The following is a 115,343-nucleotide window of genomic DNA, read 5'->3' on the forward strand; positions in this document are numbered from 1 at the left end:
GGTTTGCGCATCAGCTCTATGCCGGCGGCCCGCGCCGCCTTGGCGACGAGCTCGGAGCCGTCGGCGGTGACGATCAGCGCCGGCACGGGGCGGCCGAGATAGTCGCGCACGTCGGCGATCGTYGCGGTGCCGAGGTCGCCGCCGTCGAGATGCTGGTCGGCGATGACGATGTCGGGCACCCAGGCGGTGTCGCCGAGCAGGTCGAGCGCATCGTCGGTCGAGGTGGCGGCGCGCACCTGGCATTGCCAGCGTTCCAGCAGCGAGGTCATGGCGGAGAGCACGTCGACGTCGTTCTCGACCAAAAGCACCTTGGTGCCGAACAGGCCGTAGCCGCGCGGGCGCTCCATATCGGCGACGGCCGCCACCGGTTCGGCTGCCATGCCGACCGGCACATCGATGTGGAAGATGGTGCCGCGTCCGACCTTCGAGGAAAAGGTCACGGGGTGGCCGAGCGCGGCGGCCATGCGGCGCACGATGGCGAGGCCGAGGCCAAGCCCGCCGGCGAGCCCGGCGTCGGAAAGCGTCGCGGTGCCGCGGTGGAATTCCTCGAACACCGCCTCGCGCTGGTCCTCGGCAATACCGCAACCGGTGTCGGCGACGTCGATGCGGATGGTATCGCCGCGATGCCTGGTGCCGACCAGCACGCCGCCGGAGCGGGTGTAGCGCAGGGCGTTGGAGAGGATGTTCTGCAGGATGCGCCTGAGCAGCGTGCGGTCGGTCCGCACGACGACATTGACCGGGCGGAATTTCAGCAACAGGCCCTTCTTTTCCGCCTCGGGCAAAAAGTCCGAGCGCAGCGAGGAAAACAGCGTCTCCAGGCTGATGTCGACGATTTCCGGCTGCACCACGCCGGCGTCGAGCTTGGAGATGTCGAGCAGGGTGCGCAAGAGGTCTTCCATCGTCTCCAGCGAGCGCTCGACCTGGCGCACCAGCTTGCGGCCTTCCTCGCTGGTCTGGACCTCGGCCAGCGCCGAGACCGACAGATGCGCGGCGTTGAGCGGCTGCAGCACGTCGTGGCTGGCGGCGGCGAGGAACCTGGTCTTGGAAAGGTTCGCCAGCTCGGCCGTTTCCTTGGCGGCGACGAGGTCGATGTTCGACTGCTCGAGCCTGCGCAGCGTGGCGTGCAGTTCCTCGGTGCGGTTGCGCACCCGGTTTTCCAGCGAGATGGCGGTCTGGAACAGCGAGAAGGCGTTGCCCTGCTGGTCCATCGAACGCTCGACCCGGCTGAGAAGGGCCGCGTTGATCTTCTTCAGCCTTTCGAGATCATTGATGTCGCGAAGCGGCATCTCGCTCACCCGGCTGCCCGGCGCTCGCCAAAGGCGATGCCGGTAAAGGTCTGGTTGAGGTGCATCGAGCGATACTGCTCGCCATAGGTGCCGAAGCCGATGACCTTGTTGGTCCGGTAGAGTTCCGAAATGTCACGGTAGACCTGACGGTTGCGCGCATCGAGCCGGCGCAGCACGCAGTCGAAGCCCAGGATCATGTCGATGCCGCCGACCTTGCGTTCGGCGTCCTCCAACGCGGCGCGCGTCGCCTCCACCATGTTCTTCGGCTGGGCTATGGACAGGACGACACCGTCGTCGATGGCGCAGAAGAACGACAGCGAGCCGTCGACATGCATGCGCTGGATGGAACGGCAGTAATATTCGCCGGCCACCTTCACCACGACGGGATGGGAAGCGAAGCTTAGCGGCGTCAGCGCCTGAGCCACAGTGCCGACGGAGGCCGCGTATTCCTCCGCYGCATTGGTGGCGTTGAATTCGCGCACGATGCGATGGTCGGGGTCGGATGCCGTCACCACCAGCTTCTCGTCGGTCGGAATGAAATTGTCGGTCTTGAAGACGTGGAAAGGGATCTCGGTCGCGACCAGCACGATGATGGCGCTGTCGGACGTGACCTTGCCGTTGGAGATCAGACTGGTCGTCTCGAATTTCAGGTCGTCGCCGGCCGAGCCGCCGATCAGCGGGATGTCATCCAGCCCCCAATGGATGGCCGAGGTCACCGCTTCCTCGGCATAGGAAAGCCCGTCGATGAAGCAGAGGGCAAAGACGCTCTTCGCCCGCTCCCGGCCGGCGCGGGTTTGCAGCAGGCGCCGCAGTTCCACGACCTCGCCGGTGATTCCATCCATGCCGGAGGAGGAGAGGTTTTCGACCGTGGTGCTGACGATCGAAAACGACGCCGACGGCAAAAGCAGGGCAAGGGCATGCCCTTCCTCCAGCCCCTGCGGCGTGATTTCGCCGGCGGTCGAGCAGCCGGCATAGGCGAGCGATGGCGCGTGGAGCTTCAGCGCCTGCGCGAGCGCCGCCGCGTCGACCAGGCTCTGGGAGAAGAACAGAAGCGCGAAGCCGGCATCGACGATCGCCGCTTCCGCCGCGATGGCCMGGGCAAAGGAATCCGGGTCGGGCTCATCCGTGGTGAGCGCCGAAAGGCCCGATGCATAGCGTGTGCTCGAACTGGCCAGCTGCCTCCTCCGCAATTTCCTCCAACGCTGTTTTTGTGCGTGTCTTTTCTTATGCCTGTCAGGCACGCTTCGCGTCGAAGRCATCTTTGCCTTCAATCCCGGTTTTGGCAATGGGGCGGGTTGCTGCGCTGCACATAGCTTTTGCCATGATCGAAAGTACAATGGAACCGGCGCTGGCAGGGCTGTTTTGCCCGTTGTACGGTGCGTGAATAACGTATTGCCGAAGCACGAGCGCGGCGTCGGCAGGCGAGGACCAAGGTTAATACCCAGGGAGGGGCTGTATGTCGGACGTGTCGTTGACTRTGAACGGGAAACGGGTCAGCGGGAGCGCCGAAGGCCGAACGCTGCTGGTGCATTTCCTGCGAGAGCATCTGGGCCTCACCGGAACGCATGTCGGTTGCGATACGTCGCAATGCGGCGCCTGCGTCGTGCATGTCGACGGCAAGGCGGTGAAGTCCTGCACGATGCTCGCCGCGCAGGCGTCCGGCTCGACCATCGTCACCATCGAGGGACTGGCGGACGGCGTGGAGCTGCATCCGGTGCAGGCCGCGTTCAAGGAACATCACGGACTGCAATGCGGCTTCTGCACACCCGGTATGATCATGACGGCGACCGACATGATCGCGCGCCATCCGGAGGGCCTGGACGAGGCGACGGTGCGCGCCGAGCTCGAAGGCAATATCTGCCGCTGCACGGGCTRCCACAACATCGTGAAGGCGATCCTCGCCGCATCGGAGACGATGGCGAAGGGCGCCAAGGGCAAGGCGAAACAGGCTGCTTAGAGTGAATGGTGAATAGTGAATGGTGGATAGTGCCGCTGGCTGGCACGTTCGACCATTCACCATTTTACAATTCACCATTCACCGGAGGAGGAATTTCCCATGGGTATCGAAGGCGTCGGCGCCCGCGTAGCGCGCAAGGAAGACAAGAGGTTCATCACCGGCGGCGGCCGCTATGTCGACGACATGGTGGTGCCGGGCATGAAGCATGCCGTGTTCGTACGCAGCCCGCACGCGCATGCGCAGATCAAGAAGATCGATGTGAGACAAGCGCAAGCGATGCCGGGCGTCATTGGCGTCCTGACGGGCAAGGAACTCAAGGCCGATGGCATCGGCAATCTGATCTGCGGCTGGATGATCCACTCCAAGGACGGAACGCCGATGAAAATGGGCGCGTGGTCGCCCCTGGCCGTCGACAAGGTGCGCTATGTCGGTGACGCGGTCGTCGTCGTCGTCGCCGATACCAAGGGCCAGGCGCGCGACGCGGCAGAGGCGGTCGAGATCACCTACAAGGAACTGAAGGCGGTGGTCGATGCCACGAAGGCCATCCAGCCCGGCGCGCCGCAGATCCATGCCGAGGCCGAGAACAACCTGATCTTCGACTGGGAGCTCGGGGACGGCAAGGCGACCGACGCGGCGATCAAGTCGGCGGCCCATGTCACGCGCATGAAGATCRTCAACAATCGGCTGGTGCCGAATGCGATGGAGCCGCGCGCGGCGCTCGGGCACTACGACAAGGCCGAGGACCACTATACCTGCTGGACGACGTCGCAGAACCCGCATGTCGCGCGGCTGGTGATGAGCGCCTTCTACAATGTCGCTCCGGAAAACAAGCTGCGCGTGATCGCGCCGGATGTCGGTGGCGGCTTCGGCTCCAAGATCTACATCTATCCGGAAGAGATCGTCTGCCTGTGGGCCTCGAAGAAGACCGGCGTTCCGGTCAAATGGGTCGCCGACCGCACCGAAAGCTTCCTTTCGGACGCGCATGGCCGCGACCATGTGTCGACGGTGGAGATGGCCTTCGACAAGGACAACCGCATCACCGGCCTCAAGGTCGACACCATTGCCAATCTCGGCGCCTACATGTCGCTGTTCTCGTCCTGCGTGCCGACCTATCTCTACGCGACGCTCTTGTCGGGCCAGTACAACATCCCGGCGATCCACGCCAATGTGCGCGCCGTCTACACCAACACCGCGCCCGTCGATGCCTATCGCGGGGCAGGGCGRCCGGAGGCCACCTACGTGCTCGAGCGCATGATGGAAACCGCGGCGCGCGAGCTTGGAGTGTCGCCGGCGGAACTCAGATGCCGGAACTTCATCACGTCCTTCCCCCATCAGACGCCGGTGATCATGGCTTATGACGCGGGCGATTATAACGCCTCGCTCGAAGCGGCGATGAAGGCCGCCGACTATGCCGGCTTCACCAAGCGCCGCGCCGACGCCGCCAAGCAAGGCAAGCTGCGCGGCATCGGCATGAGCTGCTACATCGAGGCCTGCGGCTTGGCTCCGTCATCGGCGGTCGGCTCGCTCGGCGCCGGCGTCGGCCTCTGGGAATCGGCGGAGGTGCGCGTCAATGCCGTGGGCACCATCGAGGTGCTCACCGGCTCGCACAGCCATGGCCAGGGCCATGAGACGACCTTCGCGCAGCTTGTCACCCAGCGCTTCGGCGTGCCTATCGACTCGGTCTCGATCGTGCATGGCGACACCGACAAGGTGCAGATGGGCATGGGCACTTACGGCTCGCGTTCCGGCGCCGTCGGCATGTCGGCCATCGTCAAGGCGCTCGACAAGGTCGAGGCCAAGGCCAAGAAGATCGCCGCGCACCTTTTGGAAGCGGACGAGGGCGACATCGTCATCGAGAATGGCGAGGTCAAGGTCGCGGGCACCGACAAGAGCCTGCCCTGGTTCCAGGTGGCGCTTGCCTCCTACACCGCGCACAATCTGCCGGCGGGCATGGAGCCCGGGCTGAAGGAGACGGCCTTCTACGATCCGTCCAACTTCACCTTCCCGGCCGGTTGCTACATCTGCGAGGTCGAGATCGATCCGGAGACCGGCCTGACGGAGATCATCCAGTTCGTCGCGGCCGACGATTTCGGCAACATCATCAATCCGATGATCGTTGAAGGGCAGGTGCATGGCGGCATCGCCCAAGGCGTCGGCCAGGCGTTGCTGGAAGGCGCGCATTATGACGCCAGCGGCCAGCTTCTGACGGCGAGCTACATGGATTACACGATGYCGCGCGCGGGCGACCTGCCGTCCTTCAAGGTCTCGACCTCGAACACACCTTGCCCGGGTAATCCGCTCGGCGTCAAAGGCTGCGGCGAGGCCGGCGCCATCGGTTCGCCGCCGGCGGTCATCAACGCCATCACCGACGCGCTCGGCGTCGTCGACATCGCCATGCCGRCATCGCCCGCGACGGTGTGGGCGACCATCCACGCCAAGAAGCACTGAGGAGGAACGAGTATGTATTCGGTCAATTACCATCGCGCTTCCTCCGTCGCCGACGCCGCCAAGCTGCTGAAGAACGGCGACGCCAAGCTGCTCTCCGGCGGCATGAYGCTGATCCCCGCCATGAAGACGCGGCTTGCGTCACCTTCGGACCTCGTCGATGTCTCGCGGCTGAAGGACCTGCAGGGCGTCAAGGTGTCCGGCAAGACGGTCACCATCGGTGCCGCGACAACGCATTACGATGTCTCCACCGACGAGAAGCTGAGGAAGGCCTGCCCGGCGCTTGCGCATATGGCTTCCTTGATCGGCGACCCGGCCGTGCGTCACAGGGGCACGATCGGCGGCTCGATCGCTAACAACGATCCGGCGGCCGACTATCCGGCTGCGCTGCTGGCGCTGGGCGCGACGATCATCACCAACAAGCGCGAGATCGCGGCGGACAAATTCTTCAAGGGCTTGTTCGAGACGGCGCTGAAGGAAGGTGAGATCATCACCGCGGTGAGCTTCACCGCGCCGGCCAAGGCGGCCTACCAGAAGTTCCGCAATCCGGCTTCGCGTTACGCCATCGTCGGCGTGTTCGTGACCAAGGGCAAGGACGGAGTGAGGGCGGCGGTGACCGGTGCCGGCGAGGACGGCGTTTTCCGCTCCAAGGAAATCGAGGCGGCGCTGGCGAAGAATTTCGACGCTGCGGCGCTCGGCGGCCTCAAAGTGCCGGCAAAGGGGCTGATGAGCGACATCCATGCCTCCGCCGACTACCGCGCCAATCTGATCGCGGTGATGGCCAAGCGCGCCGTGGCCGCGGCAAACGCCTGAACGGCGACGCCGCGGATCAAGGAAGGGGCCGCATCGGCCCCTTTTTCTTTGCCATAACAACGGTTTGACCGGAAACTCCGGTCAAATTGCAGCTTCGCACTTGCACAAAGTTATCCCGCACTGCAAAATAAATCCGGCGGGAATACCAGAGGGTCCGGGACGCGGGCGACGCGTCGCTACGGACCTCGAGTTGCGAAGGCACGGTATGACCGACATCTCCGCAGCGTCCGTTGTTCTGCCGCGGACCGCCGCCGACAGGGAAGCCAGGACAAGACTTGCCTTTCTCGACGGCTGGCGCGGCCTGTCGATCGCCTTGGTGCTGATCGGCCATTTCTTTCCGGTCCCGGGAATCAATCTCGGCGTCCTCGGCGTCGAGTTCTTCTTCGTGCTGAGCGGCCGRCTGATGGGCGAGATCCTGTTCATCGAGCGCTTTCCGCTGAAGAAATTCTTCAAGCGGCGTTTCTCGCGCATCTATCCAGCGCTRCTTGTGTTCGTGATCGCTGCCATGGTCGGCCTTGCCGGCACCTACATCGCCTTCAAGTGGAAGGCGGCGCTGACGGCGCTGACCTTCACCTACAATTATGCCGGCATCTTCATCAATCGCGCCGGCGCGCTCGACCATATCTGGTCGCTCTGCGTCGAGGAGCACTCTTATATCCTCTTGGCGCTGATCAGCGTGGTGGTTTCCGGAAGGGCGAATGTCGTGCGGCTGCTGCTCGTGCTGGCGCTGCTGGCAATGGCCAACGGCGCCATTTCGTACGGGGTTCTCGGCATGGGCTACGAGACCACCTACTGGCGCACCGATGTGCATATCGCCTCGATCCTGCTATCGGCCGCGATCTGCCTGCTCAAGGCCGACGGGCGCCTGCCGGCTTTCCTGAAGAGCCGCTATGTGGCTCTTGCGGCCGCGGCCTGCGGCGTTCTGCTTTTCAGCAACCCGATACCGACGCCTCTGCATTACACCCTCGCCGTGCCGCTTCTGGCTCTGGCGGTCAACACGCTCGACTTCGCCGGCGGTACTCTGAAAGGGCCGTTGTCATCACGGCCGATGGTGATGCTCGGGCTGTGGTCCTACTCGCTTTATCTCTGGCAGCAGCCTTTCTACAAATTCGTCGATGAGCGCGGCAGCGCACCGATCCCGATGCTGGCGGCCGTATTCGCCTGCGCGCTCTGCAGTTATTACGTGATCGAGAAGCCGGCCCGTGGCTGGCTCAACCGCAATTGGTGAGCATCGGCTCTGATTGCGCTGGTCCGATTTCACGTGTTTAAGAAATATCTAAATTAGATATCTGTAATTTAATTTGAGAAAATACCAATATCTGCTTGGGGGCGCTGTGACGATGACCATTATACATTGGTACTAGGGCAGGAATTCTTTATTGCCGCTCTCGTTTCTCCTTCTAGGTTTCCAGACAGGACAACGGGAGGAAGAAATGACAACGACCATTGTCGAAGGAGCGGGTGGTTGGCTCGATCGCTCTCACACCATCGCCGAGCCGGGATTCAGCCGATGGATGGTGCCGCCGGCGGCGCTTTGCATTCATCTGTGCATCGGTCAGGCTTACGCGTTCAGCGTGTTCAATCTGCCGATGTCGAAGCTGATCGGCATCACCGAGTCGGCGCCTGACGACTGGAAGCTGACAGGACTGGGCTGGATATTCTCGATCGCAATTCTGTTCCTTGGCATTGCCGCCGCTTTCGGTGGCGGTTGGCTCGACCGCGTCGGGCCGCGCAAGGCGATGGTAGCCGCCGCCTGCTGTTTCGGCGGCGGCTTCATCATCTCGGCGCTCGGGGTCTACCTGCACCAGCTCTGGATCATCTATCTCGGTTATGGCGTGCTTGGCGGCATCGGTCTCGGCCTCGGTTATATTTCGCCGGTGAAGACGCTGATCACCTGGTTTCCGGATCGGCCAGGGATGGCGACCGGCATGGCGATCATGGGCTTCGGCGGCGGCGCCTTCATTGCCTCGCCGCTATCGGTCTATCTGATGAACCTGTTCTCGACGCCCGAGCATATCGGCGTCGCCGAAACCTTCATCGTGCTCGGCATCGTCTATTTCATCTTCATGATGATCGGCGCCATCATCGTAAGAGTGCCGCCGGATGGCTGGCGGCCCGCCGGATGGACGCCGCCCGCAACRCAAGCCGCGCTGATCACCAGCGGCAACGTCCATCTTGACGATGCGCTGAAGACGCCGCAGTTCTGGCTGCTGTGGGGTGTGCTTTGCCTTAACGTGACTGCCGGCATCGGCGTGCTCGGCCAGGCTTCGGCGATGAGCCAGGAGATGTTCCCGGGGCGTATCACGGCTGCTGCTGCTGCGGGCTTTGTCGGCCTGCTTTCGATCTTCAACATGCTCGGCCGCTTCTTCTGGGCCTCGGCCAGCGATTATATCGGCCGCAAGATGACCTACGCGGTCTTTTTCGTGCTGGGCGTGCTCTTGTATGCGGCCGTGCCATGGACCGGAAAATCCGGCAACGTGTTCCTGTTCGTGCTGTTCTACGGCATCATCCTCAGCATGTACGGCGGCGGTTTCTCCACTGTTCCGGCCTATCTGCGCGATGTCTTCGGCGTGCGCTATGTCGGCGCCATCCATGGCCGGCTGCTGACGGCCTGGTCGGTTGCCGGCGTGCTTGGCCCGGTCCTAGTCAACTACATCCGCCAGTACCAGATCGACAGCGGCGTGGCGAAGGCCGACGCCTATACGGTGACGATGTACATCATGGCCGGCCTGCTCGTCGTGGGATTCCTGCTCAACCTGATGATGCGGCCGGTGGCCGAGCGCTTCCACATGAAGCCGGAAGCGGCGAGGGCATAAGGAGATCGAGATGGCACAGGACAACGACAATACCGTCAAGCTTACGCTCGCCTGGCTGCTGGTCGGCATACCGCTGGTCTGGGGCTTCTGGACGACTGTGGTCAGTGCCGTTCCGTTGTTCCGGTAAGTTCGTTCCAGTAAGTTGGGGCGTCAACCGGGGAGGCCGGTTCGGCCAGCCTTCTGCGCAGCGAGATAGCGGCGAAGCCCGGCTTCGCCGCGCGGCGTGGTCCAGCGGTGGTTCCAGGCGAAGGCTGGTCTCAGAAGCGGCGCCAGAAATTTGAGGATCGGCCTCTCGACCGTGACCTGCCAAACCAGATCGACATGGGTTCCGGCTCCGGCCGGCGACAGCTCCGCACGCCATAGCCCGTCGAAATCGCCGAAGGTTTTTACTACCACCAGCCGGCCGGGTATGAGCTCGGCAGCTTCGATGATGAAGTTCAACTCATAGGGCAGGGCGCCGCGCGCTGTTGCCCTGGCACGGGCGCCGACGACGCCCTTGCCCTTCTTGTCGAGCGGCTCGACCTCCTTATAGGCATCGCCCCACCAGAGAGGCAGAAGCTCAGCATCCGATAGCACGTCCCACACTTGCTGCGGGGTGCCTTCAGGGATGTCCCAGCTCTCGTCGAAGCGGAAGACGTTGCTCGCCATGATGTCGCCCCCGGCAGCGAAGAGGGGATATTAGCTTCAGCTTGTTTTCCTGGCCAGCGTTGCGGCGGTGCTCAGGTGGCGATGGGCTTTGCCCAATAACGCACCGACTTTTTGCCGCCGTGGATCACCGCATCGCCGACCTCGGTGAAGCCAAGCGCGGCGTGGAAGGCATCGGAGGCCGGGTTGGGCGGATCGGCATTCACCTCGCAGGTGACGATAGTATGTCCGGCGCGCCGGGCTTGCTCGAACAGATCCTCATAAAGCCGGCGCGCATGGCCGCGRCCGCGGGCGCCCGCTGCTACGACGACACGATCGACATAGACGAAGCGCGGGTAGCGCTGGCGAAACCAGAGGAAGTTCGGGCTGTCGTAGTCTGCATCCTGGTCGAAGGTCATGATGAAGGCTTCAAGCGCGCCGATGCGGCGCGTGTAGAAGGCTTGGCTGATGAGGAAGGACAACCGATCCGCCTCCAGCCAGGAAAGTTCCGCCGCATGCTCGTTGTTGAGCACTAGGATGGCGGCTTCGTCGGCGGGCGAGACGCGTTCGATCGGCGGCAGATCTTTGGTCGTCTCAGCCATCAGGCTCTCGCGGCCGCGATCGTCGCCGCCACCTTGGCTTGGTCGGTCACGGTGTTGCGATATTCGCGGTCGAGGTCGGTGCCGCCCATGCCGACATTCGGGTTGCGGTAGCGCATGGCGCTCGGAACATCGGCAAGCGCTGCAAAATGCATTTCGGTCAATCCGGTGCGCTTGCGCACCTCGCCGATCGTGTCCGGCGCCAGGGCGCCGCAGCCGAGGATGATGATGCGCGAGCCGGCCTGGCGAACGAGCTCCGCCAGAAGCTCGACGCCTTCGAGCGCCGTGTCGCGCTGGCCGCTGGTCAGCACGCGGCCGACCTTGCAGCGGATCAGCGCTTCGAGCGCCTCGAACGGATCGCGCGTCATGTCGAAGGCGCGATGGCAGGTGACGTTGAGCGGGCCGGCGGCCTCGACCAGCGCGCTCATGCGCGCCTCGTCGATGGCGCCGTCGGCGGTCAGGCAGCCGACGACCACGCCGGCGACGCCGAGCTCGCGCAGCGCTTCGACGTCGGTGAGCATCGAGCGGTATTCGGTCTCGCTGTAGAGGAAATCGCCGCCGCGCGGGCGCACGATGACATGGAAGGGAATGGTCGCGCTTTCGAGCGCGGCGCGCACCGTGCCGAGGCTCGGCGTGATGCCGCCCTCGACCAGGCTGGCGCAGAGTTCGACCCGGTCGGCGCCGGCGGTCTGCGCGGCAAGCAGCCCGTCAATGCCTTCGACGCAGATTTCGATCAGGGGGGGTGAGGCGGCGGTCACGGGCGTACATCCATGGTTGGCGAGAGCGCAGCCCTAGCATCCGGTCCACCGCCTTGAAAGCCCGCAATGATCGGTCCAGACGCCCGGACTGAACAAGCCGTCCGGCGTGCGCCAGGCGAGCGCCTGACGATTATTGCTTCAGGATCGTGTTCTTGGCGCCGTGCTCAACCTGGTCTATCACCAACAGCTTCACAGGATCAGTACCGATATTGGTGGCCTGATGCCATTGGCCGATCATCTCGATGATGAAGTCGCCGGTCTTATAGGTGTTGGCAGCGCCGGTCTCGACATTGGTGACCTTGAGCGTGCCTTGTTCGACATAGGCGTAGCGCGGGAAGGGGTGCTTGTGCACCGGCAAGGTCGCGCCCGGCGCGATCTGATAGGATGAAACCTGAACCTCGACGTTCTTCTGCGGCAGCGTGATCGGCTGGCCGGAGGCGGTCGCGGTCTTGGACGCCAGCGGTGTCACCACGACGGGCGTGTTCGAGCTGTCCAGCGCGTTCGCGCTCGTCGTGATAAATGCCGCCGCCAAAAGYAGCGCCGATGCCGTCATGTTGCGCATGAGATTCCTCCAGAGGGCGTCAGCTTGGCGCGTAGGGCGCCAAGGCGCAAGCTCGGAACAATAGAATAGCTAACGCTTCGCTGGCGCCTGTTTGGGCGGCCGCAGCAACAGGGCAAACGGCACAAGGATCGCCGTCGCTACGGCGCAGTAGAAAAAGACGTCGATATAGGCGAGCAGCGAAGCCTGGCGGCCGATCTCCTGTCCGATCCAGCCGATGGCCTGCTGCCTGGCTTCGACCAGCGGCGAACCCTCGGCGACGAAATGATCCGTCACCTGGCGCAGCGTCTGCTGGTAGGTGTCGCTCGACTGCGCGGTGTGGCCGACCAGCACCGACTGATGGAATTGGGCGTTCTGGGCAATGACCGTGTTGGACAGCGATACGCCGATGCTGCCGCCGATGTTGCGGGCGACATTGATCAGCGACGATGCCTGGTCGGTCTTCTGCGGCGGCAGACCGACATAGGCGGCGGTGGAGATCGGGATGAACAGGAACGGCAGGCCGATCATCATATAGACGCGCGCATAGGCGAAGAAGCTGAAGCTGGCGTCCGGCGTCAGCGAGGTTGTGTGCCAGAGCGCGACCGCGACCACCGCCATGCCCATCATGATGAGATAGCGCGGCTGAATGATGCCGGCGGCAAAGCCCGAGATCGGCATCAGCATGAGCATGGCGATGCCGCCCGGCATCATYGACAGGCCCGAAAGGGTGGCGGTGTAGTCGAAGGTCGTCTGCTGCAGTTGCGGCAAAAGCTGCGTGGTGCTGAAGAGCACGGCGCCCACTGCCATCATGACGAGGAACGACATGCCGAACTGCCGGCTGAAGAGCAGGCGGATGTCGACGATCGGATCGCGCCTCGTCCACTCCCAGGGGACCAGCAGCACGAACGACACTGCCGAGATCACGGCGAAAGTGGTGATGAAAGTCGAGGCGAACCAATCGTTGCGTTGGCCTTCGTCGAGAAAGACTTCGAGGCAGCCGAGCGCCATCGCCACCAGGATGAAGCCGATCCAGTCGACTTTCAGCCCCTTGCTCAACCGCTCGCGGCGCTCGCGTTCTAGAATGTCGGGCTCGATCACCAGCCATTGCACGAGCGCCAGCGACATGATGCCGAACGGCACGTTGATGAAGAAGATCCAGTGCCACGAGAAATTGTCGGTCAGCCAGCCGCCGATGGTCGGCCCTACCGTCGGCGCGACGATCACTGCAATGCCATAAAGAGCAAAAGCCTGCGAACGCTTCTCCGGCGGAAACGTGTCGGCGAGGATCGATTGTTCGCTCGGCGCCATGCCGCCGCCGCCGAGCYCCTGCAGGATGCGGAAAGCGATCAGCGTTGGCAGATTGGGCGCCAGCCCGCACAGCAGCGACGCCAGCGTGAAGGTCGCCACGCAGATCATGTAATAGCGCTTGCGGCCGATGATGCTGGTCAGCCAGCCACTGACGGGAATGATGACGGAGTTGGCGACGAGATAGGTGGTGATCACCCATGTGCTCTCGTCCATGCCGGCGGCCAGGCTGCCGGCGATGTTGCGCAACGCGACATTGGCGATCGAGGTGTCGAGCACCAGCATGAAGGTTGCGATCGAGACGACGATCGCGATCAGCCAGGGATTGCGCCCGCCGGCGGCGGAACGGCTTTCGTTTCCCTGGGCTGTTGCGGCATCGCTCATCGTACCTTGACCGTCGGCACCACCGACATGCCGGGACCGAGATAGACGCCGGGGGGCTGGTCGAACACGATCTTGACCGGAACACGCTGCACCACCTTGACGAAATTGCCGGTGGCGTTTTCGGCAGGCAGCAGGCTGAACGCCGTGCCGCTGCCGGCCTGGACGCTGTCGACATGGCCATGGAAGGTCTTTTCCGGATAGGCATCGATGGCGATGTCGACGGGCTGGCCCGGTCGCATCAGGTCGAGCTGCGTCTCCTTGAAATTCGCCTTCACCCAAACGTCCTTGGGGACGAACATCATCAGCACCTGGCCGGGCTGCGCATAGGTGCCTTTCGCCGCCGTGATGTTGGTGGCATGGCCGGCGACCGGTGCCGTGATGGTCGTGCGAGTGAGGGTGGTCTTGGCCTKGTTCTCGGTGGCCTCGGCCTGCCGAAGCTTGGCTTCGGCACTCTTGCCTTGAGCCTGCAGAACCGCCACCTGGCTTTTCGCGGCCTCGGCATTGGCGTTGGCGGCATCGAGCGATGCCTGGTCCTGGCGCAGGGTCGAAGCGGCCTGCTGGGCCTGCTGTTGCGTCGCGGTGCCCTTGGCCAGGAGCTCACGGTTGCGCTGGTCCTCGGATCTGGCGAATTCGAGCGCCGCCTGAGCCTGCGCCACCTGCTTTTCGGCGGCATCGATCTTGGCGTTCTGCGCCTCGGTTTGGGCCTGCACATTGGTGATATCGGCCCGCGYGGCAACCACGCCGGCTTGCGCCTGTTTGAGCGAGGCCTGATAATCGCTGTCGTCGATGCGCAGAAGCACGGCGCCGGCCTCGACCGGCTGGTTGTCGGTGACGGCGACATCGGTGATGCGTCCGGCAATTTCTGCGCCGACCGTCACCGTGCGGGCGTCGATGAAGGCGTCGTCGGTCCATTCATACTGCCGTGCGTTGATCCACCAGATGACCACGGCGGCGATGACCAACAGTATGAGGATCGCGACGATCGCCGCTATATAGGGATGGCGTTTGATGAGGCCGGGTCTGTTGCCGTCCGACGAACTGTCATTCGCCTGCGTGTCTTGTGAACGCTCATCGTCGCGCCCGTTTTCCACGCGCTTTTCGTCGCCCGGCGGCCGTTGCCGCTGGTCGGACCGGGGCTCAGCCCGCGCTTCTTCGGCGGGAGCGGTTTCGCGCTCTTTTCTTTCGGTTTTCGCGTCCAAGGCAACGGAACCCAGAATCGTTGACCCCTTGCAGCAGGGTCAACGGGTGGTTTCCGCAAAGGTTCCTGTCCCCGAATACCGGGCGGCGGCCCGGGCTGGCGGCTGTCAGCCCGCCATCCAGCCGCCATCCACCATCAGGTTTATGCCGGTGACGTAGCTCGCCATGTCGCTGGCGAGAAAGAGCGCAGCGCCTGCCACGTCGTTCGGCTGCCCGAGCCGCGGCCAGGGCGTGYGGCGGCGCGAATAGTCAAGCGCGTCGGGGTCGTTGGCGACGCCCGGCTTGCCGGTGATGATCTTGCCCGGCRCAATCGCGTTGCAGACGATCAGGTCGTCGGCATGGTCGACCGCGATCTGGCGCGTCATCTGCACGATGCCGCCCTTGCTCACCGAATAGGGAAAGTCCCCGGGGCAGGCGACCATGCCGTGCTGCGATGAGATGTTGATGATGCGGCCGCGGACGTCGTTGATTGGCGCCTGGGTCAGCATCTGGGTGACGGCGCATTTGTTGCAGTAGAAGAAGCCCGTCAAATTGACGCCGATGACGCGGTTCCATTGCTCCGGCGTGGTCTCGATCAGGTTGGTGCTGGTGTAGATCGCGGCATTGTTCACCATCACGTCGAGCCGACCGAAGCGACCGACGGTTGCGCCGACAAGCGCGTCGACGGCATTCCAGTCGGAGATGTCGGTTTTCATATGGACGGCATTGCCGCCGGCGGAGCGGATCAACTCGRCCGTGCTCTGGCCACCTTCGATCGGCTGCTCGACCGTGTCGGCAACGACGATGTTGGYGCCCTCGGCGGCGAATTTCAGCGCGATGGCACGGCCGATGCCGGAACTCGCTCCGGTGACGATGGCGGTCTTGTTGGCGAGCAGGGCCATGGTGTTCAGCTCTCCCGGGTGACGATCTTCCCTTGTGCCGGACCGACCAGCCGCCCGTCGCGCACGATCTCGCGGCCGCGCAGAAAGACATTTGTGAGCCGCGCTTTCACGGTCCAGCCGTCGAAGGGCGTATAGCCTGCCCGCGACACCTGGTCGGCATTGGCGATGATGCTGGATCGGCGTGGGTCGACGATCAGCAGATCGGCATCGTATCCGGCGGCAATGCGGCCTTTGCGCCGRCCGAGGCCGAAGCGCTCGGCGGGATTGGTTGAGCACATGCGCACCAGGTCCGGTAGGCCGATAAACCCTTCGTCGACCAGCCTCAGCATGGYGGGAAGCAGCGTCTGCAATCCCGGCATGCCGCCCGGGATGTCGGCGAAAGCAGCATAGCGCGCCGTCTTCTCGGCCGGCGCATGCGGGGCATGATCGGTGGCGACGATGTCGATCAGCCCCGCRCCGAGCGCGGCGCGCAGCGCATCGACGTCGTGAGGCGAGCGCAAGGGCGGCGAGGCCTTCAGATTCGCGCCCTGCGTTTCGTAATCGCCGGCGGTGAAGAACAGGTTCTGCGGCGTCGTCTCGACGCTGGCGTCGGCGATGCCGCGCAGCCGGCTCCAAGTTTCGACACCCAGTTCGGAATTGATCTGGCGGACATGGATCCTCGCCTCGGCCGAGGCGGCGGCGACCAGCGCGCGGGCGATGCCGTTGGCTTCGGCCAGCGGCGGCCGGCTGACCAGGAAGGCAGTGATCGTACCCGAGCGATCTCGCTCGGAGCTGCCGGTCAGGATCGATTGGTCGCCGGGTGAGATGYCGATCAGCGTGTCGGCGCCGGTGAACGCTTTTAGCGCTTCGGCCACCTTGTCGAGCGTGGCGAAGAGGAAGGCGTCCGGCACGTCGGCGGTGAACAACTCGAATGACACCGGCGCGCGATCGAGCAGTAGAGGAACGAGCGAGAGGTCGCGGCTGACCACGGCTTGCAGCCCGACATCGACATGGATGCGATTTTCGGCCAAGGCCATCTTGTCCGCGAGCTGCTCAGCCGTCGCGGTCCAAGGCTCGTCGGTCGGCATATCGAGCACGGTCGTCACGCCGCCCAATGCGGCTGCATGCGTGCCGGACGAAAAATCCTCCTTGTGGGTCAGCCCGGGCTCGCGCAGATGCGCATGCGCGTCGACAAGGCCGGGCAGCACGAAACAGCCGGAGGCGTCGACGACCGTCCTGGCTTCGGCGGCTTCGCCGGGCGCGACGATTGCCACGACCTTGCCCGCCRCAATGCCGATGTCCCCGCGGCCGAGGCCATCGGCGTTCACCACCGTTGCACCACGGATCAGCGTGTCGAACATCGCTCAGCCGCGCTGCTCGAAGCGGGCATGATTCGCGTGCCAGAAGCGGGCTATGTCCTCGCGGCGCATGAAGGCGGCGCCCTCGCTCTTTCGGACGTGCTCGATCACCTCGCGCAGGCACGATGCCCGGTTGGGCTGGCCCGTCCAGCGGGCGTGAATGCCGATGGTCARCATGCGGCCGCCAATCTCGTCGGCTTCTGAGAGCATATAGTCGATGGCCGAGCGGCAGTCCTCGGCGAAGTCGCGCGGATTGCCGTAGCCGGGCGCGACGAGGTAGCGGCTGTCGTTGAGCGTCTTGGAGTAGGGGACGACGAGGATCTCCGTGCCCCGGTGGTCGAGAAAATAGGGCAGGTCGTCATTGCAGGGATCGGAGTGGTAGAGGAAGCCGCCTTCCTCGACCAGAAGGTCGCGCGTGTTGACGCTGGGCAGCGAGCGGCAGTTCCAGCCGAGCGGCCGCTTGCCGAGCAGCTTCTCGTAAAGCGCGATCGCCTCGTGCAGGTGGCGCTCTTCCTCAGCTCGCGCCATCGTCGTGTAGTCGATCCAGCGCAGGCCATGGCCCATCAGGTCATGTCGGCGGCTCTTCATCCATTCGACCAAGGGCGGGTTGCGTTCGAGCGCCACGGCGCAGGCGGAAAAGGTGACCGGAATGTCGTAGCGGTCGAACAGCCTGGCCAGGCGCCAGACGCCGGCGCGGCTGCCATATTCGTAATGCGTCTCGGTGCCGAGGTCGCGCACCGGCATGCTGCCGGTCAGATTGTATTCGCCCCAATTGTCGTTGCGGCCGTCTTCCAGCCAGTTGTACTCCGACCCCTCTTCATAGTTGAGCACGAGGTTGACGGCGAGCTTCACGCCGCCCGGCCAGACGACGAAAGGCGGATGCGGGCCGTAGCCGACAAAGTCGCGCGGCTGCGACGCTTGCTGCAGGTCGGTCGGCATCTCTCGTCCTCCTTCGGCTTGGTTTGGCTCAGCTTTCGTTGGCGGCAATCCAGTCCATGTAGGCGTGGAAGGCTTCCTTGCCTGAGCGCGGCCGCCATGCGGTGTCTCGCATGATGCGGGCGATGTCATAGGCGCCCCACATGCCGCCTTTCAGCGCCACATCCTGAACGATATTGGCATCTGCGCCCGGCGTCACCTCGGCCTTCAGTCCCGGCACGCGTTCGGCTGCCCAGCCGATGATCTCGCCGATGGTCTGGCTCGACCCCGAGCCGATATTGTAGTGGCGGTAGTTGAGGCACGGCGCATCGATCAGCGCGAGAATGGCGGCGGCAACGTCGGTCGAGGCGACATAGTCGCCGACGGGTTCCAGGCTGTTCGGCCTGATCGTCTCGCCGGCCAGGGCCATATGCGCGACGCGGTTGGGGACGTGGCGGAAGTTGCGGCTCTCGGTGGCGCGGTCCATCGGACCATAGACCGAAGCGAGCCGCACCGAGACCGCCGACAGGCCGAACAGGTCGGCATAACGGTTGGTGACCATTTCGGAGGCGAATTTCGAGATGCCATAGAGCGTCAGCGGCGCGACATAGCCGTCTTCCGGCAGCGGTTCGCCGCTCCAGTCCGGCCCGTTGTGGCGGTAGACGGACCCGGAACTGACATAGATGAAGCGCTTGAGGCTGGGTCCCGTACGCGCCCAGTCCAGCATGCGCACAGTGCCCATCAGATTGACGTCGACGATGCGGGCCGGGTCCTCGGCCTCCGGCTGGCGCTTTGCCTCCGTGGCGCTGCCGCGCGAGATCGGCGTGATCGTCGCGCCATGGACGATTGCCGTGATGCCTTGCTCGTCGAGCCTCGCGGACCAGGCTTTCGGGTCGAGGATATCGGCGGAAATCACCGTGAGCCGGTCGCGCACTGGAGCGAAATGCTTTTCGGCCGCCGCGTCGAGGCCGGAGCGGTCGAGGATCACGGCGCGGGCTTTGGGATCGCGGTCCAGCCATGCGCGCGCGACCACGCTCATGACAAAGCCGGTACCGCCGGTGACGAGCAAGGTCATGGGAATTCCTCTGAAAGGGTTTCGGGTTCAGCGCGTTGCATAGCCGCCGTCCACAAGCATGTCGGATCCGGTGACGAAGGATGCGTCTGAGGAAAGCAGGAAAGCGGCCGCCGCGGCGATCTCGTCGGGATCGGCGATGCGGCCGAGCAGATGGGCAGGCCCCAGGCCGGCATTGGCCGCTTCGAAATCGGCGAACCGGCGCAGCAGCCGCGTCGTCGCCACGGCGCCCGGCGACAGGCTGTTGACGCGGATCTTGTCCGGTGCGTGATCGACGGCCATCGCCTTGGCGAGGTGAATCAGCCCGGCCTTGGCGGCGCAATAGGCGACGGCCTTGGTGGTCGCGACGCGTCCGAATTGCGAGCCGATGAAGACGACAGAGCCGCCGCCGCTCGCCGCAATCGGCGGCACGGCGAACTTGCTCATCAGGAAGGCGCCGGTCAGGACGATATCGACCTCGTGCCGCCAGGCGCTTTCGTCGAGATCGACGACGGTGGCGCTGGTCGAGGGTGCGGCGGCATTGTGCACCAGCCCGTCGAGCCGTCCAAATTTCTGCCGCGCGAATTCAACAGCTGCCTTGGCGGACTCGGCCTTCGTCACATCGCACTGGCAAGCGACGGCGGCTGGTCCCAACGCTTCGGCAAGCTCGATCGCCGGCTTGAGGTCATAATCCGCGCAGACCACCCTTGCGCCTTCGGCAATACAGCGGCGGGCGATTGCCGCGCCGATGCCGCTGGCCGCGCCTGCGATCAGGATGACATTACGCTCGAGGCGGTTCGTTGCTGCATCCGTCATCAGGCGCGCTCCTCGACTGCCTGCATCGCCGGCGCGACGACCGGCCGGCGCAGAAGATTGTAGCAGGCAGCTATCGCCACCAGCACGGCGCCGCCGCCCAGAAGCAGGAACATGGCCGGCGCGCCCATATGCTCCATCAGGCCGGCCGAAATGCCAGGCGTCGCGACATTGCCGATCGAATAGAGCAGGAGCAGCGTGCCCGAGGCGCCGACCATATGCCGGCTGTGCAATTGCGAGGCGCCGAACGCCATCGCCACGGGATAGACGGTGAGCGCCGTGCAGCCGTAGATGAAGAACAGAACGAAGAGCAACGGCACCGAAGAATTGCCGAGCCAGGCGATGGCGGCGCAGAGCGTGACCGACAGGATGCCTTGGACAAGCAATATGATGCGTCGTTCGAACCGGTCCGACAGCCAGCCGACGGGCGTTTGCGCCAGCATGCCGGCGATGCTGATGGTCGTCACGAGCCCGACGGTCGTTGCCGCCGAGAGCCCGATCTGCGTGCCGTAGATCGGCGTCAGCACGAAGATGTTCATGTTGGTGATGCCGCCCTGGAAGATGGCGACCACCGTTACCGGCGCCAGCCGGAACAGCGCCAACGGGCCGAGACGTTTGACCGGCCTTGCGGAACTTGCGTGCTCCGGATCGATGGCAGGCAGCGCCGGCCAGCGTCCCCCGGCGAATTTGGAGACCAGCGCCAGCAGCACAGTCGCGGCGGCCACCAGGAACAGATGCGGCGACTGCGGGCCGGCGAGCGCGACCAGCACCTGACCGAGCAGCACGGCGATCGCCGTCGTCAGCATGTAGATCGAGAACAGCGCGCCGCGATTGTGATGCTCGGCGTAGAGGTTGATCCAGCTTTCGCAAACGACGAACAGCGACGCCATTGCCATGCCGCCAAGCAGGCGAAAGCAGATCCAGCTCGGCAGAAAGTCGGTGAAGACGAAGCCCAACGCCGCCAGCAGCGCCAGCACCAGGACCACGACAAAGGTGCGCTCGTGACCGTATTGGGCCACAGCCGGACGCGTGACCAGGCATCCGACGAGAAAGCCCACGGGGTAGGCGGTCAGCACGATCTGCACGACCTGGGGAGAAATGCCGGGCTTGCCGAGATGCAGCGACACGGCGGTGGTCAGCATGGCGCTGYCGATACAAGCAAGGCAGATACCGACCATGATCGGCAGCATGGCGCGGGAGCGCTCTGCATTGTGCCAAAGCCTCATCGCGGCCAGAGCTTCATCGCGGATTGAGCGATCGACCTCATGAATGCGGCTGCGGCGGCTCCCTGGYGGCACCGTTGACCGACGGCAGCCCGGGCAGAAGCTACACTTTGCAGCGATTGCCACAAACGAAGATTGACGCGGCTATGGCTTAAATTTTTTTGGTCATGCCGGCAAAGGAAAGCGGTGTCGCGGCGCGGCGCGGGCTTTACAGCGGTTTTGCACCCTCCTTACCATAGGCAAAAGCAAGAACTTGAGAACCAGCGGAAGGGAACAGCATGACGATCGAACGCCTCGAAAACGGCCAGCGCTTCTGCCGGGTGCTCCGCTACAACGGCACCGTCTATGTGGCTGGCCTGACCGCGGATGACCTTTCCGGCGACACCACCAGCCAGACCAAGCAGATCCTGGCCAAGATCGATGCGCTTCTCGCCAAGGCCGGCAGTGACAAGTCGAAGCTGCTCAGCGCGCAGATTTGGCTCCGCGACATCRCCGATTTCGAGATGATGAACACCGCCTGGGACGCCTGGATCGACAAGAGCGCCATGCCGGTGCGCGCCACGGTGGAAGCGCGGCTTGCCGGCGACCAGTATCGTGTCGAGATCATGGTGACGGCGGCGGTCGGCTGAGCCGGCCGGCGAGGATACGCCAATGCATCAACTGGTGATCAAGGGCGGGCGCGTGGCGCTCGACGACGGCTGGGCCGAGTGYGACATCGGCATCGACGACGGCCGGATCGCCGCCATCRGCAAAAGCCTGTCCGGGCAGGAGTCGATCGATGCCGGCGGCCGCTGGGTGATGCCCGGCGGCATCGACGCGCATTGCCATCTCGACCAGCCGGTCTGGGGCGGGGCGGGCAATGCAGACGATTTCCAGTCCGRCACGATCTCAGCGGCTTTCGGTGGCACCACTTGCATCATCCCGTTCGGCATGCCCGGCCAGGATATGACCACCGTCGGCGCCATCGACCGTGCGCTCGAGCGCGCGGYGGGACGCGCGGTGATCGACTACGGGCTGCATGCCGTGGTGACCATGGGYACCGGCGCTGATGTCGAGGCTCAGCTCGACCAGCTCGCCCAGCGCGGCATCGCCTCGGTCAAGCTGTTCATGACCTATCAGGGTTTTGCCGTCGACGACGACCGCTTCTTCAAGGTTCTCGATACGGCGCGGCGGCTGGGCTGGATCGTCATGGTCCATGCCGAGAACGACGCCGCGATCCGGCGCACGCGGCAGCGGCTCATCGATCTCGGYCGCACCGACATTCGCTACCATGTCGTTGCCCACAGCGAGACGATGGAGCGCGAGGCGACGCATCGCGCTTTGGCCTTCGCCGAGATGACCGGCGCGCGGATGACCATCGTCCATGTTTCCTCATGGCAATCGGCCGAGGAGGTAGCGCGGGCGAAGACGCGCGGCGTCGACGCCATCGCGGAAACCTGTCCGCAATACCTTTTCCTGGGCGCTGCCGATCTCGACCGCGAGGCAGTCGATGCGGCGCGCTTCGTCTTCTCGCCACCGCCGCGCTCGCCGCGCAGCCATGAGCATCTGTGGCAGGATCTGATCGATGGCGGCATCGATCTGTGGTCGTCGGACCATTCGCCATATTATTTCGCCGACAAGATCGGGCACTCCGAGACGCCCGGTTTCACCACGACGCTGAGCGGCATTCCCGGCATCGAGACGCGCCTGCCGTTGCTGTTCTCGGAAGGGCTGCTCACCGGCCGCCTGACGCTCGAGCGTTATCTGGACCTCACCGCGCGCAACGCCGCCTCGATCTATGGCTTCGCCGATCGCAAGGGCAGCATCGCCGTCGGGCTCGACGCGGATCTGGCGCTGTGGGATCCGACAGCGCGATGGACGCTCGGACACAAGGCGCTGCATTCACGCGTCGATTTCACGCCCTATGAGGGCAAGGTGGTCACCGGCAGACCGACCACCGTTCTGGTGCGCGGCGTGCCTGTCGTCGCCGACGGCAAGCTGCAGGCCGAGCCGGGGTTCGGGCGCTTCGTAGCGCGCCATGCGGCCGATCCGGCGCTTTCCAAAAAACCAGTCGAGGATTGGACGCCATGGCTCGATGCCTGACCATCGCCGTTTGCCAGACCGGACCGATCCAGCGCAGGGCCACGCGCGCCGAGACGGTCGGGCGCCTGGTGCATCTGCTCGAGAAGGCTGCGGCTGCCGGCGCCGAGATCGCGGTGTTTCCGGAGATGGCGCTGACCACTTTCTTCCCGCGCTGGCGCATCGACGACCAGGCCGAGATCGACGCCTTCTTCGAGGCCTCGATGCCGGAACCGGAAACGCAGCGGCTCTATGATGCCGCCGCGCGCCTGAAGGTCGGCTTTGCGCTCGGCTATTGCGAGCTTGCGCAGGAAAACGACCGCACGCGCCATTTCAACACGATGGACTTGGTCGGGCCGGACGGCGCCTTCATCGGTCGCTATCGCAAGATGCATGTGCCGGGCTCGAGCGAGCCGGAAGCGGGCACGACCACGCATCTCGAACGGCGTTACTTCGAACCGGGCAATCTCGGCTTCCCGGTCTTCGACTATCGCGGCGTCCGCGTCGGTTTGGCCATCTGCAACGACCGACGCTGGCCGGAGACCTATCGCATGCTCTGCCTCAACGGCGCCGAGGTGGCGCTGCTCGGCTACAACACGCCGTTGCTGCTCGACGAAGCGCCGGCGCTGGCGCATCTGAGGATGTTCCACAACCATCTGCCGATGCAGGCCGGCGCCTACCAGAACACGCTCTGGATCGGCGCCGCCGCCAAAGCCGGGTTGGAGGACGGACAGGCGCTGATCGGYGGTTCCTGCATCATCGCGCCGACCGGTGAGATTGYCGCGCAGGCGATGTCGCTCGACGATGAGGTCATCGTCCACCGCGCCGATCTCGATCTGATCGAGGTCTGCCGGAAGGTGAATTTCAACTTCGCGCTCTACCGCCGCCCCGACCAGTACGGCCGCATCTCGGAACCTGTCTGAAACCGCGATGGGCCTGATCGAAACCAGCCAAGGAAGAGACATGGCGACCGATCCRCTGACGCTCGGCGAGATCGTCGAGAACGGTCTTTGCATCGGCTGCGGCCTCTGCCGGTCGATCGCCGGTGCAGGTCGCGTCGACATGGTGATGACGCYGGAAGGGCGCGAGCGGCCGGTGGCGAGGCGTGCATTGGACAGGTCGACGCTGGCGAAGATCAACGCCGTTTGCCCGGGAACGCGCATCGCCGGYCCGCCACCGGCGCAGATGAATGACGCCGCGTTGACGGACACGGTCTGGGGACCTGTCGAACGGCTTGTGCTCGGTTCCGCCGGAGATCCCAGGGTGYGGTTTGTCGGCTCCGGCGGCGGCACGCTGACRGCGCTCGGGCAATTCCTGCTCGACACCGGGYGGGTCAAGTTCGTGCTGCATGTCGCGGCCTCGCATTCCATGCCGATGCGCACGGAGCGCAAGCTGAGCTTCGACGCCGCTTCGGTGCTCGAAGGCGCGGGCTCGCGCTATGGCCCGGCGGCGACGCTGGTGGATTTCAACGATATTCTCGACCGCGGCGAGCCGTTCGCGCTGATCGCCAAGCCCTGCGACGTCACCGCCGTGCGCAACCTGGCGCGGCTCGACCGCCGTGTCGACGAGCACATGCGCTATGCGCTCGCCTTCGTCTGCGGCGGCGCTTCGGACCTCACCAAGTCGGAGCAGGTGCTGCAGCGTTTTGGCCTCCGCGAGGACGAGTTGTCTCTCTTCCGCTACCGAGGCCACGGCAATCCCGGCCCCAACCGCATCGAAACCAAAGACGGCCGCGCCTTCGAGATCAGCTACCGGCAGCTCTGGGAAGACGAGGACAAATGGATGATCCAGCCACGCTGCAAGATCTGTCCCGACGCGATCGGGCAGGTGGCGGATATCGCGGTGTCGGATTCCTGGCTGAACGGCGGCCCGGCTGTCGAGGATGAGGCGCTCAACGGCATCATCGTGCGCACGAAGCGCGGGCTGGAGCTGTTCGACGCGGCCGTCGAGGCTGGCGTGCTGCAGATCAAGCGCGAGAGCGGGGTCGCCGAGATCGGCGAATTGCAATCGCATCAGGTGCGCAAGCGGCGCGCCGTCTGGGCGCGGCTGACAGGCATGGCAATCGCCGGCAAGCCGGTGCCCCTTGTCACCGACCTCGCATTGCATGATTGCGCTTTGCAGAACTCGTTGGCCGAGAATCTTGTCGAAGGGCGGGGCGCCCGCGATCGTGCCCGGCGCGGCCGGCTGGGCGAGCCGCCCGCCGTGCCGCGCGCAACAATTTTGAGGGATCCATGAGCGAGCAGACCGAAGTCATCATCATCGGCGGCGGCATGGCCGGCGCGGGTGCGGCCTTCGAGATTTCGCGCGACAGGAAGGTTGTGCTGCTCGAGCGCGAGAGCCATTGCGGCTATCACACCACGGGACGCTCGGCGGCGAGCTTCACCGAGAATTACGGCAAYGGCGTCATCCGCCGCATCGTGCTCGCAAGCCGCGCCTTCCTGACCGAGCCGCCGACAGGTTTTTGCGATTATCCGCTGCTCAGCAAGCGCGGCATGATCACCGTGGCGCGYGCCGATCAGCTCGACCTGTTGCGCGAGGATCTGGCGGCGGCTCAGGCCCTGGTGCCCTCGATCGTTGCGATGACGCCGGCCGAGGCGATCGCRCGCGTGCCCGTGCTGCGCCGGGATCATCTCGCCGGCGCCTATATCGAGCCGCATTCCATGGACATCGACGTCAACGGCCTGCATCAGGGTTTTTTGCGCGGCGCGCGGACGCGGGGCGCGCGCATCGTCACGAAGGCCGGCGTGAAAGGCATCGGGCGGCAGGGCGGACAGTGGCGGGTCGAGACGGAAGCGGGCGCATTCCTCGCCCCGCTGATCGTCAATGCGGCCGGCGCCTGGGGCGACGAGATCGCGCTGATGGCGGGCGTGCATCCGGTCGGCCTGCAGCCGAAGCGCCGCACCGCCTTCAACATTCCGGCGCCCGCCGACGTCGATATTAGCGACTGGCCGCTGGTCAACGATGTCGGCGCGGAGTTCTACTTCAAGCCGGATGCCGGGCAGCTCTTCGTCTCGCCGGCCGACGCGACGCCGTCGGAACCGATGGACGCCTTTGCCGAAGACATGGATGTCGCGATCGGCGCCGAACGTCTCGAACGGGCTACGACGATCGAAGTGCAGCGCGTCTCGCGTTCCTGGGCGGGCCTGCGAACCTTCGTCGCCGACGGGTCGCCGGTGGTCGGGCCGGATGACGAATTTCCGGACTTCGTCTGGCTGGTCGGGCAGGGCGGCTACGGCATCAAGACGTCGCCGGCGCTGTCGCGCGTCTGCGCCAGCCTGATCGCCGGCCGCGGGCTGCCAGACGATGTTGYAAGGCAAGGCGTGTCGCTGGACGATCTCACGCCGCACCGGCTGCGCAATGTCACGCCCGAAGCCAGCAAGGCTGCCTCATGAGCAATGCCGCACTGACTGCCGGTGGGAAACTGGCGGGGCGCATCCTGGATGCGCTCGCCGAAGCCACGACCGACGCGCCTGGCATTACACGCATCGCCTACGGGCCGGGCGAGCGCTTCGCCCATGACCTCGTGCGCAAGGAAGCAGAAAAGCTCGGAGCTGTTGCGCGCACCGATGTTGCCGGCAATCTTTATCTGACGCTGGGCGGCAGCAGCCCGGACCTGCCGGCGATCGTCATCGGCTCGCATCTCGACAGCGTGGCGCATGGCGGCAACTTCGATGGCGCCGCCGGCGTCGTGGCCGGCTTGGCGGTGATGGCCGAACTGGTCGGGCAGGGCATCCGCTTGCCGCGCGACCTCGTCGTGCTGGCGACACGCGCCGAGGAAGCGGTCTGGTTTCCGCTCTCCTACCCTGGCAGCCAGGCGGCGCTCGGTTTGCTCGATCCGCAGGCGCTCGAAGCCAAGCGGTCCGACAGCGGCCGCACATTGGCCGAGCACATGCGCGAGGAAGGCTTCGATCCCGATGCCGTGCGGCGCGGCGTGCACGGCATCGATGCTGGCCGGATAGCGGCCTTCGTCGAGGTGCATATCGAACAGGGACCGCGCCTGGCCGCCGCCGGCGCGCCGGTCGGCATCGTCACCGGGATCGCCGGCGGGTTTCGCTATGTCGACGCCAAATGCCTTGGCGCCTATGCCCATTCCGGCGCCGAGCCGCGCTTCGCCCGGCATGACAGCGTGCTCGGCTTTGCCGACCTGGTCGCCGCGCTCGAAACTGAATGGGATGCGCTCGAACGCGGCGGACATGAAGCGACGATCACCTTCGGTCGCGTGCAGTCCGATCCGACGCAACATGGCGGCAGTCGGGTGCTGGGCGAGCTCGGTTTCACGCTCGATGTGCGCAGCGCCGAAGCCGCTGTCCTGGAGCGGATCGAAGCAAGGCTGCATGAGATTTTCGCCGAGGCAGGCGCTAAACGCGGCGTCACCTTCGAGCCTGGGCCGCGCTTCACCTGGGGGCCGGCAACGATGTCGCCGGATCTKATCGGCAGGCTCGACCGCGCCGCCGCCGAACTGCAAATGCGGGCGCCGCATGTGCCGAGCGGAGCCGGGCACGACGCGGCGACCTTCGCCAGCGCCGGCATTCCGACCGCCATGCTCTTCGTGCGCAACGAGAATGGCAGCCATAATCCGCATGAGAGCATGGAGATCGCCGACCTGGACGAGGCGATCCGGCTGCTCCTGCGTTTCGTCACCGACTTCGACAACCCTTTGGAACAACCATGAACCTCGCCAAGACTGCCTTGCTCGTCATCGACCTGCAGAATGAATACCGCCCCAGCGCGGCATGGCCGGTCGTCGGATATGACGACGTGCTCGCCAATGCCGCCGCGCTGATCGACGCGGCCCGCGAGGCTGGCGTGCCGGTCATCCATGCCCAGGCCTGGGTGAAGCCGGAAGAGCGTGTAGGCTACGCGCGGCAGGAAGAGATTCTCACTGAGGAGTTCCGCTCCGCTGTCGCGGGCAGCGACGGCGCCGCAATCTGCGCCGAGGTGGCGGCGCTGCCCGGCGACATCGTCGTCCAAAAACACTGGCCGAGCGCCTTTCGCAGCACCGACCTTTCGCAGCGGCTCGCCGCGCTTGGCGTCGAGAACCTCGTGGTCGCCGGCGTGCTGACCGACAGCTGCGTGACCGCGAGCGTGTTCGACGCCGTCTATGAGGGGTTTCGCGTCTGGCTGGTCAAGGATGCCTGCGGCAGCATGACGGAAGCCATGCATCGCACCGGCATGCTSGACATGGCGAACCGGCTCTATGGCGGTGGCATATTGCGTCTGCCCCAGGCATTGAAAGCGCTCGCCGGCCAGCCCTTTGACGGTTGGCGCTGCACGCGGCCGGTTGAGTTCGCCTACACGCTGGAGACAGTTGACCGCATTTACGAGGCACTGTGATCGGCACCGCAGCCGCATGCGCCCCTGAATGCCGTCTTTGAGGCCGAAGGCTTGAGAACCGCGCCGGGCAGCGCGCCGGTGGCCCTGCCGCCGCGCCAGACCGAGACGCCGTTGACGAAGACATGGTCGATGCCGGCGGCTGGCCGGCGCGGTTCCTCGAAGGTGGCGGTGTCGATGATCGTTTCGGGGTCGAAGATGACGAGATCGGCGAAATTGCCTTCGGCCAGAATGCCGCGCTGCTCGATRCCGAATTCACGCGCGGGCAGGCCGGTCATGCGGAAAACGGCCTCCTCCAGGCTGAACAGGCCGATATCCCGCGCGTAATGTCCGAGCACGCGCGGAAACGTGCCCCAAAGGCGGGGATGCGGGTGGATGTCGTGCGGCAAGCCGTCGGAGCCGATCATTGTGCGCGGATGCGCGATGATGTTGCGCACGTCATCCTCATCGAGCTGGAAATAGACCGCGCCCGCCGGCAGCAGCCGCTCACCCGCCTCGCGCTCGGTGCAGTTCCATTCGCGGGCGATGTCGGCGATCTCGCGCCTGGCCATCTCCGGATGCGGATCGGACCAGGTGATGAGGATCTTGAGYCCGGTGTCGCAGCGTTCCAGGCGAAGCACCGTGGAGCTTGCGGCATAGGGGTAGACGTCCATGCCGATGTCCATCGTCTCGCGTGCCTGGTCGATCCGTGCGAGCGAGGGCCGGCTCTTGCCGAAATTGGCGCGGCCGGTGCATTGGTGATGCGAGATGAACAGCTTGCCGCCGGCATGATCGGCAATGTCGATCGCTTCCTCGATCGCTTCGTCCATCGTCTCGAAATAGTTGCGCGTATGGGTCACATAAGGACCGCCGAGTTGCGCAGCGGTGGCGGCCAGCGCCTTGACCTCTTCCGTCGAGGAGTTGACGGCCGGCGGATAGTCGAGCCCGGTGCTGAGGCCAAACGCGCCTTCGGCCATGGCCTCGGCGACCGCTTCCTGCATCGCCGCCGTTTCCGCTTCATTGGCCGGCCGATCGGTCACCGGCATGCAGCGCTGGCGCAAGGTGGTGTGGCCCACGAGCAGGGCGGCGTTGGTGGCGATGCCGCGCTGCCTCAGCTCGGCGACATAGTCGGCGAACCGGTCGAAGCGGAAATTCTCGCGGCCGCCGACCAACGTGAAGGGCGGCGGCGGGGTCTTGTCGARCAGCAGCGGCGCCAGGCTGACGCCGCAATTGCCGGCGATCACCGTCGTCACGCCCTGGCTGATCTTCGGGTCCATGCCGCGTGGGGAAAGCAGCGCGCCGTCGTCATGGGTGTGCACGTCGATGAAGCCAGGCRCCACCACCTTACCTTTGGCGTCGATCTCCTCGACGCCTCGCTCCTCGTCCAGTCGGCCGATCGCCGCGATGCGGTCGCCGGTGACGGCGATATCGGCTTCGAAGGATTTAGAGCCGTCGCCGGCGATCAGCGTCGCGTGACGAATGACGAGATCATAAGGCATTAGCTGAACTTCCTAAGCTTCCGGATTGGCCGCGATCTCTTCGCGGCGGCGCGCGACATAGGCGTCGAGCTCCTCGCGGATCGCGGAATCCATCACCGGCTCCTCGTAATCGTGCAGGGCCTGCTGCCAGAGCTCGGTCGCCCGCTCCAAGGCGTCCTTGCCGCCTGCTCCCTGCCAGGCGCCGTAGTTCTGCCAGTTGGAGAGCATCGGCTGGTAGAAGGCGGTGGTGTAGCGCGACATGGTGTGCTCAGCGCCGAAGAAATGACCGCCGGCCGGYACCGATTTGATCGCCTCGAAGCCGAGGTCGTCCTCCTGGAACGGCAGCGGCCGGAGGAACTCCATCATGTTCTGCAGGATCTCGACGTCGAGCACGAGCTTTTCGTAGGACGCCGTCAGGCCACCCTCCAACCAGCCGGCGGCGTGATAGATCAGGTTGGCGCCRCCGAGCACCGCGCCCCATGTCGCCATCTCCGTCTCATAGGCCGCCTGCAAGTCCACGACGTTGGAGGCATTCGCGTTGGAGGTGCGGTAGGGCAGGTTGTAGCGCCGCGCCAGTTGCCCGGCGATGATGTTGGCCTTGGCGTTTTCCGGCGTGCCGAAGGCCGGCGCACCCGACTTCATGTCGACATTGGAAGTGAAGGCGCCGTACATCACCGGCGTGCCGGGATTGACGAGCTGCGTCAGGGTCACGCCGAACAGCGCCTCGGCATTCTGCTGGCAAAGCGCCGCGGCAAGCGTCACAGGCGTCATCGCGCCCATCAGCGTGAAGGGTGTGACGGTGACCGGCTGGCTGTGCTCGGCCATGGCGATCAGGCCTTCCGCCRTCGCGTCGTCGAACAGGCGCGGCGAGTTGATCGAGATGATCGTGGTGACGCCCGGCGAAGCGCGCATCTCCTCGACCGAGATGCCGCGCGCGATAGCCATCATGTTGATGCCATCCATGGCCCGGGCGCGGCCGATCGCGGTGCAGTGGAAGGAGAGGTCGCTCAGCGTCAGATTGGCGTGATAGGTGTCGAGATGGCGCGAATTGGCCGGCAATTCGATCGGCGCCACCACCTGGTTGCCGATGATGTGGATGGCGTTGAAGTGGTGCGCCAGCCGGATGAAGTTCTGATAGTCGGGCAGGTTGCCTGGACGGCGGCCGTTGATGCRGTCATGCACATTGGGCGGTCCGGCGACCAGGCCGAAGACCAGCGAATTGCCACCGAATTCAACCTGCTTGTCCGKGTTGCGGCTGGTCAGCGTGAAGGAGGAAGGAACATTGCGCAGCGCCTCGGTGACGATGCTCTCGTCGATGCGGATGGTGTTGCTGTCGCGGTCGACGATGGCACCGGCCTTGGCGAACAGGTCCATCACCTTTTCGCTCATGACGCGGATGCCGAGTTCCGACAGGATGCGCATCGATGTCTTGTGCAACTGCTCCATGCGCTCTCCGTCGAGGAGCTGCATGGGCGGGTAGGGGTTCCTGACGCTCTGCCACGGCAGTTGCGCGATGCCGCCGCCGCTGCGTCCGAGCTTCGATCGGCGGCCCCCGCCGCGCCTGTCCTGTGACATAGGATTCTTCCTCTCCGGGGCTTCAGTACCCACGTTCCGGATTGACCACGTTTTCCAGCGGTTCGCCTTTGCGGTAGCGCGCCAGATTGTCGGCGAACATGCGCACCGACTTGATGTCCCAGCCGTCATAGACGGCGGCGCAATGCGGCGTGACGGCGACGTTGCCGTAGCCCCAGAGCGGGTGCTCGGCCGGCAATGGCTCGGTCGCGAAGACGTCGAGCGCCGCGCCCTTGATCCGTCCGCCGTCGAGCGCGCTCAGCAGCGCGGCCTCTTCGACGATGCCRCCACGCGAAATGTCGATCAGCACGGCGGACGGCTTCATCGCCGCGAACGCGGCTTCGCCAAGCAGGCCGCGCGTGCTGGGCAGCAAAGGCACGCAGCAGACGATGAAGTCGGCGCGGCCGATCAATGCCAGCAGCGCGTCGGGGCCATGCACCTCGTCGAGCGACGGCATCGGCTTCGGTCGAGCGCGGATGCCGAGCGTGCGCATGCCCWTCGCATGCGTTCGCCGAGCCACGGCCTCGCCGGTCTTGCCGAGGCCGATGATGAGGACGGTCTTGCCCTCGATCGGCTCGACGCGGCCGCCGCCCCATTGCCGGGCCTGCTGGCGGCGCTCGAAGCCGCGCAGGTCGAGCGAGAAGGAAAGCATGGCGCCGAGCGCATATTCGGCCAGCATGCCGGCGGCGACGCCGGCTGAATTCGTCACCGTCACATGCGCCGGATCCCAGCGCCCGAGATGGTCGGTGCCGGAGCCGCCGATCGACACCCATTTCACCGTCGGGCTCTCGACCAGGGCCTGGCGCGGATAGCGCGGTGTGCCATCAAAGCGGATCGAATAGACCACTTCCGCGGCGGTCCGTTCGATCAGCGCCGGAAGGCCGGCATAGGTGTCGCAGGCGTGGACATCTAGGTCCGGGTGCGTCTCGGCGAGCACGGCTAGCGCGCCCGCCGGCTTGTCGGTGTGCAGGATGATCGTTGGGCGCGCCGACATCGCGATATCAGCTACGGCCGATATGATCGGCGGCGCTGCCGAGCGCGGCAAGCAGCGCCTGGCCGTTCTCCAGCATCGCATTCTCGTGCGGCGCGCGCAGGTTCAGCCAGCGCCGGTCGCCGGACTTGACCGCAAGCACCGCCTTCATCGCCGGGATCAGCCCGGCATCCTGGATCACCTTGCGGAACGCCTTGATGGCGGCATCCAACTCGGCGACGTCCTCACCCTTGCGGGCCGCGTCATAGAGGCGGCGGATGGCGGCGGCGTTCAGATTGACGGTGGCCGAGATACAGCCGGCCGCGCCGCTCGCCAGGCCCTTGGTGAGCTGCGCCTCGGAGCTTGGGAACACGGACATATCTGGCGCGGCGGCGATGACGGCGGCGGTGTTGTTCCAGTCGCCGGCGCTATCCTTGTAGGCGACGACCGTGTCCGGAAATGCTTTGCTCAACCTAGCTGTCAAAGCGGGGCTGACCGGCACGCCCGAATTCTGCGGGATGTGGTAGAGGATCACGCGCATCGAAGGTTTTGCGACCTTCTCGATCAGCTCGCTGTAGTAGCGCGCCTGACCGTTGTCGCCGGCGCCGGTATAGAAGAAGGATGGCAGAACCATCACCGCGGCGCAGCCGAGGCCGACGGCATGCGCCGACAGTTCGACCGTTTCGGGCAGGGCGGTGACGCCGGTGCCGGGCATCAGCCGGTCAGGCGCGATGCCGGCCTCGACCAGCCATTCCAGCGCCTGCATGCGCTCGCGCAAGGACACCGACAGCGCTTCGCCGGTCGTGCCGAAGGGCGAGAGGAAATGCGCGCCCTGGCCGAGCACCCATTTGGCGTGGGAGATCCACAGATCGCGCGCGATGCGGCCGTCCTCTTCGAACGGCGTCAGGATCGGGGCGATGGTTCCTTGCGGGCGGGTCATGACTATCCTCTGTGCTGGTCTGTGTGGCCGGCCACCGCCGCGAYGGCGCGGGCGAAGTAGGCCGAAGCGGTGATGTCGAAGAGTATGTCGAAACCCGTCGGCGAACGAAACGTCACGGCTTCGATATGGCCGACGCGGGTCTGCGCGATATCGTCGTCGGCAAATTTCTGGGGTCTGAGGTCTAGCGCACAAAGCCTGCTCATCGCTTCGGCAAGGCGGGCACCGGAAAGCCGCATCCAGGCCCAACCTTCCTCGCGCCATGACGAATAGCCTTTCGGCGCCGGTGCGGCATGCCAGGCGGCCTTAACTTCGGCGAGAGTCGCCTCCGCGCCTTCCGCGAGAAGCAGGATGTCCTCGTTGCCGAGGCGCAGGACCCGGATACCGCGATGGTCGCCGATGCGGTTGACGGCGGGCAGCTTGACACCCTGCGCGGCAAGCCAGGCGGCGCTGCCGCCGCCTTTCAGGCCGCAGCGCGGCTTGTCGGTGAGATCGCTCAGCACGACCGCGCCGGAAATCAGCTTTGTGCCGTCGGCCGCGCCGCCGGGCATGAAGGGGTAGACGCGCGTCGCGGTGCCGGCGGCCATCTAGATCTCCTGCCGCGCGTTGGTCGGGTCGAAGAAGGCATGGGCGACGACCGGGACCTCGACCAGTTCGCCGTCGCGGCACTTCACCGTCACGCGGCTGCCTTCCGCCTGGTCGTCGGCATGGACATAGGCGAGCGCGATGTGGCGCCCGAGCGACGGCGAGTACCCAACCGACGTGATCTGGCCGACAGGGGCGCCGCCGCGCAGCACCAGGCAGCTTTCGCCGGGGATGTTGCGGGCGCCGGCAGGGAACTGAAGCCCGACCAATTTGCGGGTCTGGCCGAGCCTTGCGCGCATCTCGATGGAGCGCTTGCCGACGAAGAACGGCTTCTTCTTCGAGACCGCCCAGCCGAAGCCCAGCTCGTCAGGCGTGGTGATCGCATCCGTGTCCTGGCCGATCAGGATATGGCCTTTCTCCAGGCGCAAGATGCGCGACGCCTCCAGTCCGTAGGGACGCAGGCCATGCGGCCGGCCCGCCGCCATCACCGCGTCCCAGAGGCTTGGCGCCAGGCTCGACGGGCAATGCAATTCGTAGCTGAGCTCGCCCGTGAAGCCGATGCGCATCACGCGCACCGGAACACCGGCAACCATGCCGTCGCGRCCGCTGAGATAGGGGAAGGCGTCGCGGCTGAAATCGATGTCGCTGTCCAGCGCCTTGAGCACCTGGCGCGCCTTGGGTCCGGTGACGTTGAGGCCCGAGAACGCGCCGGTAAGGTTTAGCACGTCCACCTTCAGGCGCCATTCGGCATTCCAGAACAGCATGTCGGCATAGACACGCGCGACGGCGCCGGTGGTCGCCGTCACATAGAACTGATCCTGCGCCATCCGGTAGGCGACGCCATCGTCGACCACCGAGCCCATCTCGTTGAGCATCAGGCAATAGCGGACGCGACCGACAGGCTGGTTGGCGTGCGCCATCGTGTAGAGCCGGTCGAGAAACTCGCCGGCATCCGGCCCGCGGATTTCCAGCTTGCCAAGCGTGGAGACGTCGAGCAGGCCGACGCCTTCGCGTACGGCGAGGATTTCCTCGCGGACGGCTTCCTCGGCGCCGGTTGGGTTGCCGTAGTAATAAGGCCGCCACCACGCGCCGACCGGCTTCATCGCGGCGTTCAGCGCGACATGCCTTGCATGCAGCGCGGTGCGGCGCTCCAGCGCCTCATGGTGGCCGGCGAGCGCGCCGAGCGTTTCCGGTCCGACGGGAGGACGCGCGGTGGTGATGCCGATTTCGCCGACCGACCGGCCGGTCGCCTCGGCGACGATGCGGGCGGTCGCCAGCGCCGAATGGCGACCCTGGCTCGGACCCATGCCGACGGTGGTGAAGCGCTTGACGAGCTCGATCTCGCGGTAGCCGTCCTTGGTCGCGTTCTGCAGATCCTTGACCTGCAGGTCCTCGTCGAAATCGACGAAGTCGCGTCCCTTGGCATCGGCGACGATCGGCTGCACGTAGCGTGGCCGAACGCTCTTCGGCGCGACGKGGCCTTCTACCGCCACTGCATGGCCGAGCCGCATAAGCCCGGTTGCAGCCGCATGCCGGCCGCTGGCGATTGCGTCCTGCAACTCGTCCGCGCCGGCAACGGCGCCTGCGAGATGGACCGAGCCTACCGGAAGCGTGATCGTCATCGCTTGTGTGCTGGCATCGTAGCCGACCTTGCCGCCGGCCTGGCACGGCAATTGCCATGCCGGCGCCTGGCCGATCGAAACCGTCAGCAGGTCGCAAGCAATCCAGCTCCCGCCGACACGGACGCGGGCAAGGTGGCGATTTCCGACCGTGCCTTCCGCCGCTTCGACAGTCGCGCCTTTGCGGATGGTGACGCCCTTGCCGCGCAGTTCGGTTTCCAACGGGCCGGCCTCGCCAGCAGGTCTCGGATCGACCAGCTCGACGACCGACACACCCGCATCCAGCAGGTCGAGCGCCGTCCGGTAGCCGTCGTCATTGGCGGCGAGCACCACGGCGCTGGTGCCAGGGCGCACGCCATAATGCCGGATCAGCCGCTGGGCGGCGCTGCCGAGCATGATCCCCGGCAGGTCGTTGTTGCGGAAGACGGCCGGCTGCTCGATTGAGCCGGTCGCCAGGATCACCTCGCGAGCGCGTGTCCGATGGAGGCGGTTGCCCTCGATCAGCGGCAGCCAGTTGTCTTCGTACCAGCCATTGCAGACGGTGCCGGTCAGCACCTTGAGATTGGGCAGCGCGTCCAGCCGCGATGACAGGCCGGAAAGCACCGCCGGATCGTAGCGGCCATAGCTCAGCGCGCCGCCGATCTCGGGGTTCTCGTCGCACAGCACCACGTCGGCGCCGGCCTCGGCGGCGTCGATCGCGGCGCTCAATCCGGCCGGACCGGCACCGACGACAAGCACGTCGCAATGCAGGTGCGTCTTGTCGAAATGCCGGTGCGGGGCCTTGGTGTCGACCACGCCCAGGCCCGCCTTGCGGCGGATGATCGGCTCCCAGAATTTCAGCCAGCTGTCGCGGCGCGGACCCATGAAGGTGCGGTAGTAGAAGCCGACCGGCAGGAAGCGGCCGAACCTGTCCATGACGGCATCGCGGTCGCGCTCGAGCGAGCCATTGACGTTTTGCGCGCTGACCCGCAGCCCTTCGCTGATCGGCGTGCGCTCGCCGGCGGCGTTCGGTTCGGACGGCAATTGCACCAGCGCGTTGGCGTCGGCCCCGGTCATCGACAGGATGCCGCGCGGACGGTGATATTTGAACGAGCGCGACAGCACCCATTGGCCGGAGGCGGCGAGCGCGCTGGCGATGCTGTCGCCTTCATAGCCTTCGAAGAATTTGCCCTCGAAGGTGAAGCGGACAGGGCGGCTCCGATCGATCCGGCTTCCAAAGGGGGCGGGCAGCCGGTTCATGYGCGCTCCGGCAGTTCGGACACGTCGAAGGTACGGATGACCTCGTTGCTGACGAGATCGCGCTCGGCCAGGAAGAAATAATTGCTCGGCACGTGCCGCCACCACTCGATCACGATGCCTTTTCGGTTCTCGGCGCGGAACAAATGCCGCGACCAATCCCTGTCTGCGGTCGCGTTTGGATCGGGCCTGGCGCGCACCGGCCCGAAGGACTGGAACTCGTCGATGTTGCGCGGGCCGTTCATGGGGCAGGTGAGAAGTTTCATGGCTAGTGGCTCGCGGCGGTCGCGCCCATTTCATTGAGCAGCCGGAAGGTTTCGAACCGCTCCAATGCAAAGGGTTTCAGGATATCGGGCACGCGGCCTTCGGCGATCGTCTGCGCCATGCGCTTGCCCGCGACAGGYGTCGCCTTGAAGCCCCAGGTGCCCCAGCCGCAGTCGWGCCAGAGGTTGGCGAGCGGGCTTGCGCCCATGATCGGGCTGTAGTCCGGCGTCATGTCGGTGATACCGGCCCATTGCCTCAGCAGCCGCACGCCTTGCAGGAAGGGGAAGAGGTGGACGGCGCCCTCGGCGAGATGCTCCTTCATGTCGAGCGTCGAGCGCGTCGAATAAAGCTGATAGGGATCGGAGCCGCCGCCGATGACAACCTCGCCGCGCGAGGACTGGACGAGATAGGTGTGCAGCGACACCGACGAGACCAGCGTGTCGAGCCAGGGTTTCAAGGGCTGGGTCACCATCGCCTGCAGCGGATAGCAGCGGATGGGAAGCTCGACGCCGRCCATCAGCGCCACGTCGTAGTTCATGCCGCCGGTGGCGATCAGCACCTGGCCGCAGGCGACGCGGCCCCGGTTCGTCTTGACCGCCTGGACCCGGTCGCCGACCACCTCGAAGCCCTGCACCTCGGTGCGCTGGTGGATCTCGACGCCGCGCCGCGACGCCTGGGCGRCGTAGCCCCAGGCGACGGCATCGTGGCGCGCCGTTCCGCCGTCGGCGTGCCAGAGCCCGCCGAGGATTTCGAGCGGGCCGCCATCGTCCATGTTGAGGAGCGGGCAGAGCTCCTTGACGCCCTTCTGGTCGACGACCTCGGTGCGCGTGCCCATGTGCTTGCCCATTTCGGCGCGCATGTGGAAACTGCGCATCGTCGCCTCGCTATGCGCCAGCGTGAGCTGGYCGCGCTGCGAGAACATGACGTTGAAGTCGAGTTCCTGCGACAGGCGCTCGAACAGTTCGACGCCCTCCTTGTAGAAGGCAATGCCTTCCGGCGTGATGTAGTTGGAGCGGATGGTGGTGGTGTTGCGCGCCGTGTTGCCGCCGGCGAGGTAGCCTTTCTCCAGCACCGCGACGCTCCTTATGCCGTGGTACTTGGCAAGATGATGCGCGCAGGACAGCCCATGTCCGCCGCCGCCGATGATGACGACGTCGTAGGCCGGCTTCAGCTCGGGCGTTGCGGGGATGTCGCCGCTGACCGGATAGTCCCGACTGAGACCGTATTTCAGAAGCCTGAGGGGCATTGCGCGCTCAGTTCAAAGCCGTGGGAGGATCGTAGAGCAGCGCCGAGAGATCGGAGAAGCGGCTGTCGCGATCGTCGAGCGAGAGCACGGCGTCGCGGATCGCAGTAGCGCGGCGGGATCCGAGCACGGGCGCGGCGAACTCCATGTATTTGGCCTCGACGTCCTRCTTGGTCATCGGCGCTTCCGGGCCGCCGCGCGCATGCACGTCCCCCGACATCAGCACGCGTCCGTCGGTCGTCGTGACGACGACGTCGRCCCAGCGGCCGGCCGGGAAGCGCGCGCTGTGGCGCTCGGTTTCGCTGACCGTGATGCGGGTGAGCATGTCCGCGACCGCGGCGTCGGCGAGCCCGGCGCCGGAAATATGCTCCAGCCCGATGCGCCGGTGAAGGATGAAGGTCGCGACGGCGAAGCGCAGGCTGTACTGCGCCTTGGACGTCGTGTCCGGCATGCCGTCGAACAGCGTGGCGGCATAGTGGAAGCTGTTGACCTGGACATGGGCGATGCCGGACGGGGCAAGGTTGTGCGCCAGGCAAAGTCCGCGCACGGCATCGATCGCCGCATGCGCCCAGCGGCAGATCGGGTAGGGCTTCACATATTGATGCAGCGACTGCCAGAAGACGCCAAGATCCTGCCAGTGCGTMGCGACGTCCGGCGCCTCGACGGTGATCGCCGGYGCGCCGGTGAAGCCGCGTTCGGCCAGCACCGCGGCGGAARGGCCGACGAGGGCGCCGGGGCCGGAGCCGTCATGCAGCATGGTCGGGGTGGCGATCTCGCGCATCATCTGGCTGCGCGGGCCGTGATACTCGGCAATGYCGAGCGCGTCGCGCAATTGCGTTTCGTCGAGCCGCCGCAGGCGTGCCGCGATGGCCGCCACTCCCAAGGCGTTCCAAGCGCCCGAGGTATGGTAGTCGCTCACCGTCGCATGCAAGGCGATGCCGGCCCGGCCGGCGACTTCGTAGCCGATCACCAGGGACGCCAGCGCTTCCGGCCCGGTGAGGTCGGGTCTCGCTTCCGCGAGCGCGGCAAGCGCCGGYACCACCGCGACGCCGATATGGCCCTTGGTCGGGCTGTAGCCGTCGTGGCCGTCGAGATTGTCTGTCTGCGTGGCGACGGCGTAGGCCGCGCCGGCGATGCTGGCGCGCCGCCCGTCGAACAGCATGCGGGCCGAGTATTGTGCGTCACTGGAGGCGTAGAGCAGGACGGCGGCGTCGCGGGCGATCCGGCCCGCTTCCATCGGCCCGGCCGCGATGGCGATGCCGAGCGTGTCGAGCAGGAGGTAGCGCGCCTGTTCCAGCACCGGCTGGGGGAAGACGGAGGCGGGGCGCCGCAGCACGAAATCGGCCAGCCGCGTKAACGTATCGGAACTGACGACAGGCCCCTCACGCCGGTATGACGGCACAGCCACGCGCTTATCTCCCCTGTCTCTCCACAACATCAATAAATTGGGTTCATCGCGCAGGCACGTGATTAGTTTGGCGGCTTTGGCCAAAAATATTGATGCCATGTCGCTTGTCTGCGATTGAATGGCCGTCCGCCCATGCGATAGCTATGCGACTACGCAGCAGGAGACCGGGATGAAGCCGCCGCCCCCCTTGAACTATATCCGCTCGTTTGAGAGCTCTGCCCGTCATTTGAGCTTCACCACGGCGGCCAAGGAACTGGGCTACACACAAGCCGCGGTCAGCACGCATGTGCGCGCGCTCGAGCATTATATCGGCCGGCAGCTGTTCATCCGTTATCCACGCAGCCTGAAGCTGACCGAGATGGGGGAGGCATTCCTGCCGACCTTGCRCCAGGCGCTCGACCAGATCGACCAGGCGACCGAGGYGATCGTCGCATCCTCGCGCAACCGCACGGTGGTCGTATCCTGCCCGATGAGCCTTGCGGAGAACTGGCTGGYGGGTTGCATGGCAGCCTTCCGCAAGAAGCATCMCGAAATCGAGATCGTGCTGCACGGCACGATCTGGGAGGACTTGAGCGAGCAGATTGCCGACATCACCATCTCAACGCGGCGTTTCGACGACAGGCCGCCGTCGGCGATCCCGCTCTGGAACGACGAACTCGTGCTGCTCTGCGCTCCCGGCATGCTCGAGGGCGAGCATGCTCTCAAGACGCCTCAGGACATGCTGAAGGTGGACTGGATCTTCGTGCATGGCCGCCAGGAATACTGGCAGGTGGTGACCGAGGCGCTTGGCGTCGACCTGGAAGACCACGACAAGGGCCTGTCGACCAACGCCTCCAACATAGCGCTCGAGCTTGCCGCGATGGGGGCGGGCCTCGTCGCCACGCAGCGCTCGCTCGCGCATGCCTATATGCGCCGCGGCCTGCTCGTCGAGCCGTTTCCGGTGCGGCCGCCAAGTCCCTGGAATTACTATCTCACCGAGAGCCAGCTTTCGAAGGGAAACATTGCCCGCACGGTCAGGGAATGGATCTTGTCCAGGGCCAGGGAAGACGCCGCGCGGCCATAGCATCCGTTTCAGCCTCAAAAATTTGACAGGACAATGGCATTGTTTTTTTAGGCCTTTAGGGCCGGTTTTCTGCGGTTTGTGAAGGGTCGAGCCCTTCCGGGATTTTTGCATCGCCCCTAACATGCTGAGCCGCAAGGGGAATGTAACGGGCGGAAAGCCCTGAACCGGAGAACAACGATGACAATGTTCAAGAGCAACGGTGACCGCGTCCCGGCGGTCATCGAAAGCTACGCAGCCGAAGTCAACGGCGGCCGGATGGACCGCCGCGAATTCCTGGCCATGGCGAGCGTGATGGGCGCTTCCACGGCGCTGGCCTACTCGATGGCAGGGATGGAGCCGGCCAAGGCCGCGGCACCCGTGCCCGGCAAGAAGGGCGGCATCCTGAAGATGCAGATGATCATCAAGGACATGAAGGATCCGCGCGCCTGGGACTGGTCGGAAATCGCCAATGTCATGCGCCAGTGCAACGATTACATGATCCGCTACACCACCGACTTCACCTTCGAGGGCCATCTGGTCGAGAGCTGGGAGGTGAGCGACGACGCCACCGAATACACGCTGCATCTGCGCAAGGGCGTGAAATGGTCGAACGGCGACGACTTCAACGCCGACGACATCGTCTACAACATCGAGCGCTGGTGCGATAAGGCGGCCGAAGGCAATTCGATGGCCGGGCGCATGGGCTCGCTGATCGATGCCGCTACGAAAAAGGCGACCAAGGGCGCCATCACCAAGGTCGACGACCATACGGTGAAGCTCAAATGCAGCCAGTCGGACGTCACCATCATCCCGGGCTTCTCCGACTATCCGGCGGTCATCGTCCATCGCGACTTCGACAAGAACGGCGCCAATATGCTGAAGACGCCCGGCACCGGCCCGTATGAGCTGATCTCGTACAAGGTCGGTGAATCGGCCTCGGTCCGGCGGCGCAAGGACTTCACCTGGTTCGGCGGCGAGCCCTATCTCGACGGCGTCGACTGGGTCGATTACGGATCGGATGCGTCCAACCCAGYCATCGGCAGCGCCTTCGAGGCCGGCGAGATCGACTGCAACTACCAGACCGTCGGCGGCACGGTCGATCTCTATGACAGCATGGGCCTGGTCAAGGAGCAGGTGGTCACCRCCGGCACGATCGTGCTGCGCACCAATGTGACCAACAAGCCCTATGACGACAAACGTGTGCGCAACGCCATCCAGCTCGCTGTCGACAACGAGACGGTGCTGAAGCTCGGCTATAGCGGCTTGGGCCAGGTCRCCGAGAACCACCATGTCTGCCCGATYCATCCGGAATATTACGAGCTGCCGAAAGTCCCGCGCGACCTGGCCAAGGCAAAGGCGCTGATGGCCGAGGCCGGCCAGACGGATCACGAGTTCGAGCTCATCTCCTACGATGCAGACTATGTGAAGGACCCCGCCGACGTCGTTGCCGCGCAGATGCGCGACGCCGGATTCAAGGTCAAGCGCACCATCATTCCGGGCTCGTCCTTCTGGAACGACTGGACGAAGTATCCCTGGTCGACCACCGACTGGGGCATGCGCCCGCTGGGCGTCCAGGTGCTGGCGATCGCCTATCGCAGCGGCGAGGCGTGGAACGAGTCCGGCTACGCCAACCCGGACTTCGACAAGAAGCTCAACGAGGCGATGGCCATCGCGGACCCCGCCAAGCGCAAGGAGCTGATGAAGGAGGTGGAGTTCATCCTGCAGGACTCCGGCATTCTCGTCCAGGCATTCTGGCGCTCGCTCTACCGCCACCACGCCACCTATGTGAAGAATCTCGGCATGCACCAGACCTTCGAACTGCAGCTGGACAAGGTCTGGCTGGACAAGGCCTAGACCGAACGGATCGACGCAATATTCAGGGGCGCATCTCGCGCCCCTGAATTCACCGGCGACTGGGATCGATCAGTCAGCTAAATGAAATCCCAAAGCGCTGCGAGAAGCGCGGACAAAGTCGCCGAACAAAGGGAAGAAACCTCACTATGCGTACTCATGCACAAGCCGTTGTCATTGGCGGCGGTCTGATCGGCTGCTCGATCCTCTATCATCTCGCCAAGTTCGGCTGGACGGATGTGGTCCTCCTGGAGCGCAGCGAACTGACCTCCGGCTCGACATGGCACGCGGCGGCCAACATCCACGGCCTGCATGATTCAACCAATATCAGCCGGCTGCAGCACTACACGATGGCGCTCTACAAGGAGCTGGAGGCCGAGACCGGCCAGGGCTGCGGCATCTTCCAGCCGGGCTCGCTCTATCTCGCCCAGACCGAGGCGCGCGAGCATCAGCTGAGACTCCAGGAAGCCAAGGCGCGGCGCTACAAGATGAATTTCTACGAGGTCGGCCGGGATGAAGCCGAGCGGCTGCACCCGCTGGTCGATTTCGACGGCATACGCTGCATCATGTATGAGCCGGAGGGCGGCAATGTCGATCCGTCGGGCGTGACGGCGGCTTATGCCGCGGGCGCCCGCCAGCGCGGCGCCGAGATCCATCGCTTCACGGCGGTCACGGCGACGGAGGCTCAAGCCGACGGCAGCTGGATCGTGCGCACGCCGAAGGGCGACATCCGCACGCAATGGGTGGTCAACGCGGCCGGCCTATGGGGCAGGGAGGTCGCGGCCATGGCGGGGCTGCAACTGCCGCTGATCCCGACCGAGCATCAGTATTTCGTCACCGAGACCATTCCCGAAATCGCCGCGATGGGCCGGCGCCTGCCGTCGGTCGCCGATCGCGACGGCGAATATTATCTGCGTCAGGAAGGCCTCGGCCTCCTCATCGGCGCCTATGAGCGCAACATGAAGTTCTGGGCCGAGGACGGCACGCCGATGGATTTCGGCCACGAGCTGTTCCCCGACGATCTCGACCGTATCGAGGAAAACATGATGCGCGCCGTCCAGCGCGTGCCGGCGGCCGCGACCGCGGGCGTCAAGAAGGTGATCAACGGGCCGATGATCTGGTCGCCCGACAGCGCCGTGCTGTTCGGGCCGGCGCCAGAGCTCAGCAATTATTTCTGCTGCAACGGCATCATTCCCGGCTTCTCGCAGTCGGGCGGCATGGGCAAGCTCGCGGCCGAATGGATGATCGAGGGCGAGCCCACGCTTGACATGTTCGGCTGGGACATGGCGCGCTTCGGCCATTGGGCCGGCAAGGCCTTCACCAAGGCCCGCGTGCAGGACCAGTACAGCCACCGTTTCAAGATCCATTTCCCGAACGAGGAGCGCGCCGCCGGCCGCCCGGTGCGGACGCGGCCGGTCTACGAAATGCAAAAGGAAATGGGCGCGGTGTTCGGCCTCAATTTCGGCTGGGAGCACCCGCTGTGGTTCGCCGCCGAAGGCGAGCCGCGCGAGGAGACGGTCGGCTTCACGCGCCAGAACTGGTGGGGGCCGGTCGGCCGCGAAGCGCGCATGCTGCGCGAGAATGCCGGCATCATCGACATCTCCAATTTCGCCAAATACCAGGTGAAGGGGCCGGACGCGGAAGCCTGGCTGAACGCTCTCTTCGCCAACCGCATGCCGACCAAGGTCGGCAACTCCTGCCTCACGCCACTGATCGGCAAGCGCGGCGGCATCGCCGGCGACTTCACCGTGACCAGGTTGGCGGATGACGAGTTCATGGTGATCGGCTCGGGCATGGCCGAGCGTTTTCATCAGCGCTTCTTCAATTCCGTGCCGCTGCCGGCAGGCACGACCTTCCGCTCGCGCACCGAGGACCTCGGCGGCTTCAACGTCGCCGGGCCGAAATCGCGCGAGCTGCTGCAGCGGCTGACCAATGACGATCTGTCGAACGAGGCCTTCCCGTTCATGCGCTCGCGCCAGATCACGGTCGCCGGCGTCGACGTCGTGGCGCTGAGGGTCTCCTTCACCGGCGATCTCGGCTGGGAGCTGCACTGCAAGGCGGCCGATCAGGTCGAGCTCTACCGCGCGCTGCTTAAAGCGGGCGCGGAGGTTGGCGCCGGACCGGTCGGCTCGCGGGCGCTGATGTCGCTGCGCGTCGAGAAGGGTTACGGCAGCTGGAGCCGCGAATATTCGCCCGAATACTGGCCGCAAGAGGTCAAGCTCGACAGGTTGATCAAGACGGACAAGCAATTCCTCAACCGCGAGGCCTATCTCGCCGTCGCCGAGAAGCCGGCGCGAGACGAATTGATCATGCTTTCCGTCTCGGCCAAGGATGCGGACGCCACCGGCGGCGAGCCGATCTTCCTGCCCGACGGCACGCCGATCGGCCAGGTGTCTTCGGGCGCCTATGGCTATTTCGTCGAGCAGTCGCTGGCGATGGGCTACGTCAAGGCCGGAACCGCCAAGGCCGGCGACAAGGTGACYGTCGCCATTCTGGGCCGGCCGCRCGATGCCGTGTTGCTCGCGCATCCGCCTTTCGATCCGGAAGGCAAGCGCCTGCGGTCGTAAGGGCCTGTCGTCGGGGGRAACTGACGGCGCCGGCCGTCGGGCTTAGCCGYCGAACCGGTCCAGCCAGTGGCGGGCGATGTCGGAGCGCCGGCAGACCCAGATGTCGGGGTTGGACGTGACCTTGTCGAGGAAACGCTCCAGCCCGATCATGCGGCCAGGCCGCGCTGCCAGCCGGCAATGCAGCGACACCGTCATCATGCGCGGGGTCTTCTGGCCTTCCTTCAGCAGCCAGTCGACGCCGTCGCTGACATAGTCGAAGAACTGGCTGCCCGTCTCCAGGCCTGAACCGCGCGAAAAGCGGCTGTCGTTGTTGTCGAAAGAGTGCGGCACGACGAGGTGCCGCTTGGCGCCGACATCGACGAAATAGGGCAGGTCGTCATTGTAGTCGTCGCAGTCGAACAGGAAGCCGCCATGCTCGGCGACCAGCCGTCTCGTGTTGAGGCTCGGCCGGCCCGTGTACCAGCCCAGCGGATCGATGCCGGTGATGCTCCGCACCGTATCCACCGTCATGGCGATATGCTGGCGCTCTTCCTCTTCGGTGAGCGGCGCGTAGTCGATCCAGCGCCAGCCATGGCAGACGATGTCGCTGCCGAGCGCGGCGATCGCCTTGCCGGCGGCCGGATTGAGCTCCAGTGCGCGTCCGACAATGTAGAAGGTCGGGGTGAYGCCCTTGTCCCGGAACAGTGAGATCAGCCGCCAGACGCCGACGYGCGAGCCGTATTCGTAAAGCGATTCCATGTTGCGGTTGCGCAAGCCGGGCACGRCCGGCGACACGGCGAGGTCGGACAGGATCGTTTCGGAAACGCCGTCGCCTTCGCCGATCGAGTATTCGGCACCTTCCTCGTAATTGACGACGATGTTGAGCGCCAGCTTCGCGCCACMCGGCCACTCAGCCTGCGGAGGCCGCTCGCCATAGCCGATGAAATCGCGGGCGGGCAGATACGGCGCGTCTGACGTCATGAAATCCCCTCGGATGAAGCCCCTACCAGCATTGCCGGCCGCGCAGGGCGGTCAGGATGCGCAGCGTGCGATCCATGAGGTCCTGCGGCCCGACGGTGATGCGCAGGCAATCGGTGAGGCCGTAACCGGCGAGRCCGCGCACGATGATGTCGGCGCCGCGCATAGCATTGTCGGCCGCTGTTGCCGCCGCGGCGTCGGCAAAGCGCACCAGCACGAAATTCGTCCGGCTCTCGGGAACCTCGTATCCGGCCGCCCGCAAACCTTGCGCGAAGCGGTCGCGAATGTCCGACGTGTTCGCCACCGTCGCGCGCGTATAGGCCTGGTCCTCGATGGCCGCGACGGCCATGGCCAGGCTGACCGTCGAGACCTGGTTGGAATTCTGCATCTTGCGCACTTCGGCGGYGATCTGGGGCGCGAACAAGCCCCAGCCGACGCGCGCGCCGGCCAGGCCGTAGGCCTTGGACAGACTGCGCAGGACGACGGTGTCGCCGCGCCCGGCCAGCGCGAAGACGGCTTGCGGATCCTGGTCGTCGAATTCGCCATAGGCCTGGTCGATCATCAGGAGAACGTCGCCGGGCAGAGCCGCGCGCAGGCGCAGCAACTCCACGTTCTTGATGCGCGTGCCGGTCGGGTTGCCCGGATTGCAGACGAACACGATGCGGGTCGCGGGTGTCACCGCCGCCAGGATGGCGTCGATCGAGACCTCAAAGCCGCGCTCCTGCGCCTTGACATAGGTCGCCCCGACACGCGCGGCCGCCGAGGCGGCAAAATTATAGGCATAGTCCGTACCGAGCACGTCCGCGCCGGGACCGGCGAAGGCCGCGATGGTGCAGGCGATCAGCTCCATCGAGCCCGCGCCGCACAGGACAAGATCTCGCTCGACCGCATAGGTTTTTGCGATCGCATCGCGCAGCAAGGTCCAGTCCGGGTCCGGATAAAGATGGCTGCGCGCCACGGCGTCGCGGCCGGCTTCGATCGCCTTGGGGCTGGGTGGGAAGGCGCTCTCGTTCTGGGCCAATGTCGGCCGGTCGAAGCCGCCGAAATTCGCCAGCGCGAAAGCGGACATGGCCTCGATATGGGCGGTGGCTTTCAGGGGCACGGCATGAAGGTCCGGCTATCGGCTTGTCGGCAAGGTGTTGCGAAGGAAGGCTAAGGCAGGGCGGCCAGGCCGCAAAGCAAAATTCGCCGGTGCAATGGGTAAGGGAATCTGGCCCATGCGGGATTGGGAGGTAGCGGTTGTCTGGGCTCTTTTTCTTCGATTAGCCGAGCCGACCAGCTTTATGCGCTATCAGCGCGATCGAGACTGTCATCGCAAGCACGATCAACGTCCAAATCACCATGTTTGCGGACGGGCGCCAGCGGCGACCTTGTCTCATCCGTTTTCGCCAACGATCGGCCTGATTGGCGCCCTCGTATTTCCCCAAGCCATCCCCCAGTCGCGGCCTAGCGCAGCAGGAGCTAATGTAGCCGGCTGCAARGGGGCGGAATAGTGGGAAGAAATGAGGCCGCCTGAATGGGGCGCCATGCGGGCACCGATCGCCGGCTCCGATTTCCCCACTCATGTGCTGCTCAGTGTCTTCGCCGGAGACGGCTACATGTCGTATCGGGGGACCATCTTTGGCGACCGTAGCTCCTGGGCCATCTTTGCTGCTTGGAAGATTGTCATAAGAACATAGGTCGTTTCACCTTCGGTCGAGTTTATGGCCAAGACCACGCGGCCAATCTCGTCGCTCATGGCGCACGACCAATCTTTGACTGCAATCGCCCGTTTTCCCGCCATGTGCCCCTGCCTTCCGTTCGCAAGGTTATTTGGCGTCGTTGAGACCGGCAATTTGGACTGAATGCCCATTGCGTTGGGCCTAACGTCGTTCTTTCCCTTGTTCGCTTCAACTGATGAGCAAGAGAAATGCCAGTCGCAAGATTGGCGAATTGCGATGGCCGCCCAAGGACTGTGATGATTGGGCCCATGACGGGGAAGCGGCGCCCGTGAAGCGAGCGGCCCGGCAAGCCAGCTCAGGAAGGCTGCCGGGCCGGTCGGCGGGGCGTTGGACTAAAAACATACGCCCGCACTGGCAACGCTGGATTTATATCAATGTGCGCTAAAGCAGTCCGTCATCCGAATGCAGGACGCCTTCCTTACCGATTCGTAAGGTGTGTCTATCAGCCCTGATCGAGGCATTGGCCTGCAAATGGATGATGCTGGTCGCAGGGCGAGCGATAGGATCGTTGAGTTATGATTGAAACTGGCGGAGGGGCTGCCCATGCAGTCTCTGATGGAAAAGAACAAAAACCCAAATCGACCGTTGCCGGGCGAAGAGGAACGCCAGGCGAGGCTCCAAAAAATGAAAGGGCTGCGATACCTGCGATCTTACGGCTGCGGCCTTCGGTTTGACCCAACCGCCCAGTTTCACGATGTGATCGATTGTACTGCGTTGCTGGAATCGTCGAGCGACGGTGACGGCGAGCAGTGGAAGCGAGCTGCCTTTCCCTAACCGCATCGCTTCCACGCCCCGCGCCGCCCCAGCCGGTACGCCTGGCAGGCCGCGATGAACGCTTGCGATCGGATGGCGCCGTCCCACAACAGGAACATTCGGACCCGGTTATCGTTGCCAGTTGTGTCCGGCCGTAGGGATAAGCTCAATGGAACCTAAATCATCGCGCGATCTGCCCGGTCCCAAACCCCGCAAGGACAAGCAACGCGAAACCCGAGATGCTGCTGTCAAAACCCCTGACAAGACCAACGACTGGGATCGGAACAAGGTCCATGGAGACGGGGACAGTATTGGGATCGAAGAGGACGAGGCCTAGTCGGCGACAGCGGCCGTCACTTCGAAGACGAGCGGCCCGGCAAGGCTGGCGGGGTAGCACCAGTCAGGCCGGGCCTGACCGGCAAGGCTCGCAACGCTCCGGCTGCGACTGAACTTATCAGCCCGATCAAAGGTTATCGCCATACAAACGGAGGATGYTCGGCTCAAGTCCGCCACGAGCCAAGACCCGCCTAGCCGACAAGTCGCGACGRCTGGCCGTGAAATCTATATGTTTTTGAAAAACTTGGCTCCCCGGGCCGGATTCGAACCAGCGACCAACCGGTTAACAGCCGGTTGCTCTACCACTGAGCTACCGGGGAACGGAGGCTCTGACGTGAGTGGCGCAGCCTATAGCAAACACCTTTCCGCTTTGCAAAGCAGCAATTCGCAATTTTTCTCCAGTTTTTAATGCGGCTATATGTGGCATCGTTTCGGCGCGCACACATATGAAGGGCTTCACATCGGCGCGAAACAAAGCGGCCGGCTATCGCATTGAAATGGCATGGACCGCAGATGGGATTTGATTTTGGATGACGGCAGCTGACGACGACAGCACCCCGGCGCGCAAGATTTCGGTTTTCGGCYGCGAGTTCACCATGCCGCGCTCGCGCGGCTGGCGAATCGCGATCGGCATGCTGCTTACCCTTGGCGGACTCCTGGGCTTTCTGCCGATTCTCGGTTTCTGGATGGTCCCGCTCGGTCTCCTGGTTCTGTCCTATGAATTCGCCATGATCCGACGCCACCGGCGGCGTTTCGTCGTCTGGTGGGAGCGCCGGCGCCGGCCCGACTGAGGGACAGGGGCGGCTGCGCCCCGGCGATGCCGCGCCCCCGACAACCGATTGGTAATCACCACTTTGGCCGCTCCATGCGAAAGCGTCGGGAATGACGCGCGGGCGCTTGACGACCTTTGAGCGTCAACATAATGAGTTCGCTCGGAACGCCGGGAGCATTGCGAGGCCTCGTGGCGGAGTGGTTACGCAGAGGACTGCAAATCCTTGCACCCCGGTTCGATTCCGGGCGAGGCCTCCAGATGCTTGCGGGCTCCAGCGCAATCGCGCCGGAGCGGGGTTCCAGTCGAAGTTTTGGCCGCGTGCCTGGYGCGGGGAGCGGATTGTTGGGACATGAGCGCTGATTTCTCCGAACGCCGCGTGAAGATGGTCGACGGCCAGATCCGCACAACCGATGTCACCAGCGCGCCGCTCATCGAAGCGATGCTGACCGTTCCGCGCGAGGCCTTCGTCGGCGCCGGACAGCAGGATCTGGCCTATATCGATGAGGACATCCGCATTTCCAACGGCGCCAATGGCGGCGGCGCGCGCTATCTGATGGAGCCGTCGCCGCTCGCCAAGCTTTTGCAGCTGGYCGAGATCGACGCGAACGATTCGGTGCTCGATGTCGGTTGCGGCACCGGCTACTCCGCCGCATTGCTGTCCAGGCTGGCGCGGTCCGTGGTGGCGCTGGAGAGCGATCCCGCGCTGGCGGAGGCCGCCAAATCCACGCTTTCCAACCTCGGCTGCCAGAACGTCACGGTCATCACCGGGCCGCTGCCGCAGGGGCATGCCGCTAAAGCGCCCTACAACGTCATCTTCATCGGCGGCAGCGTCGAGGAAGTGCCGCAGGCCTTGCTCGACCAGCTTGCGGAAGATGGACGCCTGGTTGCGGTCGAAGGACGGGGCAACTCTGGCGTGGCCCGGCTGTTTTTCAAAGCAGGGGGGGTTGTAACCGGAAGGCGGGCCTTTAATGCGGCAATTAAGCCACTACCGGGCTTTGAACGTGCTCACGCGTTTGAATTCTGAGCGTTTTTGCCTTGCAGCGAAGGCGCTGTCATGATCGCTTGCGCCTGACAATCGTTGCTGATTTGGTTAACCGAGCGTTTCCGGAAGGCTGTCAGCGGGGGAACGATAGACAACGCGGCGCTGGCCGATCCGTAAGGGTAGGCTATCGCGGCGTGGTTCCCATGCAAAACGAATGAGGGAAATAACGTGCCGCCTCTACGCAAGAGTGTTTTAGTAGCTATCCTTGTTTCGGCCACGGCGCTTTCGCCGCTGGCCGCCTCCGCCGAGACCATCACGGGCGCCCTCGCCAAAGCATACCAATACAATTCGCAGCTCAACGCCGCCCGCGCCGGCGTGCGTGTCACCGATGAGGGCGTTGCCATCGCCAAGTCGGGCTGGCGCCCGACCGTCACCGGTTCGAGCAGCATCGACTACACCAGTACCCACGGGCAAGGCATCACTCGGAACATAACGACTGGCAGTTTCGGCGTGCAGATCAACCAGACGCTGTTCGACGGGTTTCAGACCAAGAACAATGTTGCCGCCGCCGAATCGCAGGTGAAAGCTTCGGTCGAAAGCCTGCGCAACACCGAAGAGAACATCCTGTTCAATGCGGCGAGCGCCTATATGGACGTCATTCGCGACCGCCAGATCGCGGTGCTGACCGAACAGAACCTGCAGTTCCTGACCGAGCAGGCGCGCGCCGCCCGCTCGCGTTTCGAGGTCGGAGAGGGCACCCGCACGGACGTCGCCCAGGCCGACGCCTCGCGCGCCACGGCCGTGGCGCAGCTCAGCGCCGCCCGCGCGACGGCGCTGGCGAGCGCGACCACTTACCACCAGATCGTCGGCGACGAGCCGGGCAAGCTCAAGGCGGCCTCGCCGCTGGGCAAGCTGTTGCCGGGCAACCTCGATTCGGCCTTGGCCGTCGCTTCCGCCGAGCATCCGGCGATCCTTGCCACCCAGCATCTTGTCGATGCGGCGGCGTTCTCGGTGAAATCTTCGGAAGGCGCGCTGCTGCCGCAGGTGACGGCCTCCGCGGGCGTTTCTGACAATTACAGCCACTCCGTTCCCGATCTCACCGGAACCAATGGCACCTCAACCTCGGCCAATATAGGCGCCACGCTCACCATTCCGATCTATTCGGGCGGGAGGACCTCGGCACTGGTGCGGCAAAACAAGGAATCGCTCAGCGAGGCCCGTATCCAGGTCGATGTCAGCCGCGACCAGGTGCGTCAGGCGGTGGTTTCGGCCTGGACGCAATATGTCGCCGCGCGCCAAAGCGTGGATGCCAACAGGCAGGTCATCGATGCCGCGCAACTGGCGCTCAACGGCGTCATCGAGGAGCGCAATGTCGGCCAGCGCACGACCCTGGACGTCTTGAACGCGCAGAATGCCGTCATCACCGCCAAGAYCAACCAGGCTAGCTCCGAGCGCGACGTGGTCGTGGCGAGCTACGCCATCCTGTCAGCGATGGGCCGCCTGTCGGTCGATCGCCTTGGTCTGGCGGTCACCAAATACAGGCCGGAAGAGCATTACAACGCCGTCAAGGACAAATGGTACGGCCTGCGCACGCCTGACGGGCGCTGATTTCAGACCCAAGCTTCGACAAACGCCGCGCATCTGTTGGATGCGCGGCGTTTGTCTTTCCGGACGGCTGACGGGGCTGCGCTTCGCCTAATCTGTTGAAATCCAACGAGCCCCCAGATTGGGGATTCTCGGATGACGATCGGTCGGTTACGCTGTCTCCATTGATTCGAATTCCATACCGGGCAGGAACGGAATTCTGGGACGGGTCAAGGCCTAAAGCAGGTCAAGTGCTTGAATGGTCTGGTTCTTTGGCAAGTCACTAGGGCGGCGGATGTGACGATGGCGACGGCAAGCAGCGCGCAGCGCGAACCTTCCATGGAAGAGATACTGGCTTCCATCCGAAGGATCATCGAAGACAGCGACACCGGGCGAAAGCAGCCGGCCGAGGCTGGCGAGCTGCGCCAGGACCTGGAGCCGGCCGCCGCTGCCGTGCCTCTCGCGTCCGTACCGAATGTCGAGGTTGACGCCTTTCGCTCTGAATTGCACGCCGACGCCCGCAAGCCGGTGACGCTGGCGGAGGTCCAGGCCCAGCTTGCCGCGACCGATCCGGCGCCGGCGCGCGCCGAGGCTCGCCACGAGCCGGTCAAGGCGGCGCCCGCGCCGGCGACCTTGTCGGAGGTCGGGGCCAGGAGCGCTGCTCAGTCGAGCGCGTCGCCGGTTGCGAGCAAGCCTGCGGCGGCAAACGCACCGCAGACCGCCGATACCATTGTCACCGATTGGCGGCGGGAAATCGCGGCGGCGGGCGGCAGCACGGTCACCGCGAAGCCGACCGCCCGGGCGCCGGAAGCCGCATCGTGGGTCGAGATCGAGAAGGTCGAGATCGACAAGGAAGAGGTTCGGGCGGCGGACGCTTCCGCGCAAGCCGGCGGCTCCCGGGCATCCGAACCGGAGGCGCAGCCGGCGCGGCCCGCGATCCTTTCGGAGCATACGGGCCGGCAGGTCGCTGCGGCCTTCGGCGAGCTTTCCGACGCTTTTGCCAGCCGCGGCAAGAAGAGCTTCGACGAGATGGCCGAGGAGATGCTGCGGCCGATGCTGCAGGATTGGCTCGACAACAATTTGCCGACGCTGGTCGAAAGGCTGGTGCGCGAGGAGATCGAGCGCGTGGCGCGCGGGGCGCAGTAAGCCGCCGGAACACGCAGGCTTAGAGCGCCGCCCTTGGGGCGGCGCTTTCGTTTGAGGCCGCCGTCGCGTGGAAGCGGTTCAGGCAAAGTGATCTGCCGGCGGCTTGCACCAGCCGGGCGCGCCATTGCGGAACCGGCTGGGATTGCCGCCGGCCACGGCCGGCCTATCTGTGAGAGCGATCGCAGCTCTCGCGGTTGACTCGGCCAAGACCTTCCGATTTACACCGGACGCTTGTTCCCGACAGTTCGGATTTCCTCCATGCTTGAAAAGACATACGACGCCAAAGCCGTCGAGYCGAAGATCGCCAAAATCTGGGAAGAGGCTGACGCCTTCCGGGCCGGCGCCGGCGCGGAGGAAGGGGCCGAGRCCTTCACCATCGTCATCCCGCCGCCGAACGTCACCGGCTCGTTGCATATGGGCCATGCGCTCAACAACACGCTGCAGGACATTCTCGTGCGCTTCGAGCGCATGCGCGGCAAGAACGTGCTTTGGCAGCCCGGCATGGATCATGCCGGCATCGCCACGCAGATGGTGGTCGAACGCCAGCTCATGGAAAAGCAGATCCACCGCCGCGATCTGACGCGCGAGYAGTTCATCGAGAAAGTCTGGGAGTGGAAAGCCGAATCCGGCGGCGCGATCTTCAACCAGCTGAAGCGCCTCGGCGCCTCGGCCGACTGGTCGCGCGAACGCTTCACCATGGACGAAGGCCTGTCCAAGGCGGTGCTGGAGGTCTTCGTCACGCTCTACAAGGAAGGTCTGATCTACAAGGACAAGCGCCTTGTGAACTGGGACCCGAAGCTGCTCACCGCCATTTCCGACCTCGAGGTCGAGCAGCACGAGGTGAACGGCAATCTCTGGCACTTCCGCTATCCGATCGAAGGCGAGGCGTTCGACCCCGAGAACCCGAAGACCTTCATCACGGTCGCCACGACGCGTCCCGAGACGATGCTCGGCGACACGGCTGTCGCCGTGCATCCGGATGACGAGCGCTTCACCGATCTGGTCGGCCGCAACGTCGTGCTCCCGATCGTCGGCCGCAAGATACCGATCGTCGCCGACGAGTATTCCGATCCGGAGAAAGGCTCCGGCGCGGTCAAGAYCACGCCGGCGCACGATTTCAACGATTTCGAGGTCGGYAAGCGCCATAAATTGCCGGCAATCAACATCCTGACGGTCGAGGCGGCTATCAAGCTGAAGGACAATGAGGACTTTCTTGCCGGCCTCGAGGTGACGCCGGCGCGCCAGGCCATGTGGGACGAGCTCGATGGGCTCGACCGTTTCACTGYCCGCAAGAAGATCGTCGAGCTGATGGRGGCCGGCGGATTCCTCGACAAAGTCGAGCCGCACCGGCATACCGTGCCGCATGGCGATCGCGGCGGCGTGCCGATCGAACCGTTCCTCACCGACCAGTGGTATGTCAACGCCRCCGAGCTCGCCAAGCCGGCGATCGCCTCTGTGCGCGAGGGGCGCACCAACTTCGTTCCGAAGAACTGGGAGAAGACCTATTTCGACTGGATGGAGAACATCCAGCCCTGGTGTATCTCGCGCCAGCTCTGGTGGGGCCACCAGATCCCGGCCTGGTATGGCCCGGACGGACATGTCTTCGTCGAAAAGACAGAAGAGGAGGCGCTTGCTGCCGCTATTGAATATTATCTGGCGCTGGAAGGGCCGTGGAAGGCCTGGGTCGAGGACAAGCTCGAAAACTTCCAACCGGGCGAGATCCTGACCCGCGACGAGGATGTGCTCGACACCTGGTTCTCGTCCGCGTTGTGGCCCTTCTCGACGCTCGGTTGGCCTGACCAGACGCCGGAGCTCAAGACCTACTACCAGACCGACRTGCTGGTGACCGGCTTCGACATCATCTTCTTCTGGGTCGCCCGCATGATGATGATGGGCCTGCACTTCATGGATGAGGAGCCGTTCCACACGGTCTACGTCCACGCGCTGGTGCGCGACAAGAACGGGCAGAAGATGTCGAAGTCGAAAGGCAACGTCATCGACCCGCTCGAGCTGATCGACGAATACGGCGCCGATGCGCTGCGCTTCACCTTGACCGTCATGGCGGCGCAGGGGCGCGACGTGAAGCTCGATCCGGCCCRCATCGCCGGTTACCGCAATTTCGGCACCAAGCTGTGGAACGCGACACGCTTCGCCGAGATGAACGAAGTCGCGCGCGACGACGCTTTCTGGCTGAACGACGCCAAGCTGCCGGTCAACCGATGGATCCTGACCGAGCTGACGCGGGCGGCGCGTGCCGTCACCGAAGGCATCACCAGCTATCGTTTCAATGAGGCCGCGGGCGCGGCCTACCGCTTTGTCTGGAACCTGTTCTGCGACTGGTATCTGGAGCTGTTGAAGCCGGTGTTCATGGGCACGGACGAAGCCGCCAAGGCGGAGAGCCGGGCCTGCGTCGCCTTCGTGCTGGACGAGATCTACAAGCTCCTGCATCCGATGATGCCGTTCATGACCGAGGAGCTTTGGGCACAGACCGCGGGCGAGGGCAAGGAGCGCTCCTCGCTGCTTTGCCATGCCGCCTGGCCGTCGCCCGACTTCGAGGACGAGGAGGCCGCCGCCGACATCAACTGGCTGGTCGATCTTGTCTCCGGCATCCGCTCGGTGCGTTCGGAAATGAATGTGCCGCCGGCGGCGATCGCGCCGCTGATGGTGATCGGCGCCAATACGCTGACGCAGGAGCGGCTGGAGCGCCACGCCCAGGCGATCAAGCGGCTGGCGCGTGTCGGCGATATCGCGCTCGCCGACGCGCCGCCGAAAGGCTCGGCCCAGATCGTGCTCAACGAGGCGACGGTGAGCCTGCCGCTCGGCAGYCTGATCGACCTCCAGGCCGAGGCAGCGCGGCTGCAGAAGGAACTGGCGAAGGTCACCGAGGAGATCGCGCGCCTGCACAAGAAGCTGTCGAACGAAAAGTTCGTCGCCAATGCGCCGGAAGAGGTGGTCGAGGCCGAGCGTGAGAAACTCGCCGAATATCGTGAGGCGCAGGAGAAGCTTTCGGTGGCTTTGACCAGGGTCCGCGACGCCGGCTGACGGCCAAGATTCGGCACCGGGGAGAGGCGCTTTCCGGTACGTTAGCTGCCTCGAAAATGGCCGTGCCGCTACGTTAATTTTGACGTAAACGGAAAGTTTGCGCCCCATTGTTGCCATAATGTAACAATGGGGGCCGCTATACCCAAAAAGGGCTGTTTTTGGTCTGTTTTGGGTGGTTTTTGCGGATTTTTTTTAGCTGTCAGGCGTCTATCGGTGCGATTTCGGGGCCAATTGTGGCGCCAGCCACCATAGCAAGAATACGCGCTGTCAAGATGTACATGTACAGCTCTTGAAATCGTTGTTGCGTCATTAACCCGAATTGGTTCTAGCTTGAGCCACTTGTATTTCGGGGAGGGATTTCCATGAATATTTTGCGGCTCAAAGCTCTGGCGGGGGCAGGCTGCTTTTCGATCGCGTTGATCGGCGCCGCGATGAACCCAGCGCATGCCGGCGGTCTGGAGCGCGGCGGCTACGACATTGATCTGCTTTTCGATCCGGCGCCGGTCGCGACGGAGGCAGAAGCGACGTATGTGATGCCGGATCGCAAGTACAAGAATGCAACGGGGCCGTTGGGCTTCAATTTTCTCAGTTCTACTGCCGACGGAGCTGAGCCTTATTGGGTGCCGCGCATCGGCGTGAAGGCTCAGGTCGTGCAGGGCGTCGATTGCATGGTCGACTATTCGCAGCCGTGGGGTGCCCATACCGCCCCTGGCGCGTCGTGGAATGGCGCGTTTTCGAACGTTGAAACGGATATCAAGAGCAATAACTACGCCGGTACCTGCTCATACAAGTTCGATGCCGGTAAGGGCCAGCTCCGTTTTATTGGCGGCGTGTTCTATCAGGACATTTCAGGCTTCAAGGAGAGCTTGGTAGGTTTCAATCCAGTTGGGCCGTCGCCGATGGGCCGCGTCGACCTCGAGGCAAGCGGTTGGGGCTGGCGCGCCGGCATTGCCTACGAAATCCCTGAGATCGCRCTCCGGGCAAGCTTGGTCTACAATTCGAAAGTCAAGCTTGACAACATCTCGGGAACGCTGGATCTGACGAGTATTGGTCAGGGCATGATCCCAATCTACGGCTCCACGCAGTACATGCCTGACTCGGTCGAATTGAAACTGCAGTCGGGTATCGCTCCCGGCTGGCTCGCATTTGGTTCGATCAAATGGGTTAACTGGAGCACTCTCCAAAGTGTTCCGATCTGTTCCGAGCAGACCRGAGGTTTGGCCGCGTGTACAACGGTTTCCCCCAAGCCGGTCCGGCTTACCTCTCTTGACCTGATGTATCGTGACGGCTGGACTGTTTCGGGCGGCGTAGGTCACAAGTTCAATGATCAATGGAGTGCTGCCGGCCAGCTTAGTTGGGATCGCGGTACTTCGCACGGTTATGGCGTCCAAACCGATACCTGGACGCTCGGCGGCGGTGTTGCCTACACGCCCCGGCCAAATATTGAGCTTCGCTTGGCGGGTGCCATCGGCGTCATGACGAGCGGCCATTCCGGAACGCTTACTGACGCGAATGGATATACAGCTGGTACAGATGCCACCTACGACGTCGGCAACGATCTGATCACGGCGATTTCTGGCGGCGTCAAGATCAAGTTCTAAGTTTCTGAGAATTCAACAAAAAGGCCGGGCATCGCCCGGCCTTTTTCGTTGCGTGACTGCTGTTTTGGCTTCACCGTTCCGCCCGCTGTTGCAGATTCGCCGCGTAACCGGCGCCCCAAACGATTGTGACGTTTTGGCAACAGTTTATGAACAACCCCCGCGCTAAAAGGCTTGCCGAGGGAACTGCCCATTTCCCGCCATAAACCCGGAGCACCCGAGTTATGTCTCGGGATGCGTGCCAGGTTGGCCCGGCGATGGGACCGGCCGCGGGGTGTGCGGCAAGGACGATGATGGACGCCAAGGCAATCTCCAAGGCCAAGCTGCCCAGCCGCTACGTGACCGAAGGTCCGGCGCGCGCGCCGCATCGTTCGTACCTCTATGCCATGGGCCTGTCGGCGGCCGAGATCGCGCAGCCTTTGGTCGGCGTCGCCAGCTGCTGGAATGAAGCCGCGCCCTGCAACATCTCGCTGATGCGCCAGGCGCAAGTGGTGAAGAAGGGCGTTGCGGCCGCCAACGGCACGCCGCGCGAGTTCTGCACCATCACCGTCACCGACGGCATCGCCATGGGCCACCAGGGCATGAAGTCGTCGCTGGTTTCGCGCGAGGTGATTGCCGATTCGGTCGAGCTCACCATGCGCGGCCATTGCTACGATGCCCTGGTCGGCCTTGCCGGCTGCGACAAGTCGCTGCCCGGCATGATGATGGCGATGGTGCGGCTCAACGTGCCGTCGATCTTCATCTATGGCGGCTCGATCCTGCCCGGCAGCTATCGCGGCCGGCAAATCACCGTGCAGGACGTGTTCGAGGCGGTCGGGCAGCATTCGGTCGGGTCGATCAGCGATGCCGAGCTGCTCGAGATCGAGCAGGCGGCCTGTCCTTCCGCTGGTTCCTGCGGCGCCCAGTTCACCGCCAACACCATGGCCACGGTCGCCGAGGCGATCGGCCTGGCGCTACCCTATTCCTGCGGCGCGCCGGCGCCCTACGAAATGCGCGACCGCTTCAATTTCGCCTCGGGCGAAAAGGTCATGGAACTGGTCGCCAAAAACATCCGGCCGCGCGACATCGTCACGCGCAAGGCGCTGGAGAATGCCGCCACCGTCGTGTCGGCCACCGGCGGCTCGACCAACGCGGCGCTGCATTTGCCGGCGATCGCGCATGAGGCCGGCATCAAGTTCGACCTGTTCGACGTGGCGGCGATCTTCGAGAAGACACCCTATATCGCCGACCTCAAGCCGGGCGGCAAATATGTCGCCAAGGACATGTTCGAGGCCGGCGGCATTCCRCTGCTGATGAAGACGCTGCTCGACCACGGCTATCTGCATGGCGACTRCATGACGGTCACTGGCCGCACTTTGGCCGAAAATATGGAGCACGTTTCCTGGAATGAGAGCCAGGATGTTGTGCGTCCCGCCAATCGGMCAATCACCAAGACAGGCGGCGTTGTGGGCTTGAAGGGCAACCTTGCCCCCGAAGGCGCGATCGTGAAGGTCGCGGGCATGTCGGAACTGAAATTCTCAGGACCGGCGCGCTGCTTCGATTCGGAAGAGGAGTGCTTCGAAGCGGTCACGCAGCGCAACTACCGGGAAGGCGAGGTTCTCGTCATCCGCTACGAGGGGCCGCGCGGCGGTCCAGGCATGCGCGAGATGCTGTCGACGACGGCCGCGCTCTACGGCCAGGGCATGGGCGGCAAGGTGGCGCTGATMACCGACGGCCGCTTCTCCGGCGCCACGCGCGGCTTCTGCATCGRCCATGTCGGGCCGGAGGCGGCGGTCGGCGGRCCGATCGGCCTCGTCAAGGATGGCGACGTGATCTCGATCGACGCCCTGAAAGGCACCATCGAAGTGGCCCTGTCGGACACCGAGCTGGCGGCCCGGGCAAAGAATTGGAAGGCGCGCAGAACCGACTACCAGTCCGGCGCGATCTGGAAATACGCGCAGACGGTAGGGTCGGCCCGCGATGGCGCGGTGACCCATCCGGGTGCCGCAGAAGAAACGCGCTGCTATGCGGACATCTGAGGTGTTGAGGTCATCTGTCTTTTCGGCACTGGTCGCGCTTGCGACCTTGGCAGCCGTTGGGCAGGCCATGGCCTTCGACGACAAGGTGTTCGACGACAAGACCGGCGTGAAGCCGCAGTCGAGCCCGTGGGCCGTGTTCCAGTTCGGTTTCTCTGCCTACAAGAACGGCCACAAGGACCAGGCGGTCGAGGCCTATAAATACGCTGCCGAAAACGGTCAGATTGGCGCCACGTGGAAGYTCGCGCGCATGTATGCCGAAGGCGACGGCGTGACGCGCGACGACTATGCCGCCTTCAAGTTCTTCTCGGAAATCGTCGACCAGGATGTCGAGCCCGGCTCGCCGGAGGAAAGCTATGTGTCGGACGCGCTGGTGGCGCTCGGCGACTATCTGCGCAAGGGCATTCCCGGCACGCCGGTCGAGGAGAACGACGTCGCTGCGCAGGAATATTACATGCGCGCCGCCGCCAACTACCGCAACCCGAACGCGCAGTTCGAGATCGGCCGGATGTTCCTCAAGGGTGAGGGCGGCGTGAAGGCCAGCGTCAAGCAGGCCGGCCGCTGGCTGCAGCTGGCGGCCGAGAAGGGCCATGCCGGCGCGCAGGCGACGCTCGGCAATCTCCTGTTCCAGAGCGGCAAGATCGTGCGCGGCCTGGCGATGATGACGGCCGCGCTTGAGCGGGCTCCGGCCGCCGACCAGCCCTGGATCCGCAGCATGCAGGAGGAGGCTTTCGCCGCGGCCGGCGAGGCCGATCGCCGGACCGCGATCTCGCTCGCCGACGATATCCTGACCAAAGGCAACAACGGCGACCAGTAAGCGCCGGATTTCCAAGCGGCTGGCCTTTGGCGATAGCATGCATGGCAGCGTGGCGCATGCATTGTCCAATGGTGCGCTGGTCGACCCCCACTCCGTCCTGGCTTCGCCGAGCCACCTCTCCCCCGATCGACGGGGTAGAGGAAAGGCGCCAAGCTTATTTGCCGTCGACGCTCGTCGGGCAGGCTCCCTTCCTTTCCCTCCGGAGGGGGGAAAGGTGGTGCTGCGAAGCAGCGACGGATTGGGGGAACCACGTGGCAATCAAGCCGGGGCCTGATCAGTCGCGCCAGCCACAGAAAATCTGTGCATAGCGTAGCCTCGATGGGAGATCAGCGGAGCCTCAGTTTTCGGTCGGCTCAGTCGGCGCTGGGCCGGGCGCCGGGGTCGAGATCGATGTCGGGTGCGGTTTCGGCGCGTCTCCCGGACATTCGTCCTTGATCTTCGTCCAGGACGTGTTGTTCAGAACCATGTCGCAGCGGGCGAGGTGGCTTTCGCCGGCAACAGTCAGGCACGCCGTCTGGCCGATAGTGAAGGACTTGCCGTTGGCCAAGCAGGTCGGCGCCGCCAACGAGGGCGTCGGCACGGCAAGCGCCAAAGCAAGGCCGACCGGCCGGAAAAGAAATCGGATCGCCATTCAACCCCCACAGCAATCCGCATCAAAAACCGGATTTGTGGCGATATCTGGTCCAGAACGTCTCAGGCGGGCTGCAGGCTGAGCTCGATCGCGACCGGCACGTGGTCGGAAGGCTTCTCCCAGGCGCGCACGTGCTTTTCCACCGAGGCCGACGAGAAGCGGTTGGCGGCTTCCGGCGACAGCAGCAGGTGGTCGATGCGGATGCCGTTGTTCTTTTGCCAGGCGCCGGCCTGGTAATCCCAAAAGGTGTAGACGCCGGCCGAGTCCGTCACCGAGCGCACCGCCTCGGTGAAGCCGAGATTCTTCAGCCGGCGGAAGGCCTGCCTCGTCTGCGGCTGGAACAGCGCGTCGCCCAGCCAGTTTTCGGGAAAGCGGGCGTCGGCGGGCTCCGGAATGACGTTGTAGTCGCCGGCCAGCACCAGCGCTTCCTCGAGCCGCAGCCGTTCTTCCGCCCAGCGCTCCAGCCGCGCCATCCAGGCCAATTTATAGGAAAACTTCCGCTCGTCATCGACTGGGTTGCCGTTGGGCAGATAAAGCGAAGCGACGCGCAGGGCGCCCTRGTCGGTCGAAAAGACGCCTTCGATGAAGCGGGCATGGTCGTCCGCATCGTCCCCCGGCAAACCGCGGTTGACCTCGTCGAAACGAAGCTTCGACAGGATCGCGACGCCGTTGAAGCTCTTCTGGCCGTTGGTCTCGACGTTATAGCCCAGCGCCTCGATCTCGGCGCGCGGGAACTGGTCGTCGACCGTCTTGATCTCCTGCAGGCACACGATGTCGGGCGCGCTTTCGGTCAGCCAGTGGGTGAGGTTGCCGATGCGGGCGCGAACGCCGTTGATGTTCCAGGTGACGATCTTCATGCAGGCCTCGATGCTGTTCGGACGGAAGGCGTTCGACGCAGCGGATCGTATTGCCTGCACGGCTCTTTAGAAAGGGCGTCCGGTCGCATTCCTGCCAATAGTCAGCCGACGCAGCCATGCGCTACCCGGTTCGCACCGGTCATAGGCCTGCGAAATTGCAGCCGATCAGATGGAGAAGCTGGTGCCGCAGCCGCAGGAGGCGACCGCGTTCGGGTTCCTGATCTGGAAGGACTGGCCCATCAAATCATCGACGAAGTCGATCACCGAGCCGCCCATATAGACCAGCGACAAATCATCGATCAGGATGGTCGCGCCGTCCTTCTCGATGGCGACATCATCATCATTCGCATCTGCGACGAGATCGAATTTGTAGGAAAAGCCGGAGCAGCCGCCGCCTTCGACGGAAACGCGCAGGGCGGTCTTGCCCGGTTCGCCGGCGACGATCCTGGCGATCCGCTTTGCCGCGGCGTCGGTCATTTCGACCTTCATGGCAGTCTTGGCATCAGCGCCCATCGGCGTCACCTTGCTTTCGGTTTCACATGATAGGTATGAAGCGGGCGTGGCCAAGTCAACTGGTGGATCAATGGACGAGCGGCAGGGCGAGGATGCTCTCGGCGACATCGGGTTCGGCGATCGGCCGCGCGCGGCTTACGCGAGCGACCCGGCGCGCTCGCGCGGCCGCCTGTTCGACGAGCCGGAAAGCCMGACCCGAACGCCGTTCCAGCGTGATCGCGACCGCATCATCCATTCCACCGCCTTTCGTCGGCTGAAGCACAAGACGCAGGTTTTCGTCGCGCATGAGGGCGACCACTATCGCACCCGGTTGACGCATTCGATCGAGGTGGCGCAGATCGCTCGCGCGCTGGCGCGGGCATTGCGTGGCGACGAGGACCTCGCCGAGGCTGTGGCTCTTGTGCATGATTTCGGCCACACGCCCTTCGGCCATACCGGCGAGGACGCGCTCAACGAGAAGATGGCGGCCTGGGGCGGCTTCGATCACAACGCGCAGTCGCTGCGCGTGGTGACGCGGCTCGAGCGGCGCTATGCCGAATTCGACGGGCTGAACCTCACCTGGGAAACGCTGGAAGGGCTGGTCAAGCATAACGGCCCGTTGACCGATGCGAGCGGGAAGGGGCTCAAGGGTCCGGTGCCGCAGGCGATCCGCGACTATTCCGAACTGCACGACCTGGAGCTCGACCGCTTCGCCGGCATCGAGGCGCAATGCGCCGCGATCGCCGACGACATCGCCTACAACACCCATGACATCGACGACGGCCTGCGTGCCGGCCTGCTGACGCTGGATATGTTGGGGGAAGTCGGCCTGCCTGGCTCGATCCTGAAGGGCGTGCGCGCCAGATATCCTCAGCTCGACGATGTCCGCACCGGCCACGAACTGATGCGCCGGCAGATCACGCTGATGGTCGAGGATGTCATCGCATCGACCACCGGCAATATCGAACGCCTGAAGCCGGACAGCGCCGATGYGGTGCGGGCGGCGGGCGAGACCCTGGTGACGTTCTCGACAGGCATGGCCGCGGCCGAGAAGGAATTGAAGGCTTTCCTCTACAAGCATCTTTACCGGCATCCGGAAGTGATGCGGGTGCGGGCCGACGCCGAGCGCATCGTGCGGGAACTGTTCGACGTCTATTTCGCCGATCCGCGCGCCATGCCGGATGGCTGGCGCGAAGGGCTCGACCGGGCCGAGGACCGCATCAAGGCGCGCAGCGTCGCCGACTTCCTGGCCGGCATGACCGACACCTATGCCTTGAAGGAACATCGGCGTCTGTTTGACCATACGCCCGATTTGGGCTAGGGCGAGCCTCGATTTTGCCGGCCGTTGGGCCGGTCGCCTCATAAAGCCCAGAGCACTTCCAATGAATATCTTCGCCGATTTCAACGCGCGGATCGTAAAGGCCGTCGAAGCCCTTGACCTGAAGGACAAGGAAGGGGCCGCGCTCGACCTGTCGCGCATCGCGGTCGAGCCGCCGCGCGACGCCAGTCATGGCGACCTCGCCACCAACGCGGCGATGGTGCTGGCCAAGCCCACCGGGCAGAACCCGCGCGCRCTTGCCGAGAAACTCGCCGAAGCGCTGCGGGGCGACGCCGATATCGCCTCGGCCGAGATCGCTGGGCCCGGCTTCGTCAATCTCAGGCTCAAGGACGCGTTCTGGCACGCGCATCTGTCGGCGCTGCTCGGCGAGGGACGCAATTATGGCCGCTCGACCATCGGCGGCGGCCGCAAGGCCAATGTCGAATATGTCTCGGCCAACCCGACCGGGCCCATGCATGTCGGCCATTGCCGCGGCGCCGTGGTCGGCGACACACTCGCCAATCTGATGGCCTTCGCCGGCTACGACGTGACCAAGGAATATGTCATCAACGACGCCGGTTCCCAGATCGACGTGCTCGGCCGCTCAGCCTTCCTGCGCTACCGCGAGGCGCTCGGCGACGACATCGGCGAGATCCCGTCCGGTCTCTATCCGGGCGACTATCTGGTCCCAGTCGGCCAGGCGCTGGCCAAGGAATTCGGCCGCGGCCTGCTGCAAATGCCGGAAGAGGAGGCGCTGGCGATCGTCAAGGATCGCACCGTCGACGCGATGATGGCGATGATCCGCGAGGATCTGGCGCTGCTCAACGTGCATCACGACGTGTTCTTCTCCGAGCGCACGCTGCATGCCGACAACGCCAGGAAGATCAGGGCGGCAATCGCCGACTTGACGCTCAAAGGGCATATCTACAAGGGCACGCTCCCGCCGCCCAAGGGCGAGAAGCCGGACGACTGGGAGGACCGCGAGCAGACTTTGTTCCGCTCGACCGCGGTCGGCGACGACATGGACCGGGCGCTCGTCAAGTCGGATGGTTCGTTCACCTATTTCGCCGCCGACGTCGCTTATCTCAAGGACAAGGTCGAGCGTGGCTTCGTCGATCTGATCTATGTGCTCGGCGCCGACCACGGCGGCTATGTGAAGCGGCTCGAGGCTCTGGCGCGGGCGGTTGCCGGCGATAGCGTCAAGCTGACGGTTCTGCTTTGCCAGCTTGTCAAATTGTTCCGCRACGGCGAGCCGGTCCGGATGTCGAAGCGGTCCGGCGATTTCGTCACCCTGCGCGACGTGGTGGAGGAGGTCGGCCGCGACCCGATCCGCTTCATGATGCTTTACCGCAAGAACGACGCGCCGCTCGATTTCGACTTCGCCAAGGTCACGGAGCAGTCGAAGGACAATCCGGTGTTCTATGTGCAATACGCGTCGGCGCGCTGCCATTCCGTCTTCAGGCAGGCGAGCGAGCAGCTCGGCGAGGCGAATTTCGACCGCAACCGGCTCGCGGCTTCCGTGGCCGCGCTGGCTGACGAGGGCGAAATCGCGCTGATTAGGAAGCTGGCCGAATACCCGCGGCTGATCGAGTCCGCGGCGCTTTCGCTGGAGCCGCACCGGCTTGCATTTTACCTTTACGATCTGGCCTCCGGCTTCCATGCACAGTGGAATCGCGGCCATGACAACCAGGACTTACGTTTTGTTAAGGTTAACGACCGAGAATCAACCTATGCCAGACTAGGGCTGGTGCAGGCTGTTTCGGATGTCTTGACCTCCGGCCTGACGCTGATCGGGGCAGACGCGCCCACTGAAATGCGTTAGGTTTGACTAAAAAACCTGTCACCTTTTGCCCACATTGCGCTGGTAAGGGCCAACCCTGCGCGACGTCCATGGCGTCCGACTTTGTGCGAGTTCGGGAACAATAATGGCAGACAGAACCCCRCTGAAAGTAGCCGACCACAACGACATCGCCGACGATGATCCGTTCGCGGAACTGACCCGGATCATGGGTTTCGACCCGCGCCAGCCGGTGCGGCAGCCGGCCCCCGCGGTCGAGAAGGCCATGCCGGCCAATCAGGCCGTGGAGGCTGACGATTTCGACATCGACCTCGAGAAGGAGTTGATGGGCGAGTTCGATTCCGTCGAGGAAAGCGCGCCGGTCACCCAGCAGGCGGCGCTGCATCGGATCAGCAATGAGACGGCCCTCGAGGCTGCCAGCGGTCCCGCGAATGACGACGAGCTTACCGCCTCCTTCGAGCAGGATTTCGTGTTCGACGACGCGGCGGATCATGCCGACTTCGTCGTGGCCCGCGCGCCGGAGCCGGATTTCGCGGCCGAGCCGCATGTCGCGCCGGAGCCGGACATTGCGGCGGAGGCCCATTTCGCGTCTGAGTCACAAGCGGCTCCCGAGCCGGAAGTGGCTTTCGACGATGATTTCGATAAGGCGGTCGCCAGTTCGCTGGATGTCTCGCCGCTTGATGCCTCGCCGCTTGGGGACGAGTTTCCGATCGATCAGGAAATGGCGGCTTCGCTGGACCAGGATTTCCAGCTCGACCATCACGAGTCCGCCAACCTAGACTATGAGCCGGCTGACACCCGTCAGGACGCCGTCGAAGCCGTGCAGGCTGCGAGCGAGGAGGCGTTCGACGCCGATTTCGACAATGCGGTCCAGATGTCGCTCGAAGACGAGCTGTCGTTTGAGAGCCACGAGCCGGAGCAGCACGCGCCGGCCGTCGAGCCGGTCGAAGCTCATGCCGCCGCCCCGTTGATTTCCGAGGATGATTTCGCTGGCCATTTCGACCAGGCGATGAGCGATGCCGATATCAATGCGGACCAGGATGAGGGTCTTCAGGAGCCGGCGCTGTCGCTTGACGACGAGCCCGCGCCAATGGTCGAGCCCCAAGTCGAGACGGCCCACTTTACCGCCGAGCCGGAGTTCGCCGCGCCCGAACCTACCGCCGCACTGACCCTCGAGGACGATTTCGAACTCAGCTTCCGCGATGCGCTGAACGAGGAGCCGCAAGTTCCGGTCGTCGAGCCCGTTGCCGCGCCGCAACCGGCCGTGGTTGAGCCGGCTCCCGTCGTCGCTGCTCCGGTGCCGCCGGTCGCCGCCGTTGAGCCGATGAAGCCGGCCGCCAGCGAGCGTAGCCTGGAGGACGAGCTCAATGCGCTGCTCGGCGCCATGACCGCGCGGCCGATGCCGGCGGTCATGGAGCCTGCTCCCGCGCCACGGCTGGTTGCGGAACCCGAGAGCCACGCGAGCGGGAAGGCGGCAGCCGACGATCTCGACTGGGATCTCGACGAGCACCAGCCGGCGCCGAACGGGCAGGGTGCTCAGCCGGTCGAAAGCGACCTGGACGACCTGCTTGCCAGCGAGCTCGACCGCCAGGATTTTGTGGCCCCGGCCAAGACCGAGCCTTCCAGGGCCGAACCGGACGTTGATTTCGACGACGACGCCTTCGGCGCCGCTTTCGCCCGGAGTATCGAGGCCGAGCAGGAGGCCGCCGCCCAGGCGAAGTCTCCGGCAAATTCGTCCGGCTGGCTCCATTCCGCCGAGCCGTCAAGGTCGTGGAGCCGTTCGACCCCGACCGCCGCCCCGGTGCAGGCTTCGTTCGCCGCCCAGCCGGCGTCCCCGGCGCCGGTGCAGGCAGTGCCCTCGGCTCCAGCGCAGGCAGCGCCTTCGTCGCCGGTGCAGATGGCGGCGCCTGCCTCGCCTGACTATCGCAGCGAACCGGCAGTGGATTATTCCACCTACGCCAAGCCGGCGTCTTCGTCGCAGGCTCGCCGGCATGAGGACGTGCCGGATGTGGAGACTGTCGATGTTCCGGAGCGCGTGGTTGCGCTCGCCGACGACCTCGACATTCCGGAGCTCAGCTTCGAGGAAGACCAGCCGGCGGCCCCCGCTTACGACGATCTCGATGCGGAATTCGCCAGCCTGCTCACCGATATGAACGCGACGGAGATCGCGTCGGCGCCCGTGCCAAACCGCGGCTATGACGACGAATCCTACAATGCCGGTTTCAACGGCTATGACCGTCGCGACTTGCGCGCCGAGACCCCGGCGGCYCCGCCTGCTCAGGCTTCGTTCGCCGTCGCCAACGATTACGACGCCGACGATCTGCCCGGCAGTCGGCCGGTTTCGCAGCAGGACGACTTCGCCAGCGAAGAGCTCGATTACGACCCTGAGCTCGAGGAAGCGATGGCGATCCCCGGGCTTGCCGAGCGTGAGGCGGCGCAGCCGCGCCGGCGCGGCATGATGGTGGCGGCGCTCGTCGGCGCCGTCGTGGTTCTTGGCGGTCTTGGCGCTCTGGCCTTCTCCTTCGGCGGCAAGGGCGGCAGCGAGGCTCCGGTGATCGTCAAGGCCGACAATTCGCCGATCAAGGTGAAGCCGGAAAATCCGGGCGGCACGGTTGTGCCGAACCAGGACAACAAGGTTTATGACGCGGTGACCAAGGGCGCCGGCGCGGCCAAGCCCGCCGAGCCGGTGCAGCAGAAGCTGGTGAACACCACCGAGCAGCCCGTGGACCTGGCCTCGAAGGAGCCGCCGCAGAGCCGCGTGGTCGATCTTTCGCCCAACGATAACGGCGCCGCGGCGGGTACTGATGCCGCCGACAATTCAAGCTCGGCGTTGCCCGGCGTCGAACAAGCCGCTGTGCCCGAAGGCGCGCAACCTGCCGCACCGGTAAGCGCGCAGCCGGCCGCGCCGGCGCCGAAGTCGGAAGACCGCATCGCCCAGGTGTTGCAGCAGGATGCCGAAAACACCGCCAACAACAACGATGTCGTCGCCGTCGCGCCGCGCAAGGTGAAGACCATGATGGTCAAGCCTGACGGCTCGCTGGTGCCGCGCGAGGATCCGGCCCCGGTTGCGCCGAAGGTCGCGGCGGCCGAGCCGAGCGATCCAGCGCCGCAGCATGTCGCGCAGGCCTCCGACGGCCAGCAGACGGGAACAGTGGCTTCCGACGCGGGCCAGGCCGATACGGGCCAGGCTGATGCAGCGACCATCAAGCCGGCGAAGCCTGCCAAGAAGATTGAAGCCAAGGCGCAGTCGGCCAACACCCCGGCAACGGTGCCGGTGGCGCCGGCGCGCCCGTCCGACCAGCCGGTCGATATCGTCGGCGAGGTCAAGCCGGACCAGGTCGCTTCCATCGATCCGGCGGCGGYGGCCGGCGGCGGCTCGTGGTCGATGCAGATCGCCTCGCAGCCGACGGTCGAGAGCGCGCAGTCGACCTATCAGGACCTGCAGCGCCGTTATGGCAGCGTGCTCTCCGGCCGCACCGCCAACATCGTCAAGGCCGAGGTCGCAGGCAAGGGCACCTTCTACCGTGTCCGCGTCCCGGCCCAGTCGCGCAACGATGCGATCAATCTTTGCACCAGCTACAAGGCGGCCGGCGGCAACTGCTTCGTATCGCGCTGACGGGATATTGGTCTCTCAGAGCCGGCGCCGCCGTAAGGCCGCGCCGGCTTTTCGTTGTGGACGGTTGCGGGCTTTGGCCGGTCCGAGGGCAGGGGTGATTCCCTTTGCCCGCTCAAAGCCTTAAGCTTCCGTCCATGAGCGAATCAAAATCCATGATCCTCGGCTGCGCCGGGAAAGCCCTCACCGAAGACGAAATCCGCTTCTATCGGGACGAACGCCCTTGGGGCTTCATCCTGTTTGCGCGCAACATCGGCGAGGCCGGGCAGATCCGCGACCTTGTCGCCTCGATGCGTGACTGCGTCGGCCGTCCAGGCGCCCCGGTCTTCATCGACCAGGAAGGCGGCCGGGTGCAGCGCCTGCGTCCGCCGCTGGCGCCGAACTATCCCGCGGGCGGCGCGCTCGGCGCGTTGTGGCGCGAGGACAAGCAAGCCGGCCGCCGCGCGGCCTGGCTGATGGCGCGGCTGCATGCCTTCGATCTCTCCCGCCTGGGCATAACGGCCGACTGCCTGCCGGTGCTCGACGTTCCGGTCGAAGGCGCCAGCGACGTCATCGGCGCGCGCGCCTATGGCAAGGAGCCCGACGCGGTGATCGAGCTCGGCTGCGCTTCGGCCGAGGGATTGATGTCGGGCGGCGTGCTGCCGGTGATGAAGCATATTCCCGGCCATGGCCGCGCCTTTGCCGACACGCATTTCGCGCTGCCGACCGTCGATACGCCGCTCGACGAGCTCAGTCGGCATGATTTCGCCCCGTTCAAGGCGTTGAACGAGCTGCYGATGGCGATGACCGCGCATGTCGTCTACAGCGCCGTCGACCCCGACAATCCGGCGACGACGTCCGCCAAGGTCGTCAATCAGGTGATCCGCGGCGAGATCGGCTTCGACGGGCTGTTGATGARCGACGACACCTCGATGAAGGCACTTTCTGGGGATTTCCCGACAAAGGCGGCCTCGATCCTTGCGGCCGGCTGCGATCTCGTCCTTCACTGCAACGGCGTTTTCGAGGAGATGTCGGGGATCGCCTCGCGCACGGCGGCGCTGTCGGGCAAGTCCATGCAGCGCGCGGAGCGGGCGCTGACCTATATAAAGGATCGCGACGTCGCCGACGAAACGGCGATACGCGCGGAATTTGCCACCTATTTCGAAGCGGTGGCCTGAACCGAAGGGACGAAAGGCAAGTGGCGGAGACATTGGAAGGCAAGGCCGCGAAGGCCGCACCGATGGACCGTCTGTGGGCCGAGAACGACGATTCACGCCTGACAGGCGACCCGTCGCTGGTGGTCGACGTGGCCGGTTTCGAAGGTCCGCTCGATCTTCTCCTGCATCTTGCCCGTAACCAGAAGGTCGATCTGGCGCGCATTTCGATCCTGGCGCTTGCGGAGCAGTATCTGGCCTTCATCGAGAAGGTGCGGGCGCTGAGGCTCGAGCTTGCCGCCGATTATCTGGTGATGGCGGCATGGCTCGCCTTCCTGAAGTCGAAGCTCTTGATCCCGAAACAGCCGGGCGAGGAGGGCGAAAGCGGCGAGGAACTGGCGGCGGTGCTGCAATTCCGGCTGAAGCGGCTGGAGGCCATGCGCGACGCCGCGGCGCGGCTGGTCAACCGCAACCGTCTCGGCCGCGATGTCTTTGCGCGCGGCATGCCGGAAATGGTCATCATCGAGAAGCGCAATAGCTTTTCGGCTTCGCTCTACGATCTGCTCACTGCCTATGCGCAGCAGCGCCAGCGGCAGGCGATCAACAATGTGACGATCGCCCGGCGCGCCGTGTGGTCCCTGAAGGATGCGCGCGAGGTGCTGGCACGGCTGGTCGGCTCGGTCGGCGACTGGACGGCGCTCGACAGCTTCCTGATCGAATATCTGGCGGCGCCGGAAGAGAAACGCACGGCGATCGCCAGTTCCTTCGCGGCGACGCTCGAAATGGTGCGCGAGGGCAAATTGGAAGTGCGGCAGGAACAGGTGTTCGCGCCGATCTATCTGCGCGGCCGCGCGCAAGGGGTCAGGGCAGTCGAGGTGGTATCATGAGCGAACGCGCCAACGCTTCGGTCATCCCGTTCAAGGTCGAGGACGAACCGGACGACGATATGGCCGAACAGGGTTCCATTGAAAACCCCGCCGAGCGGCTGCAATTGTCCGAAGYCGTGCGCATGGCCGAGGCGATCATTTTCGCCAGCGCCGAGCCGGTCAGCGAAAGGCAGCTCGCCGCGCGCCTGCCCGAGGGCGTCAACATCGCCGCCGCGATGGCGGACCTGCAGGAAATCTATGCCAAGCGCGGCGTCAACCTAGTGCGGGTCGGCGACGCCTGGGCCTTCCGCACCGCGGGCGATCTGGCTTTCCTGATGAGCCGGGACTCCGTCCAGCAGAGAAAGCTGTCGCGCGCGGCGCTCGAAGTGCTGGCGATCATCGCCTACCATCAGCCGGTCACGCGGGCCGAGATCGAAGACATCCGGGGCGTCGAAACGTCGAAAGGCACGCTCGACACGCTGCTCGAAACGGAATGGGTCAGGATGCGCGGCCGCCGCCGCACGCCCGGACGGCCGGTGACCTACGGCACGACCGACGCTTTTCTCGATCATTTCGCGCTGGAGGAAATCCGCGATCTGCCCGGCATGGAGGAGTTGAAGGGCGCCGGCCTGCTTTCGACGCGCATGCCGGCCAACTTCTCGATGCYGGTGCCGCCGGCCGATCCGGACGCGCTCGCCGAGGACGAGGATGCGCTGACCGATATCGACCTCGAGGAGCTCGGGCTGCTGACGCCGCGCGTCACGGAAGAGTGACCACGAAACCGGCGCGAATGGTTTATTAGCAAGGCCTGCGCGGATTCGTAGCAAGGCGCTCACGCTGAAAGTGCGTGACATCCGCTAGCCATTTTATCAACTTCATTGCGGTTGTGTTTGAATCCCCGAGCGAAAACGCATAGATCATCGCCAGGGAAAACATTCGAGAGAGAGTAGCAATGGGTTCGTTTTCGATTTGGCACTGGATGATCGTGCTGGTCATCGTGCTTCTGGTGTTCGRCCGTGGCAAGATCCCCGAGCTGATGGGCGACATGGCCAAGGGCATCAAGAGCTTCAAGAAGGGAATGGCTGACGACGACGTTGACGACAAGCGCACCGTCGAGCACCGCGCCGACGAGACTGTTTCGCCGGCCAAGGAAAAGGTCAGCAAGAGCTGATCCCGGTTGTTGCTTTGAGCATGCCGTTGTCCCAAAACCGCTTCGCATGTGCGGGCGGCATGCACGCGTCGGATTAGATTGCCATGTTCGAAGTCGGTTGGAGCGAACTGCTGGTGATCGCGGTCGTCATGATCGTGGTCGTCGGGCCCAAGGATTTGCCCAACATGCTTCGCACTTTCGGTCGCACCGCGGCGAAATTGCGCGCCATGGCCGGCGACTTCCAGAAGCAGTTCAACGAAGCGCTGAAGGAAGCCGAGCTCGACGACGTGAAGAGCTCGATCGACAGTCTTCGCGGCCTCAATCCGATGAACGAGGTGCGCAAGCAGCTCAATCCGTTCGAGCAGGCAGCGGCCGATGTGCGCGCCGGCGTCGATATGATGATGAAGCCGAAGCCGGCCGCCGATCCGGCGGCGCCGGCAGCAGCGACGCCGCAGGCCGCCGAACCGCTCAAGAACGGCGCGACGGACATGCCCGGCCTCAACGGAACCGAGGCCGCCTCGGCCGCTCCGACCTTTCCGGCCATGACCGACGCTTCTGTTACCGCGCCGGCTTCCGAAGCACCCGCAGCGGCCAAGCCCGCGAAAAAGGCCGCGACCGCCAAGGCCAGGACGGTCGGCGCCGCGGCGAAAACGGCAACCGCGTCAAAGGCACCGGCTGCAAAAGCGCCGGCCAAAGCCGCGCCGGCTCAGGTCAAGGCCGCCGCGCCTGCCGCCAAGGCTGAGGCGAAGCCTGCCGCGGCCAAGAAGCCTGCGACCAAGAAGACAACCGACACCAAGAAGACGGCGGGAGCCGCCAAGTGAGCGTATCGGACGAGGAGCGGGAAGAAATCGAGAAATCGTCGGCGCCRCTGATCGAGCATCTCATAGAGCTGCGCCGCCGCCTTATCTGGTCGCTGGGCGGCTTCTTCGTCGCATTTCTCGTCTGCTTCTTCTTCGCCAAGCGCCTGTTCAACCTGCTGGTCATCCCGTTCAAATGGGCGACGCAATGGGCGGGGCTCGATCCACACAAGGTCGAGCTGATCTATACCGCGCCGCAGGAGTTCTTCTTCACCCAGGTGAAGCTTGCCATGTTCGGCGGCATGGTGATCGCCTTCCCGCTGATCGCCACGCAGATCTACAAGTTCATCGCGCCGGGTCTCTACAAGAACGAGCGCAGCGCCTTCCTGCCGTTCCTGATCGCTTCGCCCATCCTGTTCCTGATGGGCGCCTCGCTGGTCTATTTCTTCTTCACCCCGATGGTGATGTGGTTCTTCCTGGCCATGCAGCAGGTCGGCACCAACGACCAGGTGCAGATTTCGCTGCTGCCGAAGGTGTCGGAATATCTCAGCCTGATCATGACGCTGATCTTTTCCTTCGGCCTGGTGTTCCAGCTGCCGGTGGTGACCAGTCTTTTGACGCGCGTCGGCCTGTTGTCGTCGCAGGCGCTGGCCGAGAAGCGCAAATGGGCGATCGTGCTTTCCTTCGTGGTCGCCGCGGTGCTGACGCCGCCGGATCCGATGAGCCAGTGCGGCCTCGCCATCCCGACCATCATCCTCTACGAAGTCGCCATCTGGTCATCGCGCATGATCGAGCGCGCCCAGGCGCGCGACCGCCTGGYGCGCGAGCAGGCGGAAGCGGGGRACTCCGTCGCTAGCAACACGCCGGACGCCTCGTCCACCTAAACGGGGCTTTCCGGTCGGGAAATCGCGGYGGCGCGCTTATCCGCCGTCTTGCATCGATGGCGGATGCGGTTTACCCCCTCGGTCCTTGAAGCGCGTCGCGCTGAAACGGATTCAAGCGACGCGCTTTAAGTCTTAGCTTTGATGCATGTCGTTGTCCCAGAACCGCGGCACACTTCTGGGCGACATGCATGACTTTTGAGGATCGACCATGCTTGACATCAAATGGATTCGCGAAAACCCGAAGGCCCTTGTCGAGGCGCTGGTGAAGCGCTCGTGGTCGGCGGGCGAGGCGCAGTCCGCGGTCGACGATCTGATCGCCAAAGACGAGGCGCGGCGTTCGCATCTGAGCGAATTGCAGGTCAAGCAGGAGCGCCGCAATGCCGCCTCGAAGGAGATCGGCAATGCCATGCGTTCAGGCGATGCCGCACTTGCCGAAAAGCTCAAGGGCGAAGTCAGCGACATCAAGGCGTTCATCCAGAACGGCGAGGCGCGCGAGCGCGAGCTCGACAAGGCGCTGAACGACGCGCTGGCGGTGCTGCCCAACGTGCCGCTGGAGGACGTGCCTGTCGGCAAGGACGAGCACGACAATGTCGTCAAGCGCATCGTCGGCGACGTGCCGACGCGGCCGAACTGGGTGAAGGAGCATTTCGAGATCGGCGAAGCGCTCGGCATGATGGATTTCGAGCGCGCGGCGAAACTGTCCGGCGCGCGTTTCACCGTGCTGAAGAGCCAGCTGGCGCGCATGGAACGCGCGCTTGGCCAGTTCATGCTCGACCTGCACACCACCGAGCACGGCTATGAAGAGATCATTCCGCCGCTGATGGTGCGCGACGAGGTGCTGTTCGGCACCAACCAGCTGCCGAAGTTCGAGGAAGACCTGTTCTTCACGCCGCATGGCGATGGCCGTCTCGGCCTCATCCCGACGGCCGAGGTTCCGCTCACCAACCTCGTGCGCGAGGAGATCACCGCGCACGAAAAGCTGCCGCTGCGCTACACGGCGCTGACGCCGTGCTTCCGCTCGGAAGCGGGCTCGGCCGGGCGCGACACGCGCGGCATGCTGCGCCAGCACCAGTTCTACAAGGTCGAGCTGGTCTCGATCACCGACCAGGAAAGCTCGATCGCCGAGCATGAGCGCATGACGCAATGCGCCGAGGAGGTGCTGAAGCGGCTCGGCCTGCCGTTCCGCACGGTGACGCTCTGCACCGGCGACATGGGGTTYGGCGCGCGCAAGACCTACGACATCGAGGTCTGGCTGCCGGGACAGAACGCCTATCGCGAAATCTCGTCCTGCTCGGTCTGCGGCGATTTCCAGGCCAGGCGCATGGATGCCCGCTACAAGGACAAGGACGGCAAGGRCAACCGTTTCGTTCATACGTTGAACGGCTCGGGCACGGCGGTCGGGCGCGCTCTTATTGCCGTCATCGAGAACTACCAGAATGAGGACGGCAGCGTAACCATTCCTGAAGTGCTGCGGCCTTACATGGGTGGTCTCGCCAAGATCGAAGCGAAGTGACTCGATGCGCATTCTCCTGACCAATGACGACGRCATCCACGCCGAAGGGCTGGCGTCGCTCGAACGCATCGCGCRCACGCTGTCGGACGATGTCTGGGTGGTGGCGCCGGAGCAGGACCAGTCCGGCTATGCGCATTCGCTGTCGATCTCGGAGCCGCTCAGGCTGYGCAAGATCGGCGAGAAGCATTATGCCGTGCGCGGCACGCCGACCGACTGCGTCATCATGGGCACGAAGAAGATCCTGCCCGGACCGCCGGACCTCATCCTGTCCGGCGTCAATTCCGGCGCCAACATCGCCGACGACGTCACCTACTCCGGCACCGTGGCGGGCGCCATGGAAGGCGCGTTGCTCGGCGTGCGCTCGATCGCGGTCAGCCAGGCCTATTCCTATGTCGGCGAGGACCGCGTGGTTCCTTACGAGACGACCGAGGCGCTGGCGCCGGCGCTGCTCAAGAGACTTGTGGRAACGCCGCTGCCGGAAGGCGTGCTGCTCAACGTCAATTTTCCGAACTGCGCGCCCGACGAGGTCGAGGGCACCGTCGTCACCTCGCAGGGCAAGCTGGTTCACAGCCTCTGGGTCGACGAGCGGCGGGACGGTCGCGGCCTGCCTTACTACTGGCTGCGCTTCGGCCGCGAGCCGGTCGAAGGCAAGAAGGGCACCGACCTTTACGCGATGCGCAACCGCCTGGTGTCGGTGACGCCGCTGCAGCTCGACCTCACCGCCCATGAACTGCGCGACCAACTGACCAAGGCGCTGTCATAGATAAGGTTTTGGCATGAACACGGTTTTTGCATGAATACCGGCATCGACGACCGCGAAGGTTTCGCCGCTTTCCTGCTCAGGCTGCGGGGCAGGGGCACGGCGCCGAAGCCGCTGGTCGCCGCCTTCGAGGCGACGCCGCGGCGTGGTTTCCTGTCAGCCCAGTTCCACGCGCTCGCCTGGTCGGACGGCATGCTGCCGATCGAATGYGGCGAGGCGATCGAGGGCGCCGATCTGCAGGCCGCCGTGATCGCGGCCCTTCATGTCGAACCGGGCAACCGCGTGCTCGAGATCGGCACCGGTTCGGGCTACACGGCGGCGGTCATGTCGAGGCTTGCCGCGCGCGTCATCACCGTCGACCGCTACAAGACCCTGACCGAGCAGGCAAAGYAGCGCTTCGAGGCGCTGGCCATCAGCAACGTCATCGTCCGCCAGGCCGACGGCTCGAATGGCCTGCCTAATGAAGGGCCGTTCGACCGCATCGTCGCCTGGGCGGCCTTCGACAGCCTGCCGCGCTTCCTGCTCGACCAACTGTCGAGCGGCGGCGTCGTCATCGCGCCGATCGGCCCGGAGGAGGGCGAGCAGGTGCTGGCCAAGCTCACCAAGGTCGGCAGCCGCTTCGAGCGCGAGGACATCGGCATGGTCAGGCTGCAGCCGATCCTGCGCAGCGTCGCAATGGTGATCTAGCCGCTGTCAACCATTCCAGTGGAAGTTCAGCCGCAGGCCGACTAGGTCGACGTCCTGGCTGATGCGATCCGTGCCGAACGGGAAGGGCAGCCCGACGGTCGCGAAAGCAGTGGTCTTGTCGGGCATGAACAGGTGATCGTATTCGATCGCGAGTGACCAATTTGGGGCGAAGCCGTATTCAAGGCCCGCGCCCAGCGCGCCRCCCCACCGGGCCTGATCGCCGGTCTTGCCAGCAGGGATATCCGGAGGAAAGAGGACCTCAAAACGGTCGTGCGTCACGGCCGCGCCGCCCTTGACGTAAAAGAGTGTGTTATCGACGCTGTATCCGAGCTGGGCCGTCAGCAATCCAAACCAGTCGACACGGGAACGGTCTATAAAAGGCGGAATGAATTCGCTGACATTGGAGCCCTTCAGATCGGTCCAGTTGCCTTGCGCTTCCAGCCCGAACACCCAGTCATTGCGCTRCCAGCGATAGCCGAGCTGTGCGCCGACTGTCCCGCYRGTGGCGTTGTGACAGCCTTCGCTGAAAGACAGGCCGRCGAACTGGGYGTCCCAGCATGAGTGGCTCGATCCCCAGCCGCCATTGGCGCCGATGTAGACGCCGCTCCAGTCGTAGCTCGCGGCGACAGGCGTTTCGGTGAGATCGGCGGCGGACGCAGGCGCGACGGCGCCCAAAGCAGCGGCGAACGCCGCGGCGACGAGAAAACGTTTCATTGAAGGACCCTCCCAAGGTGCCCCGACGCTACCGGAACTCGGTCCGGAAATCCCGTGACCTTGCGGCAACAGTCCGGAATATTTGCATCCGAGCTATACTTGGACAGGAGACTGCATTGCCTGGGCCGACCGCTTCGATGCTTGGGGATTGAAGTTGTTCTCGACCCGGCAATGACACCAGGTCGGCGATCCCGAGAACCAGCTTCAGACCGGCCAGAAAACCGGCATGTCCGCGTCGCCGTCGTCCGGATTTTGGCGCCGCCAAAATTTCCGCCAATGTTTTAAGAAAATTTTCGTCGGATTCTAATGGGTTAACCCCCCAGTAACATTAACGCGCTTTAATCATGACCAGTTTGTACCGGGTCTGTGCGGGTTAGTGCGATGCAATTCAATCACTTGAAGGCAAACAGACGCAATCTGGCGCGCGGTTGCGCTGTCCTGATGATTGCCGGCGCGGCGGCCGGGTGCAGTTCCCAGTCGATGCGCTTCAACGGTGTCGATGATGTCTTCACATCATCCACCAACAATCAGCGCGCCATCATCAACAAGCAGAATGTCGACCAGCCCTATCCGGGCGACACGGTCGCGCCTGCTCCGGTCGACGGCACGCACACCCAGTCGGTGAGCCGATCGAGCCTCGAGCCGGTCACGGCGCAGCAGCTGCCGCCTCCGTCGGCGCCGGCGCCGGCAAAGCCGATGCGTACGGCTTCCGCTCCTGCCCTCGCTCCGGCTCCGGCGCTTGCTCCCGCGCCGCATCTCGACAGGACGGCCACCGGCACGGTCGCCCAGGCCAAGCCATTCAAGACCGCCGAGCCCGATGYGGTTCGCAATGCGAGCTCTGCGCCGCACGCGACCGAAATCGTGGTGCGGGACGGTGAGACGCTTTCGGGCCTGGCGGCGCACTACCATGTGCCGGCCGACGCCATCGCCAAGGTCAACGGGATCGACCCGAAGAAGGGCATCCGTAGCGGCCAGAAGATCGTCATCCCCGCCTATGCCTATTCGAGCAAGGCGGAGCCGAAGGTCGCCGAAGGCAAGCCGACGAACACGCCGAAGCAGCCCGCTCCGGAGAAGGTCGCCGTGCTGCCGCAGCAGCCCAAGGTCAAGGACGGTAAATCCGCCGCTCAGGTCGATACGTCGGCCGCGGCCGCAGGTTCCAAGAACCCGAAGCCCGCTCAGCAAGTGGCCGAGGCCAAGCCGGCCGGCGCCGGCGGCTCCTACACGGTGCAGTCGGGCGACTCGCTGTCCTCGATCGCCAGGAAGACCGGCGTCAGCGTGGTGGCGCTGAAGCAGGCCAACGGCATGCAGGACGGCTTGCTCAAGATCGGCCAGACGCTCAAGGTCCCGGCCGGCGGCACCGTCGTGGCGGCCGCCAAGCCAGCCGCTGCCAAGCCTGCCGTCGATCCTGTGACGACCGCGACGACRCAGCCGCCGGCGAAGACCACGCCGTCGCAGACGCTCGCCTCCTACACGCCGCCGAAGAAGGACGCCAAGGTCATCCAGCAAGCCGAGGACGACGATGCGGTGGCCCCGGACGCGACCGGCATCGGCAAGATGCGCTGGCCGGTCCGCGGCCGCGTGATCTCCGGCTTCGGCTCCGGCAAGGACGGCGTCGACATCGCGGTGCCGGAAGGAACGCCGATCAAGGCGGCGGAGAACGGCGTCGTCATCTATGCCGGCGACGGCCTCAAGGAGTTCGGCAACACCGTGCTGGTGCGGCACGAAAACGGCCTGGTCACGGTCTATGGCCATGCAAGCTCGATCGAGGTGCAGCGCGGCCAGAAGGTCAAGCGAGGCCAGGAGATCGCGCTTTCCGGCATGAGCGGCACCACCGACTCGCCCAAGCTGCACTTCGAAGTGCGCAAGAACTCGGCCCCGGTGGATCCGTCGGGCTATCTCGAATAGAACAAGAACAATTGCGGGCCGCCTGACCTCCAGTCCGGCCCGCCGTCTTCAGCCCGCTCCGCAAGGAGCGGGCTTTTTCAGTTGCGGAAGATGCCTGCCGCCGGCTCAGAGATGATCGCGGAGCGTGTCGGCGATCATCTCCTCGAGGCTGCTGGCCTTCACGCCCAGAAGCGTCTCCGCGTCGGAGGAATCAACCAGCAAGGGAGTCTCGAAAAGGTATCTCATCTCGATAAGCTCCTGCATGCCCAGCGCTTCCATCTCGGGGATGGAATAGGAGCGTGTCTCGGCAACCTCGCGGCCGAGCATCGCCGCGGTTTTGCGGATGAGTTCGTTGGGCGAGGCGTGTTGCGAGGGGACATGAAATGCCCGTCCCCATTCGCCCGTGTAGCAGGAGGCCGCGACGAGCGTCCTGGCGACGTCCTTGGTGAAGGTCCAGGCATGAGTGGCGTCGAGGTCGCCAATGAAGGCGATCGGCTTGTCCTCGATGATGGAGGGCAGGGCGACCAGGGAAAAGTAGCTTATCGCGCCGTGCCCGAGATAGTCGCTGGAGCGTATCTCGATCGCCGGCACGCTGGCACGGGCCGCCCGCTGCCACATGATCGTCCTGGCGGTTCCCTTCTTCGAATTCGGGTCCAGCGGCATGTCGGAGCGCAGCGGGCTTTCGCCATTCCTGCCGTAACCATAGAGATTTCCGAGCACGATGAGCTTGGCGCCGACTGCTTCCGCTGCTTGCACGGTGCCGTCGATTATGGGGAAAAAGTCGGCTGGCCAGCGATGATATGTGGCCATCGCGCACATGAACACGGCGTCGGCGCCTCGGCAGACACGCGACAGCGCCGAGGCATCGGTGGCGTCGGCCTGTATGGACCGTACATTGCGCAACGCGCTCGAACCGACGCTTCGGCTGGTCAGGATGACGTCATGGCCTTCCTCGCCAAGAAGGCGGGCCGTCTCGCGTCCGACCGGGCCCGCGCCGACAACAACATACGAACTCATGACAACCTCTCTTCCATGTTTGAAGGAGAGGCGGGAGTACAGCTTCACGGCGTTGAAAATCGCGCGGGAATTGCCAAATCTTGAGCAGGTTTCGCCATGAATCGAGAGAGCATGCYTCCACAATTCGCTCGGGCCCCTTGCGATGTCACGATGGTTTCCCGGCATGTGGAAGCAGGTGTGCATCGGCTGCCCCGGGCACTACATCATCGCGTCATGGTGCATGCGAGCGCTGCGACGCGCTCCTACTGCAATCAGGCCGGGCGATATTTCGTCAGGCGCGCCGGCGATATTGACCTGGTGCCGGCCGGCGAGGAGGGCGGCTTCGAGGCCGAAACGCCGTTCGAGACGATGGAGATCGTCTTGCCGCCGGCCTTGATGGAAAGGGTCGCCGCGGAACTCGGTGACAAGGCGCAKACATCGCGGTTCGATACCCGCCATCTGCTTCGCGATCAGCGCATCGAGTATCTCGCCCGCGCATTGCAGAGCGATCTCGCCGCAGGCGCACCGAGCGGCCCTTTGTTTGCCGACAGCATCGGCGCCGCGCTTGCCGTGAGGCTGCTCGGCCTCGATGGCCCGGACCAAATTCGCGTGAGCCGGCTTTCGGACGCGCAGCTAAAGCGTGTCCTGGAACACATTGAGACCGCTCTCCATGACCCGCTCACGATCGATCGCCTGAGCCGGGTCGCCGGCGCGAGCAGCTCGCATCTGCGCACATGGTTCAAGGCGGCGATGGGCGTCACCTTGCATCGCTACGTGTTGCGGCGCCGCGTGGAAAGGGCATGCGTCCTGCTGCGACGAGACGATCTCAGYACGAGCGAGGTTGCGGCGCTGACCGGCTTCGCGCACCAGTCGCATCTGGCGCATTGGATGCGCCGCGAGATTGGCCAGACGCCACGTGATCTGCGGYGGGCGCAGCTTCCTAAGTGACATTCAATCCTTCAGCGGCTTGCCGAGCCGGCCGGCGAGGTCCTGCGTGAATTGCCAGGCGACGCGGCCGGAACGGCTGCCGCGCGTCGTTGCCCATTCCAGGGCTTCGGCGCGCAATTGCTCGGGATCGATCGTCAGGCCGTGATAGCGGACATAGCCGCCGATCATATCGAGATATTCGTCCTGCGAGCATTTGTGGAAGCCGAGCCACAGGCCGAAACGGTCGGATAGCGAGACTTTTTCCTCGACCGCTTCCGACGGGTTGATCGCGGTCGAGCGCTCATTGTCGATCATGTCGCGCGGCAAGAGATGYCGCCGGTTGGACGTGGCGTAGAAGATGACGTTGATGGGCCGACCCTCGACGCCGCCTTCCAGCGCCGCCTTCAACGACTTGTAGGAGGTGTCGTCATGGTCGAAGGAGAGGTCGTCGCAAAACAGGATGAACCTATAAGGCGCGGCCTTCAGGAGACCCATCAGCTTGGGCAGCGTGTCGATGTCCTCGCGGTGGATCTCGATCAGCTTCAGCGGCTGGTCGAGCCTGTCGGAGGCGTTGACGGTGGCATGCACGGCCTTGACCAGGGAGGACTTGCCCATGCCGCGCGCGCCCCACAAAAGCACGTTGTTGGCCGCATAGCCGGACGCGAAGCGCTCGGTGTTGTCGAGCAGGATGTCGCGCACGCGGTCGACGCCGCGGATCAGGCCGATGTCGACGCGGTTGACCTTGCGAACCGGTTCCAGATAGCCGGGCTCCGCCTGCCAGACGAAGCAGTCGGCTACCGACAGGTCGGTTTGCGGCACAGGCGGTGGGGCGAGGCGGGAAACCGCCTCTATCAGGCGGTCGAGTTTCTTGTTCAAGGCGTCCAGGCTGTCGGTCATTTGGGGTCTTTTTGTTGAGGTCTTTCAGCGTGCGGGAGCAGCTTCCATGACATCGCTGCAAGAACCAGGTCCAAACTTTTGTTGGAACATGATCTTTTCGGCAGCCTCGAAGCGGCTTCCGCTGCGACGCTCTAGCACGTCGCAAACAGCTGGAAAAGCRACGGATTGGGCTGGCGGCGCAGTTGCATTGGYAAGTTTAGCGACTATATTCCGGCCAAATTTTCGCGGGGCGACCGCGGCGGTATTTCACCACCCAGGAGTTTCTTGATGTTYGTTACACCGGCATACGCCCAGGGCGTCGGCGCCTCGCCAGACATGTTCATCTCGATTTTGCCGTTTGTCCTGATTTTCGTAATCATGTATTTTCTGATCATCCGGCCGCAGCGCGCGCAGCTGAAGAAGCGCCAGGAGATGCTCTCGGCGGTGCGCCGCGGCGACACGGTGGTGACCGGTGGCGGCTTCATCGGCAAGGTGACCAAGGTGATCGACGACAATGAGCTGGAGATCGACCTTGGCGGCACCAAGGTGACCGCGTTGCGCTCGACGATCTCGGACGTGCGCGTCAAGGGCGAACCGGTGGCGAACCAGAACGCCAAGAAGTAGGCGAAATCCCAGCGGCGATGGCCGCGGGCAGGGTTCTGACGAACGGCGGCATATGGTCTATCTTTCGCGCCTGAGGGTCATTTTGATCGGGATTGCCCTGCTCTCGATGGTCTTCGGCGCGCCGAATGTCCTGGCCGCGGTGCCCGGTGCGCATATTGTGTTTCGCCTGGATACGGACCAGGTAAGAAGCCGGCGGCTGGAAGCAATGCGCGACCAGATCAGGGCGCTGCTTCGCGATGCAGAACCCAAGATCAGCTACAACGGCCTTGTCGTATCGGGCCCCACGGTTCAACTGCACATTGGCGATCCCGCGCAAGTCGAGGCCGCCAAAGCGGCACTCAAGGCAGTAGTCGATCCTATCGCCGGCAAGGAAGGCCCGGTCCAGGAGTTCGCGCTGGACGACAGCGAGCCTGGCCTGTTGAAGCTCACCATGACCRATGCCGGCGCGAAGTATCAAACCTCTGCCGCGCTCACACAGTCGATCGAGGTTATCAAGAATCGCCTCAATGAACTTGGCGTGGCCGATCCGGGGGTCCAGTTGACGGATGGCGGCATACTGGTTCAGGCGCCAGGCGTCGCGGATTTGCACAGCCTGGCGCRAACCCTCGCTCGGCAGGGCCGACTGAGCTTCCAATTGGTTGACACTTCGATGCCTGTGGACGATGCGGTCAATGGYCAGGCGCCTGCCGGTTCAACGGTGTTGTACACGCCGGATGAACCGCCAGTTCCCTATCTGGTCGAAGACCGGGTGCTTGTCTCGGGTGACAGCGTGCTGGACGCGAAAGCGACCCACGACAGCTCGACAGGACAGTTTATCGTCGCATTCCGGCTCGATTCCAAGGGTACACAACGTTTCAAGTGGGCGACCACGCGCAATATCGGCAAGCCATTTGCGGTGATTTTGGACGGTCAGGTGATTTCAGCGCCTATCATCCGGGAGCCCATCGAGCACGGCACCGTGCAGATATCGGGCAATTTCACAGCCCAAAGCGCCAAGGAATTAGCCTTGTTGTTCCGCACCGGCGCGCTGCCGGCGAGATTGACAATCGTCGAGGAAGCACGATAGGGCCGGCCGTGGTCGCAACGATAACCATAGCTGACAACCGAGCCGATGGCGGAACGCTGCCGCTTGTACGCCTGAACGGATAAGAACGAATGCTCTATTTCTCGCGCCTGAAGATGATCCTGATCTGGCTCGCCGTGGCCATCACAGTGATCCTCGCCGCGCCCAACCTCTTCCCGGCAAGCATGCTGGCGCAACTGCCGAACTGGGTGCCGAAGCGRCAGATGACGCTCGGCCTCGACCTTCAGGGCGGTTCGCACATCCTGCTCCAGATGGACCAGAACGATCTGATCAAGGATCAACTGGAGACGACACGCGACGAGATCAGGACGCTGCTGCGCGATGCCAAGATCCAATATACCGGACTTGGTGGAACGGGCCGGACCGTGCAGGTACGCATCAACGATCCGAACCAGGTCGAAGCCGCAAAGACGGCGTTGAAGCCGATAACCAATCCGGTCACCGCCGGCCTCTTTACCGGCGGTTCCGTCCAGTCGATGACCCTGGACGATTCCGAGCCCGGGTTGTTGAAATTCACCGTCACGGATGYGGGCATCAAGTACCGCACATCGACGGCGTTGTCGCAGGCGATCGAGGTGGTGGAGCGGCGCGTCAACGCGCTCGGCACGACGGAACCGATCGTGCAGCGGCAGGGTGACGATCGCATTCTGGTTCAGGTGCCCGGACTGCAAAATCCGCAAAGRCTCAAGGACATCATCGGCCAGACCGCCAAGCTGACGTTCCAGATGGTCGATACGTCCGTGCCGGTCCAGGATGCGATCAAGAACCGCCCGCCGCCCGGCGATTCGGTCCTCTATTCGCAGGACGATCCTCCCGTTCCTTATCTGGTCGAAAACCGCGTCATCGTGTCGGGCGAAGACCTGTCGCAGGCGACGCCGACCTATAATTCGCAGACAAACGAGCCGGTCGTTTCGTTCACCTTCAATTCCCGCGGAGCGACCCGGTTCGGCCAGGCGACCCAGCAGAATGTCGGTAAGCCATTTGCCATCGTTCTCGACAACCAGGTGATTTCGGCGCCGGTTATCCGCGAACCTATCCTTGGCGGCAGCGGTCAGATCTCCGGCAATTTCACGGCCGAGAGYGCCAACGACCTTGCCGTGCTGTTGCGAGCGGGCGCCCTGCCGGCAAAGCTGACCATCATCGAAGAGCGCACGGTCGGCCCTGGCCTTGGCCAGGACTCGATCCATGCGGGTAAAATCGCCGGCATCATCGGCTCGATCCTCGTCGTCGCCTTCATGTTCGTCGCCTACGGCTTCCTCGGCTTCCTCGCCAACATCGCGCTCGCGGTCCACGTGGCGATGATCGTGGCCGTGCTGTCGCTACTGGGTGCAACGCTGACCTTGCCAGGCATCGCCGGTATCGTGCTCACCATCGGCATGGCGGTGGACTCCAACGTTCTGATCTACGAGCGCATCCGCGAGGAGCGGCGAAACGGCCGCTCGGTGATTCAGGCGATCGATACGGGCTTCTCCAAAGCGCTGGCGACGATCGTGGACTCCAACGTCACCTCGCTGATCGCCACCGTGGTGCTGTTCTGGCTGGGCACCGGACCGGTCAAGGGGTTCGCCATCACCTACGCGATCGGCATCCTGACCACGGTCTTCACCGCTTTCACCTTCACGCGCATGCTGGTGTCGATCTGGCTGCGCCGCGCCCGGCCGAAGGAACTGCCGCGCGCGCCGGTCACCTTCATTCCGCCGGGCACGAAGATCCCGTTCATGGGCATCCGCCGCTGGACCTTCGCCCTGTCCAGCCTGTTGTCGATCCTGTCGGTCGTCGGGTTCCTGACCATCGACATCAATTACGGCATCGACTTCAAGGGCGGCTCGATGATCGAGGTGCAGGCGAAGCAGGGCAACGCCGATCTCGGCGACATCCGCAACAGGCTGTCTGAGCTCAACATCGGCGAGATCCAGGTGCAGCAATTCGGCGCGCCGAACGACGTGCTGATCCGCGTCGGCACCCAGGACGCCGGCGAGAATGCCGAGCAGACCGTCATCGACAAGGTGCGCGGCGAACTGCAGGACCAATACGACTTCCGCCGCGTCGAAGTGGTCGGACCGACGGTTTCGGGCGAGCTCGCCAAGCAGGGCACGATCGCCATGCTGATCGCGCTAGTCGGCATCCTGCTCTATGTCTGGTTCCGCTTCGAATGGCAGTTCGCGGTCGGCGCCATCATCGCCACGGTGCACGATGTGGTGATGACCATCGGCTTCTTCGTCCTGACCGGGCTGGAGTTCAACCAGTCTTCGCTGGCGGCGATCCTGACCATCATCGGCTATTCGCTGAACGACACGATCGTCGTCTATGACCGCGTCCGCGAGGATCTTCGAAGATRCAAGAAGATGCCGCTGCCGCAGCTGTTGAACAACGCCATCAACGAGACGCTGTCCAGAACCACGCTGACGTCGGTCACCACCATCCTGGCGCTGTTGGCGCTCGTGCTGTTCGGCGGCGAGGTGATCCGCTCCTTCACGATGGCAATGCTGTTCGGCGTGATCTTCGGCACTTACTCGTCGATCTTCATCGCCGCGCCGCTGCTGATCCTGTTCCGGTTGCGGCCGCAGGCCGCGACCGAAGAGGAGAAGAAGCCGGTGAACGGCAAGGCCGTGACGACCTGACGCCAATGCCGGATGATTTCAAGTCGAGTCGACCTGAAATCATCCCAATCAAAGGGATAGGGCATGATGTCGTCGGAAAACCGCTCCAGACTTTTCGGCATCATGCTCTAGACCCATGGCCAAAGGCATCATCATCCGCGAGGCGCATTTCCCCGGCAAGGCGCCGATCGAAGCCTATGGCAATGGCGGCTTCCGCTTTGCCGACATGTCGCATCGCGGATCGCTGCTCGTCCTGCCGTCGGGCATCCATGGCTGGGAGCCCGCCGATCCGCTGGCGCTGAAGGCCGCGGATTTCGACAGGCTGTTCGCCGAGGCCGGCAAGGTGGAGATCCTGCTGGTCGGCATGGGCAAGGAATTGCGGCCGCTGCCGGCGCCTCTGCGCGCCGCGCTCAAGGAAGCCGGCATCTCGGCCGACCCGATGTCTACCGGAGCGGCGGTGCGGACCTACAATGTCCTGCTCGCCGAAGATCGCGCCGTCGCGGCCGCGCTGATCGCCGTCGATTGAATGGCCAACACGTCCACCACCGTCAAGAATGGCGACGTCGTCATGGAGGCGGTGCGCTCAGCCGACCATGACCGGTACCTGTCGGCGCTCTACGCGCCGGCCGACAAGCGTGACGCGCTGCTCGCGCTCTACGCCTTCAACGCCGAAGTCGCGAGCGTGCGCGATCGCATCCACGAGCCRCTGCCGGGTGAAGTCAGGCTGCAATGGTGGCGGGACGTCGTTTCGGCCGACGGGGATGCCGAGACGGGCCATCCGACCGCCGATGCGCTGCGCGCGACGATCGCTGCCAACCATCTGCCGAAGGCCGCCTTCGAGAACATGCTCGAGGCGCGGATCTTCGATCTCTATGACGATCCGATGCCGTCGCGGACCGACCTTGAGGGCTATTGCGGCGAAACGGCCGCGGCGCTGATCCAGCTTGCGGCGATGGTGCTCGATCCGGCCGCGGCGCCGGGCTTTGCCGAGCTGGCAGGTCGAGCGGGCTGCGCCCAGGCCATCACYGGGCTGCTGCTTCTGCTGCCGTTGCACCGTCGGCGCGGCCAGTGCTTTGTGCCCGCCGATATACTGGCGGCAGCCGGCACGGCACCGGAAGAGTTCGTCAAGGGAGAGGGCGGGGCTGCCGCGGAGCGGGCGGTGGCGGCGATGATCGCGCTGGCGCGGGAACATCTCAACGTTTTCGAGAAAGCCGCGCCGACGCTTCCGGTTTCGCTACGCCCGGCCTTCCTGCCGCTGGCGCTGACGCGCGCCTATCTCGACAAGATGGAAAAGGCGGGCAGTTCGGCGCTCAGCAGGACGGTAGCGCTCTCCATCCTGCGCCGGCACTGGCTGCTCCTGCGTCACGCGATGCGGGGCTGGACGCCCCTTTGACGTAAACGTCAATCATGCTAGGGATTCCATCCACGTGGACTCGCGTCAAAGAAATGCGGGCCGCCGGAGGAGCCGCCTTTCCATGAGCCTGCCAGTCCTGGTCGTTCTTGTCGTGTTCGGCATCGCGCTGTCGGTCGCGGCCGTGCATTTCACCGGCGGCACGACAACCGCGACACTTGCTGGCGCAGATCAGGCTCTCGCACGCTTTGCCGAGGATTTTCCCGACGAAAGGCCGGGCACCGTGYGGCTGACAGCCGACAACCATACCGCCTTTCTCGATCTCGGCCCGCAGCGTTGCGGCATCGTCCAGAGCATAGGCGACTGTTTTCTGACGCGTATCGTCACACCGCACGACATTCTGGCGCTGGCGAGGGAAGGCAATGCGGTCTCGCTGCGGCTTAGTGATTTCACCTGGAAAGGCGRCAGTTTCGTCTTTGCCGACGAAGCCGGCGCGCTGGCCGTGGTGGCGGCATTGCAGGGCCACGATCGAATCCGGAAGGCGGCGTGATGGATCAGTATAATTTCCCTCAGGTCACCCAGCTTGCGATCCCCTTCTTCGTCGCGGCGATCCTGATCGAGCTCTGGCTGGTGCGCACCGGCCGCGCCAAGGGATCGTTCGAGACGCGCGACACGCTGACCAGCCTGATGATGGGGACCGGCAATGTCGTCGCAGGCCTGCTGCTCGGCGTCGTGTCCTATTGGGCGCTGCTGTGGCTGTGGCAGTTCCGCTTCTTCAATCTCGGCCTGTCGATCTGGGTGTTCGTCGCCGCCTTCCTGCTCGATGATCTGCGCTACTATGTCTATCACCGCATAGCGCACCGGGTGCGCTGGGTGTGGGCCGAACACGTCAACCATCATTCCAGCCAGCACTACAATCTTTCGACGGCGCTGAGGCAGAGCTGGACCGGCCTGTTCACCTTCACCTTTATCCTGCAGGCGCCGCTGGTGCTCGCCGGCTTCCATCCGGCGGTGATCGCCTTCGTCTTCGGCTTCAACCTCGTCTGGCAGTTCTGGATCCACACCGAGACGATCGGCAAGATGTGGGGCTGGTTCGAGTTCATCTTCAACACGCCCTCGCACCACCGCGTCCACCACGCCATCAACCCGCGCTATCTCGACGCCAACTATGCCGGAACGCTGATCATCTGGGATCGCATGTTCGGCACCTTCGTCGAGGAGTTGGAGGAAGACCGGCCGCGCTACGGCATCGTCAAGAACATCGGCACCTTCAACCCGCTGAAGGTGGCGTTCCACGAATGGATCGGCATGTTCAAGGATGCGCTGGCGCCGGGGCTGACGCTTGGGCAGCGGCTGAATTACCTCATCCAGCCGCCAGGCTGGAGCCATGACGGCTCAAGGGATACGTCGGAGACGCTGAAGGCGGCTTATATCAGACGCAATCCGGGCGAGGCGGGTAAGCCGGGATTGCCGGGGGCGAGGGCGGCGGCGGATTAGCTACTCCGCAGCCTCGGCCCGCACCGGCAGCCCCAGCCATGCTCGGCAATCGGCCAGCGCGCGCGAGGTGATCGCGTGCCTCTTGGCGACGGTCTTGTCCTTGCCGCGCAGGCGCTTGCCTTCGGCCTTCGGCGTCTCCACCGGCGGGAACAGGCCGAAATTGACGTTCATCGGCTGGAAGGAGCGTTTTCCAGGCTCGTCGTCCGAGACGATATGGCCGCCGGTGATGTGGTTGAGCAGCGCGCCGAAGGCGGTGGTCGCAGGCGGCAGYGAGGGCGCCTGTCCAAGCCGTTCGGCGGCGGCGAAGCGGCCGGCGAGCAGGCCTATTGCCGCGCTTTCGACATAGCCTTCGCAGCCGGTGATCTGGCCGGCGAAGCGCAGGCCGGGGCGCGATTTGAGCTGCAGCGAGGGGTCGAGCAGCGTCGGCGAGTTGATGTAGGTGTTGCGGTGCAGGCCGCCGAGCCGTGCGAAGTCCGCGTTTTCGAGCCCCGGAATGGTGCGGAAGATGCGCACCTGCTCGGCATGTTTCAGCTTGGTCTGGAAGCCGACCATGTTGTAGAGCRTGCCCAGCGCATTGTCCTGGCGAAGCTGCACCACCGCATAGGCCTTGACCGACGGATTGTGGACGTTGGTCAGGCCCATCGGCTTCATCGGCCCGTAGCGCAGCGTCTCGACGCCGCGCTCGGCCATTACCTCGATCGGCAGGCAGCCGTCGAAATAGGGCGTGCCTTCCCACTGTTTAAACTCGGTCTTTTGGCCCTCCAGCAGCGCTGCCACGAAGGCGAGATACTGCTCCTTGTCCATCGGGCAGTTGATGTAGTCCTTGCCGGTGCCGCCGGGGCCGACCTTGTCGTAGCGCGATTGAAACCATGAAGTGTTCATGTCGATCGTGTCGAAATGCACGATCGGTGCGATCGCGTCGAAGAAGGCCAGCGCATCGGCGCCGGTCGCCTCGGCAATCGACTGCGCCAGCGAAGGCGCCGTCAGCGGGCCGGTGGCGATGATCGCCTGGTCCCAATCCTGCGGCGGCAGTCCGGGCACTTCCTCGCGCTGGATGGTGATCAGCGGATGYGCTTCGATCTTTGCGGTGACCGCGTCGGAAAAGCCGTCACGGTCGACCGCCAGCGCGCCGCCGGCCGGTACCTGGTTGGCATCGCCGGCGCTCATGATCAGCGAGCCGGCAAGGCGCATTTCGGCATGCAGCAGGCCGACGGCGTTGTTTTCGGCGTCGTCGGAGCGGAAGGAGTTGGAGCAGACCAGCTCCGCCAGGCCGTCGGTCTTGTGCGCGTCGGTGCCGCGCACAGGGCGCATTTCATGCAGCACGACCGGGACGCCGGCTTGCGCGATCTGCCATGCGGCTTCGGAGCCAGCGAGGCCGCCGCCGATGACGTGTACGGGATTTTTGCTCATGGGCGCCGGAATAGTCGCTTGAGGACGCGATTGCAATTGCCGGCTGAGAACGCACCGTGCCGGTGCCTACGCCAAAAACAACAACACCCGCCGGGGGAGGAGGTCCGGCGGGTGTCGTTTTGGGGGTCGATCCTCGGGAGGAGGTGAAGATCGACCGTATTCGCCATCGCCGGGGAGGAGGTCGGCTTTGACGAAATCTCTTTCGCCTTTAAGGGCGAAAATTCTTTTTCGCCTTTTTAGAAGGGCGAAACCTTCGAAGACGAACTTCGTTCGCTTGGAAGACGAACTTCGTTCGCTTCTGAACAACGCCCGCCGGGGGAGGAGGTCCGGCGGGCGCCGTTTCGGTGGTCAACCCTTGGGAGGAGGTAAGGGTTGGCCGTATCCGTCAGGGTCGGGGAGGAGGTCGACCCTGGCGAAATTCCTTACTTAGATCGCCTTGCGGGCAACCATCTTGATCTCATCGCGAACGATGCCGAGATCATGGAGCTGGCGGTTCGAAAGCCGACCCAGCTCAGCAACGGTGTCGCGGTAGACGCGCCAGTTACGATAGCTGCGGATCAGGTTCATTGTCGTCTTGCTCTCTTCAAAACTGGTTCGGACCATTTGCGGTCCGAAGCGGATTAGACCGCCTTGCGGGCGACGTAGTGGATGTCGCTGCGGCTGATGCCGAGGTCGGTCAGTTCACGGTTCGACAGGCGGCTCAGCTCGGAAACGGTTTCCCGGTAGCGGCGCCAGTTGCGGTAGTTGCGGATCAGGTTCATGGTAGTTCTCGTTTCGTCTTTGGTTCGGATCATTCCGTTTGTGTACGAACGGAAAATAGGTGGGATCGTATCGGTTTAAAAGTGCCGTTGGCGCATGGCAGCAATGCAAATTGTGCAATGCAACATTAACGGCCATTCACGCCTGCGTCACAAAGAAGGCCGAATCGGAAAATGCCGCTGCGTCAACGGTTTGGCTGTTCCGGCTAAGGACATGACCTGGCTCCAGGGGAAAGCATGGCGGGCTATGCGACACGGGTGAGGGCGGATATAGCGCGCTGGCGGCAGGCCGGGCTGATCGATCCCGCAACAGCGGAGGCATTGACGCGCGACGTCGCGGCCAACGAGCGCGCGTCGCTGAGTTTCGGCTCGATCCTGGCGATGATGGCAGCACTTCTGTTCGGCGCCGCGATCCTGATCTTCGTCGCCGCGAATTGGGAGGTCATTCCGCGTCTCGTTCGCGTGGCGGCGCTGTTTGCGGTCATCCTCGCCGGCTATGTCGGCGGCGCGGTGCTGAAGACGCGCGACCATGACGCGATCGGCGAGGCGCTGTGGATCGTTGCGGCCGCCGCCTTCGGCGGATCGATCGCGCTGATCGGCCAGATGTATCACCTCTCGGGCGACGAGGCTTCGGCGCTGCTCACCTGGTGCGCCGGCACGGCACTGGCGGCGGTGGCGCTGCGTTCGAATCCGCTGACGGTGGCTGCGATCGGCATCGCCGATGCCTGGCTGGTGCTCAAGGGGTTCGGCTTCTACTGGCGCGCGGAAATTCCGCATCTCTTCATCGTCGTGGCGGTCGTTCTGTTCGCCATCTCGTTCTGGACGCGCAGYCGGGCCGCGCGCCATCTCATCATCCTGTCGGTCATCCTCTATCTGGTTCTGTTGGCGACGGATCACGACACGCTGCCGGTGGCGATTTCGCTGGCCATCGCCTCGGCGCTGCTCTTTGCCGCTTCGGTCTTTGCCGGCGACCCGATCGACAGGATCCTTCAACTGGGCGGCCGGCTGCCCTTGCACGCCTTGCTCGGCTTCCTCACCGGCGTGGCGATCATCCAGTTCGATCTGGCGGATGAAAGCACTTACAACAGCGGTTTCGCCGTCGCCTCGATCGTRGCCCTTGCCGGCATCGTCGCGGCAATCATGCTGGCGGGCCGCGAGAGCAGGGGGCTGCGCTGGCTGGCCTATGCCGGCTTCGCCTTCGAACTCGCCATCATCTATGGCGTCACCTTGCGGTCGATGCTGGATAYGGCCGGCTTCTTCCTGGCGGCGGCCGTGCTGCTCGGCATACTGGCGCTGGTCATCATCCGCATCGAGAAGCGCATGAAAGCGCCTGCCGGGACAGGAGCAGCGGCATGACCGGCAAGAAACTCATCATCTCGGCGCTGGTGCTGGCGCTCGTCCAGATCGGCTTCCTCAGCTGGATCATCGCCGGCCGGGYGGCAATCCTGCGCAACGGCAAGGAAGTGCTCTTGAAGGTCGAACCCGTCGATCCGCGCGATCTGCTGCGTGGCGACTACATCTCGCTCAACAACAACATTTCACGCATCCCGGTGAAGCTGATCGCCAACATTCCRCAAGGCGCGTTCTCCAGCGACGACGGCTCGATCACGGTGCGATTGAAGAAGGGYGCGGACGGTTACTGGCAGCCGACGGCGGCCTGGCTCGGCAAAGCGCCGGCCTCGGCTGCGGCGGACGAGGYGGATATCGCCGGACATGTCGCGGCGGGCTGGGATCTTCGCAGCCCCGACATGACGATCGCGCCCGACTATGGGATCGACCGCTTCTATCTGCCCGAAGGCGAAGGCGTGGCGATCCAGGACGACATTCGCGTGCGGCCGTTCGGCATCAAGCTCGCGCTCGCGGCCGACGGCACGGCGCAGATCAAGGCGCTGATGGACGGTGACAAGACGCTGTTCGAGGAGCCTCTATACTGAATTACCAGAACCAAAACGTCTTCATGCTTTTTAGGAAGACGTCGATTATCGGGTAGCCTGATTTGTCTCCAAGAACGGAATCGATGCCGCATTTGGGGCAAATAGCCGTTGCCCCACGTCCGGCTTCATCTTCATCTACCCATTCTTGGATATCAGAGGGAGGATAGACGGAAAGGCAAAAGAAACATCCGCAGATTAGGCTGCTCTCCACCTCTTGCCTATGGTTGGAGCTGTGTTTGTGGGCTTGCCTGAGTTCGTCAGGGATTTCCATCATCGAAGCGACATCGGCTAAGGGCGGCCTGCCACCCGAAGCTCGCCAGAGCGAAGGGTGGTGCGGATGAAGGGACTCGAACCCCCACGCCTTTCGRCACTGGAACCTAAATCCAGGGCGTCTACCAATTCCGCCACATCCGCTTTCCCCGGCAATCCCATGTAGCCATCATTCTGTCAATGTCGGGGCTCAAATGGCCATTATTCGCCTGATCGCGAAGATGGTTGAAAATTAGCCTAGCCTGTGACAAAAGGCGTGTCGAATGTGACGGGACGCGACTATCCGCTTCTGCAGAATGTAAGAAGAAGTAGGAAAAACAAAGACTTCTTCACATTTTGGGAAGTGCAGTTCAGGAGAGTTTGAGCCGCTTAGCGGTCAAATCACCGGGTTCCGTACAGAAAGCCATTTCCGGCAAGATTATACCGGCAGGCTGTGAACGGCTAAGGACCGTTTGGCAGCCTCATTGGTGAAGACAAAGGTTTTAGGATGCAGGTCACCGAAACACTCAACTCCGGTCTCAAGCGCGAGATCAAGATCACCGTGCCGGCCGGTGACATGGAAGCCAAGCTGATGGCGCGGCTGACCGATGCTCGCGACAAGGTGCGCATTAACGGCTTCCGCCCCGGCAAGGTGCCGGTGCAGCATCTGCGCAAGATGTACGGCAAGTCGTTCATGGCCGAGGTCGTCAACGAGATCCTCAACGACTCGACCCGTTCGATCATCTCGGGCCGCGGCGAAARGGCCGCCATGCAGCCCGAAGTGATCATGACCGAGGACGAGAAGGAAGCTGAGAAGATCCTGGCCGGCGGCGCCGATTTCGAATTCAGCCTCAATTACGAGGTCATCCCGGCGATCGAGATCAAGGATTTCTCCGACATCAAGGTGACGCGCCAGGTCTATGACGTGCCGGAGCAGGAAGTCGACGAGCAGGTCAAGCGCGTTGCCGAATCGGCGCGCAGCTACGAGCCGAAGACCGGCAAGGCCGCCGAGGGCGATCGAGTGAGCATCGACTATGTCGGYAAGATCGGCGGCGAGGCGTTCGCTGGTGGTGCTGGCACCGACCAGCCGCTGGTGCTCGGCTCCAAGGAGTTCATCCCCGGCTTCGAGGACCAGTTGATCGGCACGAAGGCCGGCGACGAGAAGCAGGTCACCGTCACGTTCCCCGAAAACTATCAGGCGGCGCATCTGGCCGGCAAGGAAGCCACCTTCGACGTCACCGTCAAGGAAGTGTCGGCGCCCGGCGCGCTCGAGGTCAATGACGAGACGGCCAAGAATCTCGGCTTGGAATCGCTGGAGCGCCTGCGCGAGATCGTGCGCGGCCAGCTCGAGAACCAGTTCGGCTCGATGACCCGCCAGAAGGTAAAGCGCCAGCTGCTCGACCAGCTCGACGCATCCTACTCCTTCGAGGCGCCGTCGAAGCTCGTCGAGGCCGAGTTCAACAACATCTGGGCTCAGGTCAACCGTGACCTCGAAGCCGCCGGCCGCACTTTCGCCGACGAAGAGACGACGGAAGAAGAGGCGCGCGCCGAATATATGCGCCTTGCCGAGCGCCGTGTGCGCCTTGGCCTGGTTCTGGCCGAGATCGGCGAGAAGGCCGGCGTCACCGTGTCGGACGAGGAATTGCAGCGCGGCCTGTTCGAGCAGGTGCGCCGTTTCCCGGCCAACCAGCAGCAGGAAGCCTTCGAGTTCTATCGCAGCAATCCGGAAGCCATCAACGCGCTGCGGGCGCCGATGTTCGAGGAGAAGGTCGTCGACTATCTGCTCGGCCAGATCTCGGTCAATGACGTCAAGGTCGGCAAGGATGAGCTGATGGCCGACGACGAAGAGGCCGAAACCGCGACCAAGGCGAAGCCGGCCAAGAAGGCCTCCTCGAAGAAGGCCGAAGCCAAGGCAGAGGCGGGCGAAGCCGCCGGCGAGGCCGAGGAGCCGAAGAAGAAGGCGGCGCCGAAGAAGAAGGCTGCCAAGGAAGCCGAGTGACAGGTTTCAATACCGCGATTTAGAAAAGGCCGCCTCGGGGCGGCCTTTTCATTAAGATCTGCTTCATTGTGGCGGCGCGGCAACACAGGCAACTTGTCTTGATGGGCCGCCGCTGGCGATACCAGCCGTTGAACATTATCTGCGTTTCATCGCATTCGCGGGTGTTTGGAGGCATTGGTGAGGCTGGGGTTCATGATGGGAGACGTGGTCGCCGCCGCGGCGCTCTTGTTTGCCGCAGCAACCGGCGCCGCGCGGGCCGAGCCGGATCTCGGCAATTGGAGCGTCGCCACTGGCGACGATGGCCAGATCACGGCATCGCTGCACGCCAGCAACAAGCTGATCACCGGAGGCGGGGCGCTGGGCTACAGCCCGGTGCTGACCTTGGCTTRCCGGCCCGACGGCCAGCCGCGGTGGAGCGAACGGCTCCAACTCAATGACGCCGTCTCCGCCAGTCGCAAGATCACCATCTCCGTCATTGTCGATGGCGGCGGCAGGATCGATGAAAGCTGGTCGGTCGGCCCGCGCGGCAGAACACTGGTCAAGGATGGAGACGACGGCATCAGGCGTCTGGTTTCGGCGAACCGGCTGACGCTGTCATGGCGCTTCGGCCTGCTGTCGGGGCGCGGCGAGGCCGATTTCGAGCTCGCCGGTCTCTCCGAGGCGATCGGCCAGATCGCAGCGAGCTGCAAGACCGATCCGCCTTGAAGATAGCTGCCTAGAGTAAGCTCGCAAGCTCGGCGGCCGTCATCACGCGCCCGAACACCTTGCCGATGATAGCGAGCGTGGCATTGTGCGATGCCTCGTCCAACCCGCCATTGGCGTCGCTGACGAAAGCCACTTTGTAGTCGCGCATGAAGGCGCTGCGGGCCGTCGATTCGCAGCAGATGCTGGTCACCGTGCCGATGATGATGACGGTGTCGACCTGGCCGGCGCCGCGGATGTTGCGCAGCACCGTTTCCAACTGGGTGTTGTGGAAGGCGTCATAGCGGTGCTTCTTGATGATCACCTCACCCGGCAAGGGAGCGAGTTCCGCGACGATCTCCGTGCCGGCGCTGCCTTCGCGCATGCCTTTGGCTTTCAGCCTTGGCTGGTAGGCGGTTTCGAGCGGCGATATGTCGAAATGGTCGCTCAAGACATGCTGCGTGTAGATCACCGGAACGCCATGCGCTCGGCACAGGTCGATCACCTGCCGCATGACCGGAATGCGATGCYGGGCCATCGCCACTTCCATCACCGCGCCTTCATCGACGAAGTCGCTCTGCATGTCGATGACCAGCAGGGCGGCGCGCGCCTTGTCGAACGGCCACGGTTCCTTGYCGTGCAGAGACATGTCGGTTCTTCCCATTTCAGATCAGCAGCAGGCCCTTCATCGAGGCATTGCCCTTGCGGCCGATGATGATGTGGTCGTGCACGGCAATGCCGAGGGGCTTCGCCGTATCGATGATCTGCTTGGTCATCTCGATGTCCGCGCGGGAGGGTGTGGGATCGCCCGAAGGGTGGTTGTGCACCAGGATGACGGCGCTGGCGGAGAGCTCGAGCGCGCGCTTCACCACCTCGCGCGGATAGACCGGCGTGTGGTCGACGGTGCCGGTCTGCTGCACCTCGTCGGCGATCAGCCCGTTTTTCTTGTCGAGGAACAGGATGCGGAACTGCTCGCGGTTCTCGAAGGCCATGGCCGAGCGACAATAGTCGAGCAACTGCGTCCAGTTGGACAGGACTTCGCGCCCGCGCACCTCGCCGCGCGCCATGCGCTGGGCCGTCGCGGCGATCACCTTGAGATCGGTCGCGACGGTCGGCCCGATGCCTTTGACTTCTTCAAGCAGGGATGCCGGCGCGCCGAGCACTTCGGCCAGCGAGCCGAAGCGAGCGATCAGCGCCTTGGCGATCGGCTTGGTGTCGACGCGCGGGATCAGCCGGAACAGCAGCAGCTCGAGCAGCTCATAGTCGGGCAGGGCATCCGGTCCGCCGGCGACAAAGCGTTCGCGCAGGCGGTCGCGATGGCCGTGATAATGGGGCTTTTCGGTCGCTGCGGCTTTTTTCAGCGCCGTCTTGGGCGGCTCGATCCAGCCTTCGGAAAAGAACGCCCGCTCGTCCTCGACTTTGCCCATATTCGCCCGCTCCCCCTCAGRCATAGTCGAGTTCTAGGCTGGCAAGCCGGGGCGGTCGAGCTTTTTCGGCGACAGCGTAAAGATCTCGCAGCCGGTGTCGGTGACGCCGATCGTGTGCTCGTACTGCGCCGACAGCGAGCGGTCGCGCGTGACCGCGGTCCAGCCGTCCGACAGCACCTTCACATGCGGGCGGCCGAGATTGATCATCGGCTCGACGGTGAAGATCATGCCGGGTCGCATCTCGACGCCTTCATTGACGGTGCCGTAATGCAAGATGTTCGGCGCGTCGTGGAAAAGCTGGCCGACGCCGTGGCCGCAGAAATCGCGCACCACCGAGCAGCGCTCAGCCTCGGCATAGGTCTGGATCGCGGCGCCGATGGCGCCGGTGCGGGCGCCGGGCTTGATCGCGGCGATGYCGCGCATCAGGCACTCGTAGGTCACCTCAAGCAAACGCTCGGCGGCGCGCTTGATCGTGCCCACCGGATACATGCGCGAGGAATCGCCATGCCAGCCGTCGAGGATGTAGGTGACGTCGATGTTGACGATGTCGCCTTCCTTCAGCGGCTTATTGTCGGGAATGCCGTGGCAGACGACATGGTTGATCGAGGTGCAGGACGATTTGGTATAGCCGCGATAATTGAGCGTCGCCGGTAGCGCACCGTGGTCCATGCCGAATTCGAAGACGAAGCGGTCGATCGTTTCCGTCGTCACGCCGGGCTTCACCATCGGCACGAGCTCGTCCAGGCAGCGCGCGGTGAGGTCGCAGGCCTTGCGCATGCCGGCAAAACCTTCCTCGCCATAGAGGCGGATCTGGCCGGTATTTCTAAGGGGGGCCGTGGAGGCGTCGAGATAGGTTACCATTTTTGTCCGTTGCCGGCGTTGGCTCCAAAAAGGCCGAACGCGAAAATCTGCTCCAGATTTGGCACCGGAAGCCGCAAGGTTCAAGGACGAAGTGCGGTTGCGACGTCCATTGCGGCTTTCCTTCGGCCGTTCCATGGGTTAGGCCGGGTCTGTTATCCGGAGATTGCCTTGACGGCACCTAAACGCGAAAGATCGACGCTGCTGCCGGCCAGGACCGCCTTTGCGGGCCTGATGGCGCTGCTGATGCTCGCGCTGCTGGGCTTTGCACAGGCCGGAATCTCCGCATCGGCCGTCTCGCTCCAAGGCGGCTCCAGCGTCAGCGCCACCCGCCAGGGCGACACGATCGCGCTGCTCAGAACCACCGGCAAGGCGCAGGCGCTCGAGGTTCGGGCCAGCCGGCCGCTGCCGGCAAAACCCGTCAGCGGCAACCCCGGCGCGCTTGCGCCCGCAGCCGATTTTCTGGTCGTCGCACAGGGGTTGTCAGCCGAGATGGGCGTCACGCCCGCGGCGGGAAGCGCGACGCCTTCGCGCACCAACCAGCCCCGCGCGCCGCCCGCTGCATAAAGCCTTAGCCGCAAGGCGCGGCACTCAAATCAAAAACATCTCTTCGCGTCGCGACCCGGCGACGGCCGCGGGCCGTCCGCCGGTCGCGTGCGCGTCAGTTCGGATTCCGTTCAATGCAACGCATCAAGACATTCAAGACACTTACCCGCGCCGCCGCCGCGGCCTCTTTTCTAGCAATCCAGGCGGTGATCTGCATCGGCACCGTATACTGGGCCGTTGCCGCCACYCTTCGCATGGAGGGAACGGCGGCGATGGTGCTCGCGGCCATCTTCGCGCTGCCGTCCGCCTATCTGCTGATGGTGGTTATCCGCATGGCCTATGACGCAGAGACAGACCCGGCCAACCAGTAGCGCCGACGATATGGAACAAGAGCAGGGCGGCGCGGGTTGCGTCGCCCTGTCACATAATGGTTATCCTGCGGCCTTAGTCAGGTTTTCCAGCCCCGGCGCTTGCCGGACTTCCTCAGCTTGATCAAGAACAGGTATTTCCATGCGCCAGATCGTCCTCGCCGCCGCCCTATTGCTGGCAACCGCCGCTGCGGGCGCCGCCGCCGACARCACGCTGGTGCTCTATACCAGCCAGYCGAACACCGACGCCCAGCAGACGGTCGACGCCTTCATGGCCAAGAACCCGGGCATCAAGGTCGACTGGGTACGCGACGGCACGCCGAAGATCCTGGCGAAGCTGCATGCGGAGATCGAGGCCGGCCAGCCGCAGGCCGACGTGCTTCTGATCGCCGATGTCGTGACCATGGAGGGTCTCAAGAAGGAAGGCCGCCTGCTTGCCTATCCGGAGGCCAAGGTCGACGGCCTCGACGCCGCGCTCTACGACAAGGACAAGAGCTATTTCTCGACCAAGCTGATCACCACCGGCATCGTCTACAACACCAAGGCGCCTTTCGTCCCGACGAGCTGGGAAGATCTGAAAAAGCCGGAGGCCAAGGGCCTCATCGCGATGCCGAGCCCGCTGACCTCGGGCGCGGCGATGATCCACACGGTGACGCTCACCGGCAACCTGCCGGAGGGCTGGGATTATTATGGCGCGCTCGCCAAGAACGGCGCRCAGGCGAGCGGCGGCAATGGCGACGTGCTCAAGGCCGTCAGCGGCGGCGACAAGCTGTTCGGCATGATCGTCGACTACATGCCGATCCGCGAGAAGGCCAAGGGCGCGCCTGTCGAGTTCGTGTTCCCGAAGGAAGGCGTGTCAGCCGTCACCGAGCCGGTCGCCATCCTCTCCACCGCCAAGAACAAGGACGCCGCCAAGGCCTTCGTCGATTTCCTCTTGTCGAAGGACGGACAGGAAGTGGCGGCCAAGATGGGCTACATCCCGGCGCGCGCCGATGTCGCGCTGCCGGCCGGCTATCCGGACCGCGCCTCGATCAAGGTGCTGGATTATGATGCGGCGGCCGCGCTCGCCAACGATGCGCAGAACAAGGAAAAGTTCAGCGCGGTGATGAGTCAGTAAGCGGCGCGAAGGGCAAGTTGGCCTCCGCGGAACATCGCGTCGCCGGGTCGGGCCCGGCGTTGCCGCGGGCAGGCGGTTTCGCGCTGCCAGGCACGATATCCGGCCGGCGTCTGTCGGCGCTGGCTGTTCTGCTCGTCGTCGCCGTGCTCAGCCTGCTGCCGATGGCGCGTCTCGTGCTTGCGGCGATCGCGCCCGGCGGAGAGGTCGATTTCGCAGCCTTCGCCGGGCGGCTTGCCAGCCCTGCCGCGCTCAAGGCGACGTGGCATACGCTGGACACGGCCTTCTTCGGCGCCCTGCTGGCGCTTTGCCTCGGCATTCCGTTCGCCGTCGCGGTGACGATGACCGATCTGCCKGGACGCAAGATCCTCGGCTTCCTTCTGCTCTTGCCGCTGATGATCGCGCCGCAGGTGACGGCGCTCGCCTGGCTGCATCTCTTCGGCCCGTCGAGCACRCTGCTCGGCATGCTCGGGCTTGCGCCTCAGCCCGGCAGCGGCAATCCGATGCTTGGCCGTGGCGGCATCGTCCTTCTCTATGGCGTCCAGCATGCGCCGATCGTCTTCATCACTATGCGGGCTGGGCTGTCGCGCGTGCCGCGCGATCTGGTCGAGGCGGCGCGCTCTTGCGGCGCACGGCCGCTCGGCGTGCTGCGGACAATCGTGCTGCCCGTCCTGCGGCCCTATGTGGTGGCCGCCGCTGCCCTTGCCTTCGTTTCCGGCGTCGGCAATTTCGGCATACCGGCGCTGCTCGGCATGCCGGTCAATTATCTCACCCTGCCGACCCTGATCTATCAGGACCTGTCGAGCTTTGGTCCGAGCGTGTTGCCGCAGATCGCGGCGCTGTCGGTGCTGGTCGGCGCCCTGGCGCTTGCGGGCATGGTGTTCCAATCGCTGGCCCTGCGCGGCGCCGGACATCGCATCGTTGCCGGCACGCCGGCGCAATTCGAGCTCGGGCGCTCGCGCATGCCGCTCGCCTGTGCCGGCTGGCTGGTCATCGGCCTGGTCCTCATCCTTCCGGCCTGYGCGCTGCTGGCGACGTCGCTGGTGYCGTCCTTCGGCGTGCCGCTCGGTCCGCGCACGGCAACGATCGCCAATTACGCGGAAGTGCTCGTCCGGCAGGCGTCCACGGTGCGCGCCTTCCGCAACTCGCTGCTCTTTGCGGGCGGCGCGGCGCTGATGCTTGCCTTTGGCGTCATCCCGATGGCCGCACGGCTCGAGCGCTTCGACAAGCGCTGGCGGCGCGTGCTCGGCGGCATCGTAGACCTGCCTTACACGATCCCCGGCGTGGTGCTGGCGATCGCCTGCATCCTTTTGTTCCTGCRGCCGCTGCCGCTGATCGGCAGCCTCTATGCGACCGCGTCGATCATCCTGGTCGCTTACGCGATGCGCTTCCTGACGTTGGCGATGAAACCGGTGACGACGGCCGTCGGGCAAATTCCGCGCGATCTTGACGAGGCGGCAGCAGTATCCGGCGCCGGCCCGATGCGGCGGCTCTGGACGATCACCGCGCCGCTCGCGGCGCCCGCGGCCGTGGCCGGCGGGCTGCTGGTGTTCATGAGCGCTTTCAACGAGTTGACCGTCTCGGCGCTGCTGTGGTCGAGCGGCAAGGAAACGCTCGGCGTCGTGCTGTTCAGTCTGGAAGAGGCGGGACTGGGCACGCAGGCGGCGGCAATCGCCGTGTCCACGATCGTCGTCGTGATCCTGCTGCTTCTGGTGCTCGACCGGTTCGGCCGCCGCTTGCCGGCCGGGGTATTGCCTTGGCGATGACCTTTGTTTTCCGCAATTCCGGACGGAAAACCGCTAAGCACTTTTTCTGGAATTGCTCTTAGGCGCCCGGCACCACCCAGGCATCGGACACCGCGACATGCACGCGCTGTCCCGTCGCCAGCGCCTCGGTGCTGTCGACCAGCAACTGCTGTCCGGGCTCGGYGAGCGCCAATCGCACTTCATGCACTGGCCCGCGATAGACGCTGTCCAGGACCGTCGCTGGCAGGCCTTCGGCCGCGATGCGCAAGGCCTCCGGGCGTAGCAGGACCTTGACCGCGCCCGCCGGTCTTTCGTGGCTGCGCGCCGCGAGCCGGTGGCCGGCGATATCGATGATCGAGGCCTGGTCCGAATGGCCGACGGTGTTGCCGGAGAGCAGGCTGCCGCGGCCGACGAAGCCGGCAACCGCGGYATCGGCGGGAGAACGATAGATCTCCTGCGGCGGTGCCGCCTGCAGCAGCCTGCCCTTGCTCATCACGGCGACGCGGTCGGCAAGCGCCAGCGCCTCGGCCTGGTCATGCGTGACATAGACGATCGTTGCGCCGGTGCGGCGATGGATGTCGCGGAAGGCATCGACCATTGCCGAGCGCAGATGCATGTCGAGATTGGCGAGCGGCTCGTCGAACAGGATGATGCCGGCCTCGGCGACCAGGCAGCGCGCGAGCGCCACGCGCTGCCGCTGGCCGCCCGACAACTCGTCGATGCGGCGCTTGGCGAAGCCGCCGAGCCCAACGATATCGAGCACGGACGCGACGCGATCTGGGATGCCGGCTGAAGGCACATGCCGGGCTTTCAGCGGATAGGCGACGTTTTCGGCGACATCCATATGCGGCCACAGCGCGTAGGACTGGAAAACGACGCCGACATTGCGCGTCTCCGGCGGCAGCTGCCGCTTCGGGTCGGCGACAAGCGCGTCGCCAAAAAACACGCGGCCTTCGCTCGGCGCCTCGAAGCCGGCGATCAATCGCAGCATCGTCGTCTTGCCGCAGCCGGAAGGGCCGAGCAGCGCCGTGAAGGAGCCCTTCGGAAAGGCCAACGAAACACCGTCCAGCGCGGTYGTTTCGCCATAGCGCTTGACCAGAGACTCGACCCGGATTTCGCTCATCTTTTCGCCCACGGCAGCTGTGATGGCAGGCAATACGGTGGAAATCCGGCATTGGCAATGCAGCCGGTATCGATGCGGACCGACGCCGATCTGCCGCACCGGCGAACCGATTCTTCACCGCACTGAGGTCACATTTGCGAGTCAGAAGCCCCCAAAAGAAACTTTTCAGAACGAGCGGCGTTGCTCCGGCTGCGCCAGTTCGGGAGACAGGGAATGGACAGACTGCAATTCGAGGTGCCGGTGCGCATCACGCCCGCGCCCGGCCTGCCCGTCGAGGAAATCTACAGTGTCGAGCAGGCGCTCGATTTCCTGCAGGATTGGCCGAAGCGCCGCCAGGGCAAGGTCTACGAAGCCGCGTTCAACGCCTGCTTCGGCGCGACGGTCGATGTTGCCAGTGCCGAGGAGGCCTGCCGCGCCTTCGCGGCCTTCTGTCGCGTTAGCGGATTGCTGGCGAAGGACGCGATGTTCCCTGGCAAGCGTGGCAACGGGGCGGGGACGTACCGCGAGGCGCGGGCGTAGGCGCAATCGCAGCTTTCAGCCRCCGAACGATACGCCCCGATAGCGCATCCCCACCTGCACGCCACGCACGATCACGCGTGACAGGATTTCCATGTCGAGCGGCATTTGCGGGCGCCACACGTCGAGCAGGAGCGCGACGCGGGGCTGATCCGAGTTGTTCATGACTTCATGCTCGAACGTGTCGTCCCAGAGCATGCACTCGCCGTCGGCGATGCGCCTTTCCTCGTGGTTGATCATCATGATCGTCGCCGGGCGGCCATCCGCCTGTTTCGGGATGACCAGGCCGAGATGGAATCGCATGATGCCGCGAAAAGGTCCGCGGTGCGGCGGGATATGCTTGCGCGGGGCGAGGAACGAGACGGCCGCCGATTTGACCTCGGGGCACTCCGCAAGCAGCCGGGTCAGCACCGGCATGCGCGCGAGGTTCTCCGGCACCGTCATGTCATAGGCCTTGAGCACGAACATGCGCCAGTCGAGACCGTCATTGGCCGAGATATCGGCCTGCTCCGGCATGATGTCGTGGAAGCGCGGCGCCGTGTTCAGCTTCGCTGCCAGCGCTTCGTCGCGGATATCTTGCCAAGCGGCGCTGAACTTCGCCGCATTGGGGAAATGCGTGCCGGCATCAAGAATGGCCGGTGCATCTATGCGCTTTTCATAGATACGGCGAACCAGGTTGGTTCCGAGATCGTAGGCGCCTGACATCTCATTACCTCAACGAGGCTGTTATATAGTGGGATATTGTTTGCGGCCACGGCTCACGGAGATTTGTACGGGCCGTCAACAGGCGGATAGACATCCTGCGCCTTGTCTCACTCGGCCTTCGATGCCAGTCGCGGCCCGGTGCCGACATCGATGATTTCAGGCCTGGCGGTGTCGATCGCRCCGTCCCAGCCGCCGCCAAGCGCCTTATTGAGGGCTATGTAGTCGGTGGCGATCGAGACGCGGCTTTGCAGGGCTGAATCGTCGGCGGAATAAGCCGACCGTTCGGCGTCGAGCACGTCGAGAAGGCTGGTCTCGCCAGCCTTGTAGAGCGTTCTTTCAAGCCGCGCGGCATCGCCATAGGACTTCGCGGAGGAGGCGAGCTTGCCGTTCCGGATGCGTTCCTGCGACAGCGAAACCGTGGCGTTTTCCACGTCTTCCAGCGCCGTCAACACGGAAGCCTTGTAGGCGACGAAATACTGGTCGCGTTGAGCCCTGGCGACGTCGACGRCTGCCTGCAGCTGGCCGCCATTGAATAATGGCACGCTGAGCGTGGGGCCAAAGGACCAGCCTATGGTGGAGTTCTTGCCGAGATCGCCGAGCTTGAGAGACGTGGTGCTGATGTCGCCGGTCAGGCTGACGCTCGGATAGCGCGCGGCCTCGGCCTGGCCGATCTTGGCGGTGGACTGCGCATACTGCCGTTCGGCCATGCGCACGTCCGGGCGGGTGAGCAGGATGTCGGCCGGGATACCGGTCGGGATCGGCAGGCGCGGCGCCGGGATCGGCTTTACGCGCTTCAAGCGCTCGGTKAGGGCCGCCGGCGGCCGCCCGGTCAGCACTGAAAGGCGATGCACGGCCTCGGCATAGCTCGCTTCCAGGCTCGGAACGCCGGCTTCCGTGCYGCTGGCCTGTCCTTCCGCCTTGGCGACATCCGCCGCGGTCGCCGAACCGGCCAGAGCCATCGTGCGGGTGAGCTGTGCGGTCTGCCGCTGCGATGCGGCGGAGCGCCGGGCAAGCGCTATGCGCGCCTGGTAGCCGCGCGCCTGGACGTAGTTCGAGGTCACATCGCCAACCAGCGTGAGAAGGGTCGAACGCAGTTCCTCCTCGGAAGCGTCCAGCCCGTAGCTCGCCGCCTCGACGCCCCTGCGGTTGGCGCCGAAGAGGTCGAGTTCCCAGCTGGAATCGAAGCCCGCCTGATACTGGCTGTAGGTCTCGCTGGCCGTCGTGCCAGCGGAAGTCGCGGAAACCCGGTTGCGGGTAGCCGAGGCCGAACCGTCTGCTGTGGGGAACAGCGTGCCGACCGACTGGCGGTAGCTCGCCCGCGCCTCGCGGATCTTGGCCTTCGCGCTTGCCACATCGAGATTGCCGGCAACCGCTTCCTCGACGAGCGCGTTCAGCTCGGGATCGCGCAGGCGCTGCCACCATTTCGACAGTTGCGCCGGCTTTGCCGGTTTCGCCGCCTTCTGCCCGCCCCAGCTCGCCGGCATCGCCAGCAGAGGTTTCTGGTAGTCCGGCCCGACGACGCATCCCGAGAGCAGGGCAGCGGCAAACGCGGGCAAAAAGAGCCCCTTCGCGGTCGCGAGACCGCGTTCAAAATCAAACATTTGAGAGAAACCTTTATTCCGGAGTGGCTGTGGCTTGTGTCCCGCCCGTATCCTGCTTGGCCGCCCTGCCTTTGAAGATGCGGCGCACCGTGACGAACAATAGCGGCACCAAGAAGACGCCAATTACCGTCGCCGCGATCATGCCGCCCATCACGCCGATGCCGACCGAGTTCTGCGCGCCCGAGCCCGCGCCGCTGGCGATCGCAAGCGGCGTGACGCYGAGGATGAAGGCAAGCGACGTCATCAGGATCGGCCGCAGGCGTTGCCGCGCCGCTTCCAACGTCGCTTCGACCAGCCCCATGCCGGCAGACTGCCGCTCGATGGCGAACTCGACGATGAGGATGGCGTTCTTGGCCGCGAGACCGATCGTGGTGAGCAGACCGACCTTGAAATAGACGTCGTTGGTCTGGCCGAAGAGAGTGGCCGCAGCCAGCGCGCCGAATATGCCGATCGGCACCGACAGCATGACGGCGAACGGGATCGACCAGCTCTCATAGAGCGCAGCAAGGCAGAGGAAGACGACCAGCGCCGAAATCGCGTAGAGCGACATCGCCTGGTTGCYGGAAAGCCGCTCCTGGTGCGAGAGCCCGGTCCATTCATGCGAATATCCGGCGGGCAGTTGCGCGACCAGCCTGTCGATCTCGTCCATGGCCGCGCCCGAGCTTTGGCCGGCGGCCGCGGCGCCTTGGATCTCGACGGCCGCCGAGCCGTTGTAGCGTTCGAGGCGGGGCGATCCATAGGTCCAGTGGCTGGAGGCGAAGGCCGAGAACGGCACCATGGCGCCGCCGGAGTTGCGGACCTGCCATTTGTCGAGGTCCTCCGGCTGCATGCGGAAATCCGGGTCCGACTGCAGATAAACCGGCTTAACCCGCCCGCGATCGATGAAGTCGTTGACGTAATCACTGCCCCAGGCGGTCGACAGCGTGTTGTTGATGTCGGCGAGGCCGATGCCGAGCGCGCTGGCCTTTTCCTGGTCGATATCGACCGAGAATTGCGGCTGGTCTTCCTGGCCGTTGGGCCGGGTGTTGGCGAGCAGCGTGCTCTTCGCGGCCAAGCCCAGAAGCTGGTTGCGCGTCTGGATCAGCGCCTCATGGCCGGCGCCATTGACGTCCTGCAGATAGAAATCGAAGCCGTTGGTGTTGCCGAAACCCTGGATGGCGGGCGGGRCGAGGGCGAAGACCTGGGCGTCCCTGATTTTGGAGAAGGCGCCCATGGCGCGGCCGGCCACCGCCGACGCGGCGAGCGCCGGCGTCTTGCGCTGAGCGAAATCCTTCAGCCGCACGAAGGCGATGCCGACATTCTGTCCGGCCCCGCCGAAGCCGAAGCCGGAAGCGGTGAACACGCCTTCGACCGCGTCTTTTTCTTCGTTGAGATAATGGTCCGTCACCTTGGCGAGCACGCGCTCGGTGCGGTCCTGCGTCGCGCCGACCGGCAGCGATGCGCTGGTGATGAGGATGCCCTGGTCCTCGTCCGGCAGGAACGAGCTCGGCAGGCGGGCAAACATCCAGCCCATGGCGATGACGATCGCCAGGAACACGGCAAGGAAGCGCCACGACCGGTTGATGATGCCGTGCGAGCCGTCGCGGTAGGCGATCGTGCCGCGGTCGAAGAGGCGGTTGAACCAACCGAAGGGGCCCCTCTGCGTCGCATGGTCCTTTGGCGCGCGCAGGATGGTGGCGCAGAGCGCCGGCGTCAGAACAAGTGCCACCAGCACCGAGAGCACCATGGCCGAGACGATGGTGACGGAGAATTGTCGGTAGATGATGCCGGTGGAGCCGCCGAAGAAGGCCAYCGGCACGAACACGGCCGACAGCACCGTGGCGATGCCGATTAGCGCGCCGGTGATCTCGTTCATCGATTTGCGCGTCGCCTCTTTCGGCGGCAGGCCTTCCTCATGCATGACGCGTTCGACATTCTCGACCACGACGATGGCGTCGTCGACGAGCAGGCCGATGGCCAGAACCATGGCGAACATGGTGAGGGTGTTGATCGAATAGCCGAAGAAGGAGAGCACGCCGAATGTGCCGAGCAGCACGACCGGCACCGCGATCGTCGGGATGATGGTGGCGCGCAGGTTCTGCAGGAAAAGCAGCATCACCAGGAACACCAGCACGATCGCTTCGGCGAGCGTCTTCACCACTTCCTCGATCGACAGGCGCACGAAGGGCGAAGTGTCGTACGGGTAGACGACCTCGACGCCTTGCGGGAAGGTCGAGCTCAGGYGGTTGATGGTCGCGCGCACCGCCTCGGCGGTGCTGATGGCATTGGCGCCGGTCGCGAGGTTGACGGCGACACCGGYGGACGGCTTGCCGTTGTAGTGGGCTTGGGTGGTGTAGCTTTCGGCGCCGATCTCGACCTTGGCGACATCGTTCAGCCGCACCAGCGAGCCGTCGGTGTTGCTCTTGAGGATGATGTTGCGGAACTGTTCGGCGGTCTGCAGCCGGCTCCTGGCCGTCACAGTGGCGTTGAGTTGCTGGCCCTTGCGCGCCGGCAGGCCGCCGAGCTGGCCGGCCGAAACCTGCGTGTTCTGCGCCTCGATCGCGGTGGCGACATCGCTCGGCATCAGCGCGTATTGCGCTAATTTGTCGGGGTCGAGCCAGATGCGCATGGCATAACCGGAGCCGAAGAGCTGCGTCGAGCCGACGCCTTCGACGCGCTTCAGCGTGTCGTTGACAGTGCTGTCGACATAGTCGGCAAGGTCGGTCGAGTTCATCTTGCCGTCGGTGGAGACGAAGCCGATGACCATCAGGAAGCCGGTCGAGGATTTGGAGACGGTGATGCCGTTGCTCTGGACGACCTGCGGCAGTTGCGACTGCACGAGCTGCAGCTTGTTCTGCGTCTGCACCTGCGCGGTGTCGGGATTGGYGGCGCTGGTGAAGGTCAACGTGATCGAGGCCTGGCCGGTCGAGGTCGACGTCGCCGTCATGTAGTCGAGATTGTCGATGYCGGTCATGCCCTGCTCGATGACCTTGGTCACCGAGTTCTCCACCGTCTGGGCGTCGGCGCCGGGATAGCTGGCGCTGATGTTGACTGTGGTGGGCGCGATTTGCGGATATTGCGAGATCGGCAACGTTTGCAGCGCGAGCAGCCCGCCCAGCATGATCACGATGGCGATCACCCAGGCGAAGATCGGCCGGTTGATGAAGAAAGCCGACATTGCTCAGTTCCCGGTTGCGCCAGAGGCGGGCTGCTTTGCGGCGCCGGCGGCATTGCCGCCGGCCGGCGCGGCCGAGGCGGAGCTCTGCTCGCGGTCCTTGATCTCGCCGGTCGTTTCGTCGATGGTCACCTCGACCGCTGCCGCGTCGCCGCCGGCGCGCACCAGCTGCAAGCCCTCGACGATGACGCGGTCGCCGTCGCCGACACCGGARTCCACCAACCAGTTGTTGCCGACGCTGTTGCGCACGCTCAGCGTGCGCTGCTCGACCTTGCCCTGGRCATTGACCACCATGGCCGTCGCCAGGCCCTTGGGGTCGCGGGTGACGCCGCGCTGCGGCACCAGGAAGCTGTTTTGCGCGACACCTTCCTCGACGATGGCGCGCACATACATGCCGGGCAGGAGAAGGCGGTCGGGATTGGGGAACTGGKCTCTGAGCGCAAAGGTGCCGGTGGACTGGTCGACATTGGCGCCGGCGAATTCCAGCTTGCCGTTCTGCGCGTAGATGGTGCCGTTGTCGAGCTTCAGCTTGACGCTGACATTGGTCCCGCTGAATTTCAGCCGGCCTTCGTTGATCGCCTGGCGCAGGTTCAGCAGGTTGGTGCTGGACTGCGTGACGTCGACATTGATCGGGTCGAGCGAGCGGATGGTGGTCAGCACCGTTTCCTGGTTGGCCGTGACCAGCGCGCCCGGCGTCAATGTCGATTTGTCGATCCGGCCGGCGATGGGCGCGGTGATCGAGGTGCGGTTGAGGCTGATCTTCGCGGTCTCGACGCTGGCCTTGGCCGATGCGACATCGRCCTGGGCCTGCGCAAGCGTCGCGGCGGCATCGTCGTAATCCTGCTTCGAGACCACATTCTGCTTCAGCAGCCCGGAATACCGGTCGAACTTCGCCTGCGCGGTCGGCACGGCGGCTTCCGCCTTCTGCTGCGCGGCGACGGCGCTGTCATAGGCGGCCTGATAGCTCGCCGGATCGATGAGGTAGAGCGGCTGTCCCGCCACCACCTCGGCGCCTTCCTGGAACAGGCGCTGCTGGATGATGCCGTCGACCTGCGGGCGCACCTCGGCGACGAGCGAAGCGGCGGTGCGGCCGGGCAGCTCGGCGGTGATCGCAACCGATTGCGGGTGCAGCGTGACGACGCCGACCTCGGGCCTGCCGACGCCACCCATGCCGGCCGGCATCTGGCTCTTTTCCTGCGAGCAGGCCGCCAGGAGCAGGGCAGCGCACAACATTCCGGCCCAGGAGGAAAACTGGCGCGGACTTGAAGGCAAAAAGGATTGATTAGATTGCATGGGCATTGTCTGAAACTTTCCCYGGAATGGCAGTTACGGCCCGGCTATCGGCGCGAGGTCCTTCGACCAATAGCTTGCCCAGATGCCGGGCAAGGAACCGCTGGATGTCGTCCATGAAGGTATAAACGACCGGCACGTAGACGAGGCTGAGCACGGTCGAGGAGATGAGGCCGCCGATCACGGCGATCGCCATCGGCGCACGCGTCTCGGCGTCGGCGCCGATGCCGAGCGCGATCGGCAGCATGCCGGCGCCCATGGCGATCGATGTCATGACGATGGGCCTGGCCCGCTTGCGGGCGGCGTCGAGCAGTGCCTCGAAGCGGCTCATGCCGTGCTCCTTCTCGGCGACCAGAGCATATTCGACAAGCAGGATCGAGTTCTTGGCCGCGATGCCCATCAGCATCAGTATGCCGATCAACGGCGAGATGCCAAGCGCCTTGCCGGTAACGAGCAGGAAACCAAGCGCGCCGCCGACCGAGAGCGGCAACGCGACCAGGATGGTCACCGGCTGCACGAAGCTGCGGAACAGCAGCACCAGCGTGAGGTACATCAGGATGATGCCGGCGGCGATGGCGGTGGCGAAGCCCGTGAACAGCTCCTGCATGCGTTGGGCATCGCCGCGCGCCAGCTCATGCACGCCGGCCGGAAGGTTCTGCATGGCGGGCAGGGCGCGGATGGCTTCGGTCGCTTGGCCGAGCGTCAGGCCGGAAAGATCGGCCTCGACCGTGGCGCTGCGGCTCCTGTCGACACGCGTGATGCTGTTGGGGCCGGCGTTGAAGCCTATATCGGCGACGGCGCCAAGCGGAACCACGCCCTTTGTGCCGGTCAGCGGCAGCATGGCGAGCTTTGCCGGATCATCGATGGCGCCGTCGGGCACGGTGACGATGATCGAGACCTGACGGTCGCCTAGATTGAATTTCGCCAGGCTGGTGTCGGTGTCGCCGATGGTGGCGATCTTGACTGTCGCGGCGATCTCGGTTGGCGTGACGCCAAGCTCGGCCGCCTTGGCGCTGTCGGGCCGCACGATGAGCTCGGGCTTGGTGGTGGCCGCGGTCGACGTCGGATTGATCAGCCCGGGAACCGATTTCATTGCGTCGATCAGCGCGTCGCTTGCCTTTTCGAGGGCTTCGCCATCGTCGCCAACCAGCGTGATCGACACCTTGGCGCCGGAGAAGCCGTCCGCGCCGAACTGGATCCGGGCGCCTGGGATGTCGTTGAGCTTCGGCGAAGCCTCGGCCTCGAATTGCTGCTGGCTCATTGTCCGCTCGGCGCGCGGCTTCAGGTTGACCGTGACGGTCGCGGTCCGCACCTCGGCCGAGCTCGAGCTTTGGTTCGGCCCGCCGCCCGACGAGGCGGCCGTGCCGATCGTGGCGAACACACTGTCGACGGCCGACTCCTGCTCCAGCCGTTTGGTGATCTCCTGCACCACCGCCGTGGTCTGCTCGATGGTCGAGCCAGGCTGCAGCTCGACCGAGATCATCGAGCGGCCGCGATCGGCCGCCGCCATAAATTCGGTCGGCAAGTGTGTCGCCAGCATCATCGAGCCGGCGAAGAAGGCAATGCCGGCAGCAAGCGTGATCCAACGGTAATCGAGCGCCTTGCGCAGCAGCCACAGATAGGTCGGCACCCAGGCCGGCGTGTCGTCCTCGTCATGGCCGCCGGCGCGCACCAGATAGGCGCCCATCAGCGGGGTGAGCATGCGCGCCACCAAGAGCGAGAACAGCACCGAGACGCAGACGGCGACGGCGAACGAGAAGAAGAATTTGCCGGGAATGCCGGGCATGAAGGCCACCGGCAGGAACACGGCGACGATGGTGGCGGTGGTCGCCACCACGGCCAGCCCGATCTCATCCGCGGCTTCGATCGCCGCCTGGTAGGCGCTGACGCCGGTCTGGCGCATATGGCGCACGATGTTCTCGATTTCGACGATGGCGTCGTCGACGAGGATGCCGACCACCAGCGACAGCGCCAGCAGGGTGATGTTGTTGAGCGAGATGTCGAAGGCCGCCATCACCGCGAAGGTCGGGATCAGCGACAGCGGCATCGCCACAGCCGACACCAGCGTCGCCCTGACGTCGCGCAAAAACAGCCAGACCACGCCGATAGCGAGCAGCGCGCCCAGCCATAGAGCTTCGAAGGCGGCGTCGTAGCTTTCCTGGACGAAGCCGGATGAGGAGGTGACTTCGGTGAACTTCGCGACGGTGGTCTTGGCGCCCATGTCGGCGATCGCGGCGCGGGCGGCCTTGACCACGTCGATTTCGCTCGAACCCACCGATCTGTAGACATTGAAGGCGACGACCTGCCTGCCGTCGAGATAGGCCGCCTGGCGCGGCTTTTCCCAGCGGTCGACGACCTTGCCGAGATCGGAGAGTTTCACGTCGCCCGCGCCGCTCAGCGCAATGCGGGTATCGGCCAGCGCCTCGACGGTCGTGGCGCTGGCCAGCGTGCGCACCGACTGCTCCTGGCCGCCGATATTGGCGCGGCCGCCGGGCTGGTTGACGTTGTTGGAAGCCAGCGTCTGGCTGACATCGCCGGCGCTGATGCCGAGAGCGGCGAGCCGGTCGGGGTCGAGCTCGACGCGGATGACGCGGTCGACGCCGCCGGAACGGGTGATCTTGGAGACGCCGTCGACACCGAGCAGGACCTTGGCGACGTCGTTGTCGATGTACCAGCTCAGTGCGTCGGGCGACATGGTCGGCGCCTCGACGACGAAGGTCAGCACCGAATTGCCGGTTGCGTTGACCTTCGCCACGACCGGCGTCTGGGCCGCGGCCGGCAGGCTGGACTGCACGCCGGAGACGGCGTTGCGGACATCGTTGGTGGCGGTCTCGGGATCCGTCCCGAGGGTGAATTCGACCGTGGTGACGGACGAGCCCTCGCTGATCGAGGTCGAGACGTCGTCGACGCCTTCAAGCGTCGCGACGGCGTTCTCGATGACGCGCGCCACCTGGACTTCCATTTCGCTCGGCGCCGCACCCGGCTGCGCCACCGTGACGGTGACGGTCGGCAAGTCGATGTCGGGCATGTTGTTGGTGCGCAGCTGCATGAAGCCGTAGACGCCAGCAACGCTGAGCGACAAGAACAGCACGATGGTCGGAACCGGATTGCGGATCGACCAGGAGGAGATGGCGTTCATTGTGCCGACTCCGCCGTGCTCGCGGCATCGGCAGCTTTCGTCTCGCCGGCGGCGACGCGCACGAGGTTGCCGTCGTTGAGGAAGCCGGCGCCGGCGACGACGACGCGGTCGCCTTCCGACAAGCCGCTTTCGATGGCTACCCGGCCGTTCTGACGCGTGCCGGTCGCAACGGGATGCGTGYTGACCTTGCCTTGATCGTCGACGACGAACACGGCCGGCTTGCCGTCATGCCAGACCAGGGCCGTCTCGGCGACGGTGAGCTGGCGGGAGGCCGCCGTCTCGATCGTGACGCGGGCGAACATGCCGGGCTTCAGGCCCGAGCCGTCGCCGACGGCGACATAGACTGTGGCGAGCCGGGTGGTCGCGTTGACCGTCTCGGCTATCCGGGAAACGCTGCCGGAAAAGGCGCGGCCGGAGGCATCGACGATGTTGGCCGGCTGACCGGCCGAGATTGCCGCCAGATCCTTTTCAGGGATAAGCACGCCGACCTCCAGCCTGCCGTCGCGGACGATCTTCATCAGCTCGGTGCCGGCCTGGACGATGGAACCCGTCACGGCCGGCTTGCTGGAGACGATGCCGTCGAATGGAGCGCGGATGGTCGTCCTGTCGAGTTGGGCCTGCAGCCGCGCCGCCGCGGCCTCGGCCTGATCGACGCCGGCCTTACCGGTTTTGACGGCGGTCGCCTTTTCCTCGGCGGTCTCCGCGCTGACGGCATTGCTGGCCAGCAGCTTGTCGGCGCGCGCGGCAGCCGACAGCGCGGAGTCGAGCGTCGCCTGGGCCTGGGCGACGGCTGCCTTCTGCTCGGCGAGCTGGGCCTTGAGAAGCGAGTCGTCCAATCGCGCGACGACATCGCCGGCCTTCACATG

98 protein-coding genes and 3 tRNA genes (1 of these 101 running past the window's edge) are annotated in these 115,343 nt (G+C 64.5%); 55 read left to right on the forward strand and 46 right to left on the reverse strand.

Annotation, left to right across the window (positions count from 1 at the left end):
• Together LCM4576_RS09845 and LCM4576_RS09850 are read right to left on the reverse strand one after the other, a co-directional pair.
• The coding region (locus tag LCM4576_RS09845) for a hybrid sensor histidine kinase/response regulator (RefSeq protein ID WP_071032065.1) at window positions 1-1,286 on the reverse strand (1,286 nt) is incomplete at its 3' end.
• 5 nt (window positions 1,287-1,291) lie between these two features.
• Window positions 1,292-2,476 carry an FIST N-terminal domain-containing protein gene (locus LCM4576_RS09850; protein WP_320411850.1) on the reverse strand — a complete coding sequence of 395 codons (1,185 nt, stop codon included), beginning with the start codon at window positions 2,474-2,476 and terminating at the stop codon, window positions 1,292-1,294.
• Window positions 2,477-2,742: 266 nt separating this feature from the next.
• On the opposite strand from LCM4576_RS09850, the gene LCM4576_RS09855 reads away from it, so the two are divergent.
• From LCM4576_RS09855 to LCM4576_RS09875, 5 genes are all read left to right on the forward strand, one after another.
• Window positions 2,743-3,243 carry a (2Fe-2S)-binding protein gene (locus LCM4576_RS09855; protein WP_071031931.1) on the forward strand — a complete coding sequence of 167 codons (501 nt, stop codon included), beginning with the start codon at window positions 2,743-2,745 and terminating at the stop codon, window positions 3,241-3,243.
• Between the two features lie 99 nt (window positions 3,244-3,342).
• On the forward strand, window positions 3,343-5,691 hold the full coding sequence (locus tag LCM4576_RS09860; RefSeq protein ID WP_071031932.1) for a xanthine dehydrogenase family protein molybdopterin-binding subunit: 2,349 nt from the start codon (window positions 3,343-3,345) through the stop codon (window positions 5,689-5,691).
• Between the two features lie 12 nt (window positions 5,692-5,703).
• Complete coding sequence (locus tag LCM4576_RS09865; RefSeq protein WP_071031933.1) at window positions 5,704-6,501, forward strand: xanthine dehydrogenase family protein subunit M; 798 nt, start codon at window positions 5,704-5,706, stop codon at window positions 6,499-6,501.
• A gap of 205 nt (window positions 6,502-6,706) precedes the next feature.
• Entirely contained in the window at window positions 6,707-7,729 is a 1,023-nt protein-coding gene (locus tag LCM4576_RS09870) for an acyltransferase (RefSeq protein WP_041007441.1), read from the forward strand.
• Between the two features lie 205 nt (window positions 7,730-7,934).
• Window positions 7,935-9,317: an OFA family MFS transporter gene (locus LCM4576_RS09875; RefSeq protein WP_071031934.1), complete on the forward strand. Its 1,383-nt coding sequence runs from the start codon at window positions 7,935-7,937 to the stop codon at window positions 9,315-9,317.
• Between the two features lie 150 nt (window positions 9,318-9,467).
• Here LCM4576_RS09875 and LCM4576_RS09880 read toward each other — a convergent pair whose 3' ends face one another.
• The 12 genes from LCM4576_RS09880 to LCM4576_RS09935 all read right to left on the reverse strand — a co-directional run bounded on the left by LCM4576_RS09880 (window position 9,468) and on the right by LCM4576_RS09935 (window position 20,948).
• Window positions 9,468-9,965 carry an SRPBCC family protein gene (locus LCM4576_RS09880; protein WP_071031935.1) on the reverse strand — a complete coding sequence of 166 codons (498 nt, stop codon included), beginning with the start codon at window positions 9,963-9,965 and terminating at the stop codon, window positions 9,468-9,470.
• Between the two features lie 71 nt (window positions 9,966-10,036).
• Window positions 10,037-10,543, reverse strand: coding sequence for a GNAT family N-acetyltransferase (locus LCM4576_RS09885; protein ID WP_071031936.1), 507 nt, complete (start codon window positions 10,541-10,543; stop codon window positions 10,037-10,039).
• Window positions 10,543-11,298, reverse strand: coding sequence for a copper homeostasis protein CutC (locus LCM4576_RS09890; protein ID WP_071031937.1), 756 nt, complete (start codon window positions 11,296-11,298; stop codon window positions 10,543-10,545). Before LCM4576_RS09890 ends, LCM4576_RS09885 begins: the two co-directional genes overlap by 1 nt.
• Window positions 11,299-11,428: 130 nt before the next feature.
• A complete protein-coding gene (locus LCM4576_RS09895; RefSeq protein WP_071031938.1) occupies window positions 11,429-11,860 on the reverse strand; it encodes a cupin domain-containing protein in 432 nt (143 codons plus the stop codon).
• Between the two features lie 69 nt (window positions 11,861-11,929).
• A complete protein-coding gene (locus tag LCM4576_RS09900; RefSeq protein ID WP_071031939.1) occupies window positions 11,930-13,528 on the reverse strand; it encodes a DHA2 family efflux MFS transporter permease subunit in 1,599 nt (532 codons plus the stop codon).
• Window positions 13,525-14,619 carry an HlyD family secretion protein gene (locus tag LCM4576_RS09905; protein ID WP_244510759.1) on the reverse strand — a complete coding sequence of 365 codons (1,095 nt, stop codon included), beginning with the start codon at window positions 14,617-14,619 and terminating at the stop codon, window positions 13,525-13,527. The genes LCM4576_RS09900 and LCM4576_RS09905 overlap by 4 nt, the downstream gene beginning before the upstream one ends.
• A gap of 213 nt (window positions 14,620-14,832) precedes the next feature.
• The gene (locus tag LCM4576_RS09910) at window positions 14,833-15,606 is read right to left on the reverse strand and encodes an SDR family NAD(P)-dependent oxidoreductase (RefSeq protein ID WP_071031941.1); all 774 of its coding nucleotides are present in this window, start codon (window positions 15,604-15,606) and stop codon (window positions 14,833-14,835) included.
• A gap of 5 nt (window positions 15,607-15,611) precedes the next feature.
• Window positions 15,612-16,946 carry a dihydroorotase family protein gene (locus LCM4576_RS09915; protein ID WP_071031942.1) on the reverse strand — a complete coding sequence of 445 codons (1,335 nt, stop codon included), beginning with the start codon at window positions 16,944-16,946 and terminating at the stop codon, window positions 15,612-15,614.
• 3 nt (window positions 16,947-16,949) lie between these two features.
• Window positions 16,950-17,882: a polysaccharide deacetylase family protein gene (locus tag LCM4576_RS09920; RefSeq protein WP_071031943.1), complete on the reverse strand. Its 933-nt coding sequence runs from the start codon at window positions 17,880-17,882 to the stop codon at window positions 16,950-16,952.
• Window positions 17,883-17,910: 28 nt separating this feature from the next.
• Window positions 17,911-18,933 carry an NAD(P)-dependent oxidoreductase gene (locus LCM4576_RS09925; RefSeq protein WP_071031944.1) on the reverse strand — a complete coding sequence of 341 codons (1,023 nt, stop codon included), beginning with the start codon at window positions 18,931-18,933 and terminating at the stop codon, window positions 17,911-17,913.
• Window positions 18,934-18,960: 27 nt separating this feature from the next.
• Entirely contained in the window at window positions 18,961-19,725 is a 765-nt protein-coding gene (locus tag LCM4576_RS09930; protein WP_071031945.1) for an SDR family NAD(P)-dependent oxidoreductase, read from the reverse strand.
• The gene (locus LCM4576_RS09935; protein ID WP_071032067.1) at window positions 19,725-20,948 is read right to left on the reverse strand and encodes an MFS transporter; all 1,224 of its coding nucleotides are present in this window, start codon (window positions 20,946-20,948) and stop codon (window positions 19,725-19,727) included. Before LCM4576_RS09935 ends, LCM4576_RS09930 begins: the two co-directional genes overlap by 1 nt.
• Before the next feature lie 275 nt (window positions 20,949-21,223).
• On the opposite strand from LCM4576_RS09935, the gene LCM4576_RS09940 reads away from it, so the two are divergent.
• The 7 genes from LCM4576_RS09940 to LCM4576_RS09970 are packed head-to-tail and all read left to right on the forward strand — an operon-like array spanning window position 21,224 to window position 28,337.
• Window positions 21,224-21,574, forward strand: a complete 351-nt coding sequence (locus tag LCM4576_RS09940) for a RidA family protein (RefSeq protein ID WP_071031946.1) — start codon at window positions 21,224-21,226, stop codon at window positions 21,572-21,574.
• Window positions 21,575-21,596: 22 nt separating this feature from the next.
• The gene (gene hydA, locus LCM4576_RS09945) at window positions 21,597-23,027 is read left to right on the forward strand and encodes a dihydropyrimidinase (RefSeq protein WP_071031947.1); all 1,431 of its coding nucleotides are present in this window, start codon (window positions 21,597-21,599) and stop codon (window positions 23,025-23,027) included.
• The gene (locus LCM4576_RS09950) at window positions 23,012-23,926 is read left to right on the forward strand and encodes a nitrilase-related carbon-nitrogen hydrolase (protein WP_071031948.1); all 915 of its coding nucleotides are present in this window, start codon (window positions 23,012-23,014) and stop codon (window positions 23,924-23,926) included. The genes hydA and LCM4576_RS09950 overlap by 16 nt, the downstream gene beginning before the upstream one ends.
• A 40-nt stretch (window positions 23,927-23,966) precedes the next feature.
• On the forward strand, window positions 23,967-25,238 hold the full coding sequence (locus LCM4576_RS09955) for a Coenzyme F420 hydrogenase/dehydrogenase, beta subunit C-terminal domain (RefSeq protein ID WP_244510761.1): 1,272 nt from the start codon (window positions 23,967-23,969) through the stop codon (window positions 25,236-25,238).
• Entirely contained in the window at window positions 25,235-26,395 is a 1,161-nt protein-coding gene (locus tag LCM4576_RS09960) for an FAD-binding oxidoreductase (RefSeq protein ID WP_071031950.1), read from the forward strand. Before LCM4576_RS09955 ends, LCM4576_RS09960 begins: the two co-directional genes overlap by 4 nt.
• A complete protein-coding gene (locus LCM4576_RS09965; protein WP_071031951.1) occupies window positions 26,392-27,675 on the forward strand; it encodes a hydantoinase/carbamoylase family amidase in 1,284 nt (427 codons plus the stop codon). The genes LCM4576_RS09960 and LCM4576_RS09965 overlap by 4 nt, the downstream gene beginning before the upstream one ends.
• The gene (locus tag LCM4576_RS09970) at window positions 27,672-28,337 is read left to right on the forward strand and encodes a cysteine hydrolase family protein (protein ID WP_071031952.1); all 666 of its coding nucleotides are present in this window, start codon (window positions 27,672-27,674) and stop codon (window positions 28,335-28,337) included. The genes LCM4576_RS09965 and LCM4576_RS09970 overlap by 4 nt, the downstream gene beginning before the upstream one ends.
• Here LCM4576_RS09970 and LCM4576_RS09975 read toward each other — a convergent pair.
• The 9 genes from LCM4576_RS09975 to LCM4576_RS10015 are packed head-to-tail and all read right to left on the reverse strand — an operon-like array spanning window position 28,322 to window position 39,625.
• Window positions 28,322-29,812, reverse strand: a complete 1,491-nt coding sequence (locus LCM4576_RS09975; RefSeq protein WP_071031953.1) for an amidohydrolase family protein — start codon at window positions 29,810-29,812, stop codon at window positions 28,322-28,324. The genes LCM4576_RS09970 and LCM4576_RS09975 overlap by 16 nt on opposite strands.
• Before the next feature lie 12 nt (window positions 29,813-29,824).
• The gene (locus LCM4576_RS09980) at window positions 29,825-31,366 is read right to left on the reverse strand and encodes a trimethylamine methyltransferase family protein (protein WP_071031954.1); all 1,542 of its coding nucleotides are present in this window, start codon (window positions 31,364-31,366) and stop codon (window positions 29,825-29,827) included.
• Between the two features lie 22 nt (window positions 31,367-31,388).
• Window positions 31,389-32,357 carry a D-2-hydroxyacid dehydrogenase gene (locus LCM4576_RS09985; RefSeq protein ID WP_071031955.1) on the reverse strand — a complete coding sequence of 323 codons (969 nt, stop codon included), beginning with the start codon at window positions 32,355-32,357 and terminating at the stop codon, window positions 31,389-31,391.
• 7 nt (window positions 32,358-32,364) lie between these two features.
• Window positions 32,365-33,273 (reverse strand): dihydrodipicolinate synthase family protein, encoded by a 909-nt coding sequence (locus LCM4576_RS09990; protein WP_071031956.1) that lies wholly within the window; start codon window positions 33,271-33,273, stop codon window positions 32,365-32,367.
• Between the two features lie 2 nt (window positions 33,274-33,275).
• A complete protein-coding gene (locus LCM4576_RS09995) occupies window positions 33,276-33,857 on the reverse strand; it encodes a hypothetical protein (protein WP_071031957.1) in 582 nt (193 codons plus the stop codon).
• A complete protein-coding gene (locus tag LCM4576_RS10000) occupies window positions 33,858-36,713 on the reverse strand; it encodes an FAD-dependent oxidoreductase (protein ID WP_071031958.1) in 2,856 nt (951 codons plus the stop codon).
• The gene (locus tag LCM4576_RS10005; RefSeq protein ID WP_071031959.1) at window positions 36,710-36,976 is read right to left on the reverse strand and encodes a sarcosine oxidase subunit delta; all 267 of its coding nucleotides are present in this window, start codon (window positions 36,974-36,976) and stop codon (window positions 36,710-36,712) included. The genes LCM4576_RS10000 and LCM4576_RS10005 overlap by 4 nt, the downstream gene beginning before the upstream one ends.
• A gap of 2 nt (window positions 36,977-36,978) precedes the next feature.
• Complete coding sequence (locus LCM4576_RS10010; protein WP_071031960.1) at window positions 36,979-38,220, reverse strand: FAD-dependent oxidoreductase; 1,242 nt, start codon at window positions 38,218-38,220, stop codon at window positions 36,979-36,981.
• 7 nt (window positions 38,221-38,227) lie between these two features.
• Window positions 38,228-39,625 carry an MmgE/PrpD family protein gene (locus tag LCM4576_RS10015; RefSeq protein WP_244510763.1) on the reverse strand — a complete coding sequence of 466 codons (1,398 nt, stop codon included), beginning with the start codon at window positions 39,623-39,625 and terminating at the stop codon, window positions 38,228-38,230.
• A gap of 169 nt (window positions 39,626-39,794) precedes the next feature.
• On the opposite strand from LCM4576_RS10015, the gene LCM4576_RS10020 reads away from it, so the two are divergent.
• The 3 genes from LCM4576_RS10020 (at window position 39,795) to LCM4576_RS10030 (ending at window position 45,085) form a co-directional block, all read left to right on the forward strand.
• The gene (locus LCM4576_RS10020; RefSeq protein ID WP_071031961.1) at window positions 39,795-40,688 is read left to right on the forward strand and encodes a LysR substrate-binding domain-containing protein; all 894 of its coding nucleotides are present in this window, start codon (window positions 39,795-39,797) and stop codon (window positions 40,686-40,688) included.
• A gap of 177 nt (window positions 40,689-40,865) precedes the next feature.
• The gene (locus LCM4576_RS10025) at window positions 40,866-42,521 is read left to right on the forward strand and encodes an ABC transporter substrate-binding protein (protein ID WP_071031962.1); all 1,656 of its coding nucleotides are present in this window, start codon (window positions 40,866-40,868) and stop codon (window positions 42,519-42,521) included.
• 146 nt (window positions 42,522-42,667) lie between these two features.
• The gene (locus LCM4576_RS10030; RefSeq protein WP_071031963.1) at window positions 42,668-45,085 is read left to right on the forward strand and encodes an FAD-dependent oxidoreductase; all 2,418 of its coding nucleotides are present in this window, start codon (window positions 42,668-42,670) and stop codon (window positions 45,083-45,085) included.
• A gap of 42 nt (window positions 45,086-45,127) precedes the next feature.
• On the opposite strand, the gene LCM4576_RS10035 is transcribed toward LCM4576_RS10030, so the two are convergent.
• Entirely contained in the window at window positions 45,128-46,045 is a 918-nt protein-coding gene (locus tag LCM4576_RS10035; RefSeq protein WP_071031964.1) for an allantoinase PuuE, read from the reverse strand.
• Window positions 46,046-46,067: 22 nt separating this feature from the next.
• Window positions 46,068-47,144, reverse strand: coding sequence for a histidinol-phosphate transaminase (locus LCM4576_RS10040; RefSeq protein WP_244510764.1), 1,077 nt, complete (start codon window positions 47,142-47,144; stop codon window positions 46,068-46,070).
• Between the two features lie 1,162 nt (window positions 47,145-48,306).
• Between LCM4576_RS10040 and LCM4576_RS10045 the strand changes: the two genes are divergently transcribed.
• On the forward strand, window positions 48,307-48,537 hold the full coding sequence (locus tag LCM4576_RS10045) for a hypothetical protein (protein WP_116390028.1): 231 nt from the start codon (window positions 48,307-48,309) through the stop codon (window positions 48,535-48,537).
• Between the two features lie 560 nt (window positions 48,538-49,097).
• Here the strand turns inward: LCM4576_RS10045 and LCM4576_RS10050 are convergent.
• Window positions 49,098-49,172 (reverse strand) — tRNA-Asn (locus tag LCM4576_RS10050).
• A gap of 210 nt (window positions 49,173-49,382) precedes the next feature.
• Here LCM4576_RS10050 and LCM4576_RS10055 point away from each other — a divergent pair.
• The 9 genes from LCM4576_RS10055 (at window position 49,383) to LCM4576_RS10095 (ending at window position 60,808) form a co-directional block, all read left to right on the forward strand.
• A complete protein-coding gene (locus tag LCM4576_RS10055; protein ID WP_071031966.1) occupies window positions 49,383-49,643 on the forward strand; it encodes a hypothetical protein in 261 nt (86 codons plus the stop codon).
• Window positions 49,644-49,807: 164 nt separating this feature from the next.
• A tRNA-Cys gene (locus LCM4576_RS10060) sits at window positions 49,808-49,881 on the forward strand.
• A gap of 92 nt (window positions 49,882-49,973) precedes the next feature.
• Window positions 49,974-50,648 carry a protein-L-isoaspartate O-methyltransferase gene (locus LCM4576_RS10065; RefSeq protein ID WP_071031967.1) on the forward strand — a complete coding sequence of 225 codons (675 nt, stop codon included), beginning with the start codon at window positions 49,974-49,976 and terminating at the stop codon, window positions 50,646-50,648.
• Between the two features lie 186 nt (window positions 50,649-50,834).
• Window positions 50,835-52,214 (forward strand): TolC family outer membrane protein, encoded by a 1,380-nt coding sequence (locus LCM4576_RS10070; RefSeq protein WP_071031968.1) that lies wholly within the window; start codon window positions 50,835-50,837, stop codon window positions 52,212-52,214.
• 279 nt (window positions 52,215-52,493) lie between these two features.
• Complete coding sequence (locus LCM4576_RS10075; protein WP_071031969.1) at window positions 52,494-53,336, forward strand: PopZ family protein; 843 nt, start codon at window positions 52,494-52,496, stop codon at window positions 53,334-53,336.
• Between the two features lie 258 nt (window positions 53,337-53,594).
• The gene (locus tag LCM4576_RS10080; RefSeq protein WP_071031970.1) at window positions 53,595-56,378 is read left to right on the forward strand and encodes a valine--tRNA ligase; all 2,784 of its coding nucleotides are present in this window, start codon (window positions 53,595-53,597) and stop codon (window positions 56,376-56,378) included.
• 362 nt (window positions 56,379-56,740) lie between these two features.
• Window positions 56,741-57,979 (forward strand): OmpP1/FadL family transporter, encoded by a 1,239-nt coding sequence (locus tag LCM4576_RS10085; protein WP_071031971.1) that lies wholly within the window; start codon window positions 56,741-56,743, stop codon window positions 57,977-57,979.
• Between the two features lie 290 nt (window positions 57,980-58,269).
• On the forward strand, window positions 58,270-59,994 hold the full coding sequence (gene ilvD, locus LCM4576_RS10090) for a dihydroxy-acid dehydratase (protein WP_071032070.1): 1,725 nt from the start codon (window positions 58,270-58,272) through the stop codon (window positions 59,992-59,994).
• Entirely contained in the window at window positions 59,981-60,808 is an 828-nt protein-coding gene (locus tag LCM4576_RS10095) for a tetratricopeptide repeat protein (protein WP_071031972.1), read from the forward strand. The genes ilvD and LCM4576_RS10095 overlap by 14 nt, the downstream gene beginning before the upstream one ends.
• Before the next feature lie 337 nt (window positions 60,809-61,145).
• Here the strand turns inward: LCM4576_RS10095 and LCM4576_RS10100 are convergent, their stop codons facing one another.
• The 3 genes from LCM4576_RS10100 to erpA all read right to left on the reverse strand — a co-directional run bounded on the left by LCM4576_RS10100 (window position 61,146) and on the right by erpA (window position 62,809).
• Window positions 61,146-61,439 carry a hypothetical protein gene (locus tag LCM4576_RS10100; protein WP_071031973.1) on the reverse strand — a complete coding sequence of 98 codons (294 nt, stop codon included), beginning with the start codon at window positions 61,437-61,439 and terminating at the stop codon, window positions 61,146-61,148.
• A gap of 62 nt (window positions 61,440-61,501) precedes the next feature.
• Window positions 61,502-62,296, reverse strand: a complete 795-nt coding sequence (xth, locus tag LCM4576_RS10105; RefSeq protein WP_071031974.1) for an exodeoxyribonuclease III — start codon at window positions 62,294-62,296, stop codon at window positions 61,502-61,504.
• Window positions 62,297-62,461: 165 nt separating this feature from the next.
• On the reverse strand, window positions 62,462-62,809 hold the full coding sequence (gene erpA, locus LCM4576_RS10110) for an iron-sulfur cluster insertion protein ErpA (RefSeq protein WP_071031975.1): 348 nt from the start codon (window positions 62,807-62,809) through the stop codon (window positions 62,462-62,464).
• A gap of 70 nt (window positions 62,810-62,879) precedes the next feature.
• Here erpA and LCM4576_RS10115 point away from each other — a divergent pair, with 70 nt between their 5' ends.
• The 12 genes from LCM4576_RS10115 to LCM4576_RS10170 all read left to right on the forward strand — a co-directional run bounded on the left by LCM4576_RS10115 (window position 62,880) and on the right by LCM4576_RS10170 (window position 77,307).
• Window positions 62,880-64,109, forward strand: coding sequence for a deoxyguanosinetriphosphate triphosphohydrolase (locus tag LCM4576_RS10115; RefSeq protein ID WP_071031976.1), 1,230 nt, complete (start codon window positions 62,880-62,882; stop codon window positions 64,107-64,109).
• Between the two features lie 61 nt (window positions 64,110-64,170).
• Window positions 64,171-65,928 (forward strand): arginine--tRNA ligase, encoded by a 1,758-nt coding sequence (gene argS, locus LCM4576_RS10120; RefSeq protein WP_071031977.1) that lies wholly within the window; start codon window positions 64,171-64,173, stop codon window positions 65,926-65,928.
• Window positions 65,929-66,031: 103 nt separating this feature from the next.
• On the forward strand, window positions 66,032-69,520 hold the full coding sequence (locus LCM4576_RS10125) for an SPOR domain-containing protein (protein WP_071031978.1): 3,489 nt from the start codon (window positions 66,032-66,034) through the stop codon (window positions 69,518-69,520).
• Window positions 69,521-69,654: 134 nt separating this feature from the next.
• Window positions 69,655-70,674, forward strand: coding sequence for a beta-N-acetylhexosaminidase (gene nagZ / locus LCM4576_RS10130; RefSeq protein ID WP_071031979.1), 1,020 nt, complete (start codon window positions 69,655-69,657; stop codon window positions 70,672-70,674).
• A gap of 62 nt (window positions 70,675-70,736) precedes the next feature.
• Window positions 70,737-71,537 carry a ScpA family protein gene (locus tag LCM4576_RS10135; protein ID WP_052457727.1) on the forward strand — a complete coding sequence of 267 codons (801 nt, stop codon included), beginning with the start codon at window positions 70,737-70,739 and terminating at the stop codon, window positions 71,535-71,537.
• Window positions 71,534-72,289, forward strand: coding sequence for an SMC-Scp complex subunit ScpB (gene scpB / locus LCM4576_RS10140; RefSeq protein WP_071031980.1), 756 nt, complete (start codon window positions 71,534-71,536; stop codon window positions 72,287-72,289). Before LCM4576_RS10135 ends, scpB begins: the two co-directional genes overlap by 4 nt.
• Before the next feature lie 179 nt (window positions 72,290-72,468).
• A complete protein-coding gene (locus LCM4576_RS10145; protein ID WP_071031981.1) occupies window positions 72,469-72,687 on the forward strand; it encodes a twin-arginine translocase TatA/TatE family subunit in 219 nt (72 codons plus the stop codon).
• An 83-nt stretch (window positions 72,688-72,770) separates the two neighbouring features.
• Window positions 72,771-73,487, forward strand: a complete 717-nt coding sequence (gene tatB / locus LCM4576_RS10150; protein ID WP_071031982.1) for a Sec-independent protein translocase protein TatB — start codon at window positions 72,771-72,773, stop codon at window positions 73,485-73,487.
• On the forward strand, window positions 73,484-74,347 hold the full coding sequence (gene tatC / locus LCM4576_RS10155) for a twin-arginine translocase subunit TatC (RefSeq protein ID WP_071031983.1): 864 nt from the start codon (window positions 73,484-73,486) through the stop codon (window positions 74,345-74,347). Before tatB ends, tatC begins: the two co-directional genes overlap by 4 nt.
• Before the next feature lie 208 nt (window positions 74,348-74,555).
• The gene (gene serS, locus LCM4576_RS10160; RefSeq protein ID WP_071031984.1) at window positions 74,556-75,860 is read left to right on the forward strand and encodes a serine--tRNA ligase; all 1,305 of its coding nucleotides are present in this window, start codon (window positions 74,556-74,558) and stop codon (window positions 75,858-75,860) included.
• 4 nt (window positions 75,861-75,864) lie between these two features.
• Complete coding sequence (gene surE / locus LCM4576_RS10165) at window positions 75,865-76,623, forward strand: 5'/3'-nucleotidase SurE (RefSeq protein WP_071031985.1); 759 nt, start codon at window positions 75,865-75,867, stop codon at window positions 76,621-76,623.
• A gap of 30 nt (window positions 76,624-76,653) precedes the next feature.
• Entirely contained in the window at window positions 76,654-77,307 is a 654-nt protein-coding gene (locus tag LCM4576_RS10170; RefSeq protein ID WP_071031986.1) for a protein-L-isoaspartate(D-aspartate) O-methyltransferase, read from the forward strand.
• Between the two features lie 6 nt (window positions 77,308-77,313).
• Here the strand turns inward: LCM4576_RS10170 and LCM4576_RS10175 are convergent, their stop codons facing one another.
• Complete coding sequence (locus tag LCM4576_RS10175; protein WP_071031987.1) at window positions 77,314-78,021, reverse strand: outer membrane protein; 708 nt, start codon at window positions 78,019-78,021, stop codon at window positions 77,314-77,316.
• Window positions 78,022-78,402: 381 nt separating this feature from the next.
• Here LCM4576_RS10175 and LCM4576_RS10180 point away from each other — a divergent pair, with 381 nt between their 5' ends.
• Window positions 78,403-79,926, forward strand: a complete 1,524-nt coding sequence (locus LCM4576_RS10180; protein ID WP_071031988.1) for a peptidoglycan DD-metalloendopeptidase family protein — start codon at window positions 78,403-78,405, stop codon at window positions 79,924-79,926.
• Between the two features lie 105 nt (window positions 79,927-80,031).
• On the opposite strand, the gene LCM4576_RS10185 is transcribed toward LCM4576_RS10180, so the two are convergent.
• On the reverse strand, window positions 80,032-80,922 hold the full coding sequence (locus tag LCM4576_RS10185) for an NAD-dependent epimerase/dehydratase family protein (protein WP_071031989.1): 891 nt from the start codon (window positions 80,920-80,922) through the stop codon (window positions 80,032-80,034).
• Window positions 80,923-81,018: 96 nt separating this feature from the next.
• Between LCM4576_RS10185 and LCM4576_RS10190 the strand changes: the two genes are divergently transcribed.
• A complete protein-coding gene (locus LCM4576_RS10190; protein ID WP_198540232.1) occupies window positions 81,019-81,849 on the forward strand; it encodes an AraC family transcriptional regulator in 831 nt (276 codons plus the stop codon).
• A 3-nt stretch (window positions 81,850-81,852) separates the two neighbouring features.
• On the opposite strand, the gene LCM4576_RS10195 is transcribed toward LCM4576_RS10190, so the two are convergent.
• The gene (locus tag LCM4576_RS10195; protein WP_071031991.1) at window positions 81,853-82,725 is read right to left on the reverse strand and encodes an ATP-binding protein; all 873 of its coding nucleotides are present in this window, start codon (window positions 82,723-82,725) and stop codon (window positions 81,853-81,855) included.
• A 267-nt stretch (window positions 82,726-82,992) separates the two neighbouring features.
• Between LCM4576_RS10195 and yajC the strand changes: the two genes are divergently transcribed.
• The 7 genes from yajC to LCM4576_RS10230 all read left to right on the forward strand — a co-directional run bounded on the left by yajC (window position 82,993) and on the right by LCM4576_RS10230 (window position 89,860).
• On the forward strand, window positions 82,993-83,328 hold the full coding sequence (gene yajC / locus LCM4576_RS10200; RefSeq protein WP_071031992.1) for a preprotein translocase subunit YajC: 336 nt from the start codon (window positions 82,993-82,995) through the stop codon (window positions 83,326-83,328).
• A 52-nt stretch (window positions 83,329-83,380) separates the two neighbouring features.
• Complete coding sequence (locus LCM4576_RS10205) at window positions 83,381-84,394, forward strand: SecDF P1 head subdomain-containing protein (protein ID WP_071031993.1); 1,014 nt, start codon at window positions 83,381-83,383, stop codon at window positions 84,392-84,394.
• An 89-nt stretch (window positions 84,395-84,483) separates the two neighbouring features.
• A complete protein-coding gene (gene secDF, locus LCM4576_RS10210) occupies window positions 84,484-87,033 on the forward strand; it encodes a protein translocase subunit SecDF (protein WP_071031994.1) in 2,550 nt (849 codons plus the stop codon).
• 115 nt (window positions 87,034-87,148) lie between these two features.
• Window positions 87,149-87,538 (forward strand): Mth938-like domain-containing protein, encoded by a 390-nt coding sequence (locus LCM4576_RS10215; RefSeq protein WP_041011758.1) that lies wholly within the window; start codon window positions 87,149-87,151, stop codon window positions 87,536-87,538.
• Window positions 87,539-88,405: a phytoene/squalene synthase family protein gene (locus LCM4576_RS10220; RefSeq protein WP_244508291.1), complete on the forward strand. Its 867-nt coding sequence runs from the start codon at window positions 87,539-87,541 to the stop codon at window positions 88,403-88,405.
• Between the two features lie 82 nt (window positions 88,406-88,487).
• The gene (locus tag LCM4576_RS10225; RefSeq protein WP_071031995.1) at window positions 88,488-88,913 is read left to right on the forward strand and encodes a hypothetical protein; all 426 of its coding nucleotides are present in this window, start codon (window positions 88,488-88,490) and stop codon (window positions 88,911-88,913) included.
• Entirely contained in the window at window positions 88,913-89,860 is a 948-nt protein-coding gene (locus tag LCM4576_RS10230) for a sterol desaturase family protein (RefSeq protein WP_198540233.1), read from the forward strand. Before LCM4576_RS10225 ends, LCM4576_RS10230 begins: the two co-directional genes overlap by 1 nt.
• On the opposite strand, the gene trmFO is transcribed toward LCM4576_RS10230, so the two are convergent.
• From trmFO to LCM4576_RS10245, 3 genes are all read right to left on the reverse strand, one after another.
• Window positions 89,861-91,270 carry a methylenetetrahydrofolate--tRNA-(uracil(54)-C(5))-methyltransferase (FADH(2)-oxidizing) TrmFO gene (trmFO, locus tag LCM4576_RS10235; RefSeq protein ID WP_071031997.1) on the reverse strand — a complete coding sequence of 470 codons (1,410 nt, stop codon included), beginning with the start codon at window positions 91,268-91,270 and terminating at the stop codon, window positions 89,861-89,863.
• 426 nt (window positions 91,271-91,696) lie between these two features.
• Window positions 91,697-91,837, reverse strand: a complete 141-nt coding sequence (locus LCM4576_RS10240) for a DUF1127 domain-containing protein (RefSeq protein ID WP_071031998.1) — start codon at window positions 91,835-91,837, stop codon at window positions 91,697-91,699.
• Between the two features lie 53 nt (window positions 91,838-91,890).
• Window positions 91,891-92,031, reverse strand: a complete 141-nt coding sequence (locus LCM4576_RS10245) for a DUF1127 domain-containing protein (protein ID WP_071031999.1) — start codon at window positions 92,029-92,031, stop codon at window positions 91,891-91,893.
• A 234-nt stretch (window positions 92,032-92,265) separates the two neighbouring features.
• On the opposite strand from LCM4576_RS10245, the gene LCM4576_RS10250 reads away from it, so the two are divergent.
• Window positions 92,266-93,384, forward strand: a complete 1,119-nt coding sequence (locus LCM4576_RS10250; RefSeq protein WP_071032000.1) for a DUF2157 domain-containing protein — start codon at window positions 92,266-92,268, stop codon at window positions 93,382-93,384.
• The gene (locus LCM4576_RS10255) at window positions 93,381-93,962 is read left to right on the forward strand and encodes a GDYXXLXY domain-containing protein (protein WP_071032001.1); all 582 of its coding nucleotides are present in this window, start codon (window positions 93,381-93,383) and stop codon (window positions 93,960-93,962) included. The genes LCM4576_RS10250 and LCM4576_RS10255 overlap by 4 nt, the downstream gene beginning before the upstream one ends.
• 329 nt (window positions 93,963-94,291) lie before the next feature.
• Here the strand turns inward: LCM4576_RS10255 and LCM4576_RS10265 are convergent.
• Window positions 94,292-94,376, reverse strand: a tRNA-Leu gene (locus LCM4576_RS10265).
• A 343-nt stretch (window positions 94,377-94,719) separates the two neighbouring features.
• Here LCM4576_RS10265 and tig point away from each other — a divergent pair.
• Both tig and LCM4576_RS10275 read left to right on the forward strand, forming a co-directional pair.
• Complete coding sequence (gene tig, locus LCM4576_RS10270) at window positions 94,720-96,210, forward strand: trigger factor (RefSeq protein WP_071032002.1); 1,491 nt, start codon at window positions 94,720-94,722, stop codon at window positions 96,208-96,210.
• A 177-nt stretch (window positions 96,211-96,387) separates the two neighbouring features.
• Window positions 96,388-96,915, forward strand: coding sequence for a hypothetical protein (locus LCM4576_RS10275; protein WP_071032074.1), 528 nt, complete (start codon window positions 96,388-96,390; stop codon window positions 96,913-96,915).
• 10 nt (window positions 96,916-96,925) lie between these two features.
• Here LCM4576_RS10275 and LCM4576_RS10280 read toward each other — a convergent pair whose 3' ends face one another.
• The 3 genes from LCM4576_RS10280 to map are packed head-to-tail and all read right to left on the reverse strand — an operon-like array spanning window position 96,926 to window position 99,179.
• On the reverse strand, window positions 96,926-97,540 hold the full coding sequence (locus tag LCM4576_RS10280) for an isochorismatase family protein (protein ID WP_071032073.1): 615 nt from the start codon (window positions 97,538-97,540) through the stop codon (window positions 96,926-96,928).
• Window positions 97,541-97,556: 16 nt separating this feature from the next.
• Window positions 97,557-98,318: a DNA repair protein RadC gene (radC, locus tag LCM4576_RS10285; RefSeq protein WP_071032003.1), complete on the reverse strand. Its 762-nt coding sequence runs from the start codon at window positions 98,316-98,318 to the stop codon at window positions 97,557-97,559.
• 33 nt (window positions 98,319-98,351) lie between these two features.
• Window positions 98,352-99,179 (reverse strand): type I methionyl aminopeptidase, encoded by an 828-nt coding sequence (gene map, locus LCM4576_RS10290; RefSeq protein WP_071032004.1) that lies wholly within the window; start codon window positions 99,177-99,179, stop codon window positions 98,352-98,354.
• A 168-nt stretch (window positions 99,180-99,347) separates the two neighbouring features.
• Here map and LCM4576_RS10295 point away from each other — a divergent pair, with 168 nt between their 5' ends.
• From LCM4576_RS10295 to LCM4576_RS10310, 4 genes are all read left to right on the forward strand, one after another.
• On the forward strand, window positions 99,348-99,743 hold the full coding sequence (locus tag LCM4576_RS10295) for a hypothetical protein (protein ID WP_083354695.1): 396 nt from the start codon (window positions 99,348-99,350) through the stop codon (window positions 99,741-99,743).
• A gap of 113 nt (window positions 99,744-99,856) precedes the next feature.
• Window positions 99,857-100,093 carry a hypothetical protein gene (locus tag LCM4576_RS10300; RefSeq protein ID WP_071032005.1) on the forward strand — a complete coding sequence of 79 codons (237 nt, stop codon included), beginning with the start codon at window positions 99,857-99,859 and terminating at the stop codon, window positions 100,091-100,093.
• A gap of 139 nt (window positions 100,094-100,232) precedes the next feature.
• Window positions 100,233-101,207, forward strand: a complete 975-nt coding sequence (locus tag LCM4576_RS10305) for an ABC transporter substrate-binding protein (RefSeq protein WP_071032006.1) — start codon at window positions 100,233-100,235, stop codon at window positions 101,205-101,207.
• Between the two features lie 161 nt (window positions 101,208-101,368).
• Complete coding sequence (locus LCM4576_RS10310; RefSeq protein ID WP_083361367.1) at window positions 101,369-102,970, forward strand: iron ABC transporter permease; 1,602 nt, start codon at window positions 101,369-101,371, stop codon at window positions 102,968-102,970.
• A gap of 58 nt (window positions 102,971-103,028) precedes the next feature.
• Here the strand turns inward: LCM4576_RS10310 and LCM4576_RS10315 are convergent, their stop codons facing one another.
• Entirely contained in the window at window positions 103,029-104,072 is a 1,044-nt protein-coding gene (locus LCM4576_RS10315; RefSeq protein WP_071032077.1) for an ABC transporter ATP-binding protein, read from the reverse strand.
• Window positions 104,073-104,285: 213 nt separating this feature from the next.
• Between LCM4576_RS10315 and LCM4576_RS10320 the strand changes: the two genes are divergently transcribed.
• Window positions 104,286-104,591, forward strand: a complete 306-nt coding sequence (locus tag LCM4576_RS10320) for a DUF982 domain-containing protein (RefSeq protein WP_040981602.1) — start codon at window positions 104,286-104,288, stop codon at window positions 104,589-104,591.
• A gap of 15 nt (window positions 104,592-104,606) precedes the next feature.
• Here LCM4576_RS10320 and LCM4576_RS10325 read toward each other — a convergent pair whose 3' ends face one another.
• The 6 genes from LCM4576_RS10325 to LCM4576_RS10350 form a co-directional block, all read right to left on the reverse strand.
• Window positions 104,607-105,293, reverse strand: coding sequence for an aspartyl/asparaginyl beta-hydroxylase domain-containing protein (locus tag LCM4576_RS10325; RefSeq protein ID WP_041007298.1), 687 nt, complete (start codon window positions 105,291-105,293; stop codon window positions 104,607-104,609).
• 107 nt (window positions 105,294-105,400) lie between these two features.
• Window positions 105,401-106,894 (reverse strand): efflux transporter outer membrane subunit, encoded by a 1,494-nt coding sequence (locus tag LCM4576_RS10330; protein ID WP_071032007.1) that lies wholly within the window; start codon window positions 106,892-106,894, stop codon window positions 105,401-105,403.
• A 13-nt stretch (window positions 106,895-106,907) separates the two neighbouring features.
• Window positions 106,908-110,051, reverse strand: coding sequence for an efflux RND transporter permease subunit (locus LCM4576_RS10335; protein ID WP_071032008.1), 3,144 nt, complete (start codon window positions 110,049-110,051; stop codon window positions 106,908-106,910).
• Between the two features lie 3 nt (window positions 110,052-110,054).
• The gene (locus LCM4576_RS10340; protein ID WP_071032009.1) at window positions 110,055-111,281 is read right to left on the reverse strand and encodes an efflux RND transporter periplasmic adaptor subunit; all 1,227 of its coding nucleotides are present in this window, start codon (window positions 111,279-111,281) and stop codon (window positions 110,055-110,057) included.
• Between the two features lie 49 nt (window positions 111,282-111,330).
• The gene (locus LCM4576_RS10345) at window positions 111,331-114,477 is read right to left on the reverse strand and encodes an efflux RND transporter permease subunit (RefSeq protein WP_071032010.1); all 3,147 of its coding nucleotides are present in this window, start codon (window positions 114,475-114,477) and stop codon (window positions 111,331-111,333) included.
• A protein-coding gene (locus LCM4576_RS10350) for an efflux RND transporter periplasmic adaptor subunit (RefSeq protein WP_157901206.1) crosses the window boundary here: on the reverse strand, window positions 114,474-115,343 show its 3' portion. The gene runs 270 nt beyond the window's last position; the window shows 870 of its 1,140 coding nt (coding positions 271-1,140); its start codon lies beyond the right edge, outside the window; it ends in the stop codon at window positions 114,474-114,476. The genes LCM4576_RS10345 and LCM4576_RS10350 overlap by 4 nt, the downstream gene beginning before the upstream one ends.

Origin of the sequence: Mesorhizobium sp. LCM 4576 (assembly GCF_001854815.1) — a bacterium.
Classification (GTDB): Bacteria; Pseudomonadota; Alphaproteobacteria; order Rhizobiales; family Rhizobiaceae; genus Mesorhizobium; species Mesorhizobium plurifarium.

Excerpts from the sequence above, each read along its gene's own strand:
- LCM4576_RS10320 (WP_040981602.1), top strand. The coding sequence starts at position 104,286 with ATGGACAGACTGCAATTCGAGGTGCCGGTGCGCATCACGCCCGCGCCC.
- LCM4576_RS10245 (WP_071031999.1), bottom strand. The coding sequence starts at position 92,031 with ATGAACCTGATCCGCAACTACCGCAACTGGCGCCGCTACCGGGAAACC.
- LCM4576_RS10230 (WP_198540233.1), top strand. The coding sequence starts at position 88,913 with ATGGATCAGTATAATTTCCCTCAGGTCACCCAGCTTGCGATCCCCTTC.
- LCM4576_RS09930 (WP_071031945.1), bottom strand. The coding sequence starts at position 19,725 with ATGACGGATGCAGCAACGAACCGCCTCGAGCGTAATGTCATCCTGATC.
- LCM4576_RS09880 (WP_071031935.1), bottom strand. The coding sequence starts at position 9,965 with ATGGCGAGCAACGTCTTCCGCTTCGACGAGAGCTGGGACATCCCTGAA.
- LCM4576_RS10100 (WP_071031973.1), bottom strand. The coding sequence starts at position 61,439 with ATGGCGATCCGATTTCTTTTCCGGCCGGTCGGCCTTGCTTTGGCGCTT.
- LCM4576_RS09990 (WP_071031956.1), bottom strand. The coding sequence starts at position 33,273 with ATGACCCGCCCGCAAGGAACCATCGCCCCGATCCTGACGCCGTTCGAA.
- LCM4576_RS10185 (WP_071031989.1), bottom strand. The coding sequence starts at position 80,922 with ATGAGTTCGTATGTTGTTGTCGGCGCGGGCCCGGTCGGACGCGAGACG.
- LCM4576_RS10215 (WP_041011758.1), top strand. The coding sequence starts at position 87,149 with ATGGCCAAAGGCATCATCATCCGCGAGGCGCATTTCCCCGGCAAGGCG.
- LCM4576_RS10045 (WP_116390028.1), top strand. The coding sequence starts at position 48,307 with ATGCAGTCTCTGATGGAAAAGAACAAAAACCCAAATCGACCGTTGCCG.
- LCM4576_RS09925 (WP_071031944.1), bottom strand. The coding sequence starts at position 18,933 with ATGACCTTGCTCGTCACCGGCGGTACCGGCTTTGTCATGAGCGTGGTC.
- LCM4576_RS10135 (WP_052457727.1), top strand. The coding sequence starts at position 70,737 with ATGGACCGTCTGTGGGCCGAGAACGACGATTCACGCCTGACAGGCGAC.
- LCM4576_RS10075 (WP_071031969.1), top strand. The coding sequence starts at position 52,494 with ATGGCGACGGCAAGCAGCGCGCAGCGCGAACCTTCCATGGAAGAGATA.
- LCM4576_RS10240 (WP_071031998.1), bottom strand. The coding sequence starts at position 91,837 with ATGAACCTGATCCGCAGCTATCGTAACTGGCGCGTCTACCGCGACACC.
- erpA (WP_071031975.1), bottom strand. The coding sequence starts at position 62,809 with ATGGGCGCTGATGCCAAGACTGCCATGAAGGTCGAAATGACCGACGCC.
- radC (WP_071032003.1), bottom strand. The coding sequence starts at position 98,318 with ATGGGCAAAGTCGAGGACGAGCGGGCGTTCTTTTCCGAAGGCTGGATC.
- tatB (WP_071031982.1), top strand. The coding sequence starts at position 72,771 with ATGTTCGAAGTCGGTTGGAGCGAACTGCTGGTGATCGCGGTCGTCATG.